This is a genomic window from Paracoccus haeundaensis (assembly GCF_006239215.1).
Classification (GTDB): Bacteria; Pseudomonadota; Alphaproteobacteria; order Rhodobacterales; family Rhodobacteraceae; genus Paracoccus; species Paracoccus marcusii.
On sequence record NZ_VDDC01000020.1, the window covers coordinates 1 to 110652 of the forward strand.

At 68.3% G+C, this 110652-nt stretch carries 108 protein-coding genes and 1 tRNA gene (1 of these 109 only partly in view); 64 read left to right on the top strand and 45 right to left on the bottom strand.

Translation table 11 applies throughout. The features are described 5' to 3' along the window. Positions 1 to 413: metal ABC transporter solute-binding protein, Zn/Mn family (locus FHD67_RS11815; protein WP_176695112.1), on the bottom strand; the 413-nt coding region annotated here is incomplete at its 3' end. Positions 414 to 525: 112 nt separating this feature from the next. Between FHD67_RS11815 and FHD67_RS11820 the strand changes: the two genes are divergently transcribed. From FHD67_RS11820 to FHD67_RS11835, 4 genes are all read left to right on the top strand, one after another. After that, positions 526 to 1032, top strand: a complete 507-nt coding sequence (locus FHD67_RS11820) for a Fur family transcriptional regulator (protein ID WP_369799443.1) — start codon at positions 526 to 528, stop codon at positions 1030 to 1032. Next, a complete protein-coding gene (locus FHD67_RS21190; protein ID WP_127899057.1) occupies positions 1029 to 1808 on the top strand; it encodes a metal ABC transporter ATP-binding protein in 780 nt (259 codons plus the stop codon). Before FHD67_RS11820 ends, FHD67_RS21190 begins: the two co-directional genes overlap by 4 nt. 6 nt (positions 1809 to 1814) lie before the next feature. Continuing rightward, complete coding sequence (locus tag FHD67_RS11830) at positions 1815 to 2597, top strand: metal ABC transporter permease (RefSeq protein WP_139598798.1); 783 nt, start codon at positions 1815 to 1817, stop codon at positions 2595 to 2597. 198 nt (positions 2598 to 2795) lie between these two features. Then, positions 2796 to 2999 carry a hypothetical protein gene (locus tag FHD67_RS11835; protein ID WP_369799442.1) on the top strand — a complete coding sequence of 68 codons (204 nt, stop codon included), beginning with the start codon at positions 2796 to 2798 and terminating at the stop codon, positions 2997 to 2999. 152 nt (positions 3000 to 3151) lie between these two features. On the opposite strand, the gene FHD67_RS11840 is transcribed toward FHD67_RS11835, so the two are convergent. From FHD67_RS11840 to FHD67_RS11850, 3 genes are all read right to left on the bottom strand, one after another. Continuing rightward, positions 3152 to 3802 (bottom strand): YjbF family lipoprotein, encoded by a 651-nt coding sequence (locus FHD67_RS11840; RefSeq protein WP_232303358.1) that lies wholly within the window; start codon positions 3800 to 3802, stop codon positions 3152 to 3154. Between the two features lie 8 nt (positions 3803 to 3810). Beyond that, complete coding sequence (locus FHD67_RS11845) at positions 3811 to 5997, bottom strand: YjbH domain-containing protein (RefSeq protein WP_052715298.1); 2187 nt, start codon at positions 5995 to 5997, stop codon at positions 3811 to 3813. Between the two features lie 112 nt (positions 5998 to 6109). Then, positions 6110 to 6670, bottom strand: a complete 561-nt coding sequence (locus tag FHD67_RS11850; RefSeq protein ID WP_052715297.1) for a COG3650 family protein — start codon at positions 6668 to 6670, stop codon at positions 6110 to 6112. Between the two features lie 259 nt (positions 6671 to 6929). On the opposite strand from FHD67_RS11850, the gene FHD67_RS11855 reads away from it, so the two are divergent. Then, positions 6930 to 8021, top strand: coding sequence for a sensor histidine kinase (locus FHD67_RS11855; RefSeq protein WP_218062301.1), 1092 nt, complete (start codon positions 6930 to 6932; stop codon positions 8019 to 8021). Here FHD67_RS11855 and FHD67_RS11860 read toward each other — a convergent pair. Next, the gene (locus FHD67_RS11860; protein ID WP_139598799.1) at positions 8018 to 9400 is read right to left on the bottom strand and encodes an L-serine ammonia-lyase; all 1383 of its coding nucleotides are present in this window, start codon (positions 9398 to 9400) and stop codon (positions 8018 to 8020) included. The two genes, FHD67_RS11855 and FHD67_RS11860, sit on opposite strands and share 4 nt — an antisense overlap. Before the next feature lie 241 nt (positions 9401 to 9641). On the opposite strand from FHD67_RS11860, the gene dusB reads away from it, so the two are divergent. The 9 genes from dusB (at position 9642) to hflX (ending at position 21757) form a co-directional block, all read left to right on the top strand. Then, entirely contained in the window at positions 9642 to 10643 is a 1002-nt protein-coding gene (gene dusB / locus FHD67_RS11865) for a tRNA dihydrouridine synthase DusB (protein ID WP_139598800.1), read from the top strand. After that, the gene (locus tag FHD67_RS11870) at positions 10640 to 11752 is read left to right on the top strand and encodes a two-component system sensor histidine kinase NtrB (RefSeq protein WP_045982013.1); all 1113 of its coding nucleotides are present in this window, start codon (positions 10640 to 10642) and stop codon (positions 11750 to 11752) included. The genes dusB and FHD67_RS11870 overlap by 4 nt, the downstream gene beginning before the upstream one ends. 12 nt (positions 11753 to 11764) lie before the next feature. Next, a complete protein-coding gene (locus FHD67_RS11875; protein ID WP_139598801.1) occupies positions 11765 to 13210 on the top strand; it encodes a response regulator in 1446 nt (481 codons plus the stop codon). 73 nt (positions 13211 to 13283) lie between these two features. After that, a complete protein-coding gene (locus tag FHD67_RS11880) occupies positions 13284 to 15545 on the top strand; it encodes a sensor histidine kinase NtrY-like (RefSeq protein ID WP_046001116.1) in 2262 nt (753 codons plus the stop codon). Then, on the top strand, positions 15542 to 16933 hold the full coding sequence (gene ntrX, locus FHD67_RS11885; protein ID WP_045982010.1) for a nitrogen assimilation response regulator NtrX: 1392 nt from the start codon (positions 15542 to 15544) through the stop codon (positions 16931 to 16933). Before FHD67_RS11880 ends, ntrX begins: the two co-directional genes overlap by 4 nt. Positions 16934 to 16998: 65 nt before the next feature. Beyond that, entirely contained in the window at positions 16999 to 18375 is a 1377-nt protein-coding gene (gene trkA / locus FHD67_RS11890; RefSeq protein ID WP_045982009.1) for a Trk system potassium transporter TrkA, read from the top strand. Between the two features lie 10 nt (positions 18376 to 18385). Continuing rightward, positions 18386 to 20017, top strand: coding sequence for a TrkH family potassium uptake protein (locus FHD67_RS11895; protein WP_139598802.1), 1632 nt, complete (start codon positions 18386 to 18388; stop codon positions 20015 to 20017). A gap of 114 nt (positions 20018 to 20131) precedes the next feature. Further along, positions 20132 to 20365 carry an RNA chaperone Hfq gene (hfq, locus tag FHD67_RS11900; protein WP_042250201.1) on the top strand — a complete coding sequence of 78 codons (234 nt, stop codon included), beginning with the start codon at positions 20132 to 20134 and terminating at the stop codon, positions 20363 to 20365. After that, entirely contained in the window at positions 20366 to 21757 is a 1392-nt protein-coding gene (gene hflX / locus FHD67_RS11905) for a GTPase HflX (protein ID WP_084693860.1), read from the top strand. 92 nt (positions 21758 to 21849) lie between these two features. On the opposite strand, the gene FHD67_RS11910 is transcribed toward hflX, so the two are convergent. The 11 genes from FHD67_RS11910 to FHD67_RS11960 all read right to left on the bottom strand — a co-directional run bounded on the left by FHD67_RS11910 (position 21850) and on the right by FHD67_RS11960 (position 34436). After that, positions 21850 to 22761, bottom strand: coding sequence for a carbohydrate kinase family protein (locus tag FHD67_RS11910; RefSeq protein ID WP_139598803.1), 912 nt, complete (start codon positions 22759 to 22761; stop codon positions 21850 to 21852). A 23-nt stretch (positions 22762 to 22784) separates the two neighbouring features. Continuing rightward, entirely contained in the window at positions 22785 to 23951 is a 1167-nt protein-coding gene (locus FHD67_RS11915; RefSeq protein WP_139598804.1) for a TFIIB-type zinc ribbon-containing protein, read from the bottom strand. Positions 23952 to 23958: 7 nt separating this feature from the next. Beyond that, on the bottom strand, positions 23959 to 25077 hold the full coding sequence (locus tag FHD67_RS11920) for an SPFH domain-containing protein (RefSeq protein WP_139598805.1): 1119 nt from the start codon (positions 25075 to 25077) through the stop codon (positions 23959 to 23961). Between the two features lie 51 nt (positions 25078 to 25128). Then, complete coding sequence (locus tag FHD67_RS11925; protein WP_139598806.1) at positions 25129 to 26145, bottom strand: DUF2927 domain-containing protein; 1017 nt, start codon at positions 26143 to 26145, stop codon at positions 25129 to 25131. Then, positions 26145 to 27329: a toxic anion resistance protein gene (locus FHD67_RS11930; protein ID WP_046001107.1), complete on the bottom strand. Its 1185-nt coding sequence runs from the start codon at positions 27327 to 27329 to the stop codon at positions 26145 to 26147. Before FHD67_RS11930 ends, FHD67_RS11925 begins: the two co-directional genes overlap by 1 nt. A 167-nt stretch (positions 27330 to 27496) precedes the next feature. Next, positions 27497 to 29668 carry a 3-hydroxyacyl-CoA dehydrogenase NAD-binding domain-containing protein gene (locus tag FHD67_RS11935; protein ID WP_139598807.1) on the bottom strand — a complete coding sequence of 724 codons (2172 nt, stop codon included), beginning with the start codon at positions 29666 to 29668 and terminating at the stop codon, positions 27497 to 27499. Positions 29669 to 29679: 11 nt separating this feature from the next. Beyond that, the gene (locus tag FHD67_RS11940; RefSeq protein ID WP_139598808.1) at positions 29680 to 30891 is read right to left on the bottom strand and encodes an acetyl-CoA C-acetyltransferase; all 1212 of its coding nucleotides are present in this window, start codon (positions 30889 to 30891) and stop codon (positions 29680 to 29682) included. Further along, a complete protein-coding gene (locus FHD67_RS11945; protein WP_046001104.1) occupies positions 30888 to 31529 on the bottom strand; it encodes a glutathione S-transferase family protein in 642 nt (213 codons plus the stop codon). Before FHD67_RS11945 ends, FHD67_RS11940 begins: the two co-directional genes overlap by 4 nt. Before the next feature lie 270 nt (positions 31530 to 31799). Further along, positions 31800 to 33578 carry an acyl-CoA dehydrogenase C-terminal domain-containing protein gene (locus FHD67_RS11950; protein WP_046001103.1) on the bottom strand — a complete coding sequence of 593 codons (1779 nt, stop codon included), beginning with the start codon at positions 33576 to 33578 and terminating at the stop codon, positions 31800 to 31802. An 11-nt stretch (positions 33579 to 33589) separates the two neighbouring features. Beyond that, a complete protein-coding gene (locus FHD67_RS11955; RefSeq protein WP_045981991.1) occupies positions 33590 to 33982 on the bottom strand; it encodes a MerR family transcriptional regulator in 393 nt (130 codons plus the stop codon). Between the two features lie 106 nt (positions 33983 to 34088). After that, entirely contained in the window at positions 34089 to 34436 is a 348-nt protein-coding gene (locus tag FHD67_RS11960; RefSeq protein WP_206692757.1) for a MerR family transcriptional regulator, read from the bottom strand. A 162-nt stretch (positions 34437 to 34598) separates the two neighbouring features. Between FHD67_RS11960 and FHD67_RS11965 the strand changes: the two genes are divergently transcribed. The 3 genes from FHD67_RS11965 to FHD67_RS11975 are packed head-to-tail and all read left to right on the top strand — an operon-like array spanning position 34599 to position 36822. Beyond that, complete coding sequence (locus FHD67_RS11965) at positions 34599 to 35024, top strand: PaaI family thioesterase (protein ID WP_045981990.1); 426 nt, start codon at positions 34599 to 34601, stop codon at positions 35022 to 35024. Between the two features lie 2 nt (positions 35025 to 35026). Next, on the top strand, positions 35027 to 35527 hold the full coding sequence (locus tag FHD67_RS11970) for a PaaI family thioesterase (RefSeq protein ID WP_042247551.1): 501 nt from the start codon (positions 35027 to 35029) through the stop codon (positions 35525 to 35527). Continuing rightward, positions 35524 to 36822, top strand: a complete 1299-nt coding sequence (locus FHD67_RS11975) for an MATE family efflux transporter (protein ID WP_046001101.1) — start codon at positions 35524 to 35526, stop codon at positions 36820 to 36822. Before FHD67_RS11970 ends, FHD67_RS11975 begins: the two co-directional genes overlap by 4 nt. Here FHD67_RS11975 and FHD67_RS11980 read toward each other — a convergent pair. Then, positions 36819 to 37361, bottom strand: a complete 543-nt coding sequence (locus tag FHD67_RS11980) for a cytochrome b (protein WP_046001100.1) — start codon at positions 37359 to 37361, stop codon at positions 36819 to 36821. The genes FHD67_RS11975 and FHD67_RS11980 overlap by 4 nt on opposite strands. A 181-nt stretch (positions 37362 to 37542) precedes the next feature. Continuing rightward, the gene (locus FHD67_RS11985) at positions 37543 to 37857 is read right to left on the bottom strand and encodes a DUF1476 domain-containing protein (protein WP_046001099.1); all 315 of its coding nucleotides are present in this window, start codon (positions 37855 to 37857) and stop codon (positions 37543 to 37545) included. Between the two features lie 131 nt (positions 37858 to 37988). Here FHD67_RS11985 and purC point away from each other — a divergent pair, with 131 nt between their 5' ends. The 11 genes from purC (at position 37989) to FHD67_RS12040 (ending at position 47581) form a co-directional block, all read left to right on the top strand. Continuing rightward, positions 37989 to 38750 carry a phosphoribosylaminoimidazolesuccinocarboxamide synthase gene (gene purC / locus FHD67_RS11990; RefSeq protein WP_045981986.1) on the top strand — a complete coding sequence of 254 codons (762 nt, stop codon included), beginning with the start codon at positions 37989 to 37991 and terminating at the stop codon, positions 38748 to 38750. A 14-nt stretch (positions 38751 to 38764) separates the two neighbouring features. Next, positions 38765 to 39004, top strand: a complete 240-nt coding sequence (gene purS, locus FHD67_RS11995) for a phosphoribosylformylglycinamidine synthase subunit PurS (RefSeq protein WP_045981985.1) — start codon at positions 38765 to 38767, stop codon at positions 39002 to 39004. Positions 39005 to 39097: 93 nt separating this feature from the next. Then, positions 39098 to 39895, top strand: a complete 798-nt coding sequence (locus FHD67_RS12000) for an ABC transporter ATP-binding protein (protein ID WP_127899034.1) — start codon at positions 39098 to 39100, stop codon at positions 39893 to 39895. Positions 39896 to 39918: 23 nt separating this feature from the next. Beyond that, on the top strand, positions 39919 to 40653 hold the full coding sequence (locus FHD67_RS12005; RefSeq protein ID WP_045981983.1) for a transporter substrate-binding domain-containing protein: 735 nt from the start codon (positions 39919 to 39921) through the stop codon (positions 40651 to 40653). A gap of 50 nt (positions 40654 to 40703) precedes the next feature. Next, a complete protein-coding gene (locus FHD67_RS12010; RefSeq protein WP_139598809.1) occupies positions 40704 to 41585 on the top strand; it encodes an ABC transporter permease in 882 nt (293 codons plus the stop codon). Further along, positions 41582 to 42406, top strand: coding sequence for an ABC transporter permease (locus FHD67_RS12015; RefSeq protein ID WP_139598810.1), 825 nt, complete (start codon positions 41582 to 41584; stop codon positions 42404 to 42406). Before FHD67_RS12010 ends, FHD67_RS12015 begins: the two co-directional genes overlap by 4 nt. Before the next feature lie 4 nt (positions 42407 to 42410). Further along, entirely contained in the window at positions 42411 to 43742 is a 1332-nt protein-coding gene (locus FHD67_RS12020; RefSeq protein WP_046001093.1) for a glutamine synthetase family protein, read from the top strand. Between the two features lie 84 nt (positions 43743 to 43826). Beyond that, entirely contained in the window at positions 43827 to 44324 is a 498-nt protein-coding gene (locus FHD67_RS12025; protein ID WP_139598811.1) for an Lrp/AsnC family transcriptional regulator, read from the top strand. Positions 44325 to 44494: 170 nt separating this feature from the next. Then, positions 44495 to 45637: a glycine cleavage T C-terminal barrel domain-containing protein gene (locus FHD67_RS12030; RefSeq protein WP_139598812.1), complete on the top strand. Its 1143-nt coding sequence runs from the start codon at positions 44495 to 44497 to the stop codon at positions 45635 to 45637. A gap of 385 nt (positions 45638 to 46022) precedes the next feature. Next, positions 46023 to 46598, top strand: a complete 576-nt coding sequence (locus FHD67_RS12035; RefSeq protein WP_139598813.1) for a methylenetetrahydrofolate reductase C-terminal domain-containing protein — start codon at positions 46023 to 46025, stop codon at positions 46596 to 46598. Then, positions 46595 to 47581, top strand: a complete 987-nt coding sequence (locus FHD67_RS12040; RefSeq protein WP_139598814.1) for a methylenetetrahydrofolate reductase — start codon at positions 46595 to 46597, stop codon at positions 47579 to 47581. The genes FHD67_RS12035 and FHD67_RS12040 overlap by 4 nt, the downstream gene beginning before the upstream one ends. Before the next feature lie 6 nt (positions 47582 to 47587). On the opposite strand, the gene FHD67_RS12045 is transcribed toward FHD67_RS12040, so the two are convergent. Then, positions 47588 to 47866 carry an SH3 domain-containing protein gene (locus tag FHD67_RS12045; protein ID WP_045982978.1) on the bottom strand — a complete coding sequence of 93 codons (279 nt, stop codon included), beginning with the start codon at positions 47864 to 47866 and terminating at the stop codon, positions 47588 to 47590. A 352-nt stretch (positions 47867 to 48218) separates the two neighbouring features. Between FHD67_RS12045 and dctP the strand changes: the two genes are divergently transcribed. From dctP to FHD67_RS12060, 3 genes are read left to right on the top strand one after another with little or no spacing between them, the layout of a single operon-like run. Then, positions 48219 to 49214 (top strand): TRAP transporter substrate-binding protein DctP, encoded by a 996-nt coding sequence (dctP, locus tag FHD67_RS12050; RefSeq protein ID WP_139598815.1) that lies wholly within the window; start codon positions 48219 to 48221, stop codon positions 49212 to 49214. A gap of 10 nt (positions 49215 to 49224) precedes the next feature. Next, positions 49225 to 49782: a TRAP transporter small permease gene (locus tag FHD67_RS12055; protein ID WP_139598816.1), complete on the top strand. Its 558-nt coding sequence runs from the start codon at positions 49225 to 49227 to the stop codon at positions 49780 to 49782. Then, a complete protein-coding gene (locus FHD67_RS12060) occupies positions 49779 to 51047 on the top strand; it encodes a TRAP transporter large permease (protein ID WP_139598817.1) in 1269 nt (422 codons plus the stop codon). The genes FHD67_RS12055 and FHD67_RS12060 overlap by 4 nt, the downstream gene beginning before the upstream one ends. 39 nt (positions 51048 to 51086) lie before the next feature. On the opposite strand, the gene FHD67_RS12065 is transcribed toward FHD67_RS12060, so the two are convergent. Both FHD67_RS12065 and FHD67_RS12070 read right to left on the bottom strand, forming a co-directional pair. After that, complete coding sequence (locus tag FHD67_RS12065) at positions 51087 to 51977, bottom strand: hydroxymethylglutaryl-CoA lyase (protein WP_139598818.1); 891 nt, start codon at positions 51975 to 51977, stop codon at positions 51087 to 51089. Next, positions 51974 to 53185 (bottom strand): CaiB/BaiF CoA transferase family protein, encoded by a 1212-nt coding sequence (locus FHD67_RS12070; protein WP_139598819.1) that lies wholly within the window; start codon positions 53183 to 53185, stop codon positions 51974 to 51976. Before FHD67_RS12070 ends, FHD67_RS12065 begins: the two co-directional genes overlap by 4 nt. Before the next feature lie 197 nt (positions 53186 to 53382). Here FHD67_RS12070 and FHD67_RS12075 point away from each other — a divergent pair, with 197 nt between their 5' ends. The 4 genes from FHD67_RS12075 to FHD67_RS12090 all read left to right on the top strand — a co-directional run bounded on the left by FHD67_RS12075 (position 53383) and on the right by FHD67_RS12090 (position 57974). After that, positions 53383 to 54090, top strand: a complete 708-nt coding sequence (locus tag FHD67_RS12075) for a GntR family transcriptional regulator (protein ID WP_139598820.1) — start codon at positions 53383 to 53385, stop codon at positions 54088 to 54090. Between the two features lie 119 nt (positions 54091 to 54209). Further along, positions 54210 to 54722 carry a GNAT family N-acetyltransferase gene (locus FHD67_RS12080; RefSeq protein WP_139598821.1) on the top strand — a complete coding sequence of 171 codons (513 nt, stop codon included), beginning with the start codon at positions 54210 to 54212 and terminating at the stop codon, positions 54720 to 54722. A 212-nt stretch (positions 54723 to 54934) separates the two neighbouring features. Further along, positions 54935 to 56065 (top strand): glycosyltransferase 61 family protein, encoded by a 1131-nt coding sequence (locus FHD67_RS12085; protein ID WP_139598822.1) that lies wholly within the window; start codon positions 54935 to 54937, stop codon positions 56063 to 56065. Positions 56066 to 56117: 52 nt separating this feature from the next. Next, entirely contained in the window at positions 56118 to 57974 is a 1857-nt protein-coding gene (locus FHD67_RS12090) for a hypothetical protein (protein ID WP_139598823.1), read from the top strand. A gap of 54 nt (positions 57975 to 58028) precedes the next feature. Here FHD67_RS12090 and FHD67_RS12095 read toward each other — a convergent pair. Together FHD67_RS12095 and FHD67_RS12100 are read right to left on the bottom strand one after the other, a co-directional pair. Next, positions 58029 to 58104, bottom strand: a tRNA-Ala gene (locus FHD67_RS12095). 190 nt (positions 58105 to 58294) lie between these two features. Further along, positions 58295 to 58612, bottom strand: coding sequence for an FYDLN acid domain-containing protein (locus FHD67_RS12100; RefSeq protein WP_045982970.1), 318 nt, complete (start codon positions 58610 to 58612; stop codon positions 58295 to 58297). 97 nt (positions 58613 to 58709) lie between these two features. On the opposite strand from FHD67_RS12100, the gene FHD67_RS12105 reads away from it, so the two are divergent. The 3 genes from FHD67_RS12105 to FHD67_RS12115 all read left to right on the top strand — a co-directional run bounded on the left by FHD67_RS12105 (position 58710) and on the right by FHD67_RS12115 (position 60861). Beyond that, a complete protein-coding gene (locus FHD67_RS12105; protein ID WP_139598824.1) occupies positions 58710 to 59405 on the top strand; it encodes a M48 family metallopeptidase in 696 nt (231 codons plus the stop codon). Positions 59406 to 59430: 25 nt separating this feature from the next. Then, entirely contained in the window at positions 59431 to 60081 is a 651-nt protein-coding gene (locus tag FHD67_RS12110) for a GntR family transcriptional regulator (protein ID WP_045982968.1), read from the top strand. A gap of 66 nt (positions 60082 to 60147) precedes the next feature. After that, positions 60148 to 60861, top strand: coding sequence for an intradiol ring-cleavage dioxygenase (locus tag FHD67_RS12115; RefSeq protein ID WP_139598825.1), 714 nt, complete (start codon positions 60148 to 60150; stop codon positions 60859 to 60861). Here FHD67_RS12115 and FHD67_RS12120 read toward each other — a convergent pair. Continuing rightward, complete coding sequence (locus tag FHD67_RS12120; protein ID WP_045982966.1) at positions 60858 to 61484, bottom strand: lipid-binding SYLF domain-containing protein; 627 nt, start codon at positions 61482 to 61484, stop codon at positions 60858 to 60860. The two genes, FHD67_RS12115 and FHD67_RS12120, sit on opposite strands and share 4 nt — an antisense overlap. A gap of 70 nt (positions 61485 to 61554) precedes the next feature. Then, complete coding sequence (hemB, locus tag FHD67_RS12125; RefSeq protein WP_139598826.1) at positions 61555 to 62550, bottom strand: porphobilinogen synthase; 996 nt, start codon at positions 62548 to 62550, stop codon at positions 61555 to 61557. Positions 62551 to 62644: 94 nt separating this feature from the next. On the opposite strand from hemB, the gene FHD67_RS12130 reads away from it, so the two are divergent. The 4 genes from FHD67_RS12130 to FHD67_RS12145 are packed head-to-tail and all read left to right on the top strand — an operon-like array spanning position 62645 to position 68469. After that, positions 62645 to 63217, top strand: coding sequence for a hypothetical protein (locus tag FHD67_RS12130; RefSeq protein WP_046001078.1), 573 nt, complete (start codon positions 62645 to 62647; stop codon positions 63215 to 63217). 40 nt (positions 63218 to 63257) lie between these two features. Continuing rightward, positions 63258 to 66740 carry a transcription-repair coupling factor gene (gene mfd, locus FHD67_RS12135; RefSeq protein WP_139598827.1) on the top strand — a complete coding sequence of 1161 codons (3483 nt, stop codon included), beginning with the start codon at positions 63258 to 63260 and terminating at the stop codon, positions 66738 to 66740. Continuing rightward, positions 66737 to 67867 (top strand): aminodeoxychorismate synthase component I, encoded by a 1131-nt coding sequence (locus FHD67_RS12140; RefSeq protein ID WP_139598828.1) that lies wholly within the window; start codon positions 66737 to 66739, stop codon positions 67865 to 67867. The genes mfd and FHD67_RS12140 overlap by 4 nt, the downstream gene beginning before the upstream one ends. Then, positions 67828 to 68469, top strand: coding sequence for an aminotransferase class IV family protein (locus FHD67_RS12145; RefSeq protein WP_246071283.1), 642 nt, complete (start codon positions 67828 to 67830; stop codon positions 68467 to 68469). Before FHD67_RS12140 ends, FHD67_RS12145 begins: the two co-directional genes overlap by 40 nt. Before the next feature lie 164 nt (positions 68470 to 68633). On the opposite strand, the gene clpA is transcribed toward FHD67_RS12145, so the two are convergent. Beyond that, positions 68634 to 70958: an ATP-dependent Clp protease ATP-binding subunit ClpA gene (clpA, locus tag FHD67_RS12150; protein WP_045982962.1), complete on the bottom strand. Its 2325-nt coding sequence runs from the start codon at positions 70956 to 70958 to the stop codon at positions 68634 to 68636. Positions 70959 to 71174: 216 nt separating this feature from the next. After that, complete coding sequence (gene gloB, locus FHD67_RS12155; protein WP_139598829.1) at positions 71175 to 71921, bottom strand: hydroxyacylglutathione hydrolase; 747 nt, start codon at positions 71919 to 71921, stop codon at positions 71175 to 71177. A 57-nt stretch (positions 71922 to 71978) separates the two neighbouring features. Between gloB and FHD67_RS12160 the strand changes: the two genes are divergently transcribed. From FHD67_RS12160 to FHD67_RS12190, 7 genes are all read left to right on the top strand, one after another. Next, positions 71979 to 72752, top strand: coding sequence for a methyltransferase domain-containing protein (locus FHD67_RS12160; protein WP_046001073.1), 774 nt, complete (start codon positions 71979 to 71981; stop codon positions 72750 to 72752). 273 nt (positions 72753 to 73025) lie between these two features. Beyond that, positions 73026 to 73592: a F0F1 ATP synthase subunit delta gene (locus FHD67_RS12165; protein WP_045982959.1), complete on the top strand. Its 567-nt coding sequence runs from the start codon at positions 73026 to 73028 to the stop codon at positions 73590 to 73592. Continuing rightward, positions 73592 to 75127 (top strand): F0F1 ATP synthase subunit alpha, encoded by a 1536-nt coding sequence (gene atpA, locus FHD67_RS12170; RefSeq protein ID WP_046001072.1) that lies wholly within the window; start codon positions 73592 to 73594, stop codon positions 75125 to 75127. Before FHD67_RS12165 ends, atpA begins: the two co-directional genes overlap by 1 nt. An 11-nt stretch (positions 75128 to 75138) precedes the next feature. Further along, positions 75139 to 76011: a F0F1 ATP synthase subunit gamma gene (locus FHD67_RS12175; RefSeq protein WP_139598830.1), complete on the top strand. Its 873-nt coding sequence runs from the start codon at positions 75139 to 75141 to the stop codon at positions 76009 to 76011. 21 nt (positions 76012 to 76032) lie between these two features. Then, positions 76033 to 77457 (top strand): F0F1 ATP synthase subunit beta, encoded by a 1425-nt coding sequence (gene atpD / locus FHD67_RS12180; RefSeq protein WP_045982956.1) that lies wholly within the window; start codon positions 76033 to 76035, stop codon positions 77455 to 77457. A 9-nt stretch (positions 77458 to 77466) separates the two neighbouring features. Continuing rightward, on the top strand, positions 77467 to 77916 hold the full coding sequence (locus tag FHD67_RS12185) for a F0F1 ATP synthase subunit epsilon (protein WP_045982955.1): 450 nt from the start codon (positions 77467 to 77469) through the stop codon (positions 77914 to 77916). A 102-nt stretch (positions 77917 to 78018) separates the two neighbouring features. Next, positions 78019 to 78366, top strand: coding sequence for an H-type lectin domain-containing protein (locus FHD67_RS12190; protein ID WP_045982954.1), 348 nt, complete (start codon positions 78019 to 78021; stop codon positions 78364 to 78366). Here FHD67_RS12190 and FHD67_RS12195 read toward each other — a convergent pair. After that, positions 78363 to 79139 (bottom strand): alpha/beta fold hydrolase, encoded by a 777-nt coding sequence (locus tag FHD67_RS12195; RefSeq protein WP_139598831.1) that lies wholly within the window; start codon positions 79137 to 79139, stop codon positions 78363 to 78365. The two genes, FHD67_RS12190 and FHD67_RS12195, sit on opposite strands and share 4 nt — an antisense overlap. Further along, the gene (locus tag FHD67_RS12200) at positions 79136 to 79732 is read right to left on the bottom strand and encodes a 2-hydroxychromene-2-carboxylate isomerase (RefSeq protein ID WP_139598832.1); all 597 of its coding nucleotides are present in this window, start codon (positions 79730 to 79732) and stop codon (positions 79136 to 79138) included. The genes FHD67_RS12195 and FHD67_RS12200 overlap by 4 nt, the downstream gene beginning before the upstream one ends. An 84-nt stretch (positions 79733 to 79816) precedes the next feature. Between FHD67_RS12200 and FHD67_RS12205 the strand changes: the two genes are divergently transcribed. After that, the gene (locus tag FHD67_RS12205) at positions 79817 to 80836 is read left to right on the top strand and encodes a ribose-phosphate pyrophosphokinase (protein WP_045982951.1); all 1020 of its coding nucleotides are present in this window, start codon (positions 79817 to 79819) and stop codon (positions 80834 to 80836) included. Between the two features lie 63 nt (positions 80837 to 80899). Here FHD67_RS12205 and purD read toward each other — a convergent pair whose 3' ends face one another. Next, positions 80900 to 82156, bottom strand: coding sequence for a phosphoribosylamine--glycine ligase (gene purD, locus FHD67_RS12210; protein WP_139598833.1), 1257 nt, complete (start codon positions 82154 to 82156; stop codon positions 80900 to 80902). A gap of 62 nt (positions 82157 to 82218) precedes the next feature. Here purD and xseA point away from each other — a divergent pair, with 62 nt between their 5' ends. Further along, positions 82219 to 83802 carry an exodeoxyribonuclease VII large subunit gene (gene xseA, locus FHD67_RS12215; RefSeq protein WP_139598834.1) on the top strand — a complete coding sequence of 528 codons (1584 nt, stop codon included), beginning with the start codon at positions 82219 to 82221 and terminating at the stop codon, positions 83800 to 83802. Positions 83803 to 83804: 2 nt separating this feature from the next. Here xseA and FHD67_RS12220 read toward each other — a convergent pair whose 3' ends face one another. Together FHD67_RS12220 and eda are read right to left on the bottom strand one after the other, a co-directional pair. Next, positions 83805 to 85001 carry an MFS transporter gene (locus FHD67_RS12220; protein ID WP_139598835.1) on the bottom strand — a complete coding sequence of 399 codons (1197 nt, stop codon included), beginning with the start codon at positions 84999 to 85001 and terminating at the stop codon, positions 83805 to 83807. Positions 85002 to 85003: 2 nt separating this feature from the next. Continuing rightward, entirely contained in the window at positions 85004 to 85645 is a 642-nt protein-coding gene (eda, locus tag FHD67_RS12225) for a bifunctional 4-hydroxy-2-oxoglutarate aldolase/2-dehydro-3-deoxy-phosphogluconate aldolase (protein ID WP_045982919.1), read from the bottom strand. Positions 85646 to 85906: 261 nt separating this feature from the next. Between eda and rpsB the strand changes: the two genes are divergently transcribed. Then, positions 85907 to 86689 carry a 30S ribosomal protein S2 gene (gene rpsB / locus FHD67_RS12230; protein WP_045982920.1) on the top strand — a complete coding sequence of 261 codons (783 nt, stop codon included), beginning with the start codon at positions 85907 to 85909 and terminating at the stop codon, positions 86687 to 86689. A gap of 84 nt (positions 86690 to 86773) precedes the next feature. Beyond that, a complete protein-coding gene (tsf, locus tag FHD67_RS12235; RefSeq protein ID WP_127899006.1) occupies positions 86774 to 87685 on the top strand; it encodes a translation elongation factor Ts in 912 nt (303 codons plus the stop codon). Between the two features lie 187 nt (positions 87686 to 87872). Here tsf and FHD67_RS12240 read toward each other — a convergent pair whose 3' ends face one another. Further along, positions 87873 to 88631 carry a helix-turn-helix transcriptional regulator gene (locus tag FHD67_RS12240; RefSeq protein ID WP_052715295.1) on the bottom strand — a complete coding sequence of 253 codons (759 nt, stop codon included), beginning with the start codon at positions 88629 to 88631 and terminating at the stop codon, positions 87873 to 87875. Between the two features lie 210 nt (positions 88632 to 88841). Here FHD67_RS12240 and FHD67_RS12245 point away from each other — a divergent pair, with 210 nt between their 5' ends. After that, positions 88842 to 89429, top strand: coding sequence for a (d)CMP kinase (locus tag FHD67_RS12245; RefSeq protein ID WP_046001065.1), 588 nt, complete (start codon positions 88842 to 88844; stop codon positions 89427 to 89429). A gap of 37 nt (positions 89430 to 89466) precedes the next feature. On the opposite strand, the gene ade is transcribed toward FHD67_RS12245, so the two are convergent. The 5 genes from ade to FHD67_RS12270 form a co-directional block, all read right to left on the bottom strand. Continuing rightward, positions 89467 to 91161, bottom strand: coding sequence for an adenine deaminase (gene ade, locus FHD67_RS12250; RefSeq protein ID WP_139598836.1), 1695 nt, complete (start codon positions 91159 to 91161; stop codon positions 89467 to 89469). A gap of 61 nt (positions 91162 to 91222) precedes the next feature. Next, positions 91223 to 91852 (bottom strand): imidazole glycerol phosphate synthase subunit HisH, encoded by a 630-nt coding sequence (gene hisH / locus FHD67_RS12255; protein ID WP_046001063.1) that lies wholly within the window; start codon positions 91850 to 91852, stop codon positions 91223 to 91225. Beyond that, positions 91852 to 92439, bottom strand: coding sequence for an imidazoleglycerol-phosphate dehydratase HisB (gene hisB / locus FHD67_RS12260; RefSeq protein ID WP_046001062.1), 588 nt, complete (start codon positions 92437 to 92439; stop codon positions 91852 to 91854). Before hisB ends, hisH begins: the two co-directional genes overlap by 1 nt. Positions 92440 to 92484: 45 nt before the next feature. Next, on the bottom strand, positions 92485 to 93831 hold the full coding sequence (locus FHD67_RS12265; RefSeq protein WP_232303356.1) for a TrkH family potassium uptake protein: 1347 nt from the start codon (positions 93829 to 93831) through the stop codon (positions 92485 to 92487). Next, the gene (locus FHD67_RS12270) at positions 93828 to 94484 is read right to left on the bottom strand and encodes a potassium channel family protein (protein WP_045982927.1); all 657 of its coding nucleotides are present in this window, start codon (positions 94482 to 94484) and stop codon (positions 93828 to 93830) included. Before FHD67_RS12270 ends, FHD67_RS12265 begins: the two co-directional genes overlap by 4 nt. A gap of 205 nt (positions 94485 to 94689) precedes the next feature. Between FHD67_RS12270 and FHD67_RS12275 the strand changes: the two genes are divergently transcribed. The 4 genes from FHD67_RS12275 (at position 94690) to FHD67_RS12290 (ending at position 97741) form a co-directional block, all read left to right on the top strand. After that, positions 94690 to 96459, top strand: coding sequence for a BCCT family transporter (locus FHD67_RS12275; RefSeq protein WP_139598837.1), 1770 nt, complete (start codon positions 94690 to 94692; stop codon positions 96457 to 96459). A 104-nt stretch (positions 96460 to 96563) separates the two neighbouring features. Continuing rightward, positions 96564 to 97034 (top strand): hypothetical protein, encoded by a 471-nt coding sequence (locus FHD67_RS12280; protein ID WP_176695113.1) that lies wholly within the window; start codon positions 96564 to 96566, stop codon positions 97032 to 97034. Between the two features lies 1 nt (position 97035). Further along, a complete protein-coding gene (locus FHD67_RS12285) occupies positions 97036 to 97398 on the top strand; it encodes a cell division protein ZapA (RefSeq protein ID WP_045982928.1) in 363 nt (120 codons plus the stop codon). 43 nt (positions 97399 to 97441) lie between these two features. Beyond that, entirely contained in the window at positions 97442 to 97741 is a 300-nt protein-coding gene (locus FHD67_RS12290) for a hypothetical protein (RefSeq protein ID WP_139598838.1), read from the top strand. Here the strand turns inward: FHD67_RS12290 and FHD67_RS12295 are convergent. Then, complete coding sequence (locus tag FHD67_RS12295; protein WP_139598839.1) at positions 97738 to 98514, bottom strand: alpha/beta fold hydrolase; 777 nt, start codon at positions 98512 to 98514, stop codon at positions 97738 to 97740. The two genes, FHD67_RS12290 and FHD67_RS12295, sit on opposite strands and share 4 nt — an antisense overlap. A 54-nt stretch (positions 98515 to 98568) precedes the next feature. On the opposite strand from FHD67_RS12295, the gene FHD67_RS12300 reads away from it, so the two are divergent. Together FHD67_RS12300 and FHD67_RS12305 are read left to right on the top strand one after the other, a co-directional pair. Beyond that, entirely contained in the window at positions 98569 to 98967 is a 399-nt protein-coding gene (locus tag FHD67_RS12300; RefSeq protein WP_246071284.1) for a hypothetical protein, read from the top strand. Positions 98968 to 99066: 99 nt separating this feature from the next. Further along, positions 99067 to 100266, top strand: coding sequence for an MFS transporter (locus FHD67_RS12305; protein WP_139598840.1), 1200 nt, complete (start codon positions 99067 to 99069; stop codon positions 100264 to 100266). On the opposite strand, the gene FHD67_RS12310 is transcribed toward FHD67_RS12305, so the two are convergent. Continuing rightward, positions 100172 to 100948 (bottom strand): DUF599 domain-containing protein, encoded by a 777-nt coding sequence (locus tag FHD67_RS12310; RefSeq protein ID WP_046001060.1) that lies wholly within the window; start codon positions 100946 to 100948, stop codon positions 100172 to 100174. The two genes, FHD67_RS12305 and FHD67_RS12310, sit on opposite strands and share 95 nt — an antisense overlap. A 91-nt stretch (positions 100949 to 101039) precedes the next feature. Here FHD67_RS12310 and FHD67_RS12315 point away from each other — a divergent pair, with 91 nt between their 5' ends. The 4 genes from FHD67_RS12315 (at position 101040) to FHD67_RS12330 (ending at position 105386) form a co-directional block, all read left to right on the top strand. Then, a complete protein-coding gene (locus FHD67_RS12315; RefSeq protein WP_139598851.1) occupies positions 101040 to 102497 on the top strand; it encodes an FAD-linked oxidase C-terminal domain-containing protein in 1458 nt (485 codons plus the stop codon). Beyond that, positions 102487 to 103524 carry an FAD-binding protein gene (locus tag FHD67_RS12320; RefSeq protein ID WP_139598841.1) on the top strand — a complete coding sequence of 346 codons (1038 nt, stop codon included), beginning with the start codon at positions 102487 to 102489 and terminating at the stop codon, positions 103522 to 103524. The genes FHD67_RS12315 and FHD67_RS12320 overlap by 11 nt, the downstream gene beginning before the upstream one ends. Beyond that, positions 103524 to 104819, top strand: a complete 1296-nt coding sequence (gene glcF / locus FHD67_RS12325) for a glycolate oxidase subunit GlcF (protein WP_046001058.1) — start codon at positions 103524 to 103526, stop codon at positions 104817 to 104819. Before FHD67_RS12320 ends, glcF begins: the two co-directional genes overlap by 1 nt. 114 nt (positions 104820 to 104933) lie before the next feature. Further along, entirely contained in the window at positions 104934 to 105386 is a 453-nt protein-coding gene (locus FHD67_RS12330; RefSeq protein ID WP_045982934.1) for an Hsp20 family protein, read from the top strand. A gap of 96 nt (positions 105387 to 105482) precedes the next feature. On the opposite strand, the gene recR is transcribed toward FHD67_RS12330, so the two are convergent. From recR to FHD67_RS12355, 5 genes are all read right to left on the bottom strand, one after another. Beyond that, positions 105483 to 106082 carry a recombination mediator RecR gene (recR, locus tag FHD67_RS12335; RefSeq protein ID WP_139598842.1) on the bottom strand — a complete coding sequence of 200 codons (600 nt, stop codon included), beginning with the start codon at positions 106080 to 106082 and terminating at the stop codon, positions 105483 to 105485. Positions 106083 to 106087: 5 nt separating this feature from the next. Beyond that, positions 106088 to 106432, bottom strand: a complete 345-nt coding sequence (locus FHD67_RS12340; RefSeq protein WP_045982936.1) for a YbaB/EbfC family nucleoid-associated protein — start codon at positions 106430 to 106432, stop codon at positions 106088 to 106090. Positions 106433 to 106435: 3 nt separating this feature from the next. Further along, complete coding sequence (locus FHD67_RS12345; RefSeq protein ID WP_139598843.1) at positions 106436 to 108220, bottom strand: DNA polymerase III subunit gamma/tau; 1785 nt, start codon at positions 108218 to 108220, stop codon at positions 106436 to 106438. Positions 108221 to 108275: 55 nt separating this feature from the next. Next, a complete protein-coding gene (locus FHD67_RS12350; protein ID WP_139598844.1) occupies positions 108276 to 108935 on the bottom strand; it encodes an HAD family hydrolase in 660 nt (219 codons plus the stop codon). A 91-nt stretch (positions 108936 to 109026) separates the two neighbouring features. After that, positions 109027 to 110652, bottom strand: partial view of a bifunctional sugar-binding transcriptional regulator/dihydroxyacetone kinase subunit DhaK gene (locus FHD67_RS12355; protein WP_139598845.1) — the 3' portion only. Its footprint extends 396 nt past the window's final position; only the last 1626 of its 2022 coding nucleotides appear in the window; the start codon falls outside the window, past its right edge; its stop codon occupies positions 109027 to 109029.

Sequence of the window (110652 nt, forward strand, 5' to 3'; positions counted from 1 at the left end):
TCGTGACCGGCGTGATCCGCGTGGTCGTCATGACCCGCATGGTCGCCATGGTCCGCGTCACCCTCCGACGCTGCACCGGCATAGTCGCGCAGGGCGACGCCCTCGACCTCCAGCAGGCGCAGCTGCGTGGCCCCCGACAGGGTGTCCGACGCCCGCGACAGCCAGGGCGTCAGCTCGGGTCCCATCCAGATCACCACATCGGCACCCTGCAGCGCCTGGGCGTCCGACGGGCGCATCTGGTAATGATGCGCGCTGGCCCCCTGGGGCAGCAGGACGCGCACCTCGGCCAGATCGCCCATGACCTCCTGGACCAGGGCGCCGGTGGGGACCAGGTCTGTGACGACCTGCGGGGTGGCCAGGGCAGGGGCGGCGGTCAGTGACAGGATGGCGGCAAGGGATGCAGGGCTGCGCATCGGGATCTCCTTTGCAGGGCGGGTTTGTTGCGATGGCAGGGTTCTGTGTGTTACAGGGTAACAAGTCAACCGCATTGTAATAAAGTAACGCATCGCTGCGTGAAGGACCCCCGTGCCAGACCACGACCACGACCATGTCATCGCCGCGACCTTTGCGCCGCATGACCACCGCGAATGCGCCCACCGTGCGCTGGACGAGGCTGCGGCCCGGCTGGCCGAGCAGGGCGCGCGCCTGACCCCCGTCCGCCGCCGCACGCTGGAGATCCTTCTGGAGAGCCACCGCGCGATGGGCGCCTATGAGGTGCTGGACCGCTTGGCGACCGAAGGGTTCGGCCGCCAACCCCCCGTCGCCTATCGCGCGCTGGAGTTTCTGGTCACGCATGGGCTGGCCCACCGGCTGCAGCGACTGAACGCCTTTGCGGCCTGCCTGCATCCGGGGCACGACCATCATCCGGCCTTCCTGATCTGCCGCAGTTGCGACAAGGTGGCAGAGGCCGCCGCCGCCCCGATCCGCGATGCGCTGACCGCGGTCGCGGCCCAGGGCGGGTTCCGCGTCGAACGCGCCACGATCGAGGCGCTGGGCCTCTGCGCCACCTGTGCCGCCGAAGGCGTCGCATGACCCCGCTGATCGAATCCCGCGCGCTGACGATCCACCGCCCCGGAACGACCGAACCGGTGCTGGCGCAGGTCGATTTCCGCATCCGCCCCGCCGAGATCGTGACCGTCGTCGGTCCGAACGGGTCGGGCAAGTCGTCGCTGATCCGGGCGCTGTTGGGGCACATGCCGCTGGCCTCCGGCGCGGTGACGCGGCGGCAGGGGCTGCGCATCGGCTATGTTCCGCAGCGTGTTCAGCTGGACACGGCCATTCCGATGACCGTGCGCCGGTTCCTGTCGCTGCCCGTGCGCGTATCCGACGTCCAGGCCGAGGATGCGCTGGTCCGCACCGGCGTTCCGGGCCTTGGTGCGCGGCAACTGACCCAGCTGTCGGGCGGCCAGTTCCAGCGGGTGCTGCTGGCGCGGGCCTTGCTGGCGGACCCGCATCTGCTGGTCCTGGACGAACCCACGCAGGGGCTGGATCAGCCGGGCATCGTGGCCTTCTATCAGCTGATCGAGGAGGTGCGCCGGCAGACCGGCGCGGCCGTGCTGATGGTCAGCCACGACCTGCTGGTGGTCATGCGGTCGTCGGACCGCGTGGTCTGCCTGAACGGGCATGTCTGCTGCGAGGGCACGCCCCAGCATGTCAGCACCGCCCCCGAATACCGCGCCCTGTTCGGCGCGGGGGCCGAGGGCACGCTGGCGCTGTACCAGCACCGCCACGACCACGACCACGACCTGACGCCGCATGTCCACGGGCCGGGATGCGGCCATGACCACGCCGACCGGGCGCAGGGGTGACCACCGATGCTTGACGATTTCTTCATGCGCGCCGTTCTGGCGGGGTTGGGGCTGGCCCTGGTGGCGGGACCGCTGGGCAGTTTCGTGGTCTGGCGGCGGATGGCCTATTTCGGCGATTCGACTGCCCATGCCGCCATCCTGGGCGTCGCGATGGCCCTGGCCTTCGAGGTGTCGATCTATGCCGGGACACTTGCGGTTGCGGTGGCGATGGCCTGCTTGGTGTCGGCGTTGGTGACGCGGGGGCAGGCGATGGACACGATCCTGGGCGTGCTGTCGCATTCCGCGCTGGCCGTGGGCCTGGTCGCGATCGGCTTCGTGCCTGCCGCGCGGTCCGATCTGTCCAGCTATCTGTTCGGCGACATCCTGGCGGTGGGCCGTGCCGACCTGGTTTTGATCTGGACGGGCGCGGCGCTGGTTCTGGCGGTCCTGGCCCTGCGTTGGCAACGGCTTGTGACCAGCAGCCTGAACGAGGAACTGGCCATGGCCGCGGGGATCGACCCGCGGGTCGAGCGCCTGGTCCTGTCGCTGGCGCTGGCCGTGGTGGTCGCGCTGGCGATTCGAGTGGTGGGCTCGCTCCTCATCTCGGCCATGCTGATCGTGCCGGCGGCGGCGGCCCGCACATGGGCCCGGACCCCCGAGCGGATGGCCGCCGGCGCCGCCCTGATCGCCGCCGCATCCGTCATCCTGGGGTTGTGGGCCAGTTTGCGACTCGACACGCCGGCGGGTCCCTCGATCGTGACCGCGGCGGCGATCTTTTTCGTCGTCTCACAGGCACTTCGCCGGGCATAGTGCCGAATTGTCACAGTTTTTCCGGGGGTTTGCGGGGGCCGGAACCAAGTCCCGAAACAGGTGTTGGCCAATATGCAACAGTGGTTGCAAGCCCACGGGGGAATCAATTCAATGCTGCTTTTCAACTGTTCGGGTTTGTGTAACTGTCGCCTCGATGTTGCCAGAAATGGCAGCCGTCAATCGAAACGGAGCATGATCATGACCAAATTCGCTACTTTCGCGGCCGCTCTCGGCCTGACCGCAACCTCGGCTCTGGCCGGTGGCTATGTCGCCCCCGTCGTGGAAGTCGAGCCCGTCATCGTCGAGGAGCAGCCCGCTTCCTCGAACGCTGGCCTGGTCGTCCCCGCCCTGCTGCTGCTGGGCGTCATCGCCGCAGTCGCTTCGGACGACGACGACAGCTGATATCGGATCGGATCGTTCGCACGGTCCGAGCCACAAGGGGCTGGCCTTTGGCCAGCCCCTTTTTCTTTGTCCGCAGGCCTGCCCGCCATGGCACCCGCGCATGAAAAAACCGGCCCCGCAAAGGGCCGGTCTTTCCGTTCCGGTGTTGCCTGTCAGGGACGCAGCGTCTGGATGGTCACATAGCCCATGCCCGGCCCGATCCATTGGCGCGATACGGGGATCTGCCCGTTCTGGACCAGATAGTTGTTCTGGAAGGTCGCACCGTGCCCTTCGCAGGTCTCCAGGATCACGCCGGGGTTGGGGCCGGGCGCAGTGGTGCAGGAAAACTGCAGCGGCCGTTCCAGCCCGTCGCCCGACAGATAGCGCATGACGCGCGTGCCGCTGCCGGACTGGCCTGCCCGGATCAGCGCCTCGGTCCCCGGTTCCGCCACCGACAGGTCGCGGCCCAGACCGCGCGTGCCGATCAGCATGCCGCCGCGCAGGATCACCGCCTGTTCGTCGGGAGTCATGTAGGTGCGCATGGCGCCGTTCGTCCCCGTCAGCGCCAGGACCTGCGTGCGGGCAGGGCTTTCGAAGGTCGCCTGGATCAGCGGGCCGGGATTGACGCGCAGCGCCTCGGCCGCGGCCTGCTGGGGGTTGCGGGCGGGTTGCGCCGGCTGGGCCGCCCCGCGGGCCGTGATGGCCTGGGTCGCGGTCTGGGCCAGAACCGACAGCGGGCTGGCCCCGGCCTCGTCCGCGCCGGTATTGCCGCAGGCCGACAATGCGGCCAAGGCCACCCCGGCCAGGATTGCGCGCGTCTGCATCGCTCTGCTCATCGCCAGAACCTCCCCCAGCCTTCGTAAAGATCGACGGTGTGGCTTTCGCGAACACGGTCGTACAGGCGTCCGTTGACATTGACCCGCGATCCGCCGTCGCGCGACAGCGAGCGGATGTTGGTCGACACGCGGTCGCGGCTGGCTTGGCCCGTGGCCCAGCCAAGCGGGATCGACAGGGTCACGCCCTTGTCGAAGCTGCCCTCGCCGAATTCCTCGGCCGACAGGTCGGTCTTGGTGGCATAGGCGCCGATCTGCCATCCGTTCGCGAACTCGCGCGCCAGGGTCACGGTCGCACCGACGTCCCCCGCCAGGTACTGGCCGACATCCAGCTGGGCGGTGAAGCCCTGCGTGAACTCATAGTATGCCGAGACGTGGCCGGTCGTGACCTCATAGTCGCGGAAGTCGAACAGCTGGTCGAAGTCGCGCTTGCGGACGCGGTTGATCTCGGCGCCAAAGCCCAGGGGCGAGTTGGCGGGCTTCCACAGCGCCTCGGCCGAGACGCCGCCATAGGCGCGTTCCAGCAGGCCCACGGTCACGCGGGTATAGATCGCGTCCGACGGCTTGGCGTACCAAGCCAGCGTCAGTTCCGGGATCACCGGGCTGGAATTGCCCGTGTACATCCGTGTGTCGGACCGCACCCGCGGCACGCCCTGCGGCGTGGTTTCCAGGGCGGGGTTCGATTCATACTCGTCGGGGCTGTAATATTCGCCCCGCTGGCCCGGAATGCCCGGTCCGCGCTGGCCGATGTCGCCGAAGGCGCGCTGGCGCAGGGCGCCGGTGGCGATCAGGCCGGGCATCAGCTCATAGCTGGCACGCGCCTCGGCGCCGACCTCGTGGGTCAGTCCGTCCTCGGCGCTGAAGATGCCCAGGTCCAGATAGGGCTTCACCGACCAGCGGAACCGCGGATAGAGGCCTTGGCTGGCCACCAGCCCCGGCGCGCCCGGCGCTGCATCCGACAGGGTGGATGCGGCGGCGATCTGCCCGGCCTCGGTGTTCTCCAGCCGCTCGACATCGCTGCGGCGCAGGGTCACCGACGAGGTCGGCATCCCGTCGCTGGTCGAGGTGATCACGAAGGTCTCGACCGACGGGGGCAGGGCGCGGGTCATCAGGCGCGCGGTGCGGCCCACGGCCTCGGCCTGGTTGATATAGCGCTGGTTGCGCAGGCGGACCTCGGCGCGGGTCGGCGCCAGGGCCATGCTTTCCAGCAGCATCCCCTCGTCGGCCATGCCGTCGCCCAGGGCCTTCTGGATGGCGGGCTGGGCGGTCGGGTCCTGCGACCAGCCGCCCGACCAGCCCTCGGGGTCCTGCGCGGGGGCCGGCCGCGGACGCACCGGGGCCGGCGCGCTTTCCAGGCCCGATGGATAGGTGGCGTCGCGCGGGTTCAGCGCGATGGTGAACTGGGCGCCGATCGTCTCTCCGCCGATGGTATAGAGCCCGGCCTCGTAGTTGCGGCCAAAGCGATAGTTGGCGGCAAGATTGATATTGCTGCCCGGCTCGTCGCCCTGCTGGTATTCGTTGCCGTCGCTGTAGCGGGCGCGATAGATGTCGTTGGAGTATTCCGCGACCAGGTTCAGGCGGTCGTTGACCTGCCAGCTGACCGAGGCGAAGGGCTTGGCCCCGCCGGTGAACCAGTCCTCGACATTGGGCGTCCCGCCCTCGTCGCCGACGTCGATGATGCGCGGCTTGCCCGCCAGCGTGCCCCAGCCCAGGCCGACCGATGCGCGCACCGTCGGCGTCACGTTGCGCGTTGCAACGATGTATTCACCCGAATAGACGCCGGTGCCCAGGAAGTCCTGGAGGCCGACGGCCACTGCGGGGCGCCAGCCATCCTCGTCCACGATCTGATAGCGCAGGTCCAGCGAGCGGTCCGAGATGAACCCCTCCTGCCGGTAATCGTTGATCCCGTCGACGCGACCATAGCGCAGGACCGTCGTCAGCCCCGGCAGCGCCTGGAAGAAGACGTTGCCGCGCCGGGCATAGTCGGACAGCGACAGCGTCGCGCCCAGGCTGCCGTCGGGCATCGTCTCGGCCGTGGGCGTGTCGATGCCGCCGGGCAGGCCATAGGTCGACATGTTGCGCCCCAGCATCGGGTCGGCGGTCGCGACGCCGACGCCCGACCCCACGATCAGGGCCAGGGGCAGGGTGGTGGCCATCAGCTGGCGGGTCAGTCGCGAGCGGCGCATCGGCGGCTTCCTTTCGGCGGCAGGATCAGGGCAAGCAGGGCAGGATCGTCAGGCGCAGTGGCAGGCTTTGCGGCACGGATCGACACACGAATGCGTGAGCCGTGCGCGCGCGTCAACCGGCGGCGGCCGGTGCGGCCTCGGCTGTGGCGGGTGCGGCCGGGGCGGCGGGCTGTGCACAGCCGGGCTGGGTCTGGCCGTTCACGGTCAGGCGTGCGGTCAGCGGATAGGTCTCGTCGACCATGCTGTCCTTGCATTTCGCCGCCCGCAGGTTCAGCACGAAGGGCCGCCCGCCCAGCACGCCGATGTATTCGACGCCCTGGCTGAAGACCAGGCGGTTCACCGGGATCTGGCGCCCGGCCTGGTTGTCGGGCGTGCGATAGACGGCCGTGTCGCCGCTGACCTGGACGTTCCAGGCCGGTTCGTTCCCGCCCGCGACAAAGGCGGTGGTGCGATAGGTCACCGGTTCCGCGGTAGGCACGACGCGCCCGACCGTGCCCGTCTCGATCGGCTGTTCCAGCGGAGAGACGGCGGGCGGGCGCGGGCCGGTCGGCTCCTCGGGCTGGGCTGCGGCGTCGTCCAGGCCGACCCCGCGTCGCAGGTCGGTCATCACCTGCGTGTCGCAGGCGGCCAGGGGCAGGGTCATCAGGGCAAGGATGGCAAGGCGGGGGAACATGGGGCTTTGGCCTTCTGGTTCTGGGCGGATTTGTCGCGGGATCACTGTCTGCCAAGCGTTAGCAACCGCAGCCACAGGGGGCAAGCGTCACGCCCCCGTCCCGGCATGTCGCCGCCGCATGGATCGGCCGCACCGGACGGTTCACCTTGTTGATAAATGATGAATATTGGTGCGAAACCGGCTGCATTGAGGGTTATTCGTTGAATATCATAAGGGAACCGGCATAGGTTTCGGTGATGTTCTCTCTGGTGGCACCCACATGACGGGATCGGCACAGCACGCCCGGGGCCCCGCCGCGCGGCCCGAACCGGCGCGATTTTCCTGGGACGACGGGCCGATGGCGCGTGCGACCGGAAACTTTGACTGGCAGGCCACGCCCCTGGGGCCGATCTCGGAATGGTCGGTCGCGCTGACGACCGCGGTGCGGATGATGCTGGCGCAGCGGCACGCGTCCTGCATGTTCTGGGGCCCCGAGCTGATCATGCTGTACAACGACGCCTATGCGCCCGTCCTGGGCCGCAAGGAGGCGCGGGCCCTGGGTCAGCCCTTCCAGCAGATCTGGGCGGATGTCTGGGACGACGTCAAGCCGCTGGTCGACCAGACGCTGTCAGGCCGCGGCACCTATTCCGAGGAGATGCGTCTTGTCATGACCCGCAACGGGTTCGACGAGGAGACGTTCTGGACCTTCAGCTATAGCCCGCTTTACGACGATGACGGCAGCGTGGCCGGTCTGATGAACATCACCGTGGACATGACCGCGCTGGTGCTGGCGCGCCGCAACCAGCAGGTCATGCAGGAAGAGCTGCTGCACCGGATCAAGAACATCCTGTCGGTGACCTCGACCGTGGTGTCCTCTAGCCTGCGCAACGCGACCAGCATCCAGGAGGCCCGCGACACGGTCGGCGCGCGCATCATGGCGCTGGCCAAGGCACAGGGCCTGTTCACGGGCCTGGGCGAAAGCGCCGACATCACCGAGGTGATGGCCCGATCCATTGGCGCCCATCTGGTCGGGAACGACCGCATCCGCCTGTCCGGCCCGCCCGTGCCGCTGAGCAGCCAGCAGGCAGTCGGCCTGTCGCTGGCCCTGTACGAACTGGCGACGAATGCGGCAAAATACGGCGCGCTGGCCAGCCCGCTGGGCATGGTCGACCTGACCTGGTCGGTCATGGGCGACGACTTCGCGCTGGACTGGCAGGAGACTGGCGGTCAGCTCGTGGCCGCGCCCACGCGTGAAGGGTTCGGGTCGCGCCTGGTGAACATGATCGTCCCGGCTTATTTCAACGGCGAGGGGCAGGCCGAATTCCTGCCCCAGGGCCTGCATTACACGCTGCGCGGGCAGCTGACCCCCTAGCAGTTCGGGACGTTCACGGCCAGGCCGCCAAGCGACGTTTCCTTGTACTTCTCGGACATGTCGCGGCCGGTCTGGCGCATCGTCTCGATGGCGGCATCCAGGGGCACGATGTGGCTGCCGTCGCCGCGCAGCGCCAGGCTGGCGGCCGCCACGGCCTTGATCGCGCCCAGCCCGTTCCGCTCGATGCAGGGCACCTGGACCAGGCCGCGCACCGGGTCGCAGGTCATGCCCAGGTGATGCTCCAGCGCGATCTCGGCGGCGTTCTCGACCTGCTGGGGGGTGCCGCCCAAGACGGCGGCCAGGCCCGCGGCGGCCATCGCGGCGGCCGATCCGACCTCGGCCTGGCAGCCGCATTCCGCGCCCGAGATCGAGGCGTTGTGCTTGATCAGCCCGCCCACCGCCGCCGCCGTCAGCAGGAAATCGGGCAGCAGCCGTTCGGACGCGCCCGGCACATGGTCCAGCCAATAGCGGATCACCGCGGGCACCGTGCCGGCGGCGCCGTTCGTGGGTGCGGTGACGACCTGACCACCGGCGGCGTTCTCCTCGTTCACGGCCATCGCATAGGCCGACATCCAGTCGTTGATGACATGGGGCGCGGTCATGTTCAGGCCGCGTTCCTCGACCAGCTTGGCATGGATCGCGCGCGCGCGCCGACGCACGTGCAGCCCGCCGGGCAGGACGCCGTCCGTCGACAGGCCGCGGTCCATGCAGTCGCGCATTGCGGTCCAGATGCGGTCCAGCCCCGCCAGCATGTCGGGACGGGACCGAAAGCACAGCTCGTTGGCCTCCTTCATGCGGGCGATGGACTTGCCCGAGGCCTGGGCCATCTCCAGCATCTCGGCCGCGCTGGCAAAGGGATAGGGCACGCTGGACGTGGCATCGCTGCGCACGGCGCCCGCCTTGTCGGCCAGCTCCTGGTCGGTCATCACGAAGCCGCCGCCGATCGAGTAGTAGATCTGGTGATAGATCACGTCGCCCTGCGCGTCTGTCGCCGACAGTGTCATGCCGTTGGCATGGCCGGGCAGGGTGTGGTCGTAATCGAACCGCAGGTCGCGTTCGGGGTCGAAGACCAGCGGGCCCAGCCCCTGCGGTTCCAGCAGGCGGGTCTCTCGGTTGCGGGCCAGCGCGGCCTCGGCCGCCTCCATGTCCATGCTGGCGGGGGTGAAGCCCGCAAGACCCAGGATCGTCGCGCGGTCGGTTGCGTGACCCTTGCCGGTGAACGCCAGGCTGCCATGCAGGCTGGCGCGCAGCCCATGCGCGCGGAACGGCTGCACCCGCAGGGAGTCGAGAAACCGCTGGCCGGCCACCATCGGCCCCATCGTGTGCGAGGAGGAGGGCCCCACCCCCAGCTTGAACAGATCGAACACCGACAGAAACATGGCACCCCCTTGCATTTCCGCGCCCATCCAAGCACGACGCAGGCCCCGCCGCCACCACCGTCGACGTCGCTTCCGGTTCCGGTTGCGACATCGGCCCGCTTGCAGCCTTGGCGCGCGGTCTGCTTAAGATGATTGCAACATGCCCGGTTTGCAGGCAACCGGGACGCGCCTGCGATTTGGGCAGGCCAGCCGCCCCCTGCCGTTCTTGCGGGCGGTCTGCCCCGGGGTGAAGGAACAGAACATGCGATTGCCCGACCCGATCATGCTTGGTGACACACCTCTTGGCCCGCCGGTCTTCCTGGCGCCGATGGCCGGGATCACCGATGTCCCCTGCCGCCGCGCGGTCGCGCGGTTCGGCGCGGGCCTGATGGTGTCCGAGATGGTCGCCTCGACCGAGATGGTGACGCCGCGCCCGTCGACACGCGCCGCCGTGCGCGCCAAGGCGCTGACCGAAGGGGCACTGCCCGTCAGCGTCCAGATCGCGGGCCGCGAAGCCGCGCCCATGGCCGAGACCGCGCGCATCGTGGCCGGCATGGGGGCGCGTGTCATCGACATCAACATGGGCTGCCCCGCCAAGAAGGTCACCGGCGGGCTGTCCGGCGCGGCGCTGATGCGCGACCTGGATCACGCGATGACGCTGGTCGATGCGGTCGTGGGGGCGGTCGACGTGCCCGTCACGCTGAAGATGCGGTTGGGCTGGGACGACGACTGCCTGAACGCGGCCGATCTGGCGGCGCGGGCGCGCGATGCGGGGGTCGCGATGCTGACCGTGCATGGCCGCACGCGGGCGCAGTTCTACAAGGGGCAGGCCGACTGGTCCGCGATCCGCGCGGTGGCCGACCTGCCTGCGCGCCCGCCGCTGGTGGCCAATGGCGACGTCGTCGATGCCACCAGCGCCCGTGCGGCCCTGGCGGCGTCGGGGGCGGATGCGGTGATGGTCGGTCGCGGCGCCCAGGGGCGGCCCTGGATCCTGGCGCAGATCGCGCACGACCTGTGGGGCACGCCCGCGCCCGACGTGCCGCAGGGCGCGGCGCTGGCCGATCTGGTGGCCGAGCATTACGAGGACATCCTGGACTTCTATGGCACCGATCTGGGCCTGCGCGTCGCGCGCAAGCATCTGGGCTGGTATGCCGATGCGAACGGCGCGCCGCTGCGCGACCAGATGATGCGGGCCGACACGCCCCGCGCGACGCTGGACCTGATCGCCCGTGCCTTCGGCGATGCCGCGGGGGTGGCCGCATGACGCCTCGGCCGCGCGATTTCCGTGAGGCGGCCCCCGGACCGGGCTGGGCGGCGCTGCCGCTGCCCGCGCTGATCCTGGACGCCGACGGACGCGTGGCCGCGATGAACGACGCCGCCGAGATCTGGCTGAACCTGTCGCGCAACTCGACTCTGGGCCGCGCGCTGGACGGGGACGAGATGTCGATGCGCCTGCGCCTGCAGCCCGGCCTGGGGCCGCTGCTGGCCCGCGTGCGCGCCAGCGAGGAGGCGCTGTACCAGACCAGCGTCCAGTTCGAGATCGGCGACCGGACCGGCAACCACCAGGCGCGGCGGGCGGCCGTGCATGCGGGGCCCGCGGACGGGGCAGGCGGGTCGGTGTCGCTGCTGATCGTGCCGCAGGACGATGATGGCGCGCACCAGGCCCGCCATGTCCGCAGCGCCGCCCGCAGCGCCATCGGCATGGCCGAGATGCTGGCCCACGAGATCAAGAACCCCCTGGCGGGCATCCGCGGCGCGGCCCAGCTGATGGCCATGAACGCCACCCCCGAGGACCGCGAGATGGCCGAGATGATCGTCGCGGAATCGCGCCGTATCGTGGCGCTTCTGGACCAGGTCGAACGGTTCGGCGACACCTCGGCCCCGCGCCTGTCGGCGCTGAACGTGCACGACGTGCTGGAACAGGTGCGCCGGTCGGCCAAGGCGGGCTTTGCGCGCGACGTGCAGATCGTGACCGATTACGACCCCTCGCTGCCTGCGGCGCTGGCGGATGCGGACCAGCTGGTGCAGGTCTGCCTGAACCTGGTCAAGAACGCGTCCGAGGCGCTGGACGGCAAGGCCGGCGGCGCGATCCGCCTGCGCACCCATTACGACCACACGCTGCGCCGCCCCCCCGACGAGACCGATCCCACGGGCCGCCCGCTGCCCCTGCAGATCGAGATCGAGGACAACGGCCCCGGTTTCCCCCCGGCCATCGCCGATCAGGTGTTCGAGCCCTTCGTCTCGGGCCGCGAGAACGGCACCGGGCTGGGCCTGGCGCTGGTCAGCAAGATCATCACCGACCACGGCGCGCTGATCCGGGTGGACAGCCGCCCCGGTCGCACCGTGTTCCGCATCTCCCTGCCCAAGGCATAAGGACCTGAACCCATGGACGGCACCGTTCTGATTGCTGACGACGATCGCACCATCCGCACGGTGCTGACGCAGGCGCTGACCCGCGCTGGATGCCGCGTCCACGCCACGGGCAGCCTGGCACAGCTGCTGAAATGGGTCGAGGAGGGGCGCGGCGACCTGGTCATCACCGACGTGATGATGCCCGACGGCAACGGCATCGACCGCATCCCCGCCATCCGCGAGGCGCGGCCCGACCTGCCGGTGATCGTGATCTCGGCCCAGAACACCATCGTCACCGCGATCCGCGCGACCGAGGCCGAGGCGTTCGAATACCTGCCCAAGCCCTTCGATCTGCCGGACCTGATGTCCAAGGCGAACCAGGCCCTGTCGCGCCGCCCGCGCAAGTCCGACCCGATCCCCGAACCGCTGCCCGCCCCGCGCGAGGCGGCGGACCCGGCCATGCCGCTGATCGGCCATGCGCCGTCGATGCAGGCGCTGTTCCGCATGGTCGCGCGGGTGCTGAACGCCGACCTGCCGGTGATCATCGCCGGAGAGGCGGGGGTGGGCAAGACCACCATCGCGCGCAGCTTTCACGAGCTGTCGGACCGGTGCGACCGGGGGCTTGCGGTCCTGACCTCGTCCGACGCGACCGAGGAGGCGATCGCGCGCGCCGCCGACAAGGCCCGCGGCGGCACGATCATCATCGAGAACCCGGCCGGGTTCGACACAGGCGCGCAGGCCCGCCTGATCGGCCTGATCGAGACGATGGAGGCCGGCCCCGACCGCGCCCATGCGCCCCGCATCGTGGCGACCACCGGGTCCGATCCGCAGGCCGACGTGGCGGCCGGGCGGTTGCGGTCGGACCTGTATTACCGCCTGGCGGGCGTCACCGTCAGCGTGCCGCCCCTGCGCGCGCGGGTGGACGACATCCTGCCGCTGGCGGCGCATCTGCTGGCCCGTGCCGCCGCGCAGGGCCTGCCGGAGCGGATGCTGTCGGACGATGCGGCCGCCATGCTGCGCGCCCATCCGTTTCCGGGCAACGTCCGCGAGCTGGAGAACATGATGCGCCGGCTGGCCCTGACCGCCAGCGGCCCCGCCATCAGCACCGCCGAGATGCGCGAGGCGCTGTCCCAGCAGTCGGGGCACCGCACCCCCGCAGCGGCGCCGGTATCGGCCCTGACGCCCGCGCCCGAACCCGCGGGCGTCGTCAGCCTGCCCCAGGTCGGATCGCGCCTGTCGGATTCGGTCGAGGCGCATCTGCAGCGCTATTTCGACCTGCATGGCGACGCGCTGCCGCCGCCGGGCCTTTATGACCGCATCCTGCGCGAGGTGGAACGCCCGCTGCTGCAGGTGGCGCTGGATGCGACCGGGGGAAATCAGCTGCGTTGTGCCGATCTGCTGGGGATCAACCGCAATACGTTGCGCAAGAAACTGACCGAGCTGAATATCGAGGTGACACGGAGGCGCAAACTGATGTAAAACCGCCACAGGGACCAGCGCGAAGGACACGCGCGCCCGCAGCAAAAGCCGCGAAAGACGGCAAGTGGGGGATATGGCAGGTTTGGCATCGGGGCTCAGCTGGGACAGGCTGGCCCGTATCCGATTGCCCCGACCGTGGCGCGGGGCGCTGACCTGGGGCATCGTGCTGTCGGGCGTGGCGCTGGCCGTTGCCACGCTGGCGGTGATGGGGCCGTTCGGGCGGGGCATGCAGGGCGCGACCCTGCGGGTGGTCCTGCTGGCGGACCTGGCCTTTCTGATCGTGCTGATCGGGTTCATCGTCGCGCGCATGGCGCGGCTGATCTCGGCCCGGCGCAGCACGGCGCCCGCATCGCGCCTGCATGCACGGCTGGTCGCGATCTTTGGCGGGCTGGCGCTGGTGCCCACGGTGCTGGTCGCGCTGTTCGCGGGATTTCTGGTCAACATCGGGCTGGAGGGCTGGTTCTCCGACCGCGTGCAGCAGGTCGTGACCACGTCCCAGGCCGCGGCCGAGGCCTATCACGCGGAACATCGCGGCGATCTGACCGAGGATGCGCGCGCGCTGGCCAGCATCCTGACCCGTGCGGGGCGCGCCAATCCCTTGATCGAGGACGGAGAGATGCGCGAGCTGCTGGTGCAGGGCCAGGGCCTGATCCAGCGTGGCCTGCGCGAAGCCTATATCATTAACGGCGCCGGAGAGATCCGCGCCCGGGGCGAGCGGAGCTATCTGTTCTGGTACGAGGCGCCGGGTGCCGACCAGCTGGACCGCGCGCAGGCCGACGGCATCGCCCTGATCGAGGATTGGGCGAATGACGAGTTCCGGGCGCTTGTCGCGCTGCCGCCGCTGGCCGACCGATACCTGTACGTGACACGCGACGTGGATGGCGACCTGTTGGGGCTGGTGGACGACACGCGGGCGACCGCGGGCGATTACCGCCAGCTGGAGGCGATGCGCAGCCAGGTCCTGCTGGAGTTTTCGCTGGTCTATCTGGGGTTTGCGCTGCTGCTGGTGGCGGCGGCGATCTGGCTGGGGCTGTGGTTCGCGTCCCGCCTGTCGCGGCCCATCGGTCTTCTGGCGCAGGCGACCGACCGCGTGGGGCGCGGCGATCTGGACGTGCAGGTTCCCGAGGTCCGCACCGGGGACGAGATCCAGACCCTGGGCCAGGCCTTCAACCGCATGACCCGCCAGCTGAAGACGCAGCGCGAGGAGCTGGTCGAGAGCTATCGCCTGTCCGATGACCAGCGGCGGCTGTTCGACAACGTGCTGACCTCGGTCACGTCGGGGGTCATCGGGCTGGACGCGGCCGGAGAGATCGACTTCGTCAACCGCTCGGCCAGCCGGCTTCTGGGGCTGGATGCGAAACGCGATATCGACGCCCTGCTGTCCGAGGTGGTGCCGGAATTCGCGCCGCTGTTCGCGCGCCTGTCCGCCTCGGTCGCCGAGACGATCCAGGACGAGGTCCGCCTGATGCGCGAGGGCCGGGTGGAAAGCCTCTTGGTCCGCATGGCCGTGCGCCGGGGCGCGGACGGCGCGCTGGAGGGATACGTGGTGGCCTTCGACGACGTGACCGAACTGGTCAGCGCGCAGCGGATGGCCGCCTGGGGCGACGTCGCCCGCCGCGTGGCCCATGAGATCAAGAACCCGCTGACGCCCATCCAGCTGTCCGCCGAACGCCTGCGCCGCAAGTTCGGCCCGCTGGCGGCCGAGGGCGACCGCGCCGCGCTGGATCAGTACACCGAGGTGATCATCCGCCAGACGAACGACCTGCGCCGGATCGTGGACGAGTTCAGCCGCTTTGCCCGGATGCCCGAACCCGACCGGGCCGAGACCGACCTGGCCGCGCTGCTGCGCCAGGTGCTGCTGTTGCAGCAGGATGCCCTGCACGCGACCATCGTCCGCGACATTCCGGAGGAGCCGGTGATCGTCGACTGCGACGCGGGGATGATGCGCCAGGCGCTGACCAACCTGCTGAAGAACGCCGGAGAGGCCATCGACGAACAGGCCGCGACGGCGATCCCCGGCTGGACGCCGAAGATCGCCGTCGCGCTGGAGGTGCAGCCCGAATCCGTCTGCATCCGCATAACCGATACCGGGCCGGGCCTGCCCGCCGACCGGTCGCGGCTGTTCGAACCCTATGTGACGCTGAAAAGCCACGGCACCGGGCTGGGCCTGCCCATCGTCAAGAAGATCGTCGAGGAACATGGCGGCAGCCTGTCCCTGACCGATGCGCCCGATCCGCCGGGTGCCATGGCCGAGATCCGGCTGCCCCGCGAACGCCATCCCGTGCGGGGGCCCAAGACCAAGAGCAGACAAGAAAAAGACGAGGCGACACCATGAACGACATCCTGATCGTCGATGATGAACGCGACATCCGCGAACTGATCGCCGACATCCTGCGCGACGAAGGCTTTGACACCCGCATGGCCGCGAATTCGGACGAGGCCGTGGCGGCCCTGAACGACCGCGAGCCGTCGCTGATGATCCTGGACATCTGGCTGAAGGACAGCCGCATGGACGGGATCGACATCCTGAAACAGGTCAAGCGCAACAATCCCGACGTGCCGGTGATCATCATCTCGGGGCATGGCAACATCGAGATCGCGGTCGCCGCGATCAAGCAGGGGGCGTACGATTTCATCGAGAAGCCCTTCAACATCGACCAGCTGATGGTCGTCATCAACCGTGCGATGGAGACCGCCCGCCTGCGCCGCGAGAACAGCAGCCTGCGGCGCGGCGGCGACCGCGTGGCCGACATGCTGGGCCAGTCCGCGGCCTTCAAGCGGCTGCGCGATGCGCTGGACAAGGTGGCGCGGTCCAACGGCCGGGTGATGCTGGCGGGCGAGCCGGGCACCGGCAAGGAGAGCGCCGCACGCTATATCCACGCGCACAGCCCGCGCGCGTCGGCGCCCTTCGTCACCGTCCCCTGTGCCACGATCGAGCCCGAGCGCATGGAGGAGGTGCTGTTCGGCCGCGAATCCCCCGAACGCGGGATCGAGCCGGGCCTCTTGGAGCAGGCGCATGGCGGCATCATCTATTTCGACGAGGTGGGCGACATGCCCATGGGCACCCAGCCCAAGATCCTGCGCGTGCTGACCGAACAGCAGTTCGTGCGCGCGGGCGGCGCGGACAAGGTGCGGGTCGACCTGCGGGTGCTGTCGTCGACGAACCGCGACCTGGTGGCGGAGATCGCCGCCGGCCGGTTCCGGCAGGAGCTGTTCGACCGGCTGAACGTGGTGCCCATCGCGGTGCCGTCGCTGGCCGACCGGCGCGACGATATCGCGGCCCTGGCGCGCCATTTCATCGAGCAGTTCCACAAGAACCAGGGCCTGACGCCGCGCGATCTGCCCGAGGAGACCGTGGCGGCGCTGCAGTCGATGCGCTGGCCCGGCAACATCCGCCAGCTGCGCAACGTGATCGAACGCGTGCTGATCCTGGCGGAAAGCCACGGGCCGATCCTGCCGTCCGAGCTGGAGCCCCAGGGGGCGACGCCGGACAACAGCGACACGCTGAGCCTGGGGCCATCGGTCACCGCGATGGCGCTGCGCGAGGCGCGCGAGCTGTTCGAGCGCGAATACCTGGTCGCCCAGATCAACCGGTTCGGCGGCAACATCAGCCGCACCGCGCAGTTCGTCGGCATGGAGCGCAGCGCGCTGCACCGCAAGCTGAAGTCGCTTGGGGTAGTCGGCGGGATGCGCGGCGAGGACGAGTTGATGATGGGCAAATAGCCTGCCGCTTGCGCGGACCGCGCGCCCGGCTTAGGCAAGGGGGCGCGGGACAGGAAGGGTGACGCATGAAGATCATCATCTGCGGGGCAGGGCAGGTCGGCTGGCAGATCGCGCGCCACCTGTCGGGCGAGCGCAACGATGTCACCGTCATCGACAACAATCCCGACCTGGTGCGCCGGGCCACGGAATCGCTAGACGTGCAGGGGGTGACGGGTTTTGCCAGCCATCCCGACATCCTGGACAGCGCCGGCGCGCGCGACGCCGACCTGATCATCGCCGCGACCCATTCGGACGAGGTGAACATGGTCACCTGCCAGGTCGCGCATTCGATCTTCCAGGTGCCGCGCAAGATCGCCCGCCTGCGGTCGGGCGCCTATCTGGACGCGATCTATTCCGATCTGTACCGCACCGAGCACCTGCCCATCGACGTGGTCATCAGTCCCGAACGCGAGGTCGCGCTGGCTGCCCTGCAGCGCCTGTCGGCGCCGTCGACCTTCGACGTCGAGACGTTCATGGATGGCAAGATCCAGCTGCTGGGGATCGACCTGGAACCGGACTGTCCGGCGCTGAACACGCCGCTGCGCCAGCTGACCGAGCTGTTCTCCAGCCTGCGTGCCATCGTGGCGGGGGTGCGCCGCAAGGGGCGGCTGTTCGCGCCCGAACCGGGCGATCAGCTGTTCGCCGAAGACCAGATCTATGTCTTTTGTCACATCGACGACGTGGCGCGCACGCTGGACATCTTTGGCAAGCCCGCCCGCAAGCAGGAGCGCGTGACCATCATCGGGGCGGGCAACGTGGGTCTGGCCGTGGCGCAGGCGCTGGAGGCGCGGCCGGACCGCATCCGCGCCAAGCTGATCGAACGCGACCGAGGGCGTGCCGAATTCGCGGCCGACCGTCTGGAACGGACCATCGTGCTGAACGGCGACGGCCTGTCGGCCGAGATCTTGGACGAGGCAGCCGTCCCCCAGGCCGATGCCGTCCTGGCGGTCACCGACGACGACAAGACCAACATCCTGGCCTCGGTGCGCGCCAAGCAGGCGGGGGCGAAAATGGCCATCGCACTGATCAACGACCCCACGCTGGTGCCGCTGATGGGGGCGCTGGACATCGACGCCTATATCAACCCGCGATCGACGACCGTGTCCACGATCCTGCGCCACATCCGCCACGGGCGCGTGCGCGACATCTATTCCGTCGGCGATGCCGAGGCCGAGGTGATGGAGGCGCAGGTCCTGTCCACCAGCCCCATGGCGGGCCGCGCGATCCGCGACATCGACTTCCCCGAAGGCGCGCTGCTGGGCGCGGTCCGCAAGGGCGATCGGGTGGTCAAGCCGCTGGCCGACACCCGCATCGACGAGGGCGACATCGTGCTGATCTTTGCCCTGACCAAGGACGTCCCCGAAGTCGAGCGCCTGTTGCAGGTCTCGATCGACTTCTTCTAAGGGGCGGGGGATGACGGGCTTTCTTTTGCGGATGCCGCTGCTGGTGCTGCTGGTCGGGCTGGCGGCGGTGCTGATGCTGGCGCCCGCGGGCTTTGCCTCGGTCACGGGATATGCCGCCATCGCGCGCAACTTCTTCTATGCGGCGCTGCTGACGCTGACATTCTGCGGGCTGATCGGGCTTGCGGCGCAGGCCAACCCCCGCGGCCAGACCGCGCGAGAGATGCTGCTGCTGATGCTGGGGGTCTATGGGCTGCTGCCGCTGCTGCTGGCCGTGCCCTTTGCGGAAAGCCAGCCCGACACGGGGTTCTTCAACGCCTGGTGGGAGATGGTGTCGTCGCTGACCACCACCGGGGCGTCGCTCTATTCGGCCGACCTGCTGCCGCTGCCGCTGCATCTGTGGCGGTCGATGGTGGGCTGGATGGGGGGCTTTTTCGTGCTGGTGGCGGCGGTCGCGATCCTGGCGCCGCTGCGCGTCGGCGGGTTCGAGATCATGTCGAACCCCTATGGCCGCGAGGAATACCGCGAGCACCTGCCGCCGTCGGACCAGCCGCGCCGCCCGGTCCTGCACCTGTCCGATCCCAGCTTCGACACGCAGCTGGCCGATCCTGCCAGCCGGCTGGGCCGCGCCGCCCTGCAGGTGGGCCCGCTCTATCTGAGCTTCACCCTGGTGCTGTGGGTGGGGCTGCTGATGCTGGGCGATCCGTCCTTCGTGGCGCTGACGCGGGCGATGGGGACGCTGTCGACGTCGGGCATCTCTCCGGTGATCGGGCCGTCGGGTGAGGCTTCGGGCATTCCCGGAGAGATGCTGGTCTTTATCTTCCTGATCCCCGCCCTGTCACGGCGCTTCTGGCCCGGGGGCGCGGAACTGCGCGCGACCGAGCGGCTGATCGAGGACCCCGAACTGCGCATGGCGCTGGGCCTGGTCCTGGGGGTGGGCGTGATGCTGTTCCTGCGCCATTTCCTGGGCGCGATCGAGGTGGACCGCTCGGCGCCCCCCGATCCGACCGGCATGGCCGAGGTCGGGCGCGCCCTGTCGGCCATGTGGGGCAGCATGTTCAGCGCGCTGAGCTATCTGACCACGACCGGCTGGACCTCTGTCGCCTGGGCGGGGGCGCGGTCCTGGTCGGGGCTGGACGCGCCGGGACTGGTCCTGGCGGGGCTGGCACTAATGGGGGGCGGGATCGCCACGACCGCGGGGGGCGTCAAGCTGCTGCGCGTCTATGCGCTGGCCACCCACGGCCAGCGCGAGATGGAGCGGATCATCCACCCCCATTCCGTGTCCGGCGGCGGGCGAATCGCCCGCAGGTTGCGTCGCGAAGGCGCCTATCTGGCCTTCATCTTCTTCATGCTGTTCGCGATTTCGATCGCGCTGGTGGTCAGTTTGGTGTCCATCCACGCCATCGAGTTCGAGACCGCGACCATCCTGTCCATCGCCGCGCTGACCAATGCCGGCCCGCTGGCCAGCGCCATTCCCCTGACGCCCGCCTTTGAAGGCACTGCCGGCATCGCCTCCGCGCCGTGGGAGGGTTGGTCGGGCCTGCCCGATTTCACCAAGGCGGTGCTGGCCTGCGCGATGGTGCTGGGCCGGATCGAGACGCTGGCGGTGCTGGCGCTGTTCTCTCCGGAGTTCTGGCGCCGCTAGGTGTGGCCCAAATGTTGCCTTCGCGTTTTCGCGAAATCCGCCATGCTTGCATGGGGTGGGGCATCGGCTTAGATGTTGAACGGACAGGGACAGTGAAAAACGGACGATAAACAAATGGCTGGCGACAAGCAGAACCTGCAGGATGCGTTCCTGAACCATGTCCGCAAGGCCAAGGTGCCCGTCACCATCTTTTTGATCAACGGTGTCAAGCTGCAAGGCGTCATCACCTGGTTCGACAACTTCTGCGTCCTGCTGCGCCGCGACGGACAGTCGCAACTGGTCTACAAGCATGCGATCAGCACGATCATGCCGGGCCAGCCCATTACCCTGTACGAAGGCGAGGATTGATTGGCCGAACTGACGGAAACCGCAGCCAAGCCGACACGCGCCTATGTGATCCACCCCGATCTGGGCCGCGCCCGCACCCAACGGCGCGAGCCCGAGCATGCGTTGGCCGAGGCCGTGTCGCTGGCCCTGGCCCTGCCGGGCATCGAGATGGTCGGATCCGAGGTCGCCAACCTGCGCGAGCCCAATGCGGGCAAGCTGTTCGGCAAGGGCAAGCTGGCCGAGATCAAGGAGCGCCTTGAGGCGCTTGAAGTCGAACTGGTGCTGATCGACGGGCCGGTGACCCCGGTCCAGCAGCGCAACCTGGAGAAGGACTGGGGCGTCAAGCTTCTGGACCGGACCGGGCTGATCCTGGAGATCTTTGCTGACCGCGCCCGCACCCGCGAGGGCGTGCTGCAGGTCGAGCTGGCGGCGCTGTCCTATCAGCGCACGCGGCTGGTTCGTGCCTGGACCCACCTGGAGCGTCAGCGCGGCGGGTTGGGCTTCGTGGGCGGTCCCGGCGAGACGCAGATCGAAGCCGACCGTCGCGCCATCGACGACCAGATGACGCGCCTGCGCCGGCAGCTGGACCGCGTGGTCAAGACCCGCAGCCTGCACCGCGCATCGCGTGCGAAGGTGCCCTATCCGATCGTCGCGCTGGTGGGATACACCAACGCCGGGAAATCGACGCTGTTCAACCGGCTGACCGGGGCGGACGTGTTCGTCAAGGACATGCTGTTCGCGACGCTGGACCCGACCATGCGGGCGATCCGCCTGCCTGACGCGCAGGGCGCGAATTCGGGGCGCAAGGTGATCCTATCGGACACGGTGGGCTTCATCAGCGATCTGCCGACCGAGCTGGTCGCGGCCTTCCGCGCCACGCTGGAGGAGGTGCTGGAGGCCGACCTGATCCTGCATGTGCGCGACATCAGCCACCCCGAGACCGAGGAGCAGGCCCACGACGTGGCCGCGATCCTGGACAGCCTGGGCGTGGACGAGGATGTGGCCGCGATCGAGGTCTGGAACAAGATCGACGCCCTGGGCGACGACACCCGGGCGGCCTTGCGTCGCACCGATGCCCGCACCGAGGGCGTGCAGGCGGTCAGTGCCCTGTCGGGCGAGGGGCTGGACGACCTGATCGCCGCCATCGACCGTCAGCTGGGCGAGGTTCTGGACGAGCCGCGCGTGGAGGGGCAGGTCGTGCTGGATTTTGCCGATGGGCGCAGCCGTGCCTGGCTGCACGAGGCCGGCGTGGTCGAGCGTGAGGAGGCAGGCGAGGACGGGCTGCATCTGGATCTGCGCTGGACCGCGCGGCAGAAGGGCGCGTTCGAGGCGTTCACCGGCTCGGCCACCGAGGCCGACGAGGATGACGAACCCGAAGAGCCGCGCAGCGGCGGGTGGCACCCGGCGGACTGAGCCCGTTGCGTCCCGCGACGGAAGGGCGGGGGGCCAGCCCCCCGCACCCCCCGCCGGGATCGGGCTGCGCCCCTCCCGGACCCTCCCCCAGATCAGGCAGGCATTTCGTGTGACCAGGGCGGGTTGGCACCGGGGCGCGAGACGGTGACGGCGGCGGCCTGCGCGCCGAGCGTCAGCGCCGCGTGGATCTGGGCGGGGGTGATCGCCGCGATGGCGTCCTTGGTCAGCAGGCCCTGGCGGTCCAGCGAGGCCAGCACGCCCGCATTGAACGTATCGCCCGCGCCGATCGTGTCGGCCACGGTGGCGCGTACGGCGGGGGCGTGGACTGTCTCTCCGGCCCAGATCGCCTTGGCGCCGGCCTCTCCTCCGGTCTGCAGGACCAGCTTGGGGCCGGTGGCCAGTACCGCGCGGGCGGCGTCTTCGGGCGCCAGGTCGGGGTGCAGCCATTCCAGGTCATCGGCCGACAGCTTGACGATGTCGGCCATGGGCATCAGCCGCGCCAGTCGCGCACGATAGGCGCCCGCATCGGTGATGAAGAACGGCCGGATGTTGGGATCGATCATCACCGGCAGGCGGTCGTGATGCTGCGCGATCAGCGCCTCGATGGTGCCGCCGCAGGGGTCGGGCACCAGGCTGATGCCGCCGGCGAAGAGCGCGGTCACTGTCTCGGGCAGCGGCCCGATATCCTCGGGCAGCAGCATTCGCCCGGCGGAGCCCTCGTCGTAGAAGGAATAGCGCGCCTCGCCGTTCGTCAGCGTCACCAGCGCCAGCGTGGTCAGCCGGTCGGTGCGGGGGCACAGGTCGGTGTTCACCCCGGCCTCGGCCAGCGGCCGCAGGATCTGGTCGCCGAAGGGGTCGCGGCTGATCGGCCACAGATAGCCCGTGTCCTGGCCAAGCCGCCCAAGCGCGATGGCGGTGTTGTAGACCGCGCCGCCGGCCAGCGGGCGGAAGGTGCCGTCGGACGGCACCATGTCGATCAGCGATTCGCCTGCGCACAGGATCATGGTCGGTCCCCCTTGGTTCGGCCCTATTGGGTCAGATACAGGATGGCTGCTAACGCTACCAGTGCCACGGCGACGGCCCCGGCGATTTTCCATGCCGAATACGGGCGTTCGCCCATGACCTTGCCGGTCTGGCCATTGACCACGAAGCGGTAGCTTGCGCCGTTGTAGCGATAGGCCGCCGCCCAGATCGGCAGCAGCACGTGCTTGAAGGTCTCGTTCACGAAGCGGCTGTCGACGTGATCGACGCGCTGTTCCGCGCTGCCGATGCTGCGGCGGGCGTCCTGGTGGATGACCTGCGCCATCTGCTGGCGCGCAGCCCCGTGACCGTCCGCCAGGGGGACGGTGTACCCCTCTGCCTCGAACCCCGACAGGAAGCGGGGGTCGTATTCCGCCACGGCCGACAGGTCCCAGGGCTTCATCGCCTCGGAGAAGCGCGGCGGCAGCGCGGTCGATGCGGGGATCAGCACGTCGTTGAACTGGCGCGCGACCTGACCCGACACCGGGGTCCAGCGGATGCGGCGTTCCTGGCGGCTGACCGTCTGCGTCCGGCCGTTCACGGTCTGGGTGCTTTGCACCATGACGTAATACGCATCGCCCCGCTGGCCGCGATAGCGCGACGTCGTGTCGGCGTCGAAGGTCCAGAAGGGGGAATAGATCCCGCTCAGCCGCCGATCCTTGCGCGCATAGGCCGTCAGGCCGGAGGGCGCAAACCACAGGCTGCCCAGCCACGCCTTCATCGCGGCGCGGGCCTGCGCCTCGGTCAGGGTAAAGGGCATCACCCCCTGCGGCTTGATGCGGCGGGTGGGGCCGGTGTCGGTGACGACCGGCGTCGCGCAGAAGGGGCAGGCGCTGGCGTGATGGTCGGCGTCCAGATCGACCTGTGCCCCGCAGTTCGGACAGGACAGGGTGCGGACGGTCTGCACGATGTCCGCGGCTCCCTGGGACAGATCCAGCCCCTCGGCCAGGGGAATCTCGCGAAGCGCGGGGCCCGGCGCGCGCGGGCCCTCGGACCATTGCAGGGCGGGGTCGGCGCTGCTGTCATCGGCCTTGCGCCCCGGCGCGCGGGCGGGGCCGGGGCCGATGGCCTGGCGGTGGCCGCACCAGTCGCAGACAAGCTCCTGCTGGCCGGGGCGAAAGGTCAGGCTGGCCCCGCATTGTCCGCAGGGAAAGCGGTGTTCGGCCGGGATCATCCGGTCCTCAGCGCGGCAGGGGCGGCGGCGTCGCACCAAGGATGGCGGCCAAGGCCGGGACCTGACCGGCCTCCAGCCAGCCATCCTGCCCTTCGGTCCAGACCAGCGTGGCAGGGGTCAGGCGCCCCTCGGCCACAAGCCGCGGCAGGTCGGATTGCGCATAGGGCCCCGAGGCCGCGCCGTCGATGGCCACATGCCAGCGTGGTGCCGTGCCGCCGGGCAGGGGCGGCGGGGCCGCAGGCGGCGCTGCGGGCTGCGGGGCGGCCGAGGGCACGGCGCCCCAAGGTCCGCGCATCGTGGCGCCCATGGCGGCCCCCATCGCGGCGCCCAGGCCGGCACCGGCGCCCCCCTCGTTCCGCGCGGCCGCCAGCATGGCCTCGGACGCGGCATACTGGCCGAAACGATCCAGATCGCCGATGATCCCCATGCTGGTACGCTTGTCCAGCATCGCCTCGACCTCGGCGGGCAGGCTGATGTTCTCGATATAGAATTCCGGCAGGACCAGGCCATAGGCCTCGATCACCGGGGCGATGGCCTTGGCGACCAGCGCGCCCAGCTGGTCGGTGTTGGCGGCCATGTCCAGAACGGGAATGTTCGACGCGGCGATGGCGCGGGAAAACTCCTGCACGATCACGTTGCGGATCTGGAAGGTGATCTCGTCGCGGGTGAAGTCGCCATCGGTGCCGACGATCTCGGACATGAACCGGGCGGGGTCGCTCACCCGCATCGCATAGGTGCCGAAGGCCCGCAGGCGGACCGGGCCGAATTCGGGGTCACGGGCGATGATGGGGTTGCGGGTGCCCCATTTCAGATCGTTGAAGCGGGTCGTGCTGACGAAATAGACCTCGGACTTGAAGGGGCTGCGAAAGCCGTGGTCCCAGTGCTGCAGGCGCGTCAGCACCGGCAGGTTGTTCGTCTCCAGCAGGTACAGGCCGGGGCCGAACACGTCGGCCAGCTGGCCCTCATGGACAAAGACGGCGGCCTGACCCTCGCGGACGGTCAGCTTGGCGCCGTACTTGATCGCGCGCCCGACCGTGTCGAAGCGCCAGACCATCGTGTCGCGGTCGTCGGCCGTCCATTCGATGATCTCGATGAATTCGCCGCCCAGGATGTCGAAGATGGACATAGGTGCCTCCCGCTGACCTCGCCCCTTTCTAGGGGCGGGCCGGGGACGGGATCAAGCGTTCTCGCCCAGCAGCTCGGTCGCGATGCGGCGGACGATGGGCGCGGCCTCCGCCTCGGACATGCCGGGACGCAGGCGGGGATCATAGAGGATCCGCAGCAGCAGTTCGTCATGGCGCGTCAGCAGCGCGAACTCCTCGTCGTCGTTGAAGATCGACGGACGCGCGCCGGGGCTGTCATTGGCCAGCCCCATTCCCTGCGCCAGCTCCTCGTGGATGCAGGACGTGCGCAGCAGCGGCGGCAGTTCGGCCCGGATCACCGCCACGGCGCGGGCATAGTCGGCGGCCGCCCCCTGCGAATAGGCGAAGACCGCGCAACTGATCGCGGCGGGCAGGTCCGTCATGATGGACACGTCCTGCGCCGGGATGCCCGGCACAAGCTGGGCCAGGCGCGGGCCGATGGCCCGGCGCTCATCCTCGGTCAGGACCAGGATGGTGAAGTTGCCGCCCTCGGCCGTCAGCGACACGGGATGGCGCGTGGCGTCCGACAGGCGGCCCGCGAAATCCGCGACCTCCGACCGCCAGGCGGGGCGGGCGGCCATGTCGGTCGAGGCGCCGAACTCCAGCTGCATCCGAACCGGACCCTGCCAGCGGCGCAGGGGTGCCGCGCGGGACTGCGACACCAGCCCGCCGTTGGTCTGGCTGTATTCGTCGCGCAGCGCGATGTCGATGAAGTTGCGGGTCAGGATCTCGGCGTCGATCGGCGCGTCCAGCGGGGTGCGGTCGCGGCGCAGGCGACCCTGCGCCACCAGCCGCCGTTCCGCCGCGGCATAATAGTCGCGCTGCGACTGGCTGGCTTGGCTGGGCGAGGCCGAGGCTTGGCGCGCGACGGCATTTGCGGCGCGGTTGCGTTCGGCCCGAGCGCGGCGCAACTCGGCTTGGCTTTGCGCGGCCGAGGCGGCCTCGGGACGTGCCTGCGGGCGCGGAGAGCCGGGCGTGTCCGTGAACGGGTCGGGGGCGCAGCCGCCCAGCAGCAGCGCCAATCCCAAGGCGGGGGCAGCCAGGCGCCGCATCAGCGCCGCCCGCCGGGGCCGGTGACGGCCGCAGGCTGCCGCGAGGATGCCGCCGCCAGCGCATCGCGCAGTTCGGCCTCCATGCGCACCAGTTCGGTCTCGGCCGAGGCGCGCCGCGAGCGACCTTCGTCGGCGATGCGCAGGCTGTCCTCAATCGTGGCGATCAGCTGGGCGTTGGCGGTCTGTACCGCCTTGATGTCAAAGACGCCGCGTTCCGTCTCGGCCCGGATCTGGGCGTTCGCCTGGCGCAGGTTGTCGGCGTTGCGCGTCAGCAGCTCGTTGGTCAGGTCGTTGGCCTCCTTGACCGCGCGGGCGGCCTCGGCGCTGCGCTGGATGGTGACGGCCTGGGCCAGCTGCGTCTCCCACAGGGGCACCGTGTTCACCAGGGTCGAGTTGATCTTGGTGACCAGCGACTTGTCGTTCTCCTGCACCAGCCGGATCGAGGGCAGCGACTGCATCGTCACCTGACGCGTCAGCTTCAGGTCGTGGACGCGGCGTTCCAGGTCGTCGCGCAGGGTGCGCAGGTCGCGCAGCTCCTGTGCCTCGATCACCTGGTCGGGCTGCGCCTTTGCGGCCAGTTCGGCCTCCTTGGCGGGGATAGTCTCGCGGTCCAGCTCGGCCAGCTTTTCGGTGCCCGCGGCGATGTACAGGGCCAGCTCGTCATAAAAGGTCAGCGTGCGGTCATACAGGATGTCCAGCGACTTGATGTCCTTGAGCAGCTTCTGCTCGTGCCCCTCCAGCTCGGCCGTGATGCGGTCGATCTGGGTCTGGACCTGTTCATAATTCGCCACGAACTTGGCAAAGGGCGCCGACCGGCCCAAAAGCCTTTCCCACCAGCTGCGGCTGCGGCGCATGTCCAGCTCGCTGGTCGAGAATCCGCGGATCGTGGTCACGACCTCGCGCAGGCTGTCGCCGGCCGGGCCGACCTCCTTGGCCTTGACATCGGCCAGCATGGACTGGCTGATCTGCTGCAGATCGGCCTGCGCACGGGTGCCGAAGCGGAGGATGGAGTTGCTGTCCTTCAGGTCGATCTCGGCCATGCGGGCGCGGATCTGGGCCTGGACGGCGGGGTCGGCATCGGACAGGGACTGCGCCGCAGGAGCAGGCTCGGGCAGCGGGGCCGAGGCGATCGCCTCGATCTGGGCCTGGGCAGCTTCGGCGCGGCGTTTCGTCTCGTCACTCATCGGCATGTCCCCTTGTCGGCCATCCGCCCGTCGGGCGGTTCCGTTGTCGCAGCATATGACTAATTTCCGCGGCTTCAACGACGGCCAGACCGGAAAGTTTCGTCACATGGCAGGGCGGACACAGCGGGTGGTGCGGATGGGCCACAAGCGCGGCCCATCCGGGGGTGTCAGGCCGCGGCCTTGCGCCCGTAGAAGCTGTCGCCCCTGGCGGCCATGTCGCGCAGCATCTGCGGCGCCTTGAAGCGGGCACCGTGCGCGGCCTCCAGCCGGTCGCAGATCTCGACCGCCTTCTGCGCGCCCAGGATGTCCAGCCAGCCGAAGGGACCGCCCGACCAGGGCGCAAAGCCCCAGCCCAGGATGGCGCCCACATCGCCTTCGCGGATATCCTCCAGCACGCCGTCCTCCAGCGCGCGCACCGCCTCCAGGCTCTGGGCGAACATCAGGCGGTGCTGGATCTCGTGCAGGTCGGGCTGATCGGCGCTGCGCGGGTACTGCGCGTCCAGACCCTCCCACAGGCCCTGCCGCTTGCCGTCCTCATAGGCATAGAAGCCCGCGCCGCCCTTGCGTCCCATCCGGCCCTGGTCGGCCATCCAGAACAGCACGTCGTCGACCGCGCCGTCGGGATAGGCGTCGCCCATCGCGGCCTTGGTCGCCTTGGCGATCTTGACGCCCAGGTCGATCGAGGTCTCGTCGACCAGCTGCAGCGGACCCAGGGGCATGCCCATCATCTTGGCGGCGTTTTCCACCAGCGTGGGGTTCACGCCCTCGGCCACCATGCGGATGCCTTCGTTGATATAGGGGATGATGCAGCGGTTGGCATAGAAGAACCGTTCGTCGTTCACGACGATGGGGGTCTTGCGGATCTGGCGCACGAAATCTAGCGCCTTGGCGACCGCCACGGGACCGGTTTCCTGGCCCTTGATGATCTCGACCAGCAGCATCTTGTCGACCGGGCTGAAGAAGTGGATGCCGATGAACTGTTCGGGGCGCGCGCTGGCACGCGCCAGATCGCTGATCGGCAGGGTCGAGGTGTTGGTGGCGAAGATCGCACCCGACGGGATCACCGCCTCGGCCTTCTTCGTGACCTCGGCCTTGACCGAGGGGTCCTCGAAGACCGCCTCGACGATCAGGTCGCAACCCTGCAGGGCCGCGTAATCCGTGGTCGCGGTGATGCGGGCCAGAACCTCGGCCTTCTTCTCCTCGGTCGACTTCTTGCGGCTGATGGCCTTGTCCAGAAGGCCCGTGGAATAGGCCTTGCCGCGGTCGGCGCTGTCCTGGGCCGCGTCGATCAGCACGACCTCGATCCCGGCCATGGCGCTGACATAGGCGATGCCCGCGCCCATCATGCCCGCACCCAGGATGCCGACCTTGCGGACGGTCTGGTCGGGGGCCTCGGGGCGGTTCGCGCCCTTCTCAAGGGCTTCCTTGTTAATGAACAGGCTGCGGATCATTGCGGTGGACGAAGGGTTCATCAGCACGTTGGTGAACCAGCGCGCCTCGATCTTCAGCGCCTGGTCGAACGGCACCATCGACCCCTCATAGACCGCCGACAGCAGCGCCTTGGCCGCCGGATAGACGCCCATCGTCTTGCCGTGCACCATCGCGGATGCGCCCACGAAGGTCATGAAGCCCGCCGGGTGGAACGGCTCTCCGCCCGGCATCTTGTAACCCTTGGCGTCCCACGGCTTGACCAGGTCGGCCTCCTTGGCCTCCAGCACCCAGGCCTTTGCGGCGGCCAGTGGGTCTTCGACGACCTCGTCGATCAGCCCGGCCGATTTCGCCTTCTTGGGGTCCGACAGCTTGCCCTCCAGCAGGAAGGGTGCGGCCATCATGGCGCCCAGCTTGCGCGTCAGGCGGGTGGTGCCGCCGGCGCCGGGAAAGATGCCGACCATGATCTCGGGCAGGCCGATCTTGGCCTTGGCATTGTCGGCCGCAAAGATGCGATGCGTGGCCAGCGGCAGTTCCAGCCCGATGCCAAGCGCGGTGCCGGGCAGGGCGCTGGCGATCGGCTTGCCGCCCTTCTTGGTCTTGGGGTCCATGCCCGCCAGCTCGATCTTGCGCAGCAGACGGTGCAGCGTCATCACGCCGTCGAACACGCCCTGCGCGCCGTTCGCGTCCTTCATGCCCGCGATGACTTTCAGGTCCATCCCGGCGGCAAAGTCCTTCTTGCCGCTGGTGATGACGATGCCCTTGACGGCATCGTCGGCCAGTGCGTCGTCGATCAGCCCGTTCAGGGTGGTCGCACCGTCCATCGACAGCACGTTCATCGACTTGCCCGGCACGTCCCAGGTGATCACCGCGACGCCCTCGGCGCCTTTTTCCATCGTGAAATCGGTCATGTCCGGGCTCCTCACACGCGTTCGATGATGGTGGCCGCGCCCATGCCGGACGCGATGCACAGGGTCGCCAGACCCATGGTCTTGTCCTGCCGCTCAAGCTCGTCCAGCAGGGTGCCGATGATGATCGCGCCGGTCGCGCCCAGGGGGTGGCCCATGGCGATGGCGCCGCCGTTCACGTTGACCTTGGAATGGTCCACGTCGAAAGCCTGCATGAAGCGCAGCACCACGGATGCGAAGGCCTCGTTCACCTCGAAAAGGTCGATGTCGCCGATGGACAGGCCGCTGTCCTTCAGGATCTTCTCGGTCACGGGAACCGGGCCGGTCAGCATGATCGTGGGGTCGGTGCCGATCTTGGCGGTGGCGCGGATGCGCGCGCGGGGCTTCAGGCCATGCGCCTGCCCGAATTCCGCGTTGCCGATCAGCACGGCCGCGGCGCCGTCGACGATGCCGCTGCTGTTGCCGGCATGGTGGATGTGATCGACATGGGTCAGGTGCGGGTATTTCAGCATCGCGACCTTGTCAAAGCCGGGCATCATCTCGCCCATCTCCTTGAAGGCCGGGCGCAGCTTGGCCAGATCGTCCGCCGTGGTGCCGGGGCGCATGTATTCGTCGCGGTCCAGGATGGTCAGGCCGTTTTGGTCCAGCACCGGGACGATGGATTTGGCAAAGCGGTTCTCGGCCCAGGCCTGCGCCGCGCGGCGCTGGCTTTCCAGCGCCAGCGCATCGGCATCCGCGCGGCTGAAGCCGTATTCGGTCGCGATGATGTCGGCGCTGATCCCCTGCGGTACGAAATAGGACCGCATGGCCAGTCCCGGATCGACCGCGATGGCCGCCCCGTCGCTGCCCATGGCAACGCGGCCCATCATCTCGACCCCGCCGGCGATATAGGCCTGGCCCGCGCCGCCCTTGATCTGGTTGGCGGCCAGGTTCACGGCCTCCATGCCGGATGCGCAAAAGCGGTTGATCGACAGGCCGGGAATGCTCTGGTCCAGGTCCGATGCCAGCACGGCGCTGCGCGCCAGGCAGCCGCCCTGTTCCTTGACCTGGGTCACGTTGCCCCAGATGACATCCTCGACCGCGTGGCCTTCCAGCCCATTGCGGTCCTTGACGGCGTTCAGCAGGCGCGCCGACAGCGCCAGCGAGGTGACCTCGTGCAGGCTGCCATCGGGGCGGCCCTTGCCGCGCGGCGTGCGGGCGGCGTCATAGATGAATGCGTCGGTCATGTGTCCTCCTTGGGCGCCCGGTCGGATGGGTTGCCGGGCATCAGATCATATGGGTGTTTCCAGCCGGGCAGCGCGGCGATGCCGTCCAGCCAGCGATCGATATGGGGCCAATCCTTGCGGTCAAAGCCGAAGGGCTCGGGATAGTACAGGTAACCGCACAGCGCGAAATCGGCGATGGTCGGGCCGCCGGGTGCGACCCAGTCGCGGTCAGCCAGATGCGCTTCCAGCACCTGATAGGCCCCTTTCAGCCGTCCCTGCAGGTATTCCGCGGCTCCTGCCGGACGCTTGTCCGCGGGCAGGAAGTTCAACAGGAACCGCGCCGGTCCCGCCTGGCCCGAGACCTTGTGGTTGTCAAACATCAGCCAGCGCAGCGTCTCGTTGCGGTCGCTGCCCAGGAACCTGCCGGTGCGTTCCGCGACGTGCAGCTGGATGACGGCCGATTGGGTCAGGGTCACATCGCCCTCACGGAACACCGGGACCTCGCCCATCGGGTTCAACGCCCGAAATGCGGGGCTGCGCCCCTCTCCGTTAAAGAAGTCGACGTAGACGGGCTGCCAGTCATAACCCGCCACTTGCATCGTCAGGGCCGGTTTGTAGGCGTTCCCGGATTCGCCAAAGCACCAGAGTTGCGCGGTCATCTTTCCTCCTCGACGCCGGGGGCTGCGCGCCCCCGGACCCCCCGCAGGGTATTTGGGCAAAGAAGAAGCGGCGTTAACCACTTCTTCAACTGAGCGGCATTAGTCTGGTCCTGCGGTACAGGGTGGGGAGCCGATGACCGCCAAAGGAGAAGTCGCCCCGGCCTGTGGGCCGACAACGCCTGACCCGACAACAATCGGGAGAGGTCGGGGCGCATCCTGCTTCTTCTTTGCAAAAATACCCAATCCGACCTCTCCGCCCTTGCTGCCGGATCAGAAGGCTTCTGCCTCCAGCTCCATCACCGTGGCTGCTCCGGATTGGATGCGGGCCAGATGCGTGGCGGTCATCGGCAGCTGCCGTTTCATGTAGTAGCGGCCGGTTGCCAGCTTGGTCTTGTGGAACGCCGGGTCCGCGGTGCCCGCATCCAGCGCCGCCTGTGCGGCGACCGCCATCCGGGCCCACATGTAACCAAGGGTTACGTGACCAAACAGGTGCATGAAGTCGTAGCTGCCCGACAGCGCATCGTTCGGGTTCTTCATGCCGCGTTCCATGAAGAACATGGATGCCGCCTGCAGGTCCTTGGACGCGGCCTTCAGCGGTTCGATGAAGTCGCCGGCCAGTGCCTGATTGCCGGACTGTTCCTTGCAGAACGATTTGACCATGTCGAAGAAGGCCATCACATGCTTGCCGCCATCCTGGGCCAGCTTGCGGCCGACCAGGTCCAGCGCCTGCACGCCGTTCGCACCTTCGTAGATCATGGTGATGCGGGCATCGCGGACGAACTGGCTCATGCCCCATTCCTCGACATAGCCGTGGCCGCCGAAGACCTGCTGGGCCAGGACCGTCGCCTCGAAGCCCTTGTCGGTCAGAAAGCCCTTGATGACCGGGGTCATCAGCGACACCAGCCCCTCGGCGTCCTTGTCGCCGGCCAGGTGGCCGCGGTCGATCAGATGCGCGCCCCACAGCGCCAGCGCGCGAGCACCCTCGATAAAGCTCTTCTGGTCCAGCAGGCTGCGGCGGATGTCGGGGTGCACGATCAGCGGATCGGCGGCGCCCTGCGGATTCTGCGCGCCGGTCACCGCACGGCCCTGCAGGCGGTCCTTGGCATAGGCCAAAGCGTTCTGATAGGCGGGCACCGCCGCGGCATAGCCCTGCAGGCCGACGCCCAGACGCGCCTCGTTCATCATGGTGAACATGGCGCGCATGCCCTTGTGCAGGTCTCCCAGCAGCCAGCCTTTCGCGCCGTCATAGTTCATCACGCAGGTCGCGTTGCCGTGGATGCCCATCTTGTGCTCCAGCGCGCCCACCGACACGCCGTTGCGATCGCCCAGAGAGCCGTCCGCGTTCACCAGGAACTTCGGCACGATGAACAGGCTGATGCCCTTGGTGCCCTCGCCGCCGCCGGGTGCCTTGGCCAGGACCAGGTGGACGACGTTCTCGGCCATGTCGTGATCACCGGCCGAAATGAAGATCTTCTGGCCCGTGATCAGATAGCTGCCGTCATCCTGCGGTTCCGCCTTGGTGCGCAGCAGGCCCAGATCGGTGCCGCAATGCGGTTCCGTCAGGTTCATTGTGCCGGTCCAGTCGCAGCTGACCATCTTGGGCAGATAGGTCTGCTTCTGGTCGTCGGTGCCGTGAGCGTGGATCGCAGAATAGGCGCCGTGGGTCAGGCCCTGGTACATGTTGAAGGCCATGTTGGCCGACACGAACATCTCTCCGGTGGCCACGCCCATTGTGTAGGGCATGCCCTGGCCACCGTATTCGGGGTCGCAGTCCAGCGCGGTCCAACCGCCCTCCTTGACCTGCTCGAACGCCTCGCGGAAGCCCTTGGGCGTGCGCACGACGCCATTCTCCAGAACGCAGCCCTCCTGGTCGCCGGACAGGTTCAGGGGCGCCAGCACCTCGGCGGACAGCTTGCCTGCGGCTTCCAGCACGGCCTCGGTAAAGTCGGGGGCCAGTTCGTCATGGCCGGGCAGGTCGGATTGCGACAGCTTCAGAACGTCGTGCAGGACGAACTGCAGGTCGCGGATCGGGGGCGTGTACGAAGGCATGTCGGGATCCTTTACGGCTGTTCTGTGGGGGCTGCGGAAAGCCGGCCCTCGGCATCCGAGATCTGCTGGCGAAGGTCGGCGATCGCCTCGCTCAGTTCGGCATATTGCCGTTCCATGTCCGCCAGGCGGTCGCGGCCGACATCGATCGTGGCCGCGATCTGCGCGCGGTTCGTGCCGCCGGGTTCGTACAGCTGCAGCAGCTGGCGGATCTGTTCCAGGCTGAACCCGAAGCGCTTGCCGCGCAGGATCAGGATCAGCCGGGCCCGGTCGCGTCGGTCATACAGCCGGTGCTGGCCGCGGCGCTGGGGAAAGATCAGCTCTCGTGCCTCGTAGAACCGCAGCGTGCGCGGGGTCACGTCAAAGGCGTCGCACATCTGGCGGATGGTCATCAGATCTTCGGACATGGGTGCGGCTCCTCCTCAAACCGGCTTTCCGTCCTTTCCTGAACATAACCCCAAGTTGACGCGAACGTAAGCAGGACGCGGCGTCACAAGGGCGCGTGCCGCCGCGTCAGCCCATCTTGGCCAGTTCGGCCACGGTGGTCTGGCGCAGCTGGTCCAGGTCCGCCCGCGCCGCCGTCAGGTCGGCGATCTGACCGTCCAGCACGGCCAGCTGGCGGTCGGCCATGTCGATCCAGACCTGGTACTGCTCGCGAGAGCCCTTCTTGTCATAGATCTGCAGCCATTGGCGGATCTCCTCCAGGCTGAAGCCGAAGCGCCGCCCGCGCAGGATCAGGGTCATGCGCGCGACCTCGCGCGGGCCATAGAACCGGGCGCGGCCTTCCTTTCGGGGCTGCAGCAGTTCGATGTATTCGTAATAGCGCAGCGTGCGGGGCGTCACCTCGAACCGTGCGCACATGTCCTTGAAGCTGATGCGGTCTTCGGTCACCCGGCACCTCCCTGGAAGATTTCCCTTGGCGTCAACCTAAGCGCAGCCGCATCCTTTCTCAACCGAATCGCGCGCCGGGGCTTGATCCGGGTCCCGACCGGACGCTACCCCTCGCGCAAAGAAGGACGCCCCATGACCGATCCCGACGATCACGCCCGCATCGCCCAGCAGTTCATCGAGGCGATCCCCCATGCGCGCGCCCTGGGCATGCGGGTCGAGGAGATCGGCGCCGGCCGCGCCACGATCAGCATGCCCTGGGCCGAACACCTGGTCGGCGATCCGCGCACCGGGGTGATCCACGGGGGTGTCGTCTCGGCGCTGATGGACACCTGCTGCGGGGCGGCGGTGATGGCGCATCCGACGAACCCGCGATCGACCGCGACGATCGACCTGCGCATCGACTACATGCGAGCCGCGACGCCGGGGCAACGCATCACCGCGCGGGCCGAGTGCTATCACATGACCCGCAGCGTGGCCTTCCTGCGCGCCGTGGCCCTGGACGAGGACGAGGCCAATCCCGTCGCCGCCGCCACCGGCGCCTTCACGGCGGAGCGGTGATCATGGGCGACCGCAACGAACCCCTGCACCAGATCAAGTCGCGCCGCGATTCGGCCCTGGCGGCGATGGTCACCGGCGTGCCCTACATGACCTGGCTGGGCATCCGCTTCGACCGGCGCGGGGACGAACTGACCGCGATCCTGCCCTATGACGACAAGCTGATCGGCAACCCGATGCTGCCTGCGATCCATGGCGGGGTCACCGCGGCCTTCCTGGAGGTCACGGCGATCATCGAGCTGGGCTGGGCCGCGATGTGGGAGGACCTGGAATCAGGCCGCATCGCCCCGGACGCGGCAGTTCCCGACAGCCTGCCGCGCCTGCCAAAGACCATCGATTTCACCGTCGACTACCTGCGGTCGGGCCTGCCGCGCGATGCCTATGCCCGCGCCCGCGTGGTGCGGTCGGGCCGGCGCTATGCGTCCGTCCATGTCGAGGCGTGGCAGGACAACCGCGCCCGCCTGATCGCCCAGGCCACCGGTCACTTCCTGATGCCGCAGCCTTGAGCCTGCTGACCCACCGCCGGGTGCTGCAGATCGCGGTGCCCATCGTGCTGTCCAACCTGACGGTGCCGTTGCTGGGGCTGGTCGATACCGGCGTGGTGGGCCAGCTGGGCCAGCCGCAGGCCATCGGTGCGGTGGGGATCGGCGCGATCATCCTGACGTCCATCTACTGGGTGTTCGGGTTCCTGCGCATGGGCACGTCCGGTCTGGTGGCGCAGGCGCATGGCGCGGGCGACGCGCCCGAGGTCGGCGCCCATCTGCTGCGCGCGCTGGCCATCGCCGCCGCGGCGGGGCTGGTCTTCATCGCGCTGCAGGCGCCGATCTTCTGGGCGGCCTTCCGGCTGGCCCCGGCCTCGGATGCGGTCGAGGCGCTGGCCCGCGACTATCTGGCGATCCGGATCTGGGGCGCGCCTGCGACCATCGGATTGTACGCGATCACCGGCTGGCTGATCGCGGTCGAACGCACCCGTGCGGTGCTGGCGCTGCAGCTGGTGCAGAACGGGCTGAACGTCGCGCTGGATGTGTGGTTCGTGCTGGGCCTGGGGCTGGGCGTGGCGGGCGTCGCCTGGGCCACGCTGATCGCGGAGCTGTCCGGCGTGGCGCTGGGCCTGTGGCTGGCGCGGCACGTGCTGGGACAGGCGCGGCGCGCGGCGGGGCTGTGGGCGCGCGACCGGCTGACGCGGCTGGCGCGGGTGAACAGCGACATCATGATCCGGTCGGTCCTGCTGCAGGGCTGCATGACCAGCTTCCTGTTCCTGGGGGCGGGGCAGGGCGACGTGCCGCTGGCCGCGAACCAGGTGCTGCTGCAGTTCGTGGCGCTGACCGCCTATGCGCTGGACGGGTTCGCCTTTGCCGCCGAAAGCCTGGTGGGACAGGCCGTGGGCGCGCGCCGGCCGGACCGGGTGCGGCGGGCGTCGCTGCTGACCTCGGCCTGGGGGCTGGGGGGTGCGGTCGTGATGGGGCTGGTCTTCATCGTCGCGGGGGGCGCGATCATCGATCTGCTGACCACCTCGGACGCGGTGCGGCAGGCGGCGCGCATCTATCTGCCCTGGCTGGCGCTGGCGCCTCTGATCGGGGTGGCGGGCTGGATGCTGGACGGCATCTTCATCGGGGCCACGCTGACGCGGGACATGCGCAACGCGATGATCCGGTCGGTGGCGGTCTTCGCGGCCTGCGTGCTGATCCTGCCGCCCTTCTGGGGCAACCACGGCCTGTGGGCCGCGCTGATGGCGCTGAACCTGGCCCGCGCGGTGACGATGCTGCGCCGCTATCCCAATGCCGAGGCCGCCGCCGCCTAGCCCGCCATGCGACGCAGCAGGCGGTCGCGCAGTACGACCTGGTGGAACAGCGCCATGGCGATATGGCCCAGGATCAGCACGCCCATCACCCAGGCCAGCTCTCCGTGAAAGTTCGACCCGATGTCGGTGGCAGTCTTGACGACCTGGTCCGGGGCGCGCGGCGCGAAGATCTGGAACCCGAAGGGCGCAAAGCCCCGTTCCCCGCCCCAGGCCCGCAGCAGCGCCGCCGAGGGAACCGCCAGCATCAGCGCATAGAGCGCGACATGCCCCAGCCTTGCCGCATGGCCCAGCAGGCCCGCCCGGCGGGGCGGGCGACGATCACGGTTCACGGCAGCCCAGACCACGCGCAGGACGATCAGCACGAACAGGATGGTTCCGACCTGGGTGTGGTTGGCGGTCAGTGCGACGGCCAGGGGCGCCTCGTCGCCCAGCAGGCTTTCAGACAGCATGCCGCCGAACTGCCACGCCATCAGGGCGGCGATTCCCCAATGAAGCGTCCGGGTCACGGCTCCATAGCGGTCCTGATTGTCCCAAAGCATGTTCCGGCATCCTGTCGTTGATAGGGCAGACCCCTTCATCCCACGGTTCGGCAGGAACGCGACGGCAAAAATGCCGGGTCACCAAAGCTTGACCCCGGCTGCCTTGCGCGCGTGCACCGCGGGAAGGAATGGAAAAGGGGGGCGCGATGCCCCCCTGATCCGGTCTGCTGACGATGGCGGCTCAGGTCTCGTCGATGACCTGGCGGCGGGCCTCGTCCATCAGGCGGGCCATCTGCGCGCGGATCGTTTCGGCATCGGCGACGCCTGTCAGGTCGGCCTCGACCTTGCGGAAGACGTCCTCCTCTCCGGGCTCGGCGAAATCGGCGCTGACGACGGTCATGGCATAGGCGCGGGCGTCGTCGCCGGTCTTGCCCAGTTGTCCGGCCGCCCATTCGCCCAGCAGGCGGTTCCGGCGCGCCTCGGCCTTGAAGCGCAGGTCGGCGTCATGGGCGAACTTGGATTCGTAGGCGCGCTCTCGATCGTTGAACGTGGTCATCGGGCCCTCCTGTGCGGCGTCTGGGACAAGATATGCCCATCGGCATGCCTTGTCGCAAGGCTCGTATTGCCCCCGACCGGCAATCCGGGGTAAGCGGCATCTTCAGGGACATGCGAAAGGACGGTGGGCCCATGGCACCGCGGCGCAAGAAAGTTTACGAAGGCAAGGCCAAGATCCTCTACGAGGGCACGGAACCCGGCACGCTGATCCAGTACTTCAAGGATGACGCGACCGCCTTCAACGCGCAGAAGCGCGCCACCATCGAAGGCAAGGGCGTGCTGAACAACCGCCTGTCCGAGTTCTTCATGAACGGGCTGACGAATATCGGCGTCCCGAACCACTTCATCCGCCGCATCAACATGCGCGAGCAGCTGATCCGCCAGGTCGAGATCATCCCGCTGGAAGTGATCGTGCGCAATTTCGCGGCCGGGTCGCTGTCCAAGCGCCTTGGGCTGGAGGAGGGCACGGCCCTGCCGCGGCCCATCGTCGAGTACAGCTACAAGAACGACGAGCTGGGCGACCCGATGGTGTCCGAGGAATACATCATCGCCTTCGGCTGGGCGACCCAGCAGGACCTGGACGACATCGTCAGCCTGGCGCTGCGGGTGAACGACTTCCTGTCGGGGGTGTTCTACGGCGCCGGCATCAAGCTGATCGATTTCAAGATCGAGGTCGGACGTGTCTGGGACAATGATTTCATGCGCCTGATCGTGGCCGACGAGATCAGCCCCGACAGCTGCCGGCTGTGGGACGTCAAGACGGGACAGAAGCTGGACAAGGACGTGTTCCGCCGCGACTTGGGCAACCTGACCGACGCCTATACCGAGGTGGCGCGCCGGCTGGGCCTGATGCCCGCCAACACGACCAGCCTGAAACCGACCGCGATCAACTGAGAGGGACTGCCGCCATGAAAGCACGTGTCACCATCATGCTGAAGGACGGCGTCCTGGACCCCCAGGGCGAGGCGATCCGCCATGCCCTGGGCGGGCTTGGCCACCAGGACGTCACCGGCGTCCGCCAGGGCAAGCTGATCGAGCTGGACCTGGCCGCCACCGACGCCGAGGCGGCCCGCGCCGAGGTCGCCAGGATGTGCGAGGGCCTGCTGGCCAACACCGTGATCGAGAAATACTCGATCGAGATTGCGTAAGCGTTCGGCTGACGCTGCGGCAGCCTGCCCTTATCGGCAGGTTGCCCCCTGCACCCCGTTGCAAAACGCGCGCGTTTGACGCCCAATGTGCGGATGATGAACCAGACCCCGACCCCTCACAGCGCCGCCCCGGTCATTTCGATCAACGGGTTGCACAAGTCCTATGGTCCGCTTGACGTCCTCAAGGGCGTGTCCATGACCGCCCCGCGCGGTCATGTGGTCAGCCTGATCGGGTCGTCCGGGTCGGGCAAGTCCACGCTGCTGCGCTGCTGCAACCTGCTGGAGAACAGCCAGGCCGGAGAGATCCTGTTCGAGGGCGAGCCGGTCCGCTGGAAGGGGCAGGGGCAGGGCCGCCACCCCGCCGACCGCGCCCAGGTCACGCGGATGCGCACCAACCTGTCCATGGTGTTCCAGCAGTTCAACCTGTGGGCCCACATGACGATCCTGCAGAATGTGATGGAGGCCCCGGTCACCGTGCTGGGCGAGGATCGCGCCGCAGTCGAGGCCCGCGCCCGCGACCTCTTGGCCAAGGTCGGCATCGGCGACAAGGCGGACGCCTGGCCCGCGCAGCTGTCGGGCGGCCAGCAGCAGCGTGCCGCCATCGCCCGCGCGCTGTGCATGCAGCCCAAGGCGCTGCTGTTCGACGAACCCACCAGCGCGCTGGACCCCGAGCTGCAGCAGGAGGTCGTCCGCGTCATCAAGGATCTGGCCGGAGAGCATCGCACGATGATCCTGGTCACCCATGACATGCGGCTGGCCGCCGATGTCAGCGATCACGTCGTGTTCCTGCATCAGGGCGTGGTCTGCGAAGAAGGCCCGCCGGATCGCCTGTTCGGGAACCCGCAGACCGACCGTCTGCGCCAGTTCCTGTCCGCGACCATGGCGACATAAGAAACCAACAGGAGAGACCCCGAATGAAATCCCTGACGATCGCGGCCGCCGCGCTGATGCTGACCGCGGGCCTGGCCCAGGCCCAGACCATCCGCATGGGCACCGAAGGCGCCTATGCGCCCTACAACTTCATCGACGACGCCACCGGCGAGGTCACCGGCTTCGAGATCGAGCTGGGCAACGAGCTGTGCAAGCGCGCCGAGCTGGACTGCACCTGGGTGCGCAACGATTGGGATTCGATCATCCCGAACCTGGTCTCGTCGAACTACGACACGATCATGGCCGGCATGAACATCAACGCCGAACGCCAGGCGGTCATCGCCTTCACGCAGCCCTATACCCCGCCGACGCCGTCGGCCTATGCGGCGCTGGCGGCTGACGTCGACGTCGAGGGCGGCATCGTCGCGGCCCAGACCAGCACCATCCAAGCGGGCTATGTCGCCGAGAGCGGCGCGACGCTGATCGAGTTCCCGAACCCCGACCAGGCCGTCGCCGCCGTCCGCAACGGCGAGGCCGATGCGATCCTGGCCGACCGCGACTTCCTGGCCCCCATCGTCGAGGAATCCGGCGGAGAGCTGGTCTGGGTCGAGGGCATGGACCGCGTCGCCCTGGGCGAGGGCATCGGCATGGGCCTGCGCCAGTCCGACACCGAGCTGCTGGAGAAATTCGACGCGCAGATCACCGCGATGAAGGAAGACGGCAGCCTGAACGACATGATCAAGAAGTGGTTCGGCGACGACGCGCTGCTGTTCGAATGATCTGACCCGCCGCCGCGGACTCGTGCCGCGGCGGCCCTTCGGGAAGTCCCATGTTCGCATATTGCACCGATCCGTCCCTGCTGCAGGGGCTTGCCTGGCTGTCGTGCTACCTGACATCGGGCACGCATCTGCTGTTCTATGCCAGCTTCGGGACGGTGCTTCTGCTGTTGGCGATCACCGCGCCCATCGCACTGCTGTTCGGCTTTGGCGGCGCCATGGCCAGCCGCTCGCGCATCGCGCCGCTGCGGTGGTTCGGGGGGATCTACACCTCGATGGTGCGGGGCGTGCCGGACATCATCTTCTTCCTGTTCGTGCCGATCGCGCTGGACCAGGGCTTCGAATGGGTGCGCCATCAGGTCCTGTGCGACAGCGATGCGCCCGTCCGGCAGGGCAACGATTTCGTCGTCTGCGCCGCGGCCAAGCTGCCGCTGAACGACGCCGCGCCCTGGGTGCATGACGTCTATGGCATCTTCCTGGCGGTCATCGCCTTCTCGATCGTCTTCGGTGCCTTTGCCGCGAACGTGCTGTCCGGCGCCATGGCGGCCGTGCCCCGCGCCCAGCTGGAGACGGCCGAGGCCTATGGCATGTCGCCTGCGCAGGTGAACCGCCGCGTGCTGATTCCGCAGATGTGGACCTATGCCCTGCCGGGCCTGTCGAACCTGTGGATGATCCTGATCAAGGCCACGCCACTTCTGTTCCTGCTGGGGGTCGAGGACATCGTCTATTGGGCGCGCGAGCTGGGCGGCTCCAAGACCAGCGCCTTCACCTATCCGCATCCGGACTGGCGGCTGTATTACTTCCTGGCGATCCTGGTGTTCTATCTGGGCATGACCTGGATCTCGGAACGCGTGCTGGGCCGCGTCATGCGGCGGCTGTCGCGCGGCCAGGCCACGCTTGGCGGCGAGGCCGAGCGCAAGGGAGCCCCGGCATGAGCTGCGTGCAGACCATCCAGGACTATGCCCTGCGCTCGATCGGCTATGGCGAGCGGCTGTTGCCGCGTGAGGGATATGACCTGTGCCAGCAGGCGGTGTTGATCGGGTCGGGCCTGATCTGGAACCTGTATTTTGCAGTGCTGGCGTTGTCGGTCGGCTTCTTCATCGCGACCGGCGTGGCGCTGGCCAAGGCCAGTGCCAACCCTTGGCTGCGCAAGCCCGCGAACGCCTTCATCTTCGTCTTCCGCGGCAGTCCCTTGTTCATCCAGTTCTTCATCGCCTATGAATCGCTGGTGCTGCTGCCGCGGGCGGGCATCGACGTCCTTGGGATGACCATCCAGACCAGCTGGCTGACGCGGGCCTGGGCCGGGGCGCTGATCGTGCTGATCCTGAACACCGCGGCCTATAGCGCGCAGATCTTTCACGGCGCGCTGATGTCGGTCCCCAAGGGAGAGGTCGAGGCCGCCGACGCCTATGGCCTGACCGGGTGGAAGCGGTTCCGGCGGATCGTCTGGCCCACCATGCTGCGCCTGGCCTGGCCCAGCTACACGAACGAGGCGATCTTCCTGTTCCACGCCACGACGCTGGTCTATTTCAGCGGCTTTCCGGCGTTCCAGCAAAAGGGCGACGCGCTGTACTATGCCAGCTACTTCGCGGACCGGACCTTCAACCCCTTCGTCGCCTATCCCATTGCCGCCGCTTATTTCATCGCTGCCACCTTGGCATTGATTTGGCTTTTCGGCAGGGTGAACAAGCGGCTGAACCGGCATCTGCCGGGTGCGACCAGCCGCGTCCGGTACCGTCCCCAGTTGATGAGATAATCCCATGGAATGGCTGCGCGAACACCCCGAGGTCAAGACGATCCGCGTCGCGGCAGCAGACCTGAACGGTGTCGCGCGGGGCAAGCGCGTGCCCGCCCGCTATGCCGGCAAGCTGCTGGAGGAGGGGACCAAGTTTCCCTATTCGGTCCTGAACCTGGACATCTGGGGCGAGGATGTCGAGGACAGCCCGCTGGTCTTCGAATCCGGCGACCCCGACGGGCTGCTGCTGCCCACCGAACGGGGGTTCCTGCCCATGCCGTGGCTGGACGCGCCCACGGGGCTTCTGCCGTTGTGGATGTTCCACCCCGACGGCACCCCCTATGACGGCGATCCGCGCCAGGCGTTGGCCCGCGTGGCCGAACGCTATGTCGCGGCCGGGCTGGTGCCGGTGGTGGCGACCGAGCTGGAATTCTTTCTGATCGACGACAGCGGCAAGACGCTGCGCGTGCCGCCTAGCCCGAAATCCGGCAAGCGGCGCACCGGCGGCGAGGTCCTGTCGCTGCGCGCGCTGGATGCGTTCGACCAGTTCTTCACGACGCTCTATGACGCCTGCGAGGCGATGGACATTCCCGCCGACACCGCCATCTCGGAGGCGGGGCCGGGACAGTTCGAGATCAACCTGATGCATCAGGCCGATCCGCTGAAGGCCGCCGACGACACCTGGCTGTTCAAGATGCTGGTCAAGGGCATCGCCCGCACCTACGGCTTTGCCGCCAGCTTCATGGCCAAGCCCTACGAGATGTTCGCGGGCAACGGGATGCACATGCATTTCTCGATCCTGGACCGGGCCGGGCGAAACATCTTCGACAATGGCGGAGAGGAGGGGACCGAGGCGCTGCGCCAGGCCGTCGCCGGCTGCCTGCGTGCCATGCCCGGATCGACCCTGCTCTTTGCCCCGCACGAGAACAGCTTTGACCGCCTGGTTCCCAACGCCCATGCCCCGACCGGCATCGGCTGGGCCTATGAGAACCGCACCGCCGCGATCCGCATCCCGTCCTCGGGCCCCAAGGCCCGGCGGATCGAGCATCGCGTGGCTGGCGGCGACGTGAACCCCTATCTGACCATCGCCGCCATCCTGGGGGCCGCGCTGAACGGGATCGAGGACCAGCTGGTCGCCCCCGCGCCCTTCAAGGGCAACGCCTATGACCAGAAGCTGGCGCAGCTGCCCGGCGACTGGGGCGCCGCGATCGAGGCGTTCGACAGCTGCCCCGAGATCCGCCGCATCCTGCCCGCGCATCTGGTCGACAACTATCTGATGACCAAGCGCCAGGAGCTGCATTACATGGCCGAGCTGTCCGACGAGGAGACGGTCGAGCTGTACCTGGACACGGTCTGATCGCGACGATGGCCCGCCCGCCCGTTTCCGGGCAGCAGGGCCGTGGGCAATGTTCGCCGTCCGTGACGGCAAGTGAGGCGATGGATGAGCAGGCCAGGCCTTGATGCGACCGACATCCGCATCCTTGCGGCCGTGCAGCAGCACGGGCAGCTGAGCAAGGCGCGACTGGCCGAGCTGGTGAACCTGTCGCCCACCCCCTGCTGGGCGCGGCTGACGCGGCTGCGCGAGGCCGGGCTGATCCGGGGATACCGGGCCGACATCGCGCTGGAGCGCATTGCCAATGTCACCCAGGTCGTCGTCACCGTATCGCTGGCGCAGCACCGCAAGGTCGATTTCGACCGGTTCGAAAGCCATATCGGCGCCCTGCCGGAGATCACCGAATGCATCGCGACCGGCGGCGGGATGGATTATGTCCTCAAGGTCGTCACCCAAAGCCTGACGGCGTTCCAGACCCTGATGGAATCGCTGCTGGAGGCCGATCTGGGGATCCAGCGCTATATGACCTATATCGTCACGCGACAGGTCAAGGCGGCACAGCCCGACCTAAAGGCGCTGACGCGCGCGCCCGCGCACCCCGCCTGACCCGGCGCGGGATTCTCTGGCCAAGACCGTCCGGTCTGCAGTCCACTCCAAGAACAGCCCGACCAGACTGTTTGCGCGCCGGATTTGGCCCGTGCGTCGTCCGCATCCGCGCTTAGATGGCAGATGTCCCGCCCCGGCCACCGGCCCATTTTCGTGGAAGAAGACGTCAGATGACCCAGATCCAAGATTTCGGTTTCGGAACCCAGATCCGCAAGTCCCCCTATTTCGACGCGACCGTCCGATGGGGCGCCACGGGGTTCTCGGTCTATAACCACATGTACATCCCGCGCGACTTTGGTGATCCGGTGCAGAACTTCTGGAACCTGATCAACGACGCGATCCTGTGCGACGTCGCCGTCGAGCGTCAGGTCGAGATCACCGGCCCCGACGCGGCGCGGTTTGTCCAGATGCTGACCCCGCGCGACCTGTCCAAGATGGCGGTCGGACAGTGCAAATACGTGCTGATCACGAATGCCCAGGGCGGCATCCTGAACGACCCGGTCCTGCTGCGGCTGGCGGAAAACCATTTCTGGATATCGCTGGCCGACAGTGACATCCTGCTTTGGGCGCAGGGGGTCGCGGTGAATTCGGGAATGGACGTCACGATCAGGGAACCGGACGTGTCGCCCCTGCAGCTGCAGGGGCCGAAATCGGGTGCGGTGATGCGGGCGCTGTTCGGCGACGCGATCATGGACCTGCGCTATTACTGGTTGCGCAGGGTCGATCTGAACGGCATCCCGCTGATCGTGTCGCGCACCGGCTGGTCCAGCGAGCTGGGATACGAGTTGTATCTGCAGGACGGCAGCCGCGGCGACGCGCTGTGGGAGCGGATCATGGCCGCGGGTGCGCCCCTGGGGCTGAAGGCGGGCCACACTTCTTCGATCCGCCGGATCGAGGGGGCGATGCTGTCCTATCATGCCGATGCCGACATCGACACCAATCCCTATGAGCTGGGTCTGGACCGGCTGGTCGACCTGGACATCGAGGCCGATTTCATCGGCAAGGACGCACTGCGCCGAATCAAGGCCGACGGCCCCGCCCGCCGCCAGGTCGGCCTGGTGATTGACGGCGCGCCGCTGAAGGGGCCGAACACGACCTTCTGGCCCGTCACCCGTGACGGCCAGGTCGTGGGCAAGGTCACCTCGGCGATCCATTCGCCACGGCTGGATCGCAACATCGCGCTGGCGATGCTGTCGGCCGGATCGGCACAGATGGGCGCCCAGGTTCAGGTCCGGACCCCGGACGGCACGCGGTCCGCGACCATCGTCGAGCGGCCCTTTCACGACCCCAAGAAGACCATCGCCGTCGCCTGACCCTGCCCCCGGATCACGGAGCCTCAGACATGTCCGATCTGTCCTGCCCCCCGACGCGGATGGTGCCTCTGTCCGGGGACCGCCGCGTGCTGATGTCTGAGGATGCAGATGCGCGATAAGGCGATGTCGCTGCAGCCCCCCGGGGCAGGGCGCACCTTTCCGGCGACGCGTGGTGCATTGTCGCCCTGCGCCCGCAAGGGGCTGGTCGCATGCGGGCGGGTGACCGGGGTTGCTCCGGTGCGTTGCCCGTCTGGCACCCGGCGAACACGCCCGACCTGTTCAATCACCTCGCCCGATCGGGACGCGCGTGCTGCGCGATCGGGTCGGGCGACTGAACGCGGCGACATGATGGGCAACCGGCCTTCCATGCGGCGGGGCGGATAGCATGTACCGCCTTCGCCGTCTTGCCGTCCGTCATGCCCGCGCCTTCGAATGGGTCTATGTCCGGTTCGAGGCCGCTCTGGTCGCCCTGGACCCGCTGTTCCGGCGCATCGGGTATCACCGGCTGGAACGCCCCGTCGCCGCGGTCGAGCGGTTGACCAAGGGCCTGCTGTTCGACTGCCGGATGTGCGGGCAATGCGTGCTGTCCTCGACCGGCATGTCCTGCCCGATGAACTGCCCCAAGACATTGCGGAACGGTCCCTGCGGCGGCGTGCGCCCCGGCGGCTTCTGCGAGGTCGATCCGCAGATGCGCTGTGTCTGGGTGATGGCCTGGGAGGGGGCCGCCCGGATGCGCGACGGCGCGCGGATCGGCGACGTCCAGCCGCCCGTGGACCGCAGCCTGCAGGGGTCGTCGTCCTGGCTGCGCGTTGCGCGCGAAAAGGCGGCGCACCCGGCCGGGCCGCCCGACGCCCCCCGCGGCACCATCGCCCGCGCCTTTCCGCAGGCCCGCGCCCATGAACCGGCGGCCGCGCCCCTTGCGGTCGAGCCGCGACCGGCCGACCGGGGGCCGCGCCGATGACCGACCTCCCGCCCGTCGATTTCGACCGCTGGCAGCCGTCCTATGACCCGCCGCCCCCCGGCCACGTGTCGGGCAGCCGGTTAGAGCGCGTGCTGCGCCAGGGTCATTTCGCGGTCACCGCCGAACTGAACCCGCCCGACAGCGCAGACCCCGCGGATGTCTTTGCCGCTGCGCGCCCGCTGGCCCGGGTCGCCGACGCGATCAACGCGACGGATGCGTCGGGGGCCAACTGCCACATGTCGTCGATCGGCATCTCGGCCCTGCTGACGCGGGCGGGGATCGGGACGGTCTATCAGATATCGTGCCGCGACCGGAACCGCATCGCGATCCAGGGGGACGTGCTGGGGGCGGCGGCGATGGGGGTGCGCAACGTGCTGTGCCTGACCGGCGACGGAGTGGGGGTGGGCGATCAGCCCGGCGCGCTGCCGGTCTTCGATCTGGATTCGATCTCGCTGCTGCGCACCATCCGGACGATGCGCGACGATGGCATGTTCCTGTCGGGCCGCCGCATCACCAGCCCGCCGCGCATGTTCCTGGGCGCGGCCGAGAACCCCTGCATCGCGCCGTTGGACTGGCGTCCCGACCGCCTGGCCAAGAAGGTCGAGGCGGGCGCGGACTTCATCCAGACGAACTATATCTTCGACGTCCCGACCTTCGCGCGCTTCATGGCGCGGGTCCGCGACCTAGGCCTGGACCGGCGGGTGTTCATCCTGGCCGGGGTCGGCCCGCTGGCCTCGGCCAGGGCCGCGCGCTGGATGCGCAGCAACGTTCCCGGCGTCCATATCCCGGACGCGGTGATCGCCCGGATGGAGCGGGCCGCCGATCCCGGCGAGGAGGGCAAGCGCTTGTGCATCGAGCTGATCCAGCAGATCCGCGCGATTGCGGGTGTCAGCGGCGTGCATGTCATGGCTTATCGCCGGGAGCACCTGGTGTCCGAGATCATCGCCCAGTCCGGCGTGCGCGAGGGGCGCCCGGCGGACTGACCGCCGTCAGCGATGCGCCAGGTATTCTGCCGCCACATAGCCCGAGACGCTGGGCCGGTCGGCAAGCATCACCCTGCACCAGACCTTACCGTCGGTGGTCACGCAGTTCTGCCGCGTCAGGCGCGTGCCGTCGGGCAGGCCGATGATGATCCTATGGTTCAGCCCCGGCCCCTCGCGCAGCTTGAGAAGGTCGTCGGGGCCGGCACCCTGCACCACCGCGCCGGAGCCGACCGCGCAGGCCGTGACCGTCATGAGCGCAAGAAAGGCGGCAAGATATGGTCGCATTGTAGGTCCCTGATCGTTTCGCCGCCGATACGACACCATCGCGCCCATGACGGCAATCGGGTTCGCACCGGTCGCGGTCGATTGACGCTGCTTTGGATGCTGGAAAGGTGGCGTTGCCCAAAGCATTGGGGTCATCCGTTAATGGACGAACCCTTGACGGAAATTGTGTGCAAGGCGAGTTGGGCGGCCGATACTATTATTCGTCGATGCCCTTTCTGCACGTTTAACGGCGTTACCAGATTGTCTGCGCCGCTTTACAGCAAAAATATTGTATGCATTATCTGAAGGCGCCGGCGCTCGGGGAGGAGCGGCCGGATCACGGCGAGGGGCCGGGAATATCAGGGAGGAAGTGATGAAACACGCGATAGCGGCTGCCGTCATGAGCGGCGCGATGTGCCTGATGGCCGGGGATGCGTCGGCCGAGCGGACCTTGCGCATGACCGTCCAGGTCGGTGCCAACCACCCCGTCGGCGCGAACACCCATTATTTCGCCGAACAGCTGAACGAGATTTCCGGCGGCGAGATGACCGTGCGCGTCTTTGACAGCGCGTCGCTGTTCAAGGGGCAGGAGGTGCCGCAGGCGATCTCCAGCGGCGCGATCGACATGGGCATCGTGCTGGCCGACGAATATGCAGGGTCCGTCCCGGCGGCCGGCATCTTCTCGGTCGCGTTCATGTTCCCGAACTATCAGATCCTGGCGCGCGCCGCCGACCGCAAAGGCGCGTTCCGCACGACCTTTGACAACCTGCTGCTGGAGGCCGGGTCCAAGGTGCTGTGGTGGCAGGACTACGGCCCGGTGCAGATGCTGTCCAAGGGCGCGCCGGTCGTCTCTCCGGAGGACATGCGCGGCAAGATGGTGCGTGCGACCGGCAAGCCCACGGGCGATCTGATCGAGGCCGTAGGCGGATCGGCGGTGGTCGTCGGCGGCGCCGAGCAGTTCGTGGCCTATCAGCGCGGCCTAGTCGATATCGGGATGAGCGGGACCACCGCGGTCAAGTCGCGTGCGCTTTATGAGGTGATGGATCATGTCACCATGACCAGCCACGGCCTGGCCGAATTCATCGCGGTCATCAACCCGGCCCTGTGGGACAGCATGTCCGAACAGGAGCAGGCCTGGATGACCGAGGCCGCCATCCGCGCCGAGGAGAAGATGCGCGCCGAGACCGAGGCCGAGAATGTCGAGGCCGCGCAGTGGCTGGCCGAGAACGGCCATGCGACCGTCACCGAACTGACGCCCGAGCAGATCGCCGTCTGGCAGGAGGCCACCCGCCCCGCGGTCGAGCAGTTCCGCCAGGAGGCGGGCGAGGCGGGAGACCAGCTTCTGACGGCGCTCGACGCGCTGCGCTGAGGGCAGGGGCATGACTGCATCCCGTGGCGCGCTGCGCCTGGCGGACGGGCTGTCGCTGATCGCGGCGCGCCTGTCCGAGGTGGGCATCGTCGCCATGACGATGCTGCTGACCTATGAGGTGGTGGCGCGCTATGTCTTTCGCGCCCCCACGCATTGGACATCGGACGTCGCGACCACAGTGATGATCTGGCTGACCTTCCTGGCGATGGGCTATTGCCTGCGCGACGGGCACATGATCCGCATCACCGCCGTCATCGGGCAACTACCCCCCGCAGGCCGCAAGGCGGCCGAGGCGCTGAGCCTTGTGGCGATCCTGGGGTTCTCGATCTTTGTTCTGTGGGTCGCCACGGGGTCGATGCTGGATTCGATCGCCTTCGGGCGGCGCCAGCCCTCGATGCTGCGGATGCCGACCTGGATTGCCGAACTGCCGATCGTCCTTGGCTTTGCGATCCTGGCCTTGCAGGCGCTGGCGGACCTGATCCGGCTGCCGGGCCGTCCCGCCCCCGATTTTGCCAGCAGCGCCGAACAGGAGCTGTCGCACAACGCCCCTGGGGAGGCCGGACGATGACCCCGTTCCTGATCTTCGGCGCGCTTCTGGCGCTGCTGATGACCGGCATTCCGGTGGCCTTCACGCTGGGCATCCTGGGTGCGGGGCTGTTGGCCATCGACGGGTTGCCGCTGTCGATGGTCGCCAGCACGCTGTTCGGCGGCATCAACGATTTCGTGCTGCTGGCCATCCCGCTGTTCCTGCTGATGTCGAACCTGCTGCTGCGCGGGGGGATCGGGCGCGACCTGTTCGTCGCGATGCAGAGCTGGGTGGGGCATTGGCCCGGCGGTCTGGGCATCGCGGCGCTGCTGTCCTGCGGGGTCTTCTCGGCCATTTCGGGCAGCTCGATCACCACGGCCGCGACCGTCGGCACCGTCGCCATCCCCGAGATGGTCAAGCGCGGCTATTCGCGCAGCCTGACATTGGGCCTGATGGCCGCGGGCGGCACGCTGGGGATCATCATCCCGCCCTCGGTCCCGCTGATCATCTATGGCGCGATCACTGAACAAAGCATCGGCCAGCTGTTTCTGGCCGGCGTCGGCCCGGGCATCCTGCTGATCGTGCTGTTCGGCGTCTATGTCGTCATCGCATCGGCGATTCAGGGCACGCATCAGGCGATGCCGCGCGCGACATGGCACGAACGTCTGGCCGCGACGCGGCGCGCCCTGCCGACGCTTCTGCTGGCGGGCACGATCCTGGGCGGCATCTATGGCGGGATCTTCACCCCGACCGAGGCCTCGGGCATCGGCGCATCCGTCGCGTTGCTGATCCTGGCGGCGGGCGGGCGGCTTAGCCGCGCGGTGTTCCTGGGCGCGGTGCGCGACACGGTCAAGACGACGACGGTCATCTTCCTGATCGTCATCGGCGCCAAGATCTTCGGCCAGGCGATCACCCTCTATCAGCTGCCCGCGCAACTGGCTTGGCTGTTCGAGGACTACTTCAACACGGCGACGCTGGCGCTGCTGCTGATCGCGGTCATGCTGATCTTCATCGGCTTCTTCCTGGAAAGCATGTCGATGCTGCTGATCATGGTGCCGGTGCTGATGCCGACGGTGATCGCGCTTGGCATCGATCCGATCTGGTTCGGCATCTTCTTCGTGCTGCTGATCGAGGTCGCGCTGATCACCCCGCCGGTCGGGCTGAACCTGTTCGTGATCCAGTCGCTGGACCGCGCGCCGTTGTCGGTGGTGGCCAAGGGCGCGCTGCCCTTTGTCGCGATCATGCTGGGGTCGGTGTTTCTGATCGCGCTGTTCCCTCAGATCGTCCTGGCGATACCGGGGCTGTAGTGATCGGCGCCCGGCCGGACGGCCGGGCGCCGATGCAGGTCAGGCGCCGAACCAGCCTGCGCGGGCCAGCTGGCCGGTGATCTTGTCGGGCACGCGTTCGGCCAGCCACTCCACCAGCAGGGCCAGCCGGTCGTGATCCAGGCCGGTGTCGATCCCCTCGCGGTGCAGCAGGTAATGCACGTCCTCGGTCGCGATGTTGCCGGTGGCGCGGGGCGCGAAGGGACAGCCGCCAAGCCCCCCGATGGACGCATCTATGATGCCGGCGCCGCGTTCCAGCGCCGTCATCAGGTTGGCATAGCCGGTGTTGCGCGTGTTGTGCAGGTGCACGCCCCAGGCAAGGCCGTCCAGCGCGTCGCGGCAGGCGTCATGGACCCGCGCGATGTCGCGGGGGGCGGCGACGCCGATCGTGTCGGCCAGCACGATCCGGTCGGCACCCGCCGCGCGCAGCGCCTCTGCCATCTGCGCGATCCGCGCGGGCGCGATCTCTCCCTCGAACGGGCAGCCATAGGCGGTGGCGATCACGCCGGTCAGCTGCCGCCCGGCCTGGCCGACCATCGGCGCCACGGCGGCAAAGGCCGCGAGGCTGTCGTCGCTGCCCATGTTCTGGTTGCGCCGGCAGAACGTGTCCGACGCGACGACCGCAAAGCGCAGTTCGCGCACCCCGGTCGCCAGCGCCCGTTCGGCCCCCCTGCGGTTCAGGACCAGGGCCGACAGCTGGACCGCCGGCAGGGGCGGCAGCGCCTCCAGCACCGCCTCGGCATCCGCCATCTGCGGGACGCGGGCCGGGTTCACCATGCTGACCGCCTCGATCTGGCGCAGCCCCGCGGCTGCCAGTTCGGCGATCAGATGCGCCCGCTCCTGGACCGAGAACAGGCGCGGCAGGTTCTGCAGCCCGTCGCGCGGGCCGACCTCGCAGATCGTGACGCTCATATCACGCCCCGCACCTTGAGATCCTCGATCGTCTCCTCGCCAAGGCCGATCCGGGCATAGATCTCAGCGTTGTGCGCGCCCACCTCCTGCGGGCCCAGCCAGGCGATGTCGCCGGGCGTCTCGGACAGGACCGGGAAGACGCCGGGAACGGTGATCGTGCCGAAATCGTCGTCGTGATGGTCACGCACCATGCCGCGTTCGCGGAAATGCGGGTCCTGGACGACCTCGGCGATCGAGTTGATCGGGCCGAAGACCACGCCGAACTGTTCCAGCCGCGCGGTCAGGTCGGCCACGTCCAGCGATGCGGACCAGGTCGCGATCATCGAATCCAGCAGCCCCGCGTTCTCGCCCCGCGCGATATGCGTTACGAAGCGCGGATCGTCCGCCAGATGCGGCTGGCCCATCGCCTGCGTCAGGCGGCGGAACATCGCATCCACATTGGCCGCGATTACGACATAGGTGCCGTCTCTGGCCGGATAGATGTTCGACGGCGCGATCTTGGCAAGCCCGGTGCCGGACGGCTGACGGACCTCTCCGGCCTTGGAATATTCCGTGACCGTGCTTTCCAGCATCGCAAAGCAGCTTTCGGTGATGGCCGCGTCCACGACCTGGCCGCGCCCGCCGTTCCGGTCGCGGTGATACAGCGCCATCATCATCCCCTCGAACGCGAACAGCGCCGTCAGCGTGTCGCCAAGCGAGATGCCATAGCGCGGCGGTGGCATGTCCGGATAACCGTTGATATAGCGCAGCCCCGACATCGCCTCGCCCACCGACGCAAAGCCGGGTCGCGCCGCATAGGGGCCGGTCTGGCCAAAGCCCGAGACCCGCACGATCACCAGCCCGGGGTTCAGGGCGTGCAGCTGCTCCGGGCTCATGCCCCACCGTTCCAGGGTGCCGGGCTTGAAGTTCTCGATCAGGACATCGGCCTGCGCGATCAGCGACCGCGCCAGCTCCTGCCCCTCGGCGGCACGCAGGTTGATCGAGACGGATTTCTTGTTGCGTGCCATGATCGGCCACCACAGCGTCTTGCCCTCGTGCTGCAGGCGGCCCCAGCTGCGGATCGGATCGCCGCTGCCCGGCGCCTCGACCTTGATGACCTCGGCCCCGAAATCGGCGCAGCGGCTGCCGACGAACGGTCCCGCCAAAAGCTGCCCCATTTCGACGACCCGCAGGCCCTGCAGCGGCCCGAACGGTGCTTTCCCTGTCATTGCCATCCCTCCCTGATGCGTTCATGACGGGTGTAATCCGCGCGGCCTAAAATTTGTATCCAATTTTTGGGCTGAAGATCGATTTTCTACGGTACCAGTGAAGCATGCCGGCTTTCCTGCACTCATTGCCGGGGATTGTAATGCCCCCGACCAGATGATGAACTGCGCCCCAGCAGCACGTGGCGGAAGGGTTCGAGATGCAGCCGGAATCAGCGGAAAGTGCGTCCAGGCGGGCCTATCGCGAACTACGCCAGGCGATCCTGGAGCGACGCCTGCCGTCCGACCACAAGGTGACCGAGGTCGGGCTGGCCGAGGACCTGGGCATCTCGCGCACGCCCATCCGCGAGGCGATCAAGCGCCTGCTGCTGGAGGGACTGCTGGAGCGTCGCAAGGGGCAGGGGCTGTGGTGCGTGGTCCCCGACGCCGACGAGGTCCGCGAGATCTTCGAACTGCGATTGCGGCTGGAATCCTATGCCGCCGCCAAGGCCGCCGAACGCGCGACGCCTGCCCAGATCGAGTCGCTGACCGCCTCCGCCCACCGCATGCAGGCGCTGGCGCAGGTCGCCGAGGACAGCGAGGCCTTGATCGCCGGCATCGACCAGGAGAACGCCCGGTTCCACGCGCTGATCGCCGAGGCGACGCAGTCCCCAAGACTGATGCACCTGATCCGCGCGACGGTCGACGTGGCGCTGGTCACGCGCACCTTCCGCCGCTTCACGCCCCAGCAGCGGCGCCGTTCGGCCCGACATCACCTGGAGATCGCCGCCGCCATCGCCGCCCGCAGACCGCACTGGGCCGAACGCATGATGCAGGTCCACATCCTGTCCGCCGAGGATACGATGGACAGCGATTCCGCCCCGGACGCGTCCGCCGAAACCCTGTTCCAGGCCGGCGGCCATGACTGATCGCACCCGACCAACCATCGGAACGCGGCCATCTGCGGCACCGGTATCCTGCCGGATTTGCGGCGTATGAACTGGTTGCCGGTGGGCCCGCACGCAACGTCCCGATCAAAGGCGATGGCATGAGATTTCGCCTTGCCGAACCTTCCGATGCCCCGATGCTTGCCGCCATCTCGATCGAGGTCTGGCTGGGCACGTACATCCGTCGCGGCGTCAGCGACGCTTTTGCCACCTACGCCCTGACACAGTTCACCCCCGCAAGGCTGGCCGCGGTGATCTGCGACCCGGACGAACATGTCATCGTCTCTCAGAACGACGACGGGCCGGACGCATTCATCCGCATCAGCAGCGGAAAGGCGGCGCCCGTCGCTGGCTGCTCCACGACCGAGATATCCACCCTCTATGTCCAGCCGCGGCACCAAGGCCGCGGTCTGGGTCGGGCGCTTCTCCACCAGGGGTTGGATCATGCGGCGGGCAAGGGCGCCGGTTCGGTCTGGCTGACGACGAATGCCGAGAACGCCCCGGCGATCGCCTTCTATCAAGGGAACGGATTCGACAGGGTCGGCACCACGGCGTTCCGGATCGCCGATCAGACCTATCCGAACGACGTGTTCAGCCGCGCCACCGCCCGATAGGGCCACGACACCGCGGCGTGCCGGACGGGAATGCCGCCGGGGTGGATTGCCGCGGTCATCCCGTCCGTCCGAACGGCATTTGCTGCATTTGAGCGTGGCCGGGGCGTGTAGCGGCTGGACCGGATCGTTCCGGTCCTGTACCGTTCTCTCTTGAGTTGAAGCATCATGTACCATTTCATCCCGAAGATTTGCAGCCATCGGAGCGTTTGACGATGTTCGACCTCGAAGCCCCCGACGATCTGGTTCTTGTTCAGGACGCGATCCTGGTGCCACCGCCCGTTGACGGGCGGGGCCGCCAGCAGGCGTCGGGCGTTCTGACACCCGACGGGCGGATGGTCGAAAACTCGATCAGCTGGTCGAACAGCCGAGAGCCCGTGAATGCCGCCCCCGCCATGCCCGACACGGTCGAAACCCTGTCCGGCTGCTGGATGTTCGGGGGGACGCTGTACGGCCATTTCGGCCATTTCATCACCGAAAGCTTTGCCCGTGCATGGGCGCTGGACGCGCTGCGGGGCCAGATCGACGGCGTGCTGTTCACGCCCAAGCAAAGCTCGGCCAACCTGGAACCGATGCTCAAGGCCCTGCGGCCGCTGATGGATTCGTTGGGACTGGATGTGCCGGTCCGCTGCATCACCACGCCCACCCGGGTCGAGCGTCTGCACGTGCCGCGCCAAGGCGTCGGCATGGGCGATCTGACCGTGGGCAGCGCCAAGTTCCGCGACTTTGTCGGCGCGCATGCCGGCGCGGGGATCGACCCGGCGGGGCCCGAACGGATCTATGTCTCGCGCAGCCTGCTGCCCGCGCAGCGTGGCGGCCTGATCGCCGAAAGCCTGCTGGAAGAATATCTGGCCCAGGAAGGCTATCAGATGTTCCATCCGCAAAAGCACCCTGCGGCGGTCCAGATCGCGCACTACAAGGCCGCGCGGGACATCATCACGGTCGACTGCTCTCCGCTGCACATGATGGCCTATGTCGGCAATGCCGCGCAGCGGGTGGCGATCCTGACCCGGCGCAGCATGGACTTTGCACCCGGCTTCGTGCGCCAGCTGCAGACCTTCACTGGCATGACCGCGTTCGAGATCAACACCTTGGAACGCGACTGGGTTCAGGGCGGCGCGCTGCGCCCCGGACGTGGGTCGTTTGGCGAAATGGACTTTCCGCGGACCTGGCGGATGCTGCGCGATCGCGGCATGATTAGCGGCGACACGCCATGGCCGGCACTGACCGACAGCCAGCGCGACGCGGATCTGCAGCGAATCGCCGACCTGCACGGACAGGCCTTCAACCCGTTGGACGAAAATCTGGAACGCCACGCCAGAAGAACGGCCAAGGCCTCGGCATGAGGGGCCATGATCTCTCGGCATCGGGCAGGTCCGGTCGGATGTCGCCGCCCCGATGACCGGCAGCAACGTGTCCGACGGCTCGACCCCGGGGTCGGATGGCGCATCGGTGCCTGCGCCCATGGTCCTGACGCTGCCTGACACCCCGGACAGTCAGGTCGCCGCGGTCACGCTGCAGGGCCAGCGCGACCTTTCGCTCAGGGCGCATCCGCCCGGCACGGTTCTGTCCGCCGGGCCGGATGGGATCGATATTGTCCAGGGTACCAGCCTGCGATGCGTCCTGCCTGCGACGGGATATCTCAATGCCACCGCCGTGCTGCTAGAGTTCAGCTTTTCTCAGGACGCGCCATCTCCTCATGCGACCATATTGTCCTTGATCGATGCTAATGGGCGAAACCTTTCGTTTCGGGATATGGGGACGCGGTGGATTGTACGGGCTGGTGCCGCGCGGATGGATTTCGTCAGTCGATTGCAAAATCGGCAAACGGTGACCTTCCTAATGACTGCGGACGGTCATCTGATCACCTATCACAGTGACGGAATGATCGAAGAGAGCAGGTCCCACGATCCCATTGATCAGCTACAAATCCGTCAGATTCAAATCGGCAATAAAGCTCCCATAAGACTGCACGCGTTGCGAATGCATCTTTTTGAGAGGGGCGGGTACGCTGACTTACGAACGTGGATGTCGTCATGGTGGGCATCAGCCGAAAAACTGGTGCCCGGATCGCCAATGCTTATCCATTTTAATGGCCAGTCGCTGGCGTTAGGGCCGGATGTGCCTGCGAACGACAAGCTGGAACTGGCCGACTTGGGCCGCCCTGATGTAAAGATGCTCAGTGGGCTCTACACCGGATCTGAAAGACGTTTAGTCGATCTCCAAGGGCTACAAATGCGTGTTGGGCCTGTCGATGTTTCTGAAGCCGTCTTCGCACGCGTTAGCATAGCAGGGCCGATGCCACCGGCGCTTTCGATGGCTCAAGCGCTGTCCGGCCTGAACAGCGAGTATGCCGGTCATTGCAGGTACGCACCGATTGCTGTTTCAGGCAGCCCAGTCTCCGGGCAGACCATCGCCGTTTTGGATCAGTCCGACGGGCTGGTCCGTCAAAACATGGACATGATCATCAACGGCACGCACCTTGCGTATTTGCGGGAGGGGAGCGCGCCAGAGACGGTCGTCTATTTCTGGATCCAGGGAGAAGCCGACCGCCAAGCCGCGCCGGGTGTGTATCTGAACGCCTTGCAGGCGCACTGGAACCGCATCCGGGCCCGGCTGGACGATCTTTACCCCGCCGCGCGCAAGATGATCCTGTTGATGCAGACCGCGGGGTCGGACCAGTCGCATCACGGCAGCGACACGAACCATGCCGCCGCTGATCAGCTGGCCTTCGTGGCCGGGCGCGACGATGCCGTGATGGTGGGGCCGATCTATCCCTCGGCCCTGTCCGACCGCGTGCACCCGGACCTGCACCATTCCCGCATCATGGGAGAGCTGGCGGCATGGGCCCTGCGAGAAACCATGACAGGGCGCGGCTGGACGATCCCGCGCCCGACCGCACGGCGTCAGGGAGACCGGATCACGTTGAGCTTTGCCCTGCGCCCGGACGAAGCCCTGGCGGCCCATCAGGCCTCGCCCTATGGCGGCCGGGGCATCGACGCGTTTCTGGGCGTCGAGGTCACCGGCGGCGGCATGATCACCGCGCTGGCCCTTGACGGCCATGATCTGCACCTGACCATCGACGGGCCGGTTACCGGCGTACGCTATGCGATGCAGCGCCAGAACATGCGGGTCGAGGGGAATGCCCATCCGGCCCGCCGCGGCCTGTTGCGTACGACGCTGTCGCGACCGGCCGTTCACTTGCCGGGGACGATGCTGCACCGCTGGCTGCCAGGCTTCAAGATCGACGTCTAGACAGGCCGGCCTTGCGGGTCGGCTCAGCTGTCTGAAATGTCAAGGAAAGTCTAATGGTGGAGCCAAGGGGAATCGAACCCCTGACCTCTTGAATGCCATTCAAGCGCTCTACCAACTGAGCTATGGCCCCACCGTGAGGTCCGCGAAGCGCGTCTGCGCCGCCGCGTGTGGGGTCTATAGGAGGGGGCGCGGCGGGGTGCAAGCGGAAAATCGGCGGTGCCGTGCAGTTTCCGGAAATTCCCCCGGCAGGCCTGCGCGGCGCTCCGCATCGATGCGCCGCAACGAAGAAGGCCGCGCCATTTCGGGCGCGGCCTTGGGTCTTATTCCTCTTCGTCGCCCGCGACATCGGCGATGTCGTCCAGCGACACGTCGCCGTCGTCGTCGTCCTCTTCCAGCAGGTCGTCGTCGATCTCGCCCGCGTCGTCGGCGATATCCTCTTCGTCGTCGACCAGTTCGTCGTCATCGTTCGCCGCGGCCGTCTTCTCGGTCACAAGCGTCTTGCCACGACCGTCGGTCAGGCTGGTCACCGTGAACGTGTTCCCGCAGGCCGGGCAGGTCATCGGATCTGCCTTCAGGTCGTAAAAGCGGGTGGCGCAATGCGGGCACAGGCGTTTGGTGCCCCATTCCTCTTTGGGCATGGTATTCTCCTTCAGCCGCGATTAGGGGAAATCGGGTGATCCCCTGCCACAGAGGCCAAGGGGTGTCAAAGGCTTTATCTGGCAGGCCAAGGCGGGCATGGCAAGCGGCGATCAGCAGATCATCATCGAAGAGGGGCTGGCGGTGCGTCTGCGGCGGTCGCCGCGCGCACGGCGGATGACCCTGCGCGTGCCCCGCGACGGGTCGGGCGCGGTGCTGACCCTGCCCGTGGGGGTACCCCTGGCCGAGGGACAGGATTTCGCGCGGTCGCGCCGGGACTGGCTGCGCGCGGCGGTGGGCCGGCTGCCCCTGCGACAGGCGGCGGTGCCCGGCGCGGCCCTGCCGGTCGAGGGGCGGGCGCTGATCTTGACACCGGCGCCGGTGCGGCGCGCCCAGGTTCAGGACGACCGCCTGCTGATCCCCGAAGGACGCCCGGCGGGCGCCGTTGCGGCCGCCTGGCTGAAGCATCTGGCGATGCTGCGCCTGCGGGTGGCCTGCGACCGATTTGCGGAGGCACTGGGGCGGCCCTATGCCGCCATCGCCCTGCGCGACACGCGGTCCCGGTGGGGCAGCTGCACCCATGACGGGCGGCTGATGTTCTCGTGGCGCTTGGCGATGGCGCCGCCGGTCGTGCTGGACTATGTCGCGGCGCACGAGGTCGCGCATCTGGCGCATATGGATCATTCGGCCAGGTTCTGGGCCCAGGTCGAGGCGCTGATGCCCGGTCATGCCCCGCATCGGGCGTGGCTGCGCGCGCAGGGGGGCGATCTGATGCTGTGGCGGTTCCGCGATTGACGCAGCCCGGATTTGTGATCACATCATGGCCATGAGCCCGACCGACCCCACCGCCCATGAACGCCTGTATCGCAGCCTGCGCAGCCAGATCATGCTGGGGGAACTGCCGCCGGGCAAGGCGCTGACGCTGCGCGGCATCGCGCGCGATCACAACCTGTCGATGACCCCCGCGCGCGAGGCCGTGCGCCGCCTGGTCGCCGAAGGCGCGCTGACCCTGTCGGGATCGGGACGCGTGGCCACACCGGCCCTGTCCGACGACCGGATCGAGGAACTGGCCGCCCTGCGCGCGCTGATCGAGCCCGAGCTGGCGGCCCGCGCCCTGCCGCGGGCGCATTTCGCGCTGATCGACCGTCTGGCGGTGATGAACGGACGGATCGCGGATGCCGTCGAGCGCCACGATGCCGTGGGTTATATCCGCTGCAACCTGGATTTTCACCGCATGCTGTATCTGCGGGCGCAGGCCCCCGCGATGCTGGCCATGCTGGAGACGATCTGGCTGCAGCTGGGACCGACGATGCGCGCGCTTTACGGTCGTGTGCGGCGCAACGAACCGCCGCGCCATCACCGCATGATCCTGGCCGCGCTGCGCGCCGGTGACGAGCCCGCGCTGCGCCTGGCGGTGCGGGCCGACGTGACGCACGGCCTGCGGCACCTGACCTCGACCGAGGGCGCCTGACGGCAATGTGACTTTGCCCGCGCGCCCCGCCGGGCATCATGGCATCCCGACCACAGGAGATGCCCGATGATCGACCGCCGTCAGCTGTTGCGAAGCCTGGCCATCGCCGCGCCGTCCGTGCTGGGCATCGGGGCGGTGGGGCAGGCGCTGGCCCAGGATGCCCGTGCCGCCCGGCTGATCGCCGCAAACGTCTGCCAGGTGACCCCGGCGACGACGCAGGGGCCGTTCTACTTCGATCCGCGCCTGATGCGCGGCGACATCCGCGACGGGCGCGCGGGCTATCCGCTGGCGCTGCGGTTGCAGGTGGTGGATGCGGCCTGCCGGCCCATCCAGGGCGCGCGGGTGGATGTCTGGCATTGCGACGCGCAGGGCAACTACAGCGGCTATCCCGGCCAGCAGCAGGGCGACCTGAGCGGAGAGACCTTCCTGCGCGGCGCGCAGGTGACCAACCAGGCCGGGCGGGCGGCGTTCCGCACCATTTGGCCCGGATGGTATCAGGGTCGCACGGCGCATGTGCATTTCAAGGTGCTGGTGGGGGAACGCGACCTGCTGACCGGTCAGATCTTCTTTCCCGACCGCTTCAGCCGTGCGGTGTTCGACCAGCTGCCCGATTACGCCCGCGACAGCACGCGGGGGCGGATCTTCAACGATCAGGACGGCATCGCGCGCCGCGCGGGGCAGGGCGCCTATGCCGAGGTCACGCAGGTCGAGGGCGGGTTCGAGGCCGCGATGGTCATCGGTCTGGCCGATGACCGCGGGGCTCTGTTGTCGCGATCCTAGCCCTGCACGCCCATCGGCGGCAGGCCCAGATTGCCGAACTGGACGTTGGGCAGGGCCGAGGGGATGACGCGGGTGTATTTCGTCCCCTCGATCGCCGCGCCGGCGATCAGACCCGACTGGCCGAAGATCATCGCCACGACCGGGAACTGGGCGCTGAACGTGTCGGCCCCCACCGCCATGCCGCCCGACGGCAGCGCGTAATAGGCGCCGGCACCTGCGGTCCAGCCCGGTGCCGCGCGGAACGCGGTCAGCGCCTGTTCGTCCTGGAAGATCAGCACATGCGCGTATTGCTGCGCACCCGCCTGAAGCCCCACGGTCGCGCGGGTGGCCGAGTAATAGTCGACGGTCTGCCCGCCGATCCGCAGCGCGCCCTGGCCATAGGCGCCGCCAAAGCCAAGCGCGGCTTCGGTCATCAGGGGCATGTACAGCACGCCGCGGGCGTTCTGCAGCAGGGGTTGGGATGCGGGATAGGTGGTCACCAGATACTGGTGCGTCTGGTCGACGCGCGCATCCAGCTGGGCGGCCGCGTCGCTGCCGACCGCGTTGCTGCAGCCTGCGGCCAGCAGGGCCGCGCCCCCGGTCAGCAGCAGGTTGCGACGGGACAGGTGGATCGGGTGGGTCATGTGTCGCCTCGTGTCGGGGTGCGGGGCTCGTCTCGGCCCGTTGGCGCGCAAGATACGCCAGCCACCGGCGTCATGCCAGCATTTCGGCCACCGTCGGCGCAAAGTAGCTAAGCACCCCGTCGCAGCCCGCGCGGCGGAAGCCCAGCAGGCTTTCCACCATCGCGTCGCGCGACAGCCAGCCGTTGCGGATCGCCCCCTCGATCATCGCGTATTCGCCGCTGACCTGATAGGCGAAGGTGGGCGCGCCGAATTCGTCCTTCACGGCCCGGCAGATGTCCAGATAGGGCATGCCGGGTTTCACCATGACCATGTCCGCGCCCTCGGCCAGGTCGCGCGCGACGCAGCGGATCGCCTCTCCGCGGTTGGCGGGGTTGATCTGATAGGTCTTCTTGTCGCCCACCAGCCGGCCCGACGCACCCACCGCATCGCGGAACGGCCCGTAGAACGCGCTGGCGAATTTCGCGGCATAGGACAGGATCGCGACGTTCTTGTGGTCATGGCGTTCCAGGGCGGAGCGCAGGGCGGCGATGCGCCCGTCCATCATGTCGCTTGGCCCCAGGATGTCCGCGCCGCAATCGGCCTGGACCAGCGCCATGCGCACCAGCGCCTCGATGGTCTCGTCGTTCAGGATCTCTCCGTCCCGGACCAGCCCGTCATGGCCGTTGGCGTTATAGGGGTCCAGCGCGATGTCGGTCATCACGACCAGGTCGGGGACTTCCTCCTTGACCGCGCGGATGGCCAGGTTGCCGATGTTGTCGGGATCCCATGCGCGGGCGCAGTCGTCGGTGCGGCTGGCCTGGTCGGAATGGGGAAAGATGCAGATCGCGGGGATGTTCAGCCGCGCCGCCCGTTCCGCCGCCCGGCGCGCGCCGTCCAGGGTCAGGCGTTCCACCCCGGGCATCGAGGCGATCTCGCCCTCGGCGCCGGCGACCTCTGTCACGAAGATCGGCCAGATCAGGTTGGCGGGGGTCAGGTTCCGTTCCGACACCATCGCGCGGATGTTGGCGTTGCGGCGCAGCCGACGCAGGCGGCCGGCGGGGAAGGGGGCGATGATGGGACTGGCCATGGGGGCCTCCTGTCTGGGGTGGGGCAACCGTGCCGCTTTTCCTTGGTTGAAACCCGTTCTAAGGTCGCGCGCAGACAAGGACAAGGAACTGCCCGTGCCGCAATTCGACAACCTGATCGGGCTTCTGGGCAGCCGGTCCTTTTCGACGATCTGGTTCTGGCTTGTGCTGATCGGCATGTGGTCGGTCGCTGGCCGCAGCGTGCTGGGCATCCCGACCGAGGTCCTGGCCCGCGCCCGGGCGTCGCTGGCGGGCGACGATGCGCAGGGACCGGCGGTCATCACGCTGCTGGACTGGCTGTCGCTGATCCTGCCCCGCTGGCAGCTGCGCCCGCGCGAGGGGGCGGCCTTTCTGGGCGTCACCAGCTTCCTGATGACCTCGCTGGCGGTGCTGGGGTTCGTCTTCTGGCTGGAGATGGCGCAGGCGCTGACGCTGCTGCTGCTGCCGTTCTGGGTGCTGTTCTGGATGCGCGTGCGCCTGGCACGGCGTCTGGTGCCGCTGGTCCATGCCGCGCAGGAGGGGCGCGCCCCCGTGTCGCAGGCGGCGGGCGATGCGGCCCGCGCGATGGTCTGGCACAAGCGGTTCGTGACGATCCTGTCGATGATCGCGGTCGCGGTGACGGCGTTGTGGGGGGCATTGTGGACGGTCCTGCATCCCGTGGGCTTCTGACCCGCTTGACTTCCCCGCGCAGCCGCTTAGGTCAGCATCCATGTCCGACAAGCTGATCCTGTCCGGTGCGCCCGAAGGCTATGACGCCGCGCTGATCGCGCGCGAGGCGGCGCGACCCGAGAACCGTGGCGCGCCCGTGATCCACGTGGCCCGCGACGACCGCCGCATGGAGGCGATGCGCCAGGCGCTGACCTTCATGGCGCCGCATCTGCCGGTGCTGGATTTCCCGGCCTGGGACACGACGCCCTATGACCGCATCTCTCCGGCGCCCGAGGTTCAGGCCGCGCGCATGGCGACGCTGGCGGGGCTGGCGCAGGGGCGCATCAAGGGACCGTTCGTCCTGCTGACTACGCTGAATGCGGTGCTGCAACGGGTGCCGGCCCGCGATCTGGTCCGCGGCACGGCCTTCATCGCGCGCGTGGGCGACCGCATCGACGAGGTCGCCCTGCGCGAGTTCCTGGTGCGCATGGGGTTCGCGCAGACCGCGACCGTGACCGACCCGGGCGATTACGCGATCCGCGGCGGCATCATCGACATCTATCCTCCCGGCACCACCGGGCCGATCCGCATGGACCTGTTCGGCGACGTGCTGGACGGCGCGCGGCGGTTCGATCCCGACACGCAGCGCACCACCGAAAAGCTGGACCGGATCGAGCTGGCGCCAATGTCCGAGGTCATCCTGGACGAACCCTCGATCACCCGGTTCCGGCAAAGCTATCGCACCGAATACGGCGGCGGGACCAGCGATCCGCTGTACGAAAGCGTCAGCGCGGGCCGCAAGACGGCCGGCATGGAACATTGGCTGCCGTGGTTTCACGACCGGATGGAGAGCCTGTTCGACTATGCCCCCGGCGCGTCGGTGGTGCTGGACGATCATATCGGCCAGGTGATCGACGCCCGCCGCACGATGATCCGCGAACAGTTCGAGGCGCGTCGCGCCGCGATGGCTGCCAAGGGGCGGGCCGACACGGTCTATAAGCCCGTGCCACCCGACGCGATGTTTCCGACAGATGCCGAATGGGACGCCTGGCTGGCCCCGCACCGGGTGCTGCGCCTGTCGGTCCTGCAGCAGCCGCCCGGGCCGGGCGTGCTGGACGCGGGCGGCCGCCAGGGGCGCAACTTTGCCCCCGAACGCCAGGCCGAGCAGATCAACCTGTTTGGTGCGCTTGCCGATCACGTCAAGGCGCTGGCGCGCACCCACCGCGTCATCATCGCCAGCTTTTCCGACGGCGCACGCGAACGCCTGTCCGGTCTTCTGACGGACGAGGGGCTGGCCGGGGCCAAGCCCATCGCGGACATCCGCGACCTGCCGGACCAGCCGGGCAGCATCGGCCTGACCGTCTGGCCCCTGGACGAGGGTTTCGTGGCCGACGGCAGCGCCTTGGGGCGGCTGGCGGTGATCTCGGAACAGGATGTGCTGGGCGACCGGCTGATCCGTGGCGCCAAGAAACGGCGCAAGGCCGACAACTTCCTGAAGGACACCCAGACCCTGTCGCCCGGCGATCTGGTCGTGCATGTCGAACACGGCATCGGCCGATACACCGGCATCGAGACGATCATGGCGATGAAGGTGCCGCATGACTGCGTGGCGCTGGAATATGCAGGCGGCGACCGGCTGTTCGTGCCGGTCGAGAACATCGAGCTGCTGTCGCGGTACGGCCACGAGGAGGGCCTGCTGGACCGGCTTGGCGGCGGAGCCTGGCAGGCCCGCAAGGCCAAGCTGAAGGAACGCATCAAGCTGATCGCCGACAAGCTGATGCGCGTCGCCGCCGAGCGCCTGCTGCGTCCCGCCCCGGTGCTGGAGCCCGACGATCACGACTGGCAGGCCTTTGCCGCGCGCTTCCCCTATAGCGAGACCGACGACCAGCTGTCCGCCATCGAGGACGTGGCCGGCGATCTGGCCATCGGCCGCCCGATGGACCGCCTGATCGTGGGCGACGTGGGGTTCGGCAAGACCGAGGTCGCCATGCGCGCGGCCTTCATCGCGGCCAGCCAGGGGATGCAGGTCGCCGTCGTGGCCCCCACGACCCTCCTGGCCCGCCAGCACTACCGCAGCTTCGTCGAACGGTTTCGCGGCACCGCCATCACCGTCCGCCCGCTGTCGCGCTTTGTCAGTGCCAAGGACGCGTCGGCCACCCGCACCGGCCTGTCTGACGGCAGCGTGGACATCGTCGTGGGCACCCATGCAGTGCTGGCCAAGGGCGTGCGGTTCAAGAACCTGGGCCTGCTCATCATCGACGAGGAGCAGCATTTCGGCGTCGGCCACAAGGAGCGGCTCAAGGAGCTGCGCAGCGACATCCACGTGCTGACCCTGACCGCGACGCCCATTCCGCGCACGCTGCAGCTGTCGCTGACGGGGGTGCGCGACCTGTCGGTGATCGGCACGCCGCCGGTCGACCGCCTGGCGATCCGCACCTATGTCAGCGAATTCGACACCGTCACCATCCGCGAGGCGCTGCTGCGCGAGAAGTATCGCGGCGGGCAGTCGTTCTTTGTCGTGCCCCGCCTGACCGACCTGCCCGAGATCGAGCATTGGCTGACCGAGAACATGCCCGAGATGTCCTATATCGTGGCGCATGGCCAGCTGGCGGCGGGCGACCTGGACAGCCGCATGAACGCCTTCTACGACGGCAGCCACGATATCCTGCTGGCCACGACCATCGTCGAATCGGGGCTGGATATCCCGACCGCGAACACGATGATCGTCTGGCGCGCCGACATGTTCGGCCTGTCGCAGCTGTACCAGATCCGCGGTCGCGTGGGTCGTTCCAAGGCGCGGGCCTATGCGTACCTGACCACCAAGCCGCGTGCGCCGCTGACGCCGCAGGCGATGCGGCGGCTGAAGTTCCTGGGCAACATCGACGGCCTGGGCGCGGGCTTCAACCTGGCGTCCCAGGACCTTGACCTGCGCGGTGCCGGCAACCTTCTGGGAGAGGAGCAGTCGGGCCACATCAAGGAGGTCGGGTTCGAGCTGTACCAGGCCATGCTGGAGGAGACGATCGCCAAGCTGAAATCCGGAGAGCTGGAGGGCACGCCCGAGGACGAATGGGCGCCGCAGCTGAACCTGGGTGTGCCGGTGACCATTCCCGACAGCTATATCCCCGATCTGGACGTGCGGCTGGGTTTGTATCGACGCCTGGCCGACCTGACGACCAAGGTTGAGCTGGAGGGCTTTGCGGCGGAACTGATCGACCGCTTCGGCCCGCTGCCGCGCGAGGTCAACACCCTGTTGCTGGTGATCCGTATCAAGGCGATGGCAAAGCGCGCCAATATCGCCAAGCTGGACGTGGGCCCCAAGGGCATCACGGTCCAGTTCCATCAGGACAAGTTCCCCAACCCCGCCGGGCTGGTCGATTTCCTGTCCGACGAACGCGGCACCGCCAAGGTCACCGACAACAAGGTCGTGCTGAAGCGCGACTTTGCCACCGACGGCGAACGCATCAAGGGCGCCTTCGCCGTGGCACGCGATCTGGCGGCCAAGATCAAGGAAGGCCGCGCCGCTGCGAAAAAGGCCGCCACGTGACGGGCGGGCAGATCCGGTTCGACACCGGGCCCTTGGGCGACGGCACGCTGTTCCGCGCCCCGAAGGCGATCATCCGGGCGGACAGCGCGGTGGGCGTGGGGCCGGCTCTGGCCGCGATGCAGGCGGCGACCGAGCGGGGTTGCTGGCTTGCGGGGTATCTGTCCTACGAACTGGGTCACGCGCTTATCCCGCGGCTGGCCGGGCTGATGCCTGCGGACCGGCAGATGCCGCTGATCCTGATGGGGGTTTTTGACGGCCCCCATCCCGCGGATCCGCTGCCGTCACCCGACGGCGTCGCCATCGGCGGGGTGCGCCCCCTGTGGGATCGCGCGCGCTATGACGCGGCCATCGCGGCTGTGCACGGACTGATCGAATCAGGCGACACCTATCAGATCAACCTGACATTCCCGTTGCAGGCCGAGGTCGAGGGCGATCCCTTGGCGATCTATGCCGCGCTGGCCGCCCGACAGCCGGTGGGCGAGGGGGCCTTTGTCGATCTGGGAGGGCCGGTCGTCCTGTCGCGCTCGCCCGAGCTGTTCTTTGCCGTCGATGCCGACAGGCGCATCACCACCTGCCCGATGAAGGGCACGGCCGCCCGCGGCGACACCCCGGCAAATGACGCGCAGGCCGCGCAGGCGCTGCACGGATCGGCCAAGAACCGGGCCGAGAACCTGATGATCGTCGACCTGTTGCGCAACGACATCAGCCGCATCTGCCTGCCCGGCACCGTTCGCGTCCCGCAGCTGTTCCATGTCGAGACCTATGCCACCGTGCATCAGATGGTCTCGACAGTGCAGGGTCAGCTGGCGCCCGACGCGGGGCTGGCACAGATCCTGGCGGCGCTGTTTCCCTGTGGGTCGATCACCGGAGCGCCCAAGGTCCGGTCGATGCAGATCATTGCCGAACTGGAGGGCGCCGCGCGCGAGGTCTATTGCGGGGCCATCGGATGGGTCGATCCGGCGGGGCCGATGCGGTTCAACGTGGCGATCCGGTCGCCTTGGGTGGAAACGCCGGGGCGGTTGCGCCTGAATGTCGGCGGCGGCATCGTGCATGACAGCCAAGCCGGGTCCGAATGGGAGGAAGCACTGTGCAAGGCCGCATTCTTGGGCCGAACCCCGAAGGCCTGACCGTCTTCGAGACGATGCGCGCCGAGGCGGACGGCCGTATCCCCCTGTGGCCGCGCCATCTGGCACGTCTGCGCCGCGGCTGCGCGGCGACCGGCATCGCGCTGGACGAAGACAGCGTCACGGCGGCGTTGGCGGGGCTGCCGCATGGTGCGGCTCTTCGGGCGCGACTGTCGGTCGATCAGGCGGGGCAGGTCGCCCTGACCCATGCACCGCTGCCGCCGAACCCGGCGGTCTGGCGGGTGGTCCTGTCGGACATGCGCCTTGAGGCGGGCGACCCATGGTTGCGGATCAAGACATCGCATCGACCGATCTATGACGCCGCCCGCGCGGCGCTGCCCCCCGGCATCGACGAAGGGTTGCTGAGGAACGCCGACGGGGAGCTGTGCGAGGGCACGATCACCAACATCTTCCTGCGCCGCGATGGTCGACTGCTGACGCCGCCGTCGCGCAGCGGGTTGCTGCCGGGCGTCCTGCGCGAGACGCTGCTGGCCGATGGTCGGGCACAGGAGGCCGTGCTGACGGTGGCGGATCTGCAGCACGGCCAGCTTTACTGCGGCAACGCCTTGCGCGGCTTGATCCCGGCACGGCTGATTACACCTTGATCCGGAGCGGGGCGGACCCCCATTGAGGGGGCCCGCCCCGCGCGGGGGGGCGTCGCCCCCGCATCCCTTGTCGCGATCGTCGGTTCTGGTTCATGGGCGGCGGCGTTCAGGAACGCCGGCCCATGACGAAAAAGGCCCCGCTGTGGTGGCGGGGCCTTTCGCGCTTATTCAGCTGTCAGCAAGGGTGTTTTGGACTTGCCGATCCGTGGGGCATCGGGGCCGGTGATGTCGAAGGCCGGCTTGTCGTCCTCGATCTTAACGCGCACCACGCCGCCCTTGGTCAGGCGGCCGAACAGCAGTTCCTCGGCCAGGGGCTTCTTGATGCTTTCCTGGATCACGCGGCCCAAGGGGCGGGCGCCCATGCGGTCGTCGTATCCCTTTTCGGCCAGCCAGTTCGCAGCCTCGGGGGTCAGTTCGATATGGACGTTGCGGTCCATCAGCTGCGCTTCCAGTTGCAGCACGAACTTCTCGACGACGTGGACCACGACGTCGCGCGACAGCGGCGCAAAGGAGATGATCGCGTCCAGACGGTTGCGGAACTCGGGCGTGAAGGTCCGCTCGATCGCGGCGGTGTCCTCGCCCTCGCGCCGGTCGCGTCCAAAGCCGATCGCGGCCTTGGCCTGATCTGCGGCACCCGCGTTCGAGGTCATGATCAGGATCACGTTGCGGAAATCGACGGTCCGGCCGTTATGGTCGGTCAGGCGACCCGCATCCATGATCTGCAGCAGGATGTTGAACACATCCGGATGCGCCTTCTCGATCTCGTCCAGCAGCAGCACGCAATGCGGGTGCTGGTCCACGCCGTCGGTCAGCAGGCCGCCCTGGTCGAAGCCGACGTAGCCCGGAGGCGCGCCGATCAGGCGGCTGACGGCATGCTTCTCCATATACTCCGACATGTCGAAGCGGATCAACTCGACCCCCAGGCTGGAGGCCAGCTGCTTGGCCACCTCGGTCTTGCCGACACCGGTCGGGCCCGCGAACAGGTAGTTGCCGATGGGCTTCTCCGGTTCGCGCAGGCCCGCACGGGCCAGCTTGATGGCGCTGGACAGCATCTCGATGGCATTGTCCTGGCCAAACACGACGCGCTTCAGACCGGCATCCAGATCGCGCAGGACCTCGGCGTCGTTCTTGCTGACGTTCTTGGGCGGGATGCGGGCGATCTTGGCCACGACGGCCTCGATCTCCTTGGGGCTGATCGTCTTGCGGCGCTTGCTCTCGCTGACCAGATGCTGGGCGGCACCGGCCTCGTCGATGACGTCGATCGCGCTGTCGGGCAGCTTGCGGTCGTTGATGTAGCGTGCCGCCAACTCCACCGCCGACTTGATCGCGTCATTGGTATAGCGCAGGTCGTGATGCGCCTCGAAATGCGGCTTCAGGCCCATCAGGATCTTGATGGTGTCCGGCACCGAAGGCTCGTTGACGTCGATCTTCTGGAACCGGCGGCTCAGCGCGCGGTCCTTCTCGAAGTGCTGGCGATACTCTTTGTAGGTCGTCGAGCCCATGCAGCGCAGCTTGCCGCCCGCCAACGCGGGTTTCAGCAGGTTCGACGCATCCATCGCCCCGCCAGAGGTCGCGCCCGCACCGATCACGGTGTGGATCTCGTCGATGAACAGGATTGCGTCGGGATGCGCCTCCAGTTCCTTGACGACGGCCTTCAGCCGCTCCTCGAAATCGCCGCGATAGCGGGTGCCCGCCAGCAGCGCGCCCATGTCCAGCGAGAAGATCGTCGCACCGGCCAGGACCTCGGGGGTCTCGCCGCGGGTGATCTTCAGCGCCAGGCCCTCGGCGATGGCGGTCTTGCCCACGCCCGGATCACCCACCAGCAGCGGGTTGTTCTTGCGCCGCCGGCACAGGACCTGGATCGCGCGCTCGACTTCGGCCTCGCGGCCGATCAGCGGGTCCACGTCGCCCTTCTTTGACTTGACGTTCAGGTCGACGCAGTACTTGCCAAGCGCGGTCTCGTCCTTGGGGTCGGGGGCGGCCTCGGCCTTGCTCTGCTCGACCGGCTCCTCCGATCCGACCACCTTGCGGGGCTCGTTGAAGGACGGGTTCTTGGCCACGCCATGGGCGATGAAGTTGACCGCGTCGTAACGGGTCATGTCCATCTCCTGCAGGAAGAAGGCCGCATTCGATTCGCGCTCGGCAAAGATCGCGACCAGCACGTTCGCGCCGGTGACCTCCTGCCGGCCCGAGCTTTGCACGTGGATCGCCGCGCGCTGGATGACGCGCTGGAACGCGGCCGTGGGCACGGCCTCCGAACCTTCGACGTCGGTTATCAGGGTCGACAGGTCATCCTCGATGAAATCGACCAGCGTCTTGCGCAGATCCTCGAGGTCCACGTTGCAGGCGCGCATGACCTTGACCGCATCGGGTTCCTCGGTCAGCGCCAGCAACAGGTGTTCCAGCGTCGCAAGCTCGTGTCGATGTTCGTTCGCCAGCGCAAGCGCCTGGTGAATGGCCTGTTCCAGGGAGGTCGAGAAACTTGGCACGGTCGTCTCCTGTCAGTCGGCTGGCGGTATGGGCTGTTCGCGGCCCACCTGCCCAGACTGTCACGGTAGGGTTAAGATTTGGTGGATTTCGTTCGGCTTCAAGTGATTTTTCAGACAGGTGCCACGATTTTCCCACGCTTGAGGCAGATGTGATGTCGCAAAGCCCGCATTTCAAGCGCGGGGCCGGCACGCCCCCGCGCGCCGATGCCGCAGGCCTCAGAAATCGTCCTTCATCCGGCGCAGGCGGGCAAAGACCTGCGCGTCGTCCGCCCCCGCCATCCCAAGCGTCGGTGCCAGCGCGGCGGGGCGCAGGAAGGGGTTCGTGGCGCGCTCCACCTCCAGCGTGGCAGGGGCGCAAGGGATGCGCGCTTCGGCGATGGCCGACAGGCGGTCCTGCAGCGCCGTGTTGTCGGGATCGACCGACAGGGCAAAGGCGCCGTTGCCCGTGCAATAGTCGTGCCCCGAACAGATCAGCGTGTCGCCGGGCAGGGCGTTCAGCCGCGACAGGCTGTCCCACATCGTCGCGGGGTCGCCCTCGAACAGGCGGCCGCAGCCCAGGGCCATCAGGCTGTCGGCGGTGAAGGCCATCGCACTGTTCGGAAAATGAAACGCAACGTGGCCCACGGTATGGCCCGACACGTCGATCACGTGGACGGGTTCGCCCAGAACCTCCAGCGGCTCTCCGGGCGCGACGCTGACGTCCAGCGGCGGCAGGCGATGCGCATCGGCGGCGGCCCCGATGACCCGCGCACCGGTGGCGGCGACGATCTCCGGCACGGCCTGGATGTGGTCGTCGTGGTGATGGGTCAGCAGGATCGCGTCCAGCCCCCAGCCCCGCGCCTCCAGCTCGGTCAGGACCGGCATGGCCTCGGGCGCGTCGATCAGCACGGTGCCCGCGTCGGAATGCAGCAGATAGGCGTAGTTGTCCTTGAGACAGCGCAGCGTGACCAGTTCCAGCGGCATTGGCAAATCCTTGACCATGTGTTCACCTGAGCCTGTCAAAACCGGGACCTGCGCGCAATGCACCACGACATCGACCAGCTGCGACGGTTCTATTACCAGCGGGCGCTGGGGCGCGTGGTCCAGCGGATCCTGCGCGACCGGCTGACGGCGCGGTGGGACCCTGCGCGCAGCAGCGGCATGACCGTGGCAGGGTTCGGGTTCGCGGCGCCGATGCTGCGGCCCTATCTGCCGACCGCGCGGCGGGTGACCGCGCTGATGCCCGGCCCGCAGGGGGTGATGGGCTGGCCCGCGGGCATGCCCAACCATGCCGTCCTGTGCGACGAGACCGCATGGCCCATCCAGACCGGCAGCCTGGACCGGTTGGTCATGCTGCACGGGCTGGAGACCAGCGAGCATCCCCGCGAACTGCTGACCGAGGCATGGCGCTGCCTGGGTCCGGGCGGGCGGATGATGCTGATGGTGCCGAACCGGGCGGGCCTGTGGGCCGCGTCGGACCGCACGCCCTTCGGCTTTGGGCGGTCCTACACCACCGGTCAGATCGAGGCGCAGATGCGCCGCGCGGGGTTCCAGCCCGATTGGCATGGCAGCGCCATCTATATCCCGCCCTCGGACCGGCGATTCTGGCTGCGCAGCGCCCAGTTCTGGGAACGCACCGGCGCGCGGATCAGCCGGGTGCTGATCGCCGGCGTCATCATGGTCGAACTGTCCAAGCATGCCCGCGCGCCGGTCGGCCCCGGGGTGCGAATCCATGTGCCCAGTCCGCTGGAGATCCTGGACGGGGTGGCCCGCCCGCGTCCGCAAGCCGCCCCGACGGCCCGCGAAATCGACTGAAACCGGCCTCTGATGCGACATCCTGCCGCACGGTGCGCGGGCCCGGGATGCGGGGTGTTAGCGCTGTCCCCGTGGGGTTTCGCCGATCCTGCGCCGTTTGTCGCAAAGGCCCGCGTTTCAGGGCCCTGGACGGTTGCCGGGCGTCAAATCACCTGCTAGAGACGCCCCAGATTTGCGCGCGACCTTCCATCAGCCGCGCGACCGCGACCCGCACCCCGCGACAGACCAGGCAGCAGCCCGGCCCGCCAGCGGGGTTTGCGCAAACCGTAAAGGATGACCGTGGCCAACTCTGTTTCCATCTCCCAGAGCATCGCCGGACGCTATGCGCAGGCCGTCTTCGAGATCGCGAAGGAAAGCGGGGGCATGGACGCCCTGGCCACCCAGACCGACGATCTGAACGCCGCCCTGCACGACAGCGCCGAGCTGCGCGACCTGATCGCCAGCCCGATCTATTCCCGCGACCAGCAGGCGGCCGCGATCGGCGCGCTGTCGACCCGCATGGGCCTGTCGCCGGTGCTGGCCAACACGCTGCAGCTGATGGCGAAGAATCGCCGCCTGTTCGTGCTGCCGCAGCTGACCGCCCGCCTGGCGGAGCTGATCGCCACGGAGCGGGGCGAGGTCACCGCCGACGTCACCAGCGCCATCGCGCTGACCGATGCGCAGATGGACCGCCTGAAACAGACCCTGGCCGAGAAATCCGGCAAGACGGTCAAGCTGAACACGCGCGTCGATGAGACCCTCATCGGCGGCATGATTGTCAAGTTGGGCTCGCAGATGATCGACAGTTCGGTCCGCTCGAAGCTCGCTTCCCTGCAGAATGTCATGAAAGAGGTCGGATAATGGGAATCCAGGCTGCCGAAATTTCGGCGATCCTCAAGGAGCAGATCAAGAACTTCGGCCAGGACGCCGAAGTTGCCGAAGTTGGTCAGGTCCTGTCCGTCGGTGACGGCATCGCGCGCGTCTATGGTCTGGACAAGGTCCAGGCCGGCGAGATGGTCGAATTCCCCGGCGGAATCCGCGGCATGGTGCTGAACCTCGAGACCGACAACGTCGGTATCGTGATCTTCGGCGACGACCGCTCGATCAAGGAAGGCGACACCGTCAAGCGCACGCGCTCGATCGTGGACGTTCCGGTCGGCAAGGCCCTGCTGGGTCGCGTCGTGGACGGCCTTGGCAACCCGATCGACGGCAAGGGCCCGATCGAGACGACCGAGCGCCGCATCGCCGACATGAAGGCCCCCGGCATCATGCCGCGCAAGTCGGTCCACGAGCCGATGGCGACCGGCCTGAAGTCGGTCGACGCCATGATCCCCGTCGGCCGCGGCCAGCGCGAGCTGATCATCGGCGACCGTCAGACCGGCAAGACAGCCATCGCGCTAGACACGATCCTGAACCAGATGAGCTACAACGGCCGTGAGGCCGAGGGCATGAAGACCCTGCACTGCATCTATGTCGCCGTCGGCCAGAAGCGCTCGACCGTGGCCCAGCTGGTCAAGAAGCTGGAAGAGACCGGCGCCATGGCCTACACCACCGTGGTGGCCGCGACCGCGTCCGATCCGGCGCCGATGCAGTTCCTGGCGCCCTATTCGGGCACCGCGATCGGCGAATACTTCCGCGACAACGGCATGGACGCGCTGATCATCTATGACGACCTGTCCAAGCAGGCCGTGGCCTATCGCCAGATGTCGCTGCTGCTGCGCCGTCCGCCCGGACGCGAAGCCTATCCGGGCGACGTCTTCTATCTGCACTCGCGCCTGCTGGAGCGTTCGGCCAAGCTGAACGAGGCCAACGGCTCGGGCTCGCTGACCGCGCTGCCGATCATCGAGACGCAGGCGGGCGACGTGTCGGCCTATATCCCGACTAACGTGATCTCGATCACCGACGGCCAGATCTTCCTGGAGACCGAACTGTTCTTCCAAGGCGTCCGCCCTGCCGTGAACACCGGTCTGTCGGTCAGCCGCGTGGGTTCGGCCGCCCAGACCAAGGCGATGAAATCCGTCGCGGGTCCGGTCAAGCTGGAACTGGCGCAGTACCGCGAGATGGCCGCCTTCGCCCAGTTCGGTTCGGATCTGGACGCCGCGACGCAGCGCCTGCTGAACCGCGGTTCGCGCCTGACCGAGCTGATGAAGCAGCCGCAGTACCGTCCCTTGACCAACGCCGAGATCGTCATCGTGATCTATGCCGGCACCAAGGGCTATATCGACAACGTGCCCGTGCGCGACGTCGTTGCCTGGGAAGACGGTCTGATCCACTTCCTGCGCGGCCAGAAGTCCGACCTGCTGGAGGACATGACCCGCAACGACCGTAAGGTCAGCGGCGAGCTGGAAGCCTCGATCAAGGCGGCGCTGGACGAATACAACCGCACCCGCGCCTGAGGGGGGAATAGATGCCCAGTCTCAAGGATCTCAAGAACCGGATCGGAAGCGTCAAGAACACGCGGAAGATCACCAAGGCGATGCAGATGGTCGCCGCCGCGAAACTGCGCCGGGCGCAGGACGCGGCGGAAGCCGCGCGTCCCTATGCCGACCGCATGGCGGCCGTCATGGCCGGCCTGACCGCGAATGCGGCAGGCCAGTCCGGCGCGCCCCGCCTGCTGGCCGGAACGGGCGACGACAAGCGTCATCTGCTGGTCGTGATGACGGCGGAACGCGGCCTGGCCGGCGGCTTCAACAGCTCGATCGTGCGTCTGGCCCGCCAGCACGCCGATCGGCTGCGCGCCGAAGGCAAGGACGTCGCGATCCTGACCGTCGGCAAGAAGGGCCGCGAGCAGCTCAAGCGCGACTATGGCAGCCTGTTCGTGCACCATGTCGACCTCTCCGAGGTCAAGCGCATGGGCTATGACACGGCCCGCGCCATCGCCGACGAGGTGCTGACCCGCTTCGACACCGGCGATTTCGACGTGGCGACGATCTTCTACAACCGGTTCGAATCGGTGATCAGCCAGGTTCCGACCGCGCGCCAGATCATCCCCGCCGAAATCCCCGAGGGCGCGTCCGAGACGAACGCCCTCTACGACTACGAACCGGGCGAGGAAGAACTGCTGGCCGATCTGCTGCCCCGTTCGGTGGCCACGCAGATCTTTGCGGCGCTTCTGGAGAATGCGGCGTCCGAGCAGGGCGCGCGGATGAGTGCCATGGACAACGCCACGCGCAACGCGGGCGACATGATCGACAGGCTGACGACGCAGTACAACCGCTCGCGTCAGGCTGCGATCACCACGGAGCTGATCGAAATCATTGCGGGCGCCGAGGCGCTCTGACCGTAAAGCAAAGGTGACAACATGGCAGAGGCTACTGGTAAAATCACGCAGGTGATCGGCGCCGTCGTTGACGTGCAGTTCGAAGACCGGCTTCCCGCGATTCTGAACGCGCTGGTAACCCAAAACAACGGCAAGACGCTGGTGCTGGAAGTTGCCCAGCATCTGGGCGAGAACACCGTCCGCACCATCGCCATGGACGCGACCGAAGGTCTGGTCCGCGGCGAGGTCGTGACCGACACCGGCAACCCGATCATGGTGCCCGTGGGCGACGTGACCCTGGGCCGCATCCTGAACGTCGTGGGCGAGCCCGTGGACGAGGGCGAAGCCCTGGCCACCAGCGAGACCCGCGCCATCCACCAGGCCGCTCCGGACTTCGCCGCGCAGGCGACCAGCTCGGAGATCCTGGTGACCGGCATCAAGGTCATCGACCTGCTGGCTCCCTATTCCAAGGGCGGCAAGATCGGCCTGTTCGGCGGCGCCGGTGTGGGCAAGACGGTTCTGATCATGGAACTGATCAACAACATCGCCAAGGTGCACTCGGGCTATTCGGTGTTCGCCGGCGTGGGTGAGCGCACCCGCGAGGGCAACGACCTGTACCACGAGATGGTCGAATCAGGCGTCATCGTTCCCGACAACCTGGTCGATTCGAAAGTGGCCCTGGTCTATGGCCAGATGAACGAGCCGCCGGGGGCCCGCATGCGCGTCGCCCTGACCGGTCTGACCCTGGCGGAGCAGTTCCGCGACGCGTCGGGCACGGACGTCCTGTTCTTCGTGGACAACATCTTCCGCTTTACCCAGGCCGGGTCCGAAGTGTCGGCTCTGCTGGGCCGCATCCCGTCCGCCGTGGGCTATCAGCCGACGCTGGCCACCGACATGGGCGCGATGCAGGAACGCATCACCTCGACCAAGAACGGCTCGATCACCTCGATCCAGGCCGTCTACGTCCCGGCCGACGACCTTACCGACCCGGCGCCCGCCACGACCTTCGCCCACCTGGACGCCACGACGGTTCTGTCGCGCGCAATCTCGGAACTGGGCATCTACCCGGCCGTGGACCCGCTGGACTCCAACTCGCGCATCCTGGACCCCGCCGTCGTCGGTGAGGAGCACTATCAGGTGGCGCGCGACGTGCAGGGCATCCTGCAGAAGTACAAGTCGCTGCAGGACATCATTGCGATCCTGGGCATGGACGAACTGTCCGAAGAGGACAAGCTGACCGTGACCCGCGCGCGCAAGATCCAGCGCTTCCTGTCGCAGCCCTTCGACGTCGCCAAGGTCTTCACCGGTTCCGACGGCGTCCAGGTGCCGCTGGAGAAGACCATCGCTTCGTTCAAGGCGGTCGTCGCGGGTGAGTACGACCACCTGCCGGAATCGGCCTTCTACATGGTCGGCGACATCGACGACGTGAAGGCCAAGGCAGAGCGTCTGGCCGCAGAAGCGGCGTAAGGGGGCAGAATGGCCGATACCATGCAGTTCGACCTCGTGTCGCCGGAACGGAGCCTCGCCTCCGTTCCCGTGCGCGAGGTGCGCCTGCCGGGCAGCGATGGCGATCTGACCGCCATGCCCGGCCATGCGCCCACGATCGTGACCCTGCGTCCGGGCATGGTGATCCTGGTGGGTGCCGACGGCACCACCAGCGAATTCGCCGTCACCGGCGGCTTTGCCGAGATCAACCAGGACAGCGTTAGCCTGCTGGCCGAACGCGGACACCCGCGCGAGGAGATCACGCAGGACGTCTACAACGACATGATGAAGGACGCCCACCGCGCCCATCGCAGCGCCAAGGATCGGCGCGAGCATGTCGGCGAAGAGGTCGTGACCGCCGCCGTCAAGCTTCTGGGCGACATGCAGGCGCTTGGCACCCATATCGGGCTGGACCCCAATCAATCGACGGTTCCGGACTGATCCGTCCGACCATCGACATCTTGAATGGCCCCGGCAATGCCGGGGCTTTTTTTTCACCCTGGCCGCCGCTAGCATCGCCGCGCGGGTGACGGGAAGGACCGGATGATACGATTTGCAACCCACGAGATCGGGATCGCACGCGGTGCGGTCACGATGGTCTCTGATTTCGACACGCAGGGGCCGATGTGGACCGAGACGGGCGATCGGTCGCACCGCCAGCGTGTCGAGTTCGGCGACCGCTTCGTGGCGCCGCCTGTCGTGCATCTTGGCGTCGGGATGTGGGACCTGGACAGCGATCGCAACCAGCGCGGCGACCTGCAGGTCGAGAACGTGACCCTGACCGGGTTCGACATCCTGTTCCGCACTTGGGGCGACACCCGCATCGCGCGGATGCGGGTGGAGTGGATGGCCATCGGGGCCGTGCCCGACGAACAGGACTTCATTCTTTAGGCGCGGTCCAGGTTGACCCCGATCAGTCCCGCGACCTGTTCCGGATGGGTCAGGGGCGCCATGTGGCCGGCACCGGGGATCGTGGCGCGCCCGACATCGGGCAACCGGCCCGCCAGCGCGTCGATGATGCCGCCGATCACCGCCGGGCTGTTGGCCCCCTGGATCAGCAGCACCGGTGCGTCGACCTGCTCCAACCCGCCCTCGCGCAGGATGCGGGCGCTGTCATGGCGAATCGCGTCGCCGGTCCCGGCCACCAGCCGGATCTGACGCACCATCTGGGCGCGGGCCTCGGGGGGCAGGCGGTCGGGGTCCTGCGCGCCCCAGACCGACAGGAAGGCCGCCATGGCCTGGTCGTCCTGGCCCTGGTCCAGAAGGTCGGCCATGCGGGCATCCAGCGCGTCCTGGGCCGGGTCCGGGCAGGCGGCGAACAGCACCGGTTCGATCAGGGTCAGGCTGCGCACGGCATCGGGCGCCGCGACCGCGATGCGCAGCGCCACGGTCGCGCCGAAGCTGTGACCGATCAGGTCCAACGGCCGGTCGATCATCGCCGCCGCCAGACGCGTGACCGCGGTGTGATAGTCGGGGCCGTCGGGCTGTGGCTGCCAGTCGTCGCTGCGCCCGTGGCCCGGCATGTCGAAGCCTCGCAGATTGATGCGCCCATCCAGCAGCCGCGCGATCGGACCCCAGGCCGACCCGCTGCCCATCATGCAATGCAGCGCCAGTGCCGGGCGATCCGGATCGCCCGGCCAGTGCCGCAGGTGCAGTCCGCTCATAGCGCGGCCAGATGGCGGTCCAGAAAGTCCAGCCGGTCCTGACCCCAGAACCGCTGATCGGTCTCGCGCACGACATAGAAGGGGGCGCCGAAGGCCCCGGCGGCCACCGCCTGTTCCAGGTTGCGGCCATAGGTCTCGGCGCCCACGAACAGGCCTGTGTCGGCCAGGGACGGGTCGAACCCGTTGGCGCCCAGGATGTCGCGGATCACCGCGTCGTCGCTGATGTCGCGTTCCTCGGCCCAGACCGCCCGCAGAAAGCCCTGGACCAGCGCGCCGACATCGCCCCCCGCCGCCTGCGCGGCGATGATGGCATAGGACGACGGCGCCATGTTCACCGGCCAATGCGCGGGCTTGAGGTTCAGGGGCATGTCCAGATGGTCGGCCCACCGTGGCAGTTCCTGGTTGCGGTATTCCATCCGGCTGGCATGGCGCTGCGCCGGGCGCACCCCGCCGGTCCGGTCGAACAGTTGCAGCAGGTCCAGGGGCTTGTAGGTGATCTGCGCGCCGTGCCGGGCGGCGATCTGTTCCAGGCGGTCGCCGGCAAGATAGCACCAGGGGCTGATCGTCCCCAGATAATAGTCGATATGGGCCATGGCCTTGTCCTTTCCGGGTTTGCCCGCAGGCTAGCCCGGTGCTAAGGCAACCGCAATCTGACGCAACCGCCAAAGGCCCGCCCCATGCCCGTCATGACCGAACCCAAGCTGATTTCCGGAAACGCCAACCGACCGCTGGCCCAGTCCATCGCGCGGCGCATGTCCCTGCATCGCGGCATGAGCGTCAACCTGCTGGACGCCCGCGTCGAACGCTTCAACGACCAGGAGATCTTCGTCGAGGTCTATGAGAACGTTCGCGGCGAGGACATGTACATCATCCAGCCCACGTCGAACCCAGCCAACGACAACCTGATGGAGCTGCTGATCATGACCGACGCGCTGCGCCGGTCGTCGGCCGCGCGCATCACGGCGGTGATTCCCTATTTCGGCTATGCCCGCCAGGACCGCCGCGCCAAGGCCCGCACCCCGATCAGCGCCAAGTTGGTCGCGAACCTGCTGACCGAGGCGGGCGTGGACCGCGTCCTGACGCTGGACCTGCACGCGGCCCAGATCCAGGGCTTCTTCGACGTGCCGGTGGACAACCTCTATGCGGCGCCGGTCTTTGCGCTGGACGTGCAGCATCACTTCAAGGGACGGATGAACGACCTGATGGTCGTGTCGCCCGACGTCGGCGGCGTGGCCCGGGCCCGCGAACTGGCCACCCGGATCGGTGCGCCCCTGTCCATCGTCGACAAGCGCCGCGAGAAGGCCGGAGAGATCGCCGAGATGACCGTGATCGGTGACGTGGCGGGCAAGGCCTGCATCATCGTGGACGACATCTGCGACACCGCCGGCACTCTGGTCAAGGCGGCGCAGGTGCTGACCGACAACGGCGCGACCGAGGTCCATGCCTACATCACCCACGGCGTCCTTTCTGGCCCGGCGGTCGAGCGGGTCACCAATTCGGTGATGAAATCGCTGGTCATCACCGATTCGATCCAGCCCACCGATGCGGTCAGGAACGCGCCCAACATCCGCATCGTGCCTACCGCACCGATGTTCACGCAGGCGATTTTGAATATCTGGAACGGCACCTCGGTCAGCAGCCTGTTCGAGACGGACACCCTTCTGCCGATCTACGAAGGGCTGTATTCGCCGATCTGACCGGATCGTCCCGACGGCGTCCAAGGGCCGGCCCCGCCGCGGGGCCGGCCCTTTGTCATGGGTTCACAGCGCGCGCCAGCCGATGTCGCGGCGGCAGAAGCCCTGCGGCCAGTCGATCGCGTCGACCAGCGCATAGGCGCGCTGATGCGCCTCGGCCAGGGTTGCGCCGCGCCCGGTGCAGGCCAGCACGCGCCCACCGGTGGCGACAACCGCGCCATCGCGGTCGGCCGTGCCCGCGTGGAAGGTCATCTGAAAGCTGGTTTCGGGCAGGGCCTGCAGGCCGCCGATGACGGTCCCCTTGGCATAGTTGCCAGGATAGCCCTGGGCCGCCATGACCACCGTCAGGGCGTGATCGTCGGCCCAGGTCACGGGGGTTTGGGCCAGCCGCCCCTCGGCGCAGGCCAGCAACAGGTCCAAGACCTGCCCGCCAAGCCGCATCATCAGCACCTGGCATTCCGGGTCGCCGAAGCGGACGTTGTATTCGACCAGCCGCGCCTGTCCGTCCGCGATCATCAGCCCAGCATAGAGCACCCCCTGGAAGGGCATGCCGCGCCGGGCCATTTCCGCGATGGTCGGGCGCACGATGCGCGCCATCACCTGGTCCTGGATCGCCGGCGTCAGCACCGGGGCGGGGCTGTAGGCGCCCATGCCGCCAGTATTCGGGCCGGTATCGCCATCGCCCACGCGCTTGTGGTCCTGGGCGGTGCCGATGGCCAGGCAGTCGGTGCCGTCGGACAGGATGAAGAAGCTGGCCTCCTCTCCGTCCATGAACTCCTCGATGACGACGGACATGTCGCCGAAGGCCCCGTCGAAGATGTCGTCGATGGCGGTATGGGCCTGGTCCACCGTCTCGGCCACGGTGACGCCCTTGCCGGCGGCCAGCCCATCGGCCTTGACCACGATGGGCGCGCCCTGGGCGGTCACGTAATCGCGCGCGGCGGCGGCATCGGTAAAGCGTGCCCAGGCCGCGGTGGGGGCGGCGCAGGCGTCGCAGACTTCCTTGGTGAAGGTCTTGGAGGCCTCCAGCTGGGCCGCGGCCTGCGACGGGCCAAAGACCAGGAAGCCCGCATCGCGCAGCGCGTCGGACACGCCCGCGGCCAGGGGCGCCTCGGGGCCGACGATGACGAAGTCGACGGCGTTCTCCTGCGCGAATTCCAGCACTTCGGCCCGCGACAGCACGTCCAGGTCGGCGCATTCGGCCACGCCCGCGATGCCCGCATTGCCGGGTGCCACGATCAGGCGGTCGCATTTCGGATTCTGCCGGATCGCCCAGGCCAGCGCATGTTCGCGCCCGCCGCCCCCCAGGATCAGGATATTCATCTGCCGCCCTTTCGCTTGACCTTGCGGCGTTCTAGTCTGGCCCGGACAAGGGAACAAGACGCATGGACCTGCTGGACGACGACATGGACGATGCCCCGGAACCGGGCAGCAACGCGCATGAATTCACCGTGTCCGAACTGTCCGGCGCGGTCAAACGCAGCATCGAGGACCAGTTCGGCCGCGTCCGCGTCCGGGCCGAGGTCGGGCGCGTGTCCCGTCCCGGATCGGGGCATCTCTATTTCGACCTGAAGGACGACCGCGCCGTGCTGGCCGCCGTCACCTGGAAGGGGCAGGCCGCCCGCCTGATCCAGCGCCCCGAGGAGGGGATGGAGGTCATCGCCACCGGCCGCCTGACGACCTTTCCGGGCCAGTCGAAATACCAGATGATCGTCGATCAGATCGAGCCCGCCGGTGCGGGCGCGCTGATGGCCACGCTGGAGAAGCGTCGCAAGGCCCTGGCGGCCGAGGGGTTGTTCCATCAGGACCGCAAGCGCGCGCTGCCGTTCCTGCCGCGGGTTATCGGGGTGGTGACCTCGCCGTCCGGTGCGGTGATCCGCGACATCCTGCACCGGCTGCGCGACCGTTTTCCGACCCGCGTGATCATCTGGCCGGTGGCCGTGCAGGGCGAGGGTTGCGCGCCGCAGGTGACGGCCGCGATCCGGGGCTTCAACGCGCTGTCGCCGGGCGGGCCGATCCCCCGGCCGGACCTGATCATCGTGGCGCGCGGCGGCGGGTCGCTGGAGGATCTGTGGGGCTTCAACGAAGAATCGGTCGTGCGGGCGGCGGCGGAAAGCGCCATCCCCCTGATCTCGGCCGTGGGGCATGAGACGGACACGACGCTGATCGACTTCGCCTCGGACCGGCGCGCGCCGACGCCGACGGCCGCGGCCGAGATGGCGGTGCCAGTCCGCGCCGACCTGGCCGCGCGCCTGGCCGAGACCGGGGCGCGGATGGCGCGCAGCAATGCGCAGGCGATCCAACGCCCACGTCAGCGCCTGCGCGATCTGGCCCGCGCCCTGGGGCGTCCCGGCGCCCTGACCGAAGGCGCGCGGCAGCGGCTGGATCTCTGGGGCGGGCGGCTGGAGCCAGCGCTGCGGCAGCTGGCGCGGGCGCGACGGCAGCAGCTGGCCTCGCGGCCCATGCCCGCGGCGATGCTGCGCCAGTTCACCCAAGGCAAGCGCGCCGGAATGGACCGCGCGCTGATGCGGCTGGAGGGCGCGCGCGCCCGGCGGCTGGAGCGTCCGCGCGACCGTCTGGCGCAGCTGCGCCAGCGCCTGGACAATTCGTTGGTGCGGGTCCTGGCCGATACGCGGCGCGTGACGGCGCAGCAGGGCGCGCGTCTGGCCGATCTGGACCGGCGGCTGGTTGCGGCGATAGCCCGCATCCGCCGTCAGCGGCAGGATGCGCTGGTCCGGCTGGACCGGATGCGGCTGTCCCTGGGGCACGAACAGACGCTGCGGCGCGGCTTCGTGATCCTGCGCGAGCCGGAGGGCGGGGTGATCACCACGCCCGAGGTCGCCGCCCGGACCCCGCGGATGGAGCTGCAATTCGCGGGCGACCGCCGCGTGGCCGTGCGCCCCGACGCGGCCCCCGAGAAGCCCAAACGTCGCAAGCCCGCGCCGCCGGAACAGAAGACCCTGATCTGACCTCAGGCGGGGCGCGGGCGCATGACCAGCCAAATCAGCGCCCCGCCCGCCAGCGCCAGGAACGGCAGCATCGCCAGGTTCACCGCGTTCCAGCCCGCGACGATGGACCCGCCCGAACAGTTCATCAGCCCGCCCGACGACAGCGACGCCAGGAACACACCGCCGAAGACCACGAAATCGTTCATGCCCTGAACGCGGCCGCGTTCCTCGGGGGCATGGGCGCGGGTCAGCATGGTGGTGGCGCCGATATAGCCGAAATTCCAGCCGATCCCCAGCAGGATCAGAGCGATGAAGAACTGCTCCAGTTCCACCCCGGACAGGGCGACAGCGCCAGCGGCGGCCAGGATCGCCAAGCCCAACCCGACGATCCGCTCCGGTCCGAAGCGTGCGATCAGGTGGCCGGTGACGAAGCTGGGCGCGAACATGGCCAGCACATGCGCGCTGACGATATTGGCGGCATCCGCCGTGTCATAGCCGCAGCCCACCACCGCCAGCGGCGTCGATGTCATCACCAGGTTCATCAGCGCATAGGAGACCATGCCGCAGACCATGGCCACGGCGATGGCGGGGGTGCGCAGGATCTGCCCCATCGGGCGCCCCGTGGATGCGCCCGCCACCGGCGCGGGCGGCTTGGGGATGTCCAGAAAGGCGAACAGCAGCGGTCCTGCCAGGTTCAGGCCGATCACCGCCAGATAGGTCGCCAGGAACGGCACGGCGGTCAGGTCGCTGGTCATGCGCACCAGCGCGGGGCCGATGATGGCGGCGGCCAAGCCCCCGGCCATGACCAGACTGATGGCCTTTGGGGCGTAATCCTCGGGCGCGGTGTCGGTGGCGGCAAACCGATAGAAGCCCTGCGCCGACATGTAGATGCCGGTCAGCCCCGACCCGACCATGAACAGCGCGAACGAGCCCAGCCACAGCCCCGCCGCCGCGATCGCCGCGCCCAAGGCCCCCGCCGCCACGGCCAGCAGGAACCCCGCCTGCCGCCCGCGCGCCTGCATGAAGCGCGCCAGCGGCCGTGCCGACAGGGTCGAGCCCAGGATGATCATCGACAGCGGCAGCGTCACCAGGCAGGGATGCGGCGACAGGATCTGTCCCGCAAGCCCCCCCACGATGAAGATGACCGACATCTGCGCGCCCAGGATCGCCTGTGCCAGCACGAGGACCGCGACGTTCCTGCGGGCGCGCGCCAGGTCCATGGTCAGCCGCGAAGGGCGGCGGCGGTGCGGGCGCGATCCTCGATCGCCTGCCAGTTGCCGGCGGCCATGTCGGCATCGGTCACGATCCAGCTGCCGCCGACGCAGATCACGTTGGGCAGCGACAGATAGCTGCCGGCGTTCTGGGGTGTCACGCCGCCCGTGGGGCAGAAGCTGATGCGGGGCAGGGGGCCTGCCAGCGATTTCAGTGCGGGGGCGCCGCCCACGGCCTCGGCCGGGAAGAACTTGAGCATGTCGAAGCCCGCATCGGCGGCCCGCATCACTTCGGAGGCGGTGACGGCGCCGGGCAGCAGCGGCAGGGCCAGATCCTCGCAGGCGGCGATCAGCCGATCGGTCAGGCCCGGAGAGACCGCGAAGCTGGCGCCCGCGTCCTTGGCGCGCTTGGCGTCGTCCGGGGTCAGCACGGTGCCCGCGCCGACATGGCCGCCCGCGACGCCGCTCATGGCGCGGATCGCGTCAAGCGCGGCGTCCGAGCGCAGCGTCACCTCCAGCACCGGCAACCCGCCCGCGACCAGCGCACGGGCCAGCCCCTCGGCATGGGCCACGTCCTTGATGACGATGACCGGGATCACCGGCGCCAGCTGGCACAGGGCTTTCGTCTGCCGGGACTGATCTTGGGGGGTCATGGCGGGCCTATCGCTTATGAATGGAACTGCTGCGAACCTGAACCCAAGCCCCGCCCGATGCAAGGGTGCCGCCATGCCGATGTTACCGCTATCTGCAGGAATGCCACAGCGAATCCGCTTGCGTTTCGCTCGTACAGGGGCTATCGCGCGCCTACTTCACAGGCAGGGGAGGGCCTTGCGGGACATATCCGCAACGGTCCACCGGTTGGGGCATCCGCCCTGAGACCCCCTGCCAAGGCGCAAACCGGAAAGGAACTCCTCATGGCGCTTCCCGAATTCTCGCTGCGTCAGCTTCTTGAAGCTGGCGTCCACTACGGTCACCAGACCCAACGCTGGAACCCCCGCATGGGCGAGTTCATCTATGGCGATCGCAATGGCATCCACATCCTGGACCTGACGCAGACCGTGCCGATGCTGGACGCGGCCCTGCAGGTCGTGCGCGACACCGTCGCCAAGGGCGGCCGCGTGCTGTTCGTCGGCACCAAGCGCCAGGCACAGCGGTCCATCGCTGAAGCGGCTGAAAAGTCGGCACAGTTCTACATGAACCACCGTTGGCTGGGCGGTACGCTGACCAACTGGAAGACCGTCAGCCAGTCGATCAACCGCCTGAAGGCGATCGACGAGACGATGGCCGGCGGCGCCGAGGGCCTGACCAAGAAAGAGCGCCTGCAGCTGGAGCGCGAGCAGACCAAACTGCAAGCCTCGCTGGGCGGCATCCGCGACATGGGCGGCCTTCCCGACCTGCTGTTCGTCATCGACGTGAACAAGGAAGACCTGGCCATCCTGGAAGCCAAGAAGCTGGGCATCCCGGTCGTGGCCGTGGTCGACACCAACTGCTCGCCCGACGGCATCGACTACATCATCCCGGGCAACGACGACGCGGCCCGCGCCATCGCGCTGTACTGCGACCTGGTCAGCCGTGCGGCCCTGGACGGCATGACCGCGCACATGGGTGCGTCGGGCGTCGACCTGGGTTCGCTGGCCGAAGCGCCGGAAGAGCTGCTGGACGAGCCGGCGACCGAAGAGGCCGCAGCCGAGGCCTGATCCGCCCCGGAACCACCCATTCATCGGATTGTCGTCAGGCGGGGATATGCCCCGCCTGACGCGTTGAACAGATAGGAGACGGATATGGCAATCACCGCAGCGATGGTGAAGGAACTGCGCGAGACCACCGGCGCAGGCATGATGGACGCCAAGAAGGCCCTGACCGAGAACGACGGCAACATGGAAGCGGCCATCGACTGGCTGCGCACCAAGGGTCTGGCGAAAGCCGCCAAGAAGGCCGATCGCGTCGCCGCCGAAGGTCTGGTGGGCGTGCAGGTCTCGGGTGGCCGCGGCGTCGCCGTCGAGATCAACTCGGAGACCGACTTCGTCGCCAAGAACGCCGATTTCCAGCAGCTGGTCCGTGACATCACCGGCGTCGCGCTGAACGGCGCGGGCGAGATCGAGGCCCTGAAGGCCGCCGATCTGGACGGCAAGCCCGTCTCGGACGTCGTGACCGGCGCCATCGCCCGCATCGGCGAGAACCTGACCCTGCGCCGCGTGCAGGTGCTGGAAGGCGAGACCGTCGTGTCCTACGTGCACAACGCGGCCGCCGACGGCCTGGGCAAGATCGGCGTGCTGGTCGCGCTGTCGGGTCCGGCGGACAAGGCGCAGACCGTGGGCAAGCAGTTCGCGATGCACATCGCGGCGACGAACCCCGTTTCGCTGTCGGAAGCGACCATGGATCCCGCCGCGCTGGAGCGCGAACTGCAGGTCCAGACCGCCAAGGCTCTGGAAGAGAACGCCTCTTCGGCCAAGCCGAAGCCCGAGGCCGTCATCCAGAACAACATCATCCCGGGCCGGATGAAGAAGTTCGTGGCCGAGAACACGCTGCTGGGTCAGGCTTTCGTGATGAACCCCGACCTGACGGTCGAGCAGGCCGCGGCCGAGGCCGGCGTCCAGATCACCGGCTATGCCCGCGTGATGGTCGGCGAAGGCATCGAGAAGAAGGAAGAGGATTTCGCAGCCGAGGTCGCCAAGACCCTCAGCGGTGCGTGATCCCTTCTTGATCGAACGACACGAATGCCGGCCCCCTGGGCCGGCATTTCGCGTTCCGGACCTTGGTGGCGGCGCCCGGCCAAGGCAACCTTGCCGCACGCCGCCTGTTCCTGACACTTGCGTGTCACCACTCACGGAACGTCGCGATGTGACGCGGTTTCGGGGGCGGGCGAAACGGTGGAAAACCCTACCCCTGGCCCCCCAGCCTCAGCGAGGCGGCGGCAGGCTGGAACAGCTGATGCGTCACATGGGCCTTGAGCACGGCCTGGGGCGTCGTCTCGACCCCCAGGGCCTCGCGGGCCAGGCGCATGTGCTTTTCCACGGTGGCGGCGGTGATGCCCAGGATCACCGCGATCTCTCCGACGGTCTTGCCGGCCGAGCGCCAGCCCAGGACCTCGCGTTGGCGCGGGGTCAGGGTGGCCTTGGGCAGGTTGCGCTGCATCGTCGCGATGCGCATGTGCATCACCCAGGACAGCACCCGGACCTCGCGGCCCGACCGCGCCCAGGACGCCTGCAGGTCCTGTGCATCGGCACCCCGCCGCGGCATCACCACCACCGCGCCCACGCTGTGAAGGACCTTGTCGCGCAGGCTGATGATGCGGGCATGGCCCAGCCCGTGTTCCGCCGCCAGCCCGAAGGACCGCGACAGGCCGAATTGGTCCTGCAACGCGTCGGACGCGATGTCGCCGTCATTGTCGCGCACCCATTCGACCCAGGGGTCCTGATCCAGGTCGCGCAGCCGCTGGGCCTGTTCGATCAGGTCGGGGGGCAGGTTGCTGAAGACCACGGGGTTGTCGCGCAACAGCGCCCTGGGCACCGTCAGCATGAAACGCGCGGCATAAAGGGCGTGATCGTAGCCAAGCTGGCCGACCGCTTCCAGAAATACGGAGCGGATGTCGGCAATGGTCGGGGCGTCCAGAAGACGTTCGATAAAACCTGATAACATCTATGTCTAAAACTCAATGCGTTCTTAAAGTCCCATAGGACGGCGCAGCGCAGAGATTGCCAAGGGGTAATGTCGTGAAAATATCGCGATGGCCGGTGATCTGAATATTGCGCGTGGCGGTCCGGGGGCGGGGGTGCTGGACGCGTGGCCCCGGGCATGCGAAGGGTGCGGGACATTCCGTTCTCAACGCCAACCGACAGATCGCCTGCCATGCCCTTCATCATCGCCATCGACGGACCGGCCGCATCGGGCAAGGGCACCATCGCCCGCGCGCTGGCCGACCGGTTCGGATTTCACCACCTGGACACGGGTCTGCTGTACCGGGCGACCGGCGCCAAGGGGGGCGATCCGGTCGCGGCGGCCCATTCGCTGAACGCGGAGGATCTGGCCCGCCCGGACCTTCGCAGCGCCGAGGCGGGTCAGGCCGCCAGCCGCATCGCGGCCATTCCCGACGTGCGCGAGGCCCTGGTCGCGTTCCAGCACCGCTTTGCCGCGCAGGACCCCGGCGCCGTGCTGGACGGGCGCGACATCGGCACGGTCATCTGTCCCGATGCGGCGGTCAAGCTGTACGTGGTCGCCTCGGATGAGGTGCGGGCGGCGCGTCGCGCAGCGGAATTGGGCGCCGACCCCCAGGAGATGCTGGCCCAACTGCGCGAACGCGATCTGCGCGACAGCCAGAGGGCGACGGCGCCGCTGCGCCCGGCCGAGGATGCGGTCGTGCTGGACACCAGCACGCTGAGCATCGACGATGCCGTGGCGCGCGCCGTGGCCGAGGTGTTGCGCGTCCGGGGCGACTGACGGGCCTGGTGCCCGTCCCGCGCCTATGCCGGCGGGGTCAGGGGGCGATGATCTCGAATTTCGCGACATCGACCATGCCGCGATCGGTGATCTTCAGTGCGGGAATGACCGGCAGGGCAAGGAAGGCCAGCTGCAGGAACGGCTCCTCCAGGGTCGTGCCCAGGGTCCGGGCCGCCTCGCGCAGCGCGATCAGCGTGTCGCGTACGGTCTCGAACGGCTCAAGGCCCATCAGCCCGGCGACCGGCAGGGGCAGTTCGGCCAGGATGCGGCCGTCGCAGGCCACGACGAAGCCCCCCTCCAGATCGGTCAGCCGGTTGGCCGCCAGCGCCATGTCGGCGTAATCGACGCCCACCACGGCGATGTTGTGATGATCATGGCACAGCGTCGATGCGATGGCCCCGCGCGCCAGCCCGAACCCCTGCACGAAGCCCGTGGCGATGTTGCCGTTGCGCCCATGCCGCTCGATCACCGCGATGCGGGACAGATCGCGCGCGGGATCGGGGCACTTGTCGCCGTCCTGCGGCGGGATGTCATGGGTCAGGTGTTCGGTGATGATCTTGCCTTCCAGGATGCCGATCACCGGGGTTTCCGTGCGGTTGCCGGTGCAGCGGAAATCCTGCGGCGTCACCTTGGGCGCCTTGACCGAGGCGCGGCCCACCGGCGCCACCGTCCCGCGCGCGGCGAAGGCCGCGGCATCGACGATCCGCCCGCCGGTCAGGACCAGCTGCGCGTGGCACCCCTCCAGGCTGTCGATGGCCACGATATCGGCGCGCAGGCCCGGCGCGATCAGTCCGCGATCCCTCAGCCCAAAGGCCTCGGCCGCCGACAGCGACGCCGCGCGATAGGCCGCCAGCGGCGATGTGCCAAGCGCGATCAGCCGGCGGATCATGTAGTCCAGATGCCCATGCTCTCCGATGTCCAGCGGATTGCGGTCGTCGGTGCACAGGCACAGATAGGCGCTGGTCGCCTCGGTCAGGATCGGCTGCAGCGCGTCCAGGTCCTTGCTGACCGAGCCTTCGCGGATCAGGACGCGCATCCCCTTGCGCAGCTTTTCCAGCGCCTCCTCGGCGGTCGTGGCCTCATGCTCGGTGCGGATGCCGGCGGCGACATAGGCGTTCAGGTCCAGACCCGTCAGTTGCGGGCAATGCCCGTCGATATGGCCGCCCGCGAACAGGCGCAGCTTGGCCATCGCGCCCGGATCGCGGTGGATCACGCCGGGATAGTTCATGAATTCGGCCAACCCGATGGCCGAGGGGTGGCCCATGACCTGCGCCAGATCCCCCGCCTCGATCCGCGCGCCGGATGTCTCCATCTCGGTGGACGGCACGCAGGAGGACAGCTGCACCCGCAGGTCCATCAGCAGATGCTCGGAGGCCGCCTGGAAATACCGGATTCCGTCCAGGCCGATGACATTGGCGATCTCGTGCGGGTCGCAGATGGCCGTGGTGACGCCGCGGGGCGTCACGCAGCGGTCGAACTCGAAGGGCGTGACCAGGCTGCTTTCGACATGCAGATGCGTGTCGATGAAGCCCGGCACCAGGATCAGCCCGGTGACGTCGATCACGCGGTCGGCGGCGTAATCGCCGATGCCTGCGATGCGGTCGCCGCAGATCGCCACGTCGCCCGCCATCATCGTGCCGGTGATCAGATCGAAGACCCGGCCGCCGCGCAGGATCAGGTCGGCGGGCTGATCGCCCCGGGCCACGGCGATGCGGCGTTCCAGATCATCCATCACTCTCTCCTGTCCGTTTGCGGCACATGACCGCAAACGGCGCCCGAGGTCCAGTGACCCCTCAGGGGTTCCAGCGCAGGAAGTTGGCGATCAGGCGCAGGCCCACGGCCTGGGACTTCTCGGGGTGGAACTGGGTGCCGACGATATTGTCGCGCCCGACCACCGCCGTCACCGCCCCGCCGTAATCGACATGGGCCAACAGATGGGCGGGGTCCGTTACCTGGAACTGCCAGCTGTGGACGAAATAGGCGTGATCGCCGGTCGCGATCCCCTCCAGCACGGGGTGGGGGCGGTCGATGACCAGATCGTTCCAGCCCATATGCGGCACCTTGAGGCCGGGGGCGGCGATGGCGCGGATCTCTCCGCCGATCCAGTCCAGGCCGGGCGTCTCGCGGTATTCATGGCCCGTGGTGGCCAGCATCTGCATGCCGACGCAGATGCCCATGAAGGGCACGCCGCGGGTGATCACCGCGTCCTGGATCGCCTCGGCCATGCCGTCCACCTCGCCAAGGGCGGTGCGGCAGGCGGGAAAGGCCCCGTCGCCGGGCAGCACGATGCGGTCGGCGCGGGCGGCGACTTCGGGGTCGGAGGTCACGACGACCTCGGCGCCCGCGTCGCGGCCCATCAGCTGGAACGCCTTTTCGGCCGAATGCAGGTTGCCGCTGTCGTAATCGACCAGCGCGACCCGCATCACAGCGCCCCCTTGGTCGAGGGCAGCACGCCCGCCATGCGCGGATCGGGCTCGACCGCCTCGCGCAGCGCGCGGGCCACGGCCTTGAAGGCGGCCTCGGCGATATGGTGGCTGTTCAACCCGTGCAGGCGGTCCACATGCAGCGTGATGCCGCCATGCGTGGACAGCGCCTGGAAGAACTCGCGCACCAGTTCGGTGTCGAACGTGCCGATCTTCTCCGACGGAAAATCGACGTTCCAGACCAGATAGGGCCGCGCCGACAGGTCCAGCGCCGCGCGGACCAGCGAATCGTCCATGGCCAGCAGGAAGCTGCCGTAACGGCGGATGCCCTTCTTGTCGCCCAGTGCCGCGACCAGGGCCTGGCCGATGGCAATGCCGGTATCCTCGACCGTGTGGTGGTCGTCGATATGCAGGTCGCCCTCCGCGCGGATGGTCATGTCGATCAGCGAGTGGCGCGACAGCTGGTCCAGCATGTGATCGAAGAAGCCCACGCCGGTCCGGTTGTCATAGACCCCGGTGCCGTCGAGGTTCAGCGTCACCTCGATCGAGGTTTCCGAGGTCTTGCGGGTGATGGTCGCCTGGCGCATGGGATGTCCTTCCTGTCAGGGCGCCTTATAGGGGCGGCGGGCGCATCAGCCAAGGTGCACTTGGCCCGCGGGATATCGCACCCGCGGCACCATCCGCGTGGCCAGGAAGAACCCCAGGGTCAGCGGCCCGACCCGGCCCAGGAACATCACCACCATGATGACCGCGCGCCCGAATTCGGATAGTTCAGGCGTATAGGCCCGCGACAGGCCGACCGTGCCGAAGGCCGACGAAACCTCGAACGCGATGTCGACGAAATCGCCGCCCTCGCTGATCAGCAGCAGAAAGATCGCGGTGACGATGACGGCCGAGGCCATCGCCATCAGCGCCATCGCCTTGAGCACGTCGCCAAGGGGGATGGACCTGCCGAACCCCGTCACCTCGGTCCGGCGGCGCAGGAACGCCCAGGTCGCCAGCAGCATCACGAAGACGGTCGTCACCTTGAGCCCGCCGCCCGTCGACGTGGGGCCGGCACCGATGATCATCAGAATCATGTACATGAACGAGGTGGAATCCTCCAACCCCGCGATGTCGGTCGAATTGAACCCCGCGGTGCGGGTGGTCACGCCCTGGAACCACGCGACGGTCAGGCGGGCGGTGATGCTGTGATACTGTGCCAGCGTGTTGGGGTTGTCCCATTCCAGGATCGCGGTCATGGCGACGCCGCCTACGATTAGGATGGCGGTGCCGACCATCATCATCCGCGTGTGCAGCGACCAGCCGCGCCAGAACGCGCGCTGGTACAGGTCGGCGATGACGACGTAGCCGATGCCGCCCGCGATGAACAGGACCGGGATCACCACGTTGACCACCGGGTCCAGCGCGTATCCCGTCAGCCCCGGAGAGAAGGTCGAGAAGCCCGCGTTGTTGAACGCCGAGACGGAATGGAAGATCGCATGCCACAGCCCCGGGCCCAGCCCGTGATGGGGCATGAAGGACAGGCACAGCAGCATCGCGCCCGCGACCTCGGCCATGACGACGATACGCAGGATGGTCCAGACCAGCCGCGTCAGCTTGCCGTACGAGGTCTGGTTCAGATCCTCGCGCAGATAGGTGCCCTGGGTGATGCCCAGGGGGCGGCCCAGGGCCGACCAGATCAGCACCGCGAAGGTCATCAGGCCCAGCCCGCCCAGCTGGATCAGCACCGCGATGACCAGCTGTCCCCAGAACGCATAGACCAGTTCTGTGTCGACTACGTTCAGCCCCGTCACCGTCACCGCCGAGGTCGAGGTGAACAGCGCATCCGACAGCGTGATCGGCGTGTGCGTCATCGGCGGCAGCATCAGCAGCAGGCCGCCCACCGCGATCAGGGTCAGGTACCCCACCGCCAGCACGGCCGGCGGCGGCGTGCGCGCTAGCCAGCGCCGCAGCGCCGAGGGGCGGGGCCGCTTCACAGCCGGTCGCCGAAACCGGTCAGGTCGACCCGCTTGCCCAGCAGCAGCAGGCGGTCGTTGGCCTGCAGGACCGGGTCCTCTCCGCGGATGTCGCGATATTCGGTGCCGCGCATCATGCCCAGGATCTCGATCCCCGGGCCGGGGTTCAGCTGCGACAGGGTGCGGCCCGACAGGCGGTGCGGGATCATCAGGTTCACCACCGAATAGCCGTTGCCCAGGCTGACATAGTCCTGGACCGCCGGGTTGTTCAGCATCTGCGCGGTGTGGCGGCCCATCTCCAGCCCCGGCATGACGACGCGGTCTGCGCCGATCTTGGACAGGATGCGGTGATGGGTGCGGTTGTCGGCCTTGGCCCAGACCGTGCCCACGCCGACCAGCCGCAGGTTCATCGCGGCGATCACGTTGCTTTCCAGGTTGTTGCCGATCGACACCAGCCCCACGTCATAGCGGTCGACGCCCGCCTCGCGCAGCGCGCCTTCGTCGGTGGCGTCCAGGATCAGCGACGCGGGCAGCTGTTCTGCCAGCGCCGCCACCCGCCGCGGGTCCTTGTCGATGCCCATGACCTGGTTGCCGAACCGCGCCAGTTCGGCGGCCACGACGCTGCCGAAGGCGCCAAGCCCGATCACGACAAAGCTGCGGTTCACTTTTCCCATCGGGTCCTCGCCACGGCGCAAAACGCGAATGCTTGGTCACGGTCGCCGGCAAAGTCAACGGTCGGGCCGGGCGGGCCGGTGGGAACCAAATGTCCGGCAGTGGCCTTTCTGACCGAAATGTGAGAAGGAGTGAGCCTCCGCGGCGGATTTCCGCCAAGGGTCCAAGGACCTGCCACCCGTTCGAGACCAAATCTGAAAGGGACAGATGTCACAAACACCACCGAAAGGTCCGGGAACGCCGGGCACCCCCCGCGACCGGACGCGCGAACAGGACGCCCTGAGCGGCCGTTACCCGCCCCATGCCCCCAAGGCCCCGCCGCCCAAGGCAGAGCCCGCCCCCGCCCCCGATGACGGCATCGAGCCGCTGCCCGAGCCCGAAGGCCCGACAGAGATCATCGAGACTGACTATACCATCGGTCAGGACAACATCGAGCATCAGGGCAAGGTGCCCTTCGACATCCACAACCCGGTCTTCGGCATCTCTGCCGCGGCGGTGGTGCTGTTCACCGTCGCCACCCTGATGTTTCCCGGCCAGCTGGAACCCCTGTTCGGGGGCATCCGCGACGGGCTGACATCGAACCTGGACTGGTTCTTCATGCTGGCCGGCAACGTCTTCGTGCTGTTGTGCCTGGCGCTGATCGTGTCGCCGCTTGGCCGGATCCGTCTTGGCGGACCCGAAGCCACGCCCGATTTCAGCCTGACCGGCTGGTTCGCGATGCTGTTTGCGGCGGGCATGGGCATCGGCCTGATGTTCTATGGGGTCAGCGAACCGCTGGGCCATTTCGAGGCCGCGCTGGGCGGTCCGGTGACCGAGGGGGGCGTGCGCACCGACTGGGCCCCGCTGGGCGGCGCCGTCGACGACCCCGATGCCGCGCGCCGCATCGGCATGGCCGCGACGATCTTCCACTGGGGTCTGCACCCCTGGGCGATCTATGCGGTGGTGGCGCTGGCACTGGGCCTGTTCGCCTATAACAAGGGGCTGCCGCTGACGCTGCGCTCGGTCTTCTATCCGATCTTCGGCGAACGGATCTGGGGCTGGCCGGGCCACGTCATCGACATCCTGGCGGTGCTGGCCACGATCTTCGGCCTTGCGACCTCGCTGGGTCTGGGCGCGGAACAGGCGATGGCCGGGCTGGCCTATCTGTTCGGGTTCCAGAACACCGGCCTGAACAAGATCCTGCTGATCGTCGGCATCACCTTCGTCGCCGGGGCCTCGGTCGTCCTCGGCGTGGAAAAGGGCGTCAAGCGCCTGTCCGAGCTGAACATGATCCTGGCCATCGTGCTGCTGATCTTCGTCATCGCGGTGGGGCCGACCATGGCCATCCTGGGCGGCTTCTTCAGCAACCTGGGCGCCTATGGTGCCGAACTGATCCCGCTGTCGAATCCCTTCGGCCGCACGGACGACAACTTCCGCCACGGCTGGACCGCGTTCTATTGGGCATGGTGGATCAGCTGGTCGCCCTTTGTCGGCATGTTCATCGCCCGCGTCAGCCGCGGCCGCACCGTGCGGCAGTTCCTGATCGCGGTGCTGATCGTCCCTTCGCTGATCTCGATCCTGTGGATGACGGCGCTTGGCGGCACGGCCATCGACCTGACCGTCAGCGGTTTCTCGGGCATCCTGGATGCGCCGCTGGAACTGGAGCTGTTCACCATGCTGGGGCAGCTGCCCTTGGCCTCCATCACCTCGCTGGTGGGGATCGTGCTGGTGATCGTGTTTTTCGTGACCTCGTCGGACAGCGGATCGCTGGTCATCGACACGATCGCGGCGGGCGGCAAGATCAACGCCCCCGTCCCGCAGCGCATCTTCTGGGTCGCCATCGAAGGGGCGGTCGCCATCGCCCTGCTGGTGGGCGGCGGCCTGGTCGCGTTGCAGGCGATGGCGGTGTCGACGGGCTTTCCCTTCGCCATCGTGCTGCTGGGCGCGTGCTATGCCCTGGTCAAGGGCCTGATGGCCGAGCATCGAGAGCTGCGCTGACCCCTGGATAATTGAAAGGAACGGGCGGGTTTTCCCGCCCGTTCTTGTCTTACCGGGCCCGCAATGCGAAAACGTCTTTCAGACGCCACCAAAGGACCCGCGCCATGAGCGACATCACTGCCAGCGAACGCAGGCTGCGCGCCGCGCTTGACCGGATGGACAAGATGCTTGACGTGCCCCCACGTCCGGCCGAAGCGGCGGCACCAGCCCCGTCCGCCGCCGCCGATGACGGCGCCCTGGCCGAGCTGCAGGCCCGTCTGGACGCCGCGACGGAACAGGCCGCGGGCCTGTCCGCCGCCAACGAGGAACTGATCACCGCCAACCGCGACCTTCTGGAGGCGCAGGAGACCGGCGGCATCGGGGCCGATGAACAGATGGCCGCCCTGCAGGCCGAACTGTCCGCCCTGCGCGCCGCCCGCGCCGCCGAGATGGCGCAGATGAGCGAGATCATGGCAGAGCTGGAGCGCCTGCTGGCCGACGAACCGCCGATCCTGGACGGCGCCGTGCCGGACGAGGCCGGGGGCGATGCGGGCGGTCTGCCCGAGGATCTGCCGCCCAACCACGAGGAGCGCTGACATGGCCGAGGTCGAATTCACCATCGGACACAAGGAATACCGCGTCGGCGCCGCCGATGGCGAGGAACGTCTGCTGCAACGCGCCGCCGCCATCCTGGACGGAGAGGCGCGCCAAATCCTGGAACAGGCCGGTCGCGTCCCCGAGCCGCGCCTGCTGCTGTTGGCCGGGCTGATGCTGGCCGACCGTTTCGCCACGCTGGAGGATCGCGCCGAAAAGGCCGAACGCCACATCAATCGGCTGCAGCAGAACCCGCCCCGCGTCGAGGTTCCGGTGATTCCCTCTGACCTGCGCGAGGCGATGGCCGAGCTGGCCGCCCGGGCCGAATCGCTGGCCGACCGGCTGGAGGAGCAGCGGCAGGATTAACCTGCCGTTAACCTTGCCGGGCGATGATCGGGGCATGATGCGCATGACCGCCCCCCTTGCCCTGATGCTGGCCCTGTCGGGCTGCACCACCCCGTCGCCCGGTTTCCTGGTCGCCGCGCGTCAGGACGTGACGGTCGATGGCATGCGCTTTGCCGTCTATCCCCGCGGGACCGAGGCGCAGGTGATCAGGCTGGACCGCCTGCGCCGCGCCGATCGCGGCCGTATGCCCGACCTTATGATGCGCGCGGCCGCCCAGGCCACCGGATGCCGGCCCATCGACAACAGCCTGACCCCGCAGGGCGGCCCCCATTCGGCCGTCGCACTGGTCGATCTGCGCTGCTAGCGGCCGTCGCCCAGAAAGCTGACCAGCGTTTCGGCCACGGCCTCTGGCGCGTCGGCATGCAGCCAGTGCCCGGCATCCTTCAGCGTGACGATGCGCACCTGCGGAAAATGGGCGCGCAGGGCGGCTTCTCCGGCATCGGCGACATAATCGGACCGGGCCCCGCGCAGGGCCATGACCTTGCCGGGAAAGCTGCCTTGCGGCAGGTCGTCGGGCCAGCCCACGATCTGCGGCATTGCCGCGCGCAGCGCGGGCAGGTTCAGCTTCCACGCGGGCGGCGTGGCCTTGAAGTCCAGGTTCTGCAGCAGGAACGCGCGCACGCCCGGTTCGGGCACGTCCGCGGCCATCGCCGCATCGGCTTGGCTGCGACGGGTGATCGAGGACAGATCCAGCGCCTCCATCGCGTCGATATAGCGGGTCTGGTCATGGTCATAGGCGATGGGCGCGATGTCCATGATCACCAGCCGCCGCACCAGGTCGGGCTGCGTCAGCGCCAGCACCATCGCCGCCTTGCCGCCCATCGAATGGCCGACCAGATCGACCCGCCCGCCCAGATCGCCGATCAGTCGGGCCAGATCGCCCGCCAGCGCGGCATAGTCGGCATCCATGTCCTGGGGGCTGTCGCCATGGTTGCGCAGGTCGACGGTGACCACGCGGCGCGTCTGCGCCAGCCTGCGGGCCTGCGCGCCCAGGTTGCGGCCCTGGCCGTACAGTCCGTGCACCAGCAGGACGGGAAGGGCGCCCTCGGGGCCCGCGGCGGTGTGATTCAGCTTCATTCGGGCAGCTTACGGCGTCTGGCGCGCGGCTGCCATCCCGTCTATCCTGACCCGATGATGCGCAAGGGTCACAGCTTCGAAGACATTCCCGTCATGGCCGACGAGATCGCGGTCCTGATCGCGTCCCGGTTCGGCGGCGCACGGCGCGGCGAACGGCCGCCGCTTTCGGTGATGCTGAACCGCCGCGGGGGGGCGCTGCCGGCGCGCCTGCGCCGTCGTGCGGCCCGCCTGGCCGAGGCCGACCGCCTGTCGTCCCAGCCCAAGGTTGCGCGGCAGCTGCCCGCCGAGCGTCTGGCGCGCGATCACGCGGCGCTGGCCGCGCATCTGCGCCCCTTGGGCGAGATCACCCGCTGGCAGGGCAGGGCGGTCAGCTTTGGCGCCTCGGTCGCGTTCGGGGTGATGGTGGTGGCCGCGCTGGCGATCTGGGTCGCGGTCCAGCGCGGGTTGCTGTGATGCCTTGCACATGATGCAAGGCTGACCTGTCCCCGCAGGGCTTGCCAAAACCGGCCCAAGCTGGTGTGAGGGCTAACACCCCCGTCCCAGGAACTTCGCATGACCTCTAACCCTGATTTTCGCGCCGCGATCCTGGCGCTGGCGCTTGGCGCGTTCGCCATCGGCACGTCCGAATTCGCGGCCATGGGCCTGCTGCCCTATTTCGCCGCCGACCTGGCCCTGACCGAGCCGCAGGCCGGGCACGTCATCAGCGCCTATGCCCTTGGCGTCGTGGTCGGCGCGCCGGTCACCGCGATGCTGGGCGCGCGGCTGCCGCGCAGGCGCTATCTGGCGGCGCTGATGGCCTTTTACGGCGTCGTGAACCTGCTGGCGGCCTTCATGCCGGGGCTGGCGACGCTGGTCGGGGTGCGGTTCCTGGCCGGCCTGCCGCATGGCGGCTTTCTGGGCGTCGCGATGCTTTACGCGGCGGACGCGCTGCCCGTGGGACAGCGGGCCCGGGGCGCGGCACGGGTGCTGCTGGGGCTGACCATCGCCAACATCGTCGGCGTGCCGCTGGCGGGCTGGATGGGGCAAAGCATCGGCTGGCGGTGGGGCTTTGCGCTGCCCGGCGTGATCGCGCTGCTGTCGGCCTGGCTGATCCTGCGCGTGGCGCCCCGCGTCGGCGGCAATCCCGACGCCCGCCCGTGGGACGAACTGGCGGCGCTGCGCAACCCGCGCGTCCTGTGGGTGCTGGCCGTGGGGGCCATCGGGTTTGGCGGGCTGTTCGCGGTCTATGCCTTCCTGACGGCGGCGATCCTGGCCACCACCGACGCGCCGGGATACGTGATCCCGCTGACGCTGGCGGCCTTTGGCGTGGGCGGTACCCTGGGCACCTGGGGCGCCGGCCGCCTGACCGAGATCCTGGGCATCGACCGTGCGGCATTCGCCAGCCTGGCCGCGATGGCCGCGACCCAGGGGTTCGCAGCCTTGGTCGTGGGCAGCTGGCCGCTGATGGTGCTGTCGTCCTTCCTGATCGCCGCCGGTGCGGGGTTGGTCATTCCGCTGCAGACGCGGCTGATGGATGTGGCGGGGTCGGCCCAGAACATGGCGGCGGCGATGAATCACGCGGCCTTCAACGCGGCCAACGCGCTTGGACCCTTCCTGGCCGGGCTGGCGCTGGCGGCCGGATGGGGGTGGCGAGCGCCGGGGCTGGTGGGCGTGGCGCTTACGGCCGCGGGGGCGGTGGTGCTGACGATCGCTGTCCGACAGGACCGGAAAGCCCGGCGGACAGCATCGGGGGCGGCAGCGACCGCAGGATGACCTGGCGCGAGGTGGACGCGAATTCGCGCCGCCACGTGACCCACAGCACGATCGCCGTGCCCAGCATCAGCGTCCAAGCGCCGGTCAGCCAGCCAAGCGCGCCAAGCGCGAAATAGACGCTGCGCAGCCCGGCGTTGAAGCTGCGGGCGGCGGTGATGTTTAGATCGGCCGCCTGCATGGCGCGGTCCATCGTCTCGGGGTGGTCGGCGCGGTTCGGGACCGCCGCCATCATCACCGCGCAATAGCCGAACAGCCGGTGCGCCCAGACGAACTTCAGAAACGCGTTCACCACGAAGAACATCGGCACCAGCAGGCGCAGTTCCCACCCCGTGCCGGCGGTGGGCGTCAGCTCCAGCCCGCTGGCGACGCTGCGCAGCCGCTCGCCGTTGCCGATCAGCGCCAGCAGACCGCCCGTGGCGATCATGCAGGCGCTGGCAAAGAACGCCGTCCCCTCGCGCAGGCTGGCCAGGATGTTGCCGTCGAAGATGCGCGGGTCGCGCTCAACGAAATGGCGCATCCATTCCCGGCGATAGCGCGTCATCAGCACCGAGACCGACGGCCGCCCCGCCGGCGGGCGTTCGGTGAACCAGCCGATCCCCAGCCAGGCGACGAACAGGAACGCCAGCGCGGCCATGTCGCGCAGGGCCATCGGAGCGGCGGAAATCTGGTCCAGCAGGTTCATGACGCGACATTAGGGCCGGACATCGCGCCTTGAAACCCCCCGTGACGCGGCATACCGTCGGGACGACAGGCAGGGAGGAGAACCGGCCATGATGCAGATGCCCCCACCCGACGCGTCCATCCTGGCGCGCAGGCAGGCGATCACCCAGGCGTTGCGGCAGGCGCTGCCCGACGCGGTCATCGACGACCCTGCGGAAACGCGGGCCTATGAATGCGATGCGCTGTCGGCCTATCGCTGCGCGCCTCTGGCCGTGGTCCTGCCCCGCAGCACCGAGGAAGTGTCGCGCCTGCTGCGCCTGTGCCACGACCTGCGCGTGCCGGTCGTGCCGCGCGGCGCGGGGACAAGCCTTGCGGGCGGGTCCATGCCCACCGCAGACGCGGTCGTCATCGGCCTGTCGCGCATGACCGACGTGCTGGAGATCGCCCCCGGCGACCGGCTGATCCGGGTCCAGGCGGGACGCACGAACCTGTCGGTGTCGGGTGCGGTGGACGGTCTGGGATTCTTCTATGCGCCCGACCCGTCCAGCCAATTGGCCTGCGCCATCGGCGGCAATATCGCGATGAATTCGGGCGGCGCGCATTGCCTGAAATACGGGGTCACCACCAACAACCTCCTGGGCGTCACGGTCGTGCTGATGGACGGCTCGGTCGTGCATCTGGGCGGTCCGATGGGCGAGGGGCCGGGGCTTGATCTTCTGGGTGTCGTCTGCGGGTCCGAGGGCCAGTTGGGCATCGTGACCGAGGCGACCCTGCGCATCCTGCCCAAACCCGCAGGCGCGCGGCCCGCGCTGATCGGCTTTGCCGCAGCCGAGACCGCGGGCGCCTGCGTCGCCGCGATCATCCGGGCGGGTATCATCCCGGTCGCGATCGAGTTCATGGACGCCCCCTGCATCAAGGCGACCGAGGAATTTTCGGGCGCGGGCTATCCCGACTGCGAGGCGCTGCTGATTGTCGAGGTCGAGGGCACGGGCCCCGAGATCGACGAACAGCTGACCCTGATCCGCGACATCGCCATGACCTTCGACCCGGTCGAGTTCCGCGAGAGCCGGTCCGACGACGAATCCGCCCGCATCTGGAAGGGCCGGAAATCGGCCTTTGGCGCGATGGGCAGCATGGGCGACTATATCTGCTTGGACGGCACGATCCCGGTGACGGCCCTGCCCACGGTCCTGGCGGGCATCGGCGATCTGTCGCGGCAATACGGGCTTGCCGTGTCGAACGTGTTTCACGCGGGCGACGGCAACATGCATCCCCTGATCATCTATGACGCCAACAAGCCGGGCGACCTGGACCTGGCCGAGGCGCTTGGCGCCGACATCCTGCGGCTGTGCATCAAGGTCGGAGGCTGCCTGACCGGCGAACATGGCGTGGGCATCGAAAAGAGAGACCTGATGAGCGAACAGTTCGCCCCCAACGACCTCGAGGCGCAGATGCTGGTCAAGGATGCGTTCGATCCGCACTGGCTGTTGAACGCGGCCAAGGTCTTTCCCCTGGACGTCAGCGCCCCGCGCCGCGACCGCCGCCTGAATCGGCCCGCCGATGCGGCCTGAGACCGAGGGCCAGCTGGCCCAGATGATCCGCGACGCCCGCGGCCCGATCGCCGTGACCGGTGGCGCCACGCGCCTGTGGCCCGGAGAGGGGCAGGGGGACCGGATCGACACGACCGCGCTGACCGGCGTGACGCTGTACGAACCCGAGGCGCTGACTCTGGTTGTTCGTGCGGGCACCCCGCTGGAGGAGGTGCGCCAGACCTTGGCCGCCGAAGGCCAGATGCTGGGGTTTGAACCCCCGGTCACGACCGGCTCGACCATCGGCGGCGTGGCCGCGACCAATGCCAGCGGCCCGCGCCGGGTTCAGGCCGGGGCCGCGCGCGACGCGATGATCGGCGTCCGCTTCGTGGACGGGCAGGGCCAGATCGTCAGCAATGGCGGGCGGGTGATGAAGAATGTCACCGGCTATGACCTGGTCAAGCTGATGGCCGGCAGCCGCGGTACCTTGGGCGCGTTGACCGAGATCAGCTTTCGTACGGCCCCCATCCCGCCCGTGACCGCGACCCTGGCTTTGCCGGACCTGGACGCCGCGGCCGCCATCCCGGCCCTGTCCAGCGCGCTTGGCGGCCCCTTCGACGTGTCCGGTGCGGCGTGGCTGCCCGGCCACGGCGCGCTGATCCGGGTCGAGGGGCTGGCGGCATCGGTCAAGGCACGCGCGGCGAACCTGACCGCGCGCCTGTCCGCCTTCGGTACCGTGCGGGAGGGCGACCCGGAGGCCTGGGATCTGCTGTGCCGGACCAGCCACCACCCCGACCTGGACACCTGGCGCATCACCTGTCGGCCAAGCGAGGCGCCGGCCCTGCTGGCGCGCCTGCCGGAACCCCGGTCGCTGGACTGGGGCGGGGCATTGATCTATGTCCGCCTGCCGCGCGGGCAGATGCCCGACCTGCCGACCTTTTCGGGCCATGCCCGCCGCATCAGCGGCGCGCCGGGCATCCTGCCCGCCCCCGACCCCCTGACCGACCGGCTGGAGCGTGACCTGCGGGCACGGTTCGACCCGCGCGGCCTGTTTGGAAATCTTGCCTGATGCAGACCCATTTCTCGCCCGAACAGCTGTCCGACCCGCTGACCGCGCGGTCGAACAAGATCCTGCGGACCTGCGTGCATTGCGGCTTTTGCACGGCGACCTGCCCGACCTATCAGGTCTTGGGGGACGAGTTGGACAGCCCCCGCGGCCGTATCTACCTGATCAAGGAGATGCTGGAATCCGGCCGGCCGGCGGACGAAAAGACGGTCAAGCACATCGACCGCTGTCTGGGCTGTCTGTCCTGCATGACGACCTGTCCGTCGGGCGTGCATTACGGTCACCTGCTGGAACATGCACGAGAGCATATCGAGGAGACCTATCGCCGTCCCGTCGCCGACCGCTTCCTGCGGTGGGTGCTGAAATTCGTGCTGCCGCATCCGGGCCGGTTCCGGCTGGCGCTGATGGGCGCGCGGATCGCGCGGCCTTTCAAGGGGCTGATGCCGGATCGCCGCCTGCGCGCGATGCTGGACATGGCGCCCAGGTCGATCCCCCCGGTCAGCCGAAACGACGACGGCCAGACCTTCCCGGCGCAGGGCACCCGACGCGCGCGGGTCGCGCTGATGGTCGGCTGCGCGCAGCGGGCGCTGAACACCGACATCAACGATGCCACCATCCGCCTGCTGCAGCGGGCGGGGGTAGAGGTCGTGATCCCGCAGGATTTCGGCTGCTGCGGCGCGCTGACCCTGCATATGGGGCAGGAGGCTGACGGCAAGGCCCGCGCCCGCGACAGCATCCGCCGCCTGCTTGCGGCCGAAGAGGGGGGTGCGCTGGACGCGGTGATCATCAACACCTCGGGCTGCGGAACGACGATCAAGGATTACGGGCACCTGTTCAAGGGCGACCCAATGGAGGCCGACGCGCGCCGTGTCGCGGGCCTGGCCCGTGACGTGACCGAGTTCCTGGTCGGGCTGGGCCTGCCCGCGCGGGCAGGCGATCAGGGGCAGGGAATGCGCGTCGCCTATCATTCGGCCTGTTCGCTGCAGCACGGCCAGCAGATCCGGTCGGCGCCCAAGGACCTGCTGTCGGGCATGGGCTTCACCGTGCTGGAGCCCGCGAACCCGCATCTGTGCTGCGGGTCGGCGGGGACATATAACCTGCTGCAACCGGAACTGTCGTCGGAGCTGAAGGCGCGCAAGGTCGAGACGCTGGAGGCGGTCGCACCCGAGGTGATCGCGGCGGGTAATATCGGCTGCATGATGCAGATCGGCGGCGGGACGCAGGTACCGGTGGTGCACACGGTCGAGCTGCTGGACTGGGCCACGGGCGGGCCGAAACCTGCCGCATTGGGGTCTTGAAACGCGGTTCGGGAGATCTAGATTCAGGAAACCGGCGGCCATGACGGCGTCGGTTTCCCTGCCCGCCCAGTTTCGGGGGGCAACTCTGACATCGCTTTGAACAGGATGTGACACATGCGTAATTTCGACCTGACCCCGCTGTACCGGGCTTCCGTCGGCTTCGACCGTCTGGCCGACGTCATGGACCGCGCCATGACCGCCGACGTGGCCAGCACCACCTATCCCCCCTACAACATCGAGAAGACCGGCGAGGACGCCTATCGCATCTCGATCGCGGTGGCCGGCTTTGCCGCCGACGACCTGAACGTCGAGGTCCGCGACGGCGCCGTGATCGTGTCGGCCCGCAAGGCGGACGAGGACGAGGGCCGGACCTTCCTGCATCGCGGCATCGCCACGCGTGCGTTCGAGCGCAAGTTCACGCTGGCCGACCATGTCCGCGTCGATGGCGCCAGCCATGTCGACGGGATGCTGCATATCGATCTGGTCCGCGAGATCCCCGAGGCGCTGAAGCCCCGCCGGATCGAGATCGCCAAGACCCCGGCGCGTGTCGGCAAGCTGGACGCCTGAACGCGTCCCGCGAGGGCCGGGGGGCCAGCCCCCCGGACCCCCCGTCCGCCCAAGATCCGATGGAAAGGCCGCGTCCCCCGACGCGGCCTTTTGTCGTTACAGCCTGCGACGCGCGCGCAAGGCAGCGGTGATGGTGCCGTCGTCGAGGTAATCCAGCTCTCCGCCGATGGGCACGCCCTGGGCCAGGCCCGTCACCGTCACCGGTGACCCCTCCAGCGCATCGGCGATGTAATGCGCGGTTGTCTGGCCGTCGACGGTGGCGTTCAGCGCCAGGATCACCTCGGTGATGCTTTCGTCGTCAATGCGCGCCAGAAGGGTGGGGATCCCCAGGTCCTCCGGTCCCACATCGTCCAGCGCCGACAGCGTGCCGCCCAGCACGTGATAGCGGCCGCGAAAGGCCCGGCCGCGTTCCAGCGCCCACAGGTCGGCCACGTCCTGAACCACGCATATCTCTCCGGTCGCGCGGGCCGGATCGGTGCAGATCGCGCATTCGTCACGGTCGGTGATGTTGCCGCAGACCACGCATTCGCGCGAGTTCTGCGCCACCCGGTCCAGCAGTTGCGACAGCTGCACCATCTGCTGGCTGCGCCGGCGCACCAGCTGCAGCACGATGCGGCGGGCGGATCGCGGGCCCAGCCCGGGCAGCCGCGCCATCAGCGCGATCAGCGCCTGGATGTCGTCGCCGCCCTGCTCCATGCCGCTCAGAAGGGCAGCTTCATGCCGGGGGGCAGGCCCAGGCCTTCGGTCATGCGCGACATCTCGGCCTGCATCTTCTCCTCGGCGGCGCGTTGGGCGTCCTTGATGGCGGCCAGGATCAGGTCCTCGACCACCTCCTTTTCCGACGGCACGAAGATCGACGGGTCGATCTCCAGCGCGGTCAGTTCGCCCTTGGCGGTGCAGGTCGCGCGCACCAGGCCCGCGCCGGATTCGCCGGTCACGGTGATGCGGGCCATGTCCTCCTGCATCTGGCCCATCTTGTCCTGCATGTCCTTGGCGGCCTTCATCATCTTGGCCATGTCGCCAAAGCCGCCCAATCCCTTGATCATCGTTCAGTCCTCATCCTCGAAGGGGTCCCATTCCTCAACCTCGGCCACCGGGCCTTCGGTTCCGTCATGGGGATTGGCCGCACCCTCGGGCAGGTCGGCGACCTGGGCCTCCGGGGCGACGCGGGTGATGCCGGTCAGGGTCGCGCCGGGAAAGGCGGCCAGCACCTGCTGCACGATGGGCAGGGCCAGCGCACGGTCGCGGTCGGCACGGGCCTGCGCCTCGCGGGTTTCGGCGATGGTGGGGGCACCGTCCTCGTTCGTGATGGTGACGGCCCACCGCTGTCCGGCGGTCCAGCCGCGCAGGCGCTCGGCCAGCCGCTGCGCCAGATCGGCGGGCGGGTTGTCGCGGGGCTGATACTCGATCCGCCCGGGGCTGTAGCGCACCAGCGACACGTGGCGTTCCACCAAGACCAGCAGCGTCATGTCGCGCATCCGGGTGATCAGCTCGATGACGGACGCGAAATCGGGATAGCTCTCGACCAGTTCGGGCGTCACGGCCAGGGCCTGGGCCGCGGCGCCGTGCGCCTGGACCGCCGGCACCGGGCAAGCGCGGCGCATCGCCTGCGGGGCTTGGGTCGCGGGCGCGCCCGCCACCGAAGGTCCACGCGCGAACTCTCCTGCCGTCTGCGCCTGCTGGACGCGGCGGATCAGCGCCTCGGGGTCGGGCAGGTCGGCGACATGGGTCAGGCGGATGATCGCCATCTCGGCGGCCATCATCGCGTTGGGCGCGGCGGACACCTCCTCCAGCGCCTTCAGCAGCAGCTGCCACATCCGTGACATGACCCGCATCGGCAGCCGGTCGGCCAGGTCCTTGCCCCGTGACCGTTCGTCCGGAGAGATCGTCGGATCCTCCAGCGCGTCCGGCGTGATCTTGACGACGGAAATCCAGTGCACGATCTCGGCCATGTCGCGCAGCACCGCGACCGGATCGGCGCCATCGGCATATTGCGACTGCAACTCGGTCAGCGCCGATGCGGCGTCCCCGCGCATCACCATCTCGAACAGGTCGATCACGCGGCCGCGGTCGGCCAGGCCCAGCATCGCACGCACCTGGTCTGCTGTGGTCTCGCCCGCGCCATGGCTGATCGACTGGTCCAGCAGGCTGGTCGCGTCGCGGGCCGACCCTTCGGCGGCGCGGGTGATCAGCGCCAGCGCGTCGTCGGTGATCGTCGCACCCTCGGCCGCGGCGATCCGGCGCAACAGGGCGATCATCACCTCGGGCTCGATCCGGCGCAGGTCGAAGCGCTGGCAGCGCGACAGGACGGTCACCGGAACCTTGCGGATCTCGGTCGTGGCAAAGATGAACTTCACATGCGGGGGCGGCTCCTCCAGCGTCTTCAACAGCGCGTTGAACGCGCTGGTCGACAGCATGTGGACCTCATCGATGATGTAGATCTTGTAGCGCGCGGACGCGGCCCGGTAATGCACCGATTCGATGATCTCGCGGATATCGCCCACGCCGGTGCGGGACGCGGCATCCATCTCCATCACGTCGACATGGCGGCCTTCGGCGATCGCCACGCAATGCTCGCACACGCCGCAGGGTTCGGTCGTGGGGCCGCCCTGGCCGTCGGGTCCGATGCAGTTCATGCCCTTGGCGATGATGCGCGCGGTGGTCGTCTTTCCGGTGCCGCGGATGCCCGTCATGATGAAGGCCTGCGCGATGCGGTCAGCGGCGAACGCGTTCTTCAGCGTGCGGACCATCGCGTCCTGTCCGACCAGGTCGGCGAACGTTTCGGGCCGGTATTTCCGGGCCAGAACCTGGTAGGCGGGCTTGGTGTCGGTCATCGATCCCTCGGGCACAGCGCCACCTTAGCGGGGCGCCGCGGGGGCCACAACCGGGTCAGGCAGCCAGCAGGCCGATGCCCCGGGCGCCCGCGATCAGGTCGGTCGCCAGAAAGTCGGCATTCTCTCCCGACAGGGGCACCATGTCGGGCACCTGCACGACTGTCATCCCGGCCGCGCGTGCGGCGATGGCGCCGACATCGCTGTCCTCGAAGGCCAGGCAGCGGGCGGGCTCGATCCCAAGCCGGCGGGCCGCCAGCAGATAGACGTCGGGGGCGGGCTTGGGGCTGGGCACGTCGCTGCGCGTCACCACGATGTCAAAGCTGTCGGTCAGCCCCGCCGCCGCCAGCTTTTCCCGCGCCTGATCGCCGGTGCTGGAGGTCGCGATGGCAAAGGGCAGTCCCGCCACCCGCAGCGCGTCCAGCAGCGTGTGGACATGCGGGCGCAGCGGGATTCCGTCGCGGTCGCGCCGTTCGATCATCGCCTCGGCCCACATCCGGTCCAGGTGCGGAAAGTCGAAATCCGCGCCCAGGTGGTCGCGCAGGATCCCGCGCGAGGTCGGCTCGTCGATGCCCACCAGCGATGCCAGCAGCCCGTCGGGGGCCACGCGTCCCATGCGGGCCAGCGCCGCCTCTCCGGTCTCGATGGTCATCTGTTCGGTGGCCAGCAGGGTGCCATCCAGATCAAAGATCACGGCATCGAAACGGCGGGCGGTCATGGGTCATCCTTTCAGGTCTGTCAGGCGCTAACATGGCGATTTGCGCGGCGATCGGCAAGGCATGGCTGGGTTGCAGGCCGCGACGGGCCGCCTAGGGCTGCGTCCAGGCCGGGGAATGGCAGGGGTGGTCGATCAGGGCGGTCAGTTCCTCGTCCAGGTGCAACGCGGTGATCGACACGCCTGCCATGTCCAGCGAGGTGTAGTAATGCCCGATCAGCGTGCGATGCACCTGCACGCCCCGTGCGCGCAGACGTTCACGCAGCCGGCGGTTCAGGATGTACAGCTCCATCTTGGGCGTGCCGCCAAGCGAATTCACCAACAGGGCGACCCGGTCGCCCTCGGCGGGGCGCATCTCGTCCAGGATGCGGTCCACGATCAGGTCGGCGGCGCCGTCCGCGCTGGCCAGGGGCGCACGGGCGATGCCGCGTTCGCCATGCACGCCCACGCCGATCTCCATGTCACCTGCGCCAAGGCGAAAGCTGGGCTTCTGGCTGTCGACCGAGGCGCCCGGTTCCAGCGCGATCCCCATCGTGTAGCAGCGCTGGTTGGCGCGCAGCGCCAGCCCCGCGCAGGTTTCCAGCGGCAGCATCCGGTCGCAGGCGGCCCCCGCGACCTTGAAGACGAAGACATTGCCCGCCACCCCGCGCCGCGCCGCCCGCGTGTCGATGGGGGCCGAGGCGATGTCGTCGGTGGTCACGATGGTGCGCACCGGCACGCCGCGGGCGGCGGCCATCTCGGCCGCCATCTCGAAGTTCATCAGATCGCCCGAGAAGTTGCCGAAGATGTGCAGCACGCCCGCCCCACCATCTGCGGCCAGCGTCGCCGCCAGGATCGGGTCGGGCGGCGGTGCGGCAAAGACGTTGCCGATCGCCACCGCATCCGCCAGCCCGCGCCCGACATAGCCGAAGAACCCCGGCTCGTGCCCCGACCCGCCGCCGATGACCAGGCCGACCTTGCCCGCCCGAGGGGCGCCCGTGGCCCGCAGGGCGCGCGGCGCACCGGTGATGGGGGCCAGCATGTCCTCATGCGCCAGCAGCGCGCCCGCCACCGTCTCGTTCACGGCGTCCTGGGGGCGGTTGATGAACTTCTTGACCCGCAGGCGTTCGGGCAGGGGCTGGGCTACCTGGTCGCGGCGCCGCGCGGGTGTGTCGTCATGCCCTTCGGAGGTCAGGATGGCGCGGGCGGTGTCGGCATCGGTCACCATCACGTTGATGTAGTTCCCGCGCAGCGCGGCCAGGATCGCCTGGACCTTGTCCATGCCCCCTGCAACGCCGATCCGGCAGGGCACGGACCGCAGGCCGCCCAGGTCGATGCCGATGGTCCGCCCCTCCAGCGGACCGTCGACGGGCTGGCCCTGGGCGTCGATCAGTCGCCCCGCGATGCTGCCCACCGCGGCGTGGTAATGGGCGTGCATGGCCACGTCGTCGAAAAAGCCGCTGCTGTGGATGGTGCTTTCCGGCCGCAGCGAGGAAATGCCCAGCACGATCCGGTTGGCCTGCGCCAGCACCGCCATCTGTTCTGCCACCACCGGCTCTCGCAGCAGCAGCGCGCGCATGTCGGGCGACGACACGATCGCCGGGGCCGAGATCGGGATGCACCGCGCGCCCATCGATTCCGCCAGCCGCGTCGCGCAGGCTTCGGGCGTCCAGGGGATCTTGGCGGTGGTCCCGCCCGTCGCCTGCACCACGCGCAGGTCCTGCAGCCCGGTGCGGTCGAC

What these genes read in the sequence shown, in the direction of transcription:
- FHD67_RS21190 (WP_127899057.1), top strand. Translation starts at nt 1,029, where the DNA reads ATGACCCCGCTGATCGAATCCCGCGCGCTGACGATCCACCGCCCCGGA.
- FHD67_RS11830 (WP_139598798.1), top strand. Translation starts at nt 1,815, where the DNA reads ATGCTTGACGATTTCTTCATGCGCGCCGTTCTGGCGGGGTTGGGGCTG.
- FHD67_RS11835 (WP_369799442.1), top strand. Translation starts at nt 2,796, where the DNA reads ATGACCAAATTCGCTACTTTCGCGGCCGCTCTCGGCCTGACCGCAACC.
- FHD67_RS11840 (WP_232303358.1), bottom strand. Translation starts at nt 3,802, where the DNA reads ATGCAGACGCGCGCAATCCTGGCCGGGGTGGCCTTGGCCGCATTGTCG.
- FHD67_RS11845 (WP_052715298.1), bottom strand. Translation starts at nt 5,997, where the DNA reads ATGCGCCGCTCGCGACTGACCCGCCAGCTGATGGCCACCACCCTGCCC.
- FHD67_RS11850 (WP_052715297.1), bottom strand. Translation starts at nt 6,670, where the DNA reads ATGTTCCCCCGCCTTGCCATCCTTGCCCTGATGACCCTGCCCCTGGCC.
- FHD67_RS11855 (WP_218062301.1), top strand. Translation starts at nt 6,930, where the DNA reads ATGACGGGATCGGCACAGCACGCCCGGGGCCCCGCCGCGCGGCCCGAA.
- FHD67_RS11860 (WP_139598799.1), bottom strand. Translation starts at nt 9,400, where the DNA reads ATGTTTCTGTCGGTGTTCGATCTGTTCAAGCTGGGGGTGGGGCCCTCC.
- dusB (WP_139598800.1), top strand. Translation starts at nt 9,642, where the DNA reads ATGCGATTGCCCGACCCGATCATGCTTGGTGACACACCTCTTGGCCCG.
- FHD67_RS11870 (WP_045982013.1), top strand. Translation starts at nt 10,640, where the DNA reads ATGACGCCTCGGCCGCGCGATTTCCGTGAGGCGGCCCCCGGACCGGGC.
- FHD67_RS11875 (WP_139598801.1), top strand. Translation starts at nt 11,765, where the DNA reads ATGGACGGCACCGTTCTGATTGCTGACGACGATCGCACCATCCGCACG.
- FHD67_RS11880 (WP_046001116.1), top strand. Translation starts at nt 13,284, where the DNA reads ATGGCAGGTTTGGCATCGGGGCTCAGCTGGGACAGGCTGGCCCGTATC.
- ntrX (WP_045982010.1), top strand. Translation starts at nt 15,542, where the DNA reads ATGAACGACATCCTGATCGTCGATGATGAACGCGACATCCGCGAACTG.
- trkA (WP_045982009.1), top strand. Translation starts at nt 16,999, where the DNA reads ATGAAGATCATCATCTGCGGGGCAGGGCAGGTCGGCTGGCAGATCGCG.
- FHD67_RS11895 (WP_139598802.1), top strand. Translation starts at nt 18,386, where the DNA reads ATGACGGGCTTTCTTTTGCGGATGCCGCTGCTGGTGCTGCTGGTCGGG.
- hfq (WP_042250201.1), top strand. Translation starts at nt 20,132, where the DNA reads ATGGCTGGCGACAAGCAGAACCTGCAGGATGCGTTCCTGAACCATGTC.
- FHD67_RS11910 (WP_139598803.1), bottom strand. Translation starts at nt 22,761, where the DNA reads ATGATCCTGTGCGCAGGCGAATCGCTGATCGACATGGTGCCGTCCGAC.
- FHD67_RS11915 (WP_139598804.1), bottom strand. Translation starts at nt 23,951, where the DNA reads ATGATCCCGGCCGAACACCGCTTTCCCTGCGGACAATGCGGGGCCAGC.
- FHD67_RS11920 (WP_139598805.1), bottom strand. Translation starts at nt 25,077, where the DNA reads ATGTCCATCTTCGACATCCTGGGCGGCGAATTCATCGAGATCATCGAA.
- FHD67_RS11925 (WP_139598806.1), bottom strand. Translation starts at nt 26,145, where the DNA reads ATGCGGCGCCTGGCTGCCCCCGCCTTGGGATTGGCGCTGCTGCTGGGC.
- FHD67_RS11930 (WP_046001107.1), bottom strand. Translation starts at nt 27,329, where the DNA reads ATGAGTGACGAGACGAAACGCCGCGCCGAAGCTGCCCAGGCCCAGATC.
- FHD67_RS11935 (WP_139598807.1), bottom strand. Translation starts at nt 29,668, where the DNA reads ATGACCGATTTCACGATGGAAAAAGGCGCCGAGGGCGTCGCGGTGATC.
- FHD67_RS11940 (WP_139598808.1), bottom strand. Translation starts at nt 30,891, where the DNA reads ATGACCGACGCATTCATCTATGACGCCGCCCGCACGCCGCGCGGCAAG.
- FHD67_RS11945 (WP_046001104.1), bottom strand. Translation starts at nt 31,529, where the DNA reads ATGACCGCGCAACTCTGGTGCTTTGGCGAATCCGGGAACGCCTACAAA.
- FHD67_RS11950 (WP_046001103.1), bottom strand. Translation starts at nt 33,578, where the DNA reads ATGCCTTCGTACACGCCCCCGATCCGCGACCTGCAGTTCGTCCTGCAC.
- FHD67_RS11955 (WP_045981991.1), bottom strand. Translation starts at nt 33,982, where the DNA reads ATGTCCGAAGATCTGATGACCATCCGCCAGATGTGCGACGCCTTTGAC.
- FHD67_RS11960 (WP_206692757.1), bottom strand. Translation starts at nt 34,436, where the DNA reads ATGTGCGCACGGTTCGAGGTGACGCCCCGCACGCTGCGCTATTACGAA.
- FHD67_RS11965 (WP_045981990.1), top strand. Translation starts at nt 34,599, where the DNA reads ATGACCGATCCCGACGATCACGCCCGCATCGCCCAGCAGTTCATCGAG.
- FHD67_RS11970 (WP_042247551.1), top strand. Translation starts at nt 35,027, where the DNA reads ATGGGCGACCGCAACGAACCCCTGCACCAGATCAAGTCGCGCCGCGAT.
- FHD67_RS11980 (WP_046001100.1), bottom strand. Translation starts at nt 37,361, where the DNA reads ATGCTTTGGGACAATCAGGACCGCTATGGAGCCGTGACCCGGACGCTT.
- FHD67_RS11985 (WP_046001099.1), bottom strand. Translation starts at nt 37,857, where the DNA reads ATGACCACGTTCAACGATCGAGAGCGCGCCTACGAATCCAAGTTCGCC.
- purC (WP_045981986.1), top strand. Translation starts at nt 37,989, where the DNA reads ATGGCACCGCGGCGCAAGAAAGTTTACGAAGGCAAGGCCAAGATCCTC.
- purS (WP_045981985.1), top strand. Translation starts at nt 38,765, where the DNA reads ATGAAAGCACGTGTCACCATCATGCTGAAGGACGGCGTCCTGGACCCC.
- FHD67_RS12000 (WP_127899034.1), top strand. Translation starts at nt 39,098, where the DNA reads ATGATGAACCAGACCCCGACCCCTCACAGCGCCGCCCCGGTCATTTCG.
- FHD67_RS12005 (WP_045981983.1), top strand. Translation starts at nt 39,919, where the DNA reads ATGAAATCCCTGACGATCGCGGCCGCCGCGCTGATGCTGACCGCGGGC.
- FHD67_RS12010 (WP_139598809.1), top strand. Translation starts at nt 40,704, where the DNA reads ATGTTCGCATATTGCACCGATCCGTCCCTGCTGCAGGGGCTTGCCTGG.
- FHD67_RS12015 (WP_139598810.1), top strand. Translation starts at nt 41,582, where the DNA reads ATGAGCTGCGTGCAGACCATCCAGGACTATGCCCTGCGCTCGATCGGC.
- FHD67_RS12020 (WP_046001093.1), top strand. Translation starts at nt 42,411, where the DNA reads ATGGAATGGCTGCGCGAACACCCCGAGGTCAAGACGATCCGCGTCGCG.
- FHD67_RS12025 (WP_139598811.1), top strand. Translation starts at nt 43,827, where the DNA reads ATGAGCAGGCCAGGCCTTGATGCGACCGACATCCGCATCCTTGCGGCC.
- FHD67_RS12030 (WP_139598812.1), top strand. Translation starts at nt 44,495, where the DNA reads ATGACCCAGATCCAAGATTTCGGTTTCGGAACCCAGATCCGCAAGTCC.
- FHD67_RS12035 (WP_139598813.1), top strand. Translation starts at nt 46,023, where the DNA reads ATGTACCGCCTTCGCCGTCTTGCCGTCCGTCATGCCCGCGCCTTCGAA.
- FHD67_RS12040 (WP_139598814.1), top strand. Translation starts at nt 46,595, where the DNA reads ATGACCGACCTCCCGCCCGTCGATTTCGACCGCTGGCAGCCGTCCTAT.
- FHD67_RS12045 (WP_045982978.1), bottom strand. Translation starts at nt 47,866, where the DNA reads ATGCGACCATATCTTGCCGCCTTTCTTGCGCTCATGACGGTCACGGCC.
- dctP (WP_139598815.1), top strand. Translation starts at nt 48,219, where the DNA reads ATGAAACACGCGATAGCGGCTGCCGTCATGAGCGGCGCGATGTGCCTG.
- FHD67_RS12055 (WP_139598816.1), top strand. Translation starts at nt 49,225, where the DNA reads ATGACTGCATCCCGTGGCGCGCTGCGCCTGGCGGACGGGCTGTCGCTG.
- FHD67_RS12060 (WP_139598817.1), top strand. Translation starts at nt 49,779, where the DNA reads ATGACCCCGTTCCTGATCTTCGGCGCGCTTCTGGCGCTGCTGATGACC.
- FHD67_RS12065 (WP_139598818.1), bottom strand. Translation starts at nt 51,977, where the DNA reads ATGAGCGTCACGATCTGCGAGGTCGGCCCGCGCGACGGGCTGCAGAAC.
- FHD67_RS12070 (WP_139598819.1), bottom strand. Translation starts at nt 53,185, where the DNA reads ATGACAGGGAAAGCACCGTTCGGGCCGCTGCAGGGCCTGCGGGTCGTC.
- FHD67_RS12075 (WP_139598820.1), top strand. Translation starts at nt 53,383, where the DNA reads ATGCAGCCGGAATCAGCGGAAAGTGCGTCCAGGCGGGCCTATCGCGAA.
- FHD67_RS12080 (WP_139598821.1), top strand. Translation starts at nt 54,210, where the DNA reads ATGAGATTTCGCCTTGCCGAACCTTCCGATGCCCCGATGCTTGCCGCC.
- FHD67_RS12085 (WP_139598822.1), top strand. Translation starts at nt 54,935, where the DNA reads ATGTTCGACCTCGAAGCCCCCGACGATCTGGTTCTTGTTCAGGACGCG.
- FHD67_RS12090 (WP_139598823.1), top strand. Translation starts at nt 56,118, where the DNA reads ATGACCGGCAGCAACGTGTCCGACGGCTCGACCCCGGGGTCGGATGGC.
- FHD67_RS12100 (WP_045982970.1), bottom strand. Translation starts at nt 58,612, where the DNA reads ATGCCCAAAGAGGAATGGGGCACCAAACGCCTGTGCCCGCATTGCGCC.
- FHD67_RS12105 (WP_139598824.1), top strand. Translation starts at nt 58,710, where the DNA reads ATGGCAAGCGGCGATCAGCAGATCATCATCGAAGAGGGGCTGGCGGTG.
- FHD67_RS12110 (WP_045982968.1), top strand. Translation starts at nt 59,431, where the DNA reads ATGGCCATGAGCCCGACCGACCCCACCGCCCATGAACGCCTGTATCGC.
- FHD67_RS12115 (WP_139598825.1), top strand. Translation starts at nt 60,148, where the DNA reads ATGATCGACCGCCGTCAGCTGTTGCGAAGCCTGGCCATCGCCGCGCCG.
- FHD67_RS12120 (WP_045982966.1), bottom strand. Translation starts at nt 61,484, where the DNA reads ATGACCCACCCGATCCACCTGTCCCGTCGCAACCTGCTGCTGACCGGG.
- hemB (WP_139598826.1), bottom strand. Translation starts at nt 62,550, where the DNA reads ATGGCCAGTCCCATCATCGCCCCCTTCCCCGCCGGCCGCCTGCGTCGG.
- mfd (WP_139598827.1), top strand. Translation starts at nt 63,258, where the DNA reads ATGTCCGACAAGCTGATCCTGTCCGGTGCGCCCGAAGGCTATGACGCC.
- gloB (WP_139598829.1), bottom strand. Translation starts at nt 71,921, where the DNA reads ATGCCGCTGGAACTGGTCACGCTGCGCTGTCTCAAGGACAACTACGCC.
- FHD67_RS12160 (WP_046001073.1), top strand. Translation starts at nt 71,979, where the DNA reads ATGCACCACGACATCGACCAGCTGCGACGGTTCTATTACCAGCGGGCG.
- FHD67_RS12165 (WP_045982959.1), top strand. Translation starts at nt 73,026, where the DNA reads ATGACCGTGGCCAACTCTGTTTCCATCTCCCAGAGCATCGCCGGACGC.
- atpA (WP_046001072.1), top strand. Translation starts at nt 73,592, where the DNA reads ATGGGAATCCAGGCTGCCGAAATTTCGGCGATCCTCAAGGAGCAGATC.
- FHD67_RS12175 (WP_139598830.1), top strand. Translation starts at nt 75,139, where the DNA reads ATGCCCAGTCTCAAGGATCTCAAGAACCGGATCGGAAGCGTCAAGAAC.
- atpD (WP_045982956.1), top strand. Translation starts at nt 76,033, where the DNA reads ATGGCAGAGGCTACTGGTAAAATCACGCAGGTGATCGGCGCCGTCGTT.
- FHD67_RS12185 (WP_045982955.1), top strand. Translation starts at nt 77,467, where the DNA reads ATGGCCGATACCATGCAGTTCGACCTCGTGTCGCCGGAACGGAGCCTC.
- FHD67_RS12190 (WP_045982954.1), top strand. Translation starts at nt 78,019, where the DNA reads ATGATACGATTTGCAACCCACGAGATCGGGATCGCACGCGGTGCGGTC.
- FHD67_RS12195 (WP_139598831.1), bottom strand. Translation starts at nt 79,139, where the DNA reads ATGAGCGGACTGCACCTGCGGCACTGGCCGGGCGATCCGGATCGCCCG.
- FHD67_RS12200 (WP_139598832.1), bottom strand. Translation starts at nt 79,732, where the DNA reads ATGGCCCATATCGACTATTATCTGGGGACGATCAGCCCCTGGTGCTAT.
- FHD67_RS12205 (WP_045982951.1), top strand. Translation starts at nt 79,817, where the DNA reads ATGCCCGTCATGACCGAACCCAAGCTGATTTCCGGAAACGCCAACCGA.
- purD (WP_139598833.1), bottom strand. Translation starts at nt 82,156, where the DNA reads ATGAATATCCTGATCCTGGGGGGCGGCGGGCGCGAACATGCGCTGGCC.
- xseA (WP_139598834.1), top strand. Translation starts at nt 82,219, where the DNA reads ATGGACCTGCTGGACGACGACATGGACGATGCCCCGGAACCGGGCAGC.
- FHD67_RS12220 (WP_139598835.1), bottom strand. Translation starts at nt 85,001, where the DNA reads ATGGACCTGGCGCGCGCCCGCAGGAACGTCGCGGTCCTCGTGCTGGCA.
- eda (WP_045982919.1), bottom strand. Translation starts at nt 85,645, where the DNA reads ATGACCCCCCAAGATCAGTCCCGGCAGACGAAAGCCCTGTGCCAGCTG.
- rpsB (WP_045982920.1), top strand. Translation starts at nt 85,907, where the DNA reads ATGGCGCTTCCCGAATTCTCGCTGCGTCAGCTTCTTGAAGCTGGCGTC.
- tsf (WP_127899006.1), top strand. Translation starts at nt 86,774, where the DNA reads ATGGCAATCACCGCAGCGATGGTGAAGGAACTGCGCGAGACCACCGGC.
- FHD67_RS12240 (WP_052715295.1), bottom strand. Translation starts at nt 88,631, where the DNA reads ATGTTATCAGGTTTTATCGAACGTCTTCTGGACGCCCCGACCATTGCC.
- FHD67_RS12245 (WP_046001065.1), top strand. Translation starts at nt 88,842, where the DNA reads ATGCCCTTCATCATCGCCATCGACGGACCGGCCGCATCGGGCAAGGGC.
- ade (WP_139598836.1), bottom strand. Translation starts at nt 91,161, where the DNA reads ATGGATGATCTGGAACGCCGCATCGCCGTGGCCCGGGGCGATCAGCCC.
- hisH (WP_046001063.1), bottom strand. Translation starts at nt 91,852, where the DNA reads ATGCGGGTCGCGCTGGTCGATTACGACAGCGGCAACCTGCATTCGGCC.
- hisB (WP_046001062.1), bottom strand. Translation starts at nt 92,439, where the DNA reads ATGCGCCAGGCGACCATCACCCGCAAGACCTCGGAAACCTCGATCGAG.
- FHD67_RS12270 (WP_045982927.1), bottom strand. Translation starts at nt 94,484, where the DNA reads ATGGGAAAAGTGAACCGCAGCTTTGTCGTGATCGGGCTTGGCGCCTTC.
- FHD67_RS12275 (WP_139598837.1), top strand. Translation starts at nt 94,690, where the DNA reads ATGTCACAAACACCACCGAAAGGTCCGGGAACGCCGGGCACCCCCCGC.
- FHD67_RS12280 (WP_176695113.1), top strand. Translation starts at nt 96,564, where the DNA reads ATGAGCGACATCACTGCCAGCGAACGCAGGCTGCGCGCCGCGCTTGAC.
- FHD67_RS12285 (WP_045982928.1), top strand. Translation starts at nt 97,036, where the DNA reads ATGGCCGAGGTCGAATTCACCATCGGACACAAGGAATACCGCGTCGGC.
- FHD67_RS12290 (WP_139598838.1), top strand. Translation starts at nt 97,442, where the DNA reads ATGACCGCCCCCCTTGCCCTGATGCTGGCCCTGTCGGGCTGCACCACC.
- FHD67_RS12295 (WP_139598839.1), bottom strand. Translation starts at nt 98,514, where the DNA reads ATGAAGCTGAATCACACCGCCGCGGGCCCCGAGGGCGCCCTTCCCGTC.
- FHD67_RS12300 (WP_246071284.1), top strand. Translation starts at nt 98,569, where the DNA reads ATGATGCGCAAGGGTCACAGCTTCGAAGACATTCCCGTCATGGCCGAC.
- FHD67_RS12305 (WP_139598840.1), top strand. Translation starts at nt 99,067, where the DNA reads ATGACCTCTAACCCTGATTTTCGCGCCGCGATCCTGGCGCTGGCGCTT.
- FHD67_RS12310 (WP_046001060.1), bottom strand. Translation starts at nt 100,948, where the DNA reads ATGAACCTGCTGGACCAGATTTCCGCCGCTCCGATGGCCCTGCGCGAC.
- FHD67_RS12315 (WP_139598851.1), top strand. Translation starts at nt 101,040, where the DNA reads ATGCAGATGCCCCCACCCGACGCGTCCATCCTGGCGCGCAGGCAGGCG.
- FHD67_RS12320 (WP_139598841.1), top strand. Translation starts at nt 102,487, where the DNA reads ATGCGGCCTGAGACCGAGGGCCAGCTGGCCCAGATGATCCGCGACGCC.
- glcF (WP_046001058.1), top strand. Translation starts at nt 103,524, where the DNA reads ATGCAGACCCATTTCTCGCCCGAACAGCTGTCCGACCCGCTGACCGCG.
- FHD67_RS12330 (WP_045982934.1), top strand. Translation starts at nt 104,934, where the DNA reads ATGCGTAATTTCGACCTGACCCCGCTGTACCGGGCTTCCGTCGGCTTC.
- recR (WP_139598842.1), bottom strand. Translation starts at nt 106,082, where the DNA reads ATGGAGCAGGGCGGCGACGACATCCAGGCGCTGATCGCGCTGATGGCG.
- FHD67_RS12340 (WP_045982936.1), bottom strand. Translation starts at nt 106,432, where the DNA reads ATGATCAAGGGATTGGGCGGCTTTGGCGACATGGCCAAGATGATGAAG.
- FHD67_RS12345 (WP_139598843.1), bottom strand. Translation starts at nt 108,220, where the DNA reads ATGACCGACACCAAGCCCGCCTACCAGGTTCTGGCCCGGAAATACCGG.
- FHD67_RS12350 (WP_139598844.1), bottom strand. Translation starts at nt 108,935, where the DNA reads ATGACCGCCCGCCGTTTCGATGCCGTGATCTTTGATCTGGATGGCACC.